At 71.3% G+C, this 93,516-nt stretch carries 80 protein-coding genes, 1 tRNA gene and 4 pseudogenes (1 of these 85 running past the window's edge); 59 read left to right on the plus strand and 26 right to left on the minus strand.

What is annotated here, in order from left to right:
- A protein-coding gene (locus ACFY3N_RS08305) for a hypothetical protein (RefSeq protein ID WP_390815817.1) crosses the window boundary here: on the minus strand, positions 1-684 show its 5' portion. The gene continues 129 nt to the left of window position 1, outside the view; the window shows 684 of its 813 coding nt (coding positions 1-684); the start codon lies at positions 682-684; the stop codon falls past the left edge of the window.
- Between the two features lie 296 nt (positions 685-980).
- Between ACFY3N_RS08305 and thrS the strand changes: the two are divergent.
- The 3 genes and pseudogenes from thrS to ACFY3N_RS08320 all read left to right on the plus strand — a co-directional run.
- Positions 981-2,204: pseudogene (gene thrS, locus ACFY3N_RS08310) on the plus strand (threonine--tRNA ligase); the annotation flags it as partial.
- A 527-nt stretch (positions 2,205-2,731) separates the two neighbouring features.
- On the plus strand, positions 2,732-4,435 hold the full coding sequence (locus ACFY3N_RS08315; RefSeq protein ID WP_390815818.1) for a glycoside hydrolase family 13 protein: 1,704 nt from the start codon (positions 2,732-2,734) through the stop codon (positions 4,433-4,435).
- 164 nt (positions 4,436-4,599) lie between these two features.
- Positions 4,600-5,361: a carboxypeptidase regulatory-like domain-containing protein gene (locus ACFY3N_RS08320; RefSeq protein WP_390815819.1), complete on the plus strand. Its 762-nt coding sequence runs from the start codon at positions 4,600-4,602 to the stop codon at positions 5,359-5,361.
- A gap of 2 nt (positions 5,362-5,363) precedes the next feature.
- Here the strand turns inward: ACFY3N_RS08320 and ACFY3N_RS08325 are convergent, their stop codons facing one another.
- Entirely contained in the window at positions 5,364-5,735 is a 372-nt protein-coding gene (locus tag ACFY3N_RS08325) for a DUF6479 family protein (RefSeq protein WP_390815820.1), read from the minus strand.
- A gap of 642 nt (positions 5,736-6,377) precedes the next feature.
- Between ACFY3N_RS08325 and ACFY3N_RS08330 the strand changes: the two genes are divergently transcribed.
- Positions 6,378-6,758 (plus strand): MerR family transcriptional regulator, encoded by a 381-nt coding sequence (locus ACFY3N_RS08330; RefSeq protein ID WP_390815821.1) that lies wholly within the window; start codon positions 6,378-6,380, stop codon positions 6,756-6,758.
- Positions 6,759-6,999: 241 nt separating this feature from the next.
- Positions 7,000-7,203 (plus strand): cold-shock protein, encoded by a 204-nt coding sequence (locus tag ACFY3N_RS08335; protein ID WP_003969786.1) that lies wholly within the window; start codon positions 7,000-7,002, stop codon positions 7,201-7,203.
- Positions 7,204-7,572: 369 nt separating this feature from the next.
- On the opposite strand, the gene ACFY3N_RS08340 is transcribed toward ACFY3N_RS08335, so the two are convergent.
- Complete coding sequence (locus ACFY3N_RS08340) at positions 7,573-7,896, minus strand: antibiotic biosynthesis monooxygenase family protein (RefSeq protein WP_390815822.1); 324 nt, start codon at positions 7,894-7,896, stop codon at positions 7,573-7,575.
- 435 nt (positions 7,897-8,331) lie between these two features.
- Between ACFY3N_RS08340 and ACFY3N_RS08345 the strand changes: the two genes are divergently transcribed.
- Positions 8,332-9,477, plus strand: coding sequence for a sugar ABC transporter substrate-binding protein (locus ACFY3N_RS08345; RefSeq protein WP_390815823.1), 1,146 nt, complete (start codon positions 8,332-8,334; stop codon positions 9,475-9,477).
- A 70-nt stretch (positions 9,478-9,547) separates the two neighbouring features.
- Here the strand turns inward: ACFY3N_RS08345 and ACFY3N_RS08350 are convergent, their stop codons facing one another.
- Together ACFY3N_RS08350 and ACFY3N_RS08355 are read right to left on the minus strand one after the other, a co-directional pair.
- Positions 9,548-11,125: a carbohydrate-binding protein gene (locus tag ACFY3N_RS08350; RefSeq protein ID WP_390815824.1), complete on the minus strand. Its 1,578-nt coding sequence runs from the start codon at positions 11,123-11,125 to the stop codon at positions 9,548-9,550.
- A gap of 217 nt (positions 11,126-11,342) precedes the next feature.
- A complete protein-coding gene (locus ACFY3N_RS08355; RefSeq protein ID WP_390815825.1) occupies positions 11,343-12,548 on the minus strand; it encodes an acyltransferase family protein in 1,206 nt (401 codons plus the stop codon).
- Between the two features lie 130 nt (positions 12,549-12,678).
- On the opposite strand from ACFY3N_RS08355, the gene sigJ reads away from it, so the two are divergent.
- Together sigJ and ACFY3N_RS08365 are read left to right on the plus strand one after the other, a co-directional pair.
- Entirely contained in the window at positions 12,679-13,623 is a 945-nt protein-coding gene (gene sigJ, locus ACFY3N_RS08360; protein WP_390815826.1) for an RNA polymerase sigma factor SigJ, read from the plus strand.
- 99 nt (positions 13,624-13,722) lie between these two features.
- Complete coding sequence (locus ACFY3N_RS08365; RefSeq protein ID WP_390815827.1) at positions 13,723-14,922, plus strand: NAD(P)/FAD-dependent oxidoreductase; 1,200 nt, start codon at positions 13,723-13,725, stop codon at positions 14,920-14,922.
- Positions 14,923-14,958: 36 nt separating this feature from the next.
- Here the strand turns inward: ACFY3N_RS08365 and ACFY3N_RS08370 are convergent, their stop codons facing one another.
- The 3 genes from ACFY3N_RS08370 to ACFY3N_RS08380 all read right to left on the minus strand — a co-directional run bounded on the left by ACFY3N_RS08370 (position 14,959) and on the right by ACFY3N_RS08380 (position 18,096).
- On the minus strand, positions 14,959-15,309 hold the full coding sequence (locus tag ACFY3N_RS08370; RefSeq protein ID WP_390815828.1) for a MerR family transcriptional regulator: 351 nt from the start codon (positions 15,307-15,309) through the stop codon (positions 14,959-14,961).
- Positions 15,310-16,099: 790 nt separating this feature from the next.
- Positions 16,100-17,668: a DEAD/DEAH box helicase gene (locus ACFY3N_RS08375; protein WP_390815829.1), complete on the minus strand. Its 1,569-nt coding sequence runs from the start codon at positions 17,666-17,668 to the stop codon at positions 16,100-16,102.
- Between the two features lie 224 nt (positions 17,669-17,892).
- Positions 17,893-18,096, minus strand: coding sequence for a cold-shock protein (locus tag ACFY3N_RS08380; protein ID WP_020113641.1), 204 nt, complete (start codon positions 18,094-18,096; stop codon positions 17,893-17,895).
- A 1,008-nt stretch (positions 18,097-19,104) separates the two neighbouring features.
- Here ACFY3N_RS08380 and ACFY3N_RS08385 point away from each other — a divergent pair.
- Complete coding sequence (locus ACFY3N_RS08385) at positions 19,105-19,614, plus strand: inclusion body family protein (protein WP_390815830.1); 510 nt, start codon at positions 19,105-19,107, stop codon at positions 19,612-19,614.
- Positions 19,615-19,699: 85 nt separating this feature from the next.
- Here ACFY3N_RS08385 and ACFY3N_RS08390 read toward each other — a convergent pair whose 3' ends face one another.
- On the minus strand, positions 19,700-20,473 hold the full coding sequence (locus ACFY3N_RS08390; protein WP_390815831.1) for a polysaccharide deacetylase family protein: 774 nt from the start codon (positions 20,471-20,473) through the stop codon (positions 19,700-19,702).
- 196 nt (positions 20,474-20,669) lie between these two features.
- Between ACFY3N_RS08390 and ACFY3N_RS08395 the strand changes: the two genes are divergently transcribed.
- The 5 genes from ACFY3N_RS08395 (at position 20,670) to ACFY3N_RS08415 (ending at position 25,280) form a co-directional block, all read left to right on the plus strand.
- Positions 20,670-21,104, plus strand: coding sequence for a VOC family protein (locus ACFY3N_RS08395; protein ID WP_390815832.1), 435 nt, complete (start codon positions 20,670-20,672; stop codon positions 21,102-21,104).
- Positions 21,105-21,277: 173 nt separating this feature from the next.
- Entirely contained in the window at positions 21,278-22,597 is a 1,320-nt protein-coding gene (locus ACFY3N_RS08400; protein WP_390816062.1) for a phosphatase PAP2 family protein, read from the plus strand.
- A 143-nt stretch (positions 22,598-22,740) separates the two neighbouring features.
- The gene (locus ACFY3N_RS08405) at positions 22,741-23,493 is read left to right on the plus strand and encodes a response regulator transcription factor (RefSeq protein WP_390815833.1); all 753 of its coding nucleotides are present in this window, start codon (positions 22,741-22,743) and stop codon (positions 23,491-23,493) included.
- Positions 23,486-24,598, plus strand: coding sequence for a sensor histidine kinase (locus ACFY3N_RS08410; RefSeq protein ID WP_390815834.1), 1,113 nt, complete (start codon positions 23,486-23,488; stop codon positions 24,596-24,598). The genes ACFY3N_RS08405 and ACFY3N_RS08410 overlap by 8 nt, the downstream gene beginning before the upstream one ends.
- 112 nt (positions 24,599-24,710) lie before the next feature.
- Positions 24,711-25,280, plus strand: a complete 570-nt coding sequence (locus ACFY3N_RS08415; protein WP_390816063.1) for a DM13 domain-containing protein — start codon at positions 24,711-24,713, stop codon at positions 25,278-25,280.
- Positions 25,281-25,362: 82 nt separating this feature from the next.
- On the opposite strand, the gene ACFY3N_RS08420 is transcribed toward ACFY3N_RS08415, so the two are convergent.
- Positions 25,363-25,533: a hydrophobic protein gene (locus ACFY3N_RS08420; protein ID WP_390815835.1), complete on the minus strand. Its 171-nt coding sequence runs from the start codon at positions 25,531-25,533 to the stop codon at positions 25,363-25,365.
- Between the two features lie 138 nt (positions 25,534-25,671).
- On the opposite strand from ACFY3N_RS08420, the gene ACFY3N_RS08425 reads away from it, so the two are divergent.
- Positions 25,672-25,845 (plus strand): CsbD family protein, encoded by a 174-nt coding sequence (locus ACFY3N_RS08425; protein ID WP_351997160.1) that lies wholly within the window; start codon positions 25,672-25,674, stop codon positions 25,843-25,845.
- Positions 25,846-26,166: 321 nt separating this feature from the next.
- Here the strand turns inward: ACFY3N_RS08425 and ACFY3N_RS08430 are convergent, their stop codons facing one another.
- Positions 26,167-29,451: an FG-GAP-like repeat-containing protein gene (locus tag ACFY3N_RS08430; protein WP_390815836.1), complete on the minus strand. Its 3,285-nt coding sequence runs from the start codon at positions 29,449-29,451 to the stop codon at positions 26,167-26,169.
- 363 nt (positions 29,452-29,814) lie between these two features.
- Here ACFY3N_RS08430 and ACFY3N_RS08435 point away from each other — a divergent pair, with 363 nt between their 5' ends.
- The 4 genes from ACFY3N_RS08435 to ACFY3N_RS08450 all read left to right on the plus strand — a co-directional run bounded on the left by ACFY3N_RS08435 (position 29,815) and on the right by ACFY3N_RS08450 (position 36,657).
- Entirely contained in the window at positions 29,815-31,785 is a 1,971-nt protein-coding gene (locus ACFY3N_RS08435; protein WP_390815837.1) for a YncE family protein, read from the plus strand.
- A 565-nt stretch (positions 31,786-32,350) separates the two neighbouring features.
- A complete protein-coding gene (locus ACFY3N_RS08440; RefSeq protein WP_390815838.1) occupies positions 32,351-35,440 on the plus strand; it encodes an FG-GAP-like repeat-containing protein in 3,090 nt (1,029 codons plus the stop codon).
- A gap of 540 nt (positions 35,441-35,980) precedes the next feature.
- Positions 35,981-36,262, plus strand: coding sequence for a hypothetical protein (locus tag ACFY3N_RS08445; protein WP_390815839.1), 282 nt, complete (start codon positions 35,981-35,983; stop codon positions 36,260-36,262).
- Positions 36,259-36,657, plus strand: coding sequence for a PIN domain-containing protein (locus ACFY3N_RS08450; RefSeq protein ID WP_390815840.1), 399 nt, complete (start codon positions 36,259-36,261; stop codon positions 36,655-36,657). The genes ACFY3N_RS08445 and ACFY3N_RS08450 overlap by 4 nt, the downstream gene beginning before the upstream one ends.
- 544 nt (positions 36,658-37,201) lie before the next feature.
- Here the strand turns inward: ACFY3N_RS08450 and ACFY3N_RS08455 are convergent.
- Positions 37,202-37,303: pseudogene (locus ACFY3N_RS08455) on the minus strand (VapC toxin family PIN domain ribonuclease); the annotation flags it as partial.
- 144 nt (positions 37,304-37,447) lie between these two features.
- Here ACFY3N_RS08455 and ACFY3N_RS08460 point away from each other — a divergent pair.
- The gene (locus ACFY3N_RS08460) at positions 37,448-38,275 is read left to right on the plus strand and encodes a DUF2182 domain-containing protein (protein ID WP_390815841.1); all 828 of its coding nucleotides are present in this window, start codon (positions 37,448-37,450) and stop codon (positions 38,273-38,275) included.
- Between the two features lie 153 nt (positions 38,276-38,428).
- Here the strand turns inward: ACFY3N_RS08460 and ACFY3N_RS08465 are convergent, their stop codons facing one another.
- On the minus strand, positions 38,429-39,085 hold the full coding sequence (locus ACFY3N_RS08465; protein ID WP_390815842.1) for a DUF1326 domain-containing protein: 657 nt from the start codon (positions 39,083-39,085) through the stop codon (positions 38,429-38,431).
- A gap of 1,594 nt (positions 39,086-40,679) precedes the next feature.
- Between ACFY3N_RS08465 and ACFY3N_RS08470 the strand changes: the two genes are divergently transcribed.
- From ACFY3N_RS08470 to ACFY3N_RS08505, 8 genes and pseudogenes are all read left to right on the plus strand, one after another.
- The gene (locus tag ACFY3N_RS08470; protein ID WP_390815843.1) at positions 40,680-40,835 is read left to right on the plus strand and encodes a hypothetical protein; all 156 of its coding nucleotides are present in this window, start codon (positions 40,680-40,682) and stop codon (positions 40,833-40,835) included.
- 96 nt (positions 40,836-40,931) lie between these two features.
- On the plus strand, positions 40,932-41,588 hold the full coding sequence (locus tag ACFY3N_RS08475) for a PadR family transcriptional regulator (protein WP_386018997.1): 657 nt from the start codon (positions 40,932-40,934) through the stop codon (positions 41,586-41,588).
- 208 nt (positions 41,589-41,796) lie between these two features.
- Positions 41,797-42,537, plus strand: coding sequence for an ABC transporter ATP-binding protein (locus ACFY3N_RS08480; protein WP_030856708.1), 741 nt, complete (start codon positions 41,797-41,799; stop codon positions 42,535-42,537).
- A complete protein-coding gene (locus ACFY3N_RS08485; protein ID WP_390815844.1) occupies positions 42,534-45,395 on the plus strand; it encodes an ABC transporter permease in 2,862 nt (953 codons plus the stop codon). Before ACFY3N_RS08480 ends, ACFY3N_RS08485 begins: the two co-directional genes overlap by 4 nt.
- Positions 45,396-45,490: 95 nt before the next feature.
- A pseudogene (locus ACFY3N_RS08490) lies at positions 45,491-45,571 on the plus strand (DUF2587 domain-containing protein); the annotation flags it as partial.
- Positions 45,572-45,674: 103 nt separating this feature from the next.
- A pseudogene (locus ACFY3N_RS08495) lies at positions 45,675-45,956 on the plus strand (VapC toxin family PIN domain ribonuclease); the annotation flags it as partial.
- Between the two features lie 505 nt (positions 45,957-46,461).
- Positions 46,462-46,938 carry a hypothetical protein gene (locus tag ACFY3N_RS08500; protein WP_390815845.1) on the plus strand — a complete coding sequence of 159 codons (477 nt, stop codon included), beginning with the start codon at positions 46,462-46,464 and terminating at the stop codon, positions 46,936-46,938.
- 285 nt (positions 46,939-47,223) lie between these two features.
- On the plus strand, positions 47,224-47,634 hold the full coding sequence (locus ACFY3N_RS08505; RefSeq protein WP_390815846.1) for a hypothetical protein: 411 nt from the start codon (positions 47,224-47,226) through the stop codon (positions 47,632-47,634).
- Between the two features lie 1,243 nt (positions 47,635-48,877).
- Here ACFY3N_RS08505 and ACFY3N_RS08510 read toward each other — a convergent pair.
- The 5 genes from ACFY3N_RS08510 to ACFY3N_RS08530 all read right to left on the minus strand — a co-directional run bounded on the left by ACFY3N_RS08510 (position 48,878) and on the right by ACFY3N_RS08530 (position 55,953).
- Positions 48,878-49,540, minus strand: coding sequence for a hypothetical protein (locus ACFY3N_RS08510; RefSeq protein ID WP_390815847.1), 663 nt, complete (start codon positions 49,538-49,540; stop codon positions 48,878-48,880).
- Positions 49,541-50,030: 490 nt separating this feature from the next.
- On the minus strand, positions 50,031-50,489 hold the full coding sequence (locus ACFY3N_RS08515; RefSeq protein WP_143652383.1) for a hypothetical protein: 459 nt from the start codon (positions 50,487-50,489) through the stop codon (positions 50,031-50,033).
- Positions 50,490-50,554: 65 nt separating this feature from the next.
- Positions 50,555-50,956, minus strand: a complete 402-nt coding sequence (locus tag ACFY3N_RS08520; RefSeq protein WP_085572263.1) for a hypothetical protein — start codon at positions 50,954-50,956, stop codon at positions 50,555-50,557.
- 1,433 nt (positions 50,957-52,389) lie between these two features.
- Positions 52,390-52,935 (minus strand): hypothetical protein, encoded by a 546-nt coding sequence (locus ACFY3N_RS08525; RefSeq protein WP_390815848.1) that lies wholly within the window; start codon positions 52,933-52,935, stop codon positions 52,390-52,392.
- 1,977 nt (positions 52,936-54,912) lie between these two features.
- Entirely contained in the window at positions 54,913-55,953 is a 1,041-nt protein-coding gene (locus ACFY3N_RS08530; protein WP_390816064.1) for a DUF1152 domain-containing protein, read from the minus strand.
- Positions 55,954-56,088: 135 nt separating this feature from the next.
- On the opposite strand from ACFY3N_RS08530, the gene ACFY3N_RS08535 reads away from it, so the two are divergent.
- The 14 genes from ACFY3N_RS08535 (at position 56,089) to ACFY3N_RS08600 (ending at position 64,802) form a co-directional block, all read left to right on the plus strand.
- Positions 56,089-56,829, plus strand: coding sequence for a GntR family transcriptional regulator (locus tag ACFY3N_RS08535; protein ID WP_142194141.1), 741 nt, complete (start codon positions 56,089-56,091; stop codon positions 56,827-56,829).
- A 280-nt stretch (positions 56,830-57,109) separates the two neighbouring features.
- Positions 57,110-57,547 carry an ATP-binding protein gene (locus ACFY3N_RS08540; protein WP_142194140.1) on the plus strand — a complete coding sequence of 146 codons (438 nt, stop codon included), beginning with the start codon at positions 57,110-57,112 and terminating at the stop codon, positions 57,545-57,547.
- Positions 57,548-57,634: 87 nt separating this feature from the next.
- Positions 57,635-58,363: a GntR family transcriptional regulator gene (locus ACFY3N_RS08545; protein WP_390815849.1), complete on the plus strand. Its 729-nt coding sequence runs from the start codon at positions 57,635-57,637 to the stop codon at positions 58,361-58,363.
- 128 nt (positions 58,364-58,491) lie between these two features.
- A complete protein-coding gene (locus ACFY3N_RS08550; RefSeq protein WP_390815850.1) occupies positions 58,492-58,842 on the plus strand; it encodes a hypothetical protein in 351 nt (116 codons plus the stop codon).
- Between the two features lie 5 nt (positions 58,843-58,847).
- Positions 58,848-60,218, plus strand: a complete 1,371-nt coding sequence (locus tag ACFY3N_RS08555; RefSeq protein ID WP_390815851.1) for an FtsK/SpoIIIE domain-containing protein — start codon at positions 58,848-58,850, stop codon at positions 60,216-60,218.
- An 82-nt stretch (positions 60,219-60,300) separates the two neighbouring features.
- Entirely contained in the window at positions 60,301-60,471 is a 171-nt protein-coding gene (locus ACFY3N_RS08560; RefSeq protein WP_390815852.1) for a hypothetical protein, read from the plus strand.
- Positions 60,471-61,103: a DUF2637 domain-containing protein gene (locus ACFY3N_RS08565; RefSeq protein ID WP_390815853.1), complete on the plus strand. Its 633-nt coding sequence runs from the start codon at positions 60,471-60,473 to the stop codon at positions 61,101-61,103. The genes ACFY3N_RS08560 and ACFY3N_RS08565 overlap by 1 nt, the downstream gene beginning before the upstream one ends.
- Positions 61,104-61,123: 20 nt before the next feature.
- Positions 61,124-61,324 (plus strand): hypothetical protein, encoded by a 201-nt coding sequence (locus ACFY3N_RS08570; protein ID WP_390815854.1) that lies wholly within the window; start codon positions 61,124-61,126, stop codon positions 61,322-61,324.
- The gene (locus ACFY3N_RS08575) at positions 61,324-61,515 is read left to right on the plus strand and encodes a mobile element transfer protein (RefSeq protein ID WP_053216614.1); all 192 of its coding nucleotides are present in this window, start codon (positions 61,324-61,326) and stop codon (positions 61,513-61,515) included. The genes ACFY3N_RS08570 and ACFY3N_RS08575 overlap by 1 nt, the downstream gene beginning before the upstream one ends.
- Positions 61,516-61,525: 10 nt before the next feature.
- A complete protein-coding gene (locus ACFY3N_RS08580) occupies positions 61,526-61,720 on the plus strand; it encodes a hypothetical protein (RefSeq protein WP_390815855.1) in 195 nt (64 codons plus the stop codon).
- A gap of 14 nt (positions 61,721-61,734) precedes the next feature.
- Positions 61,735-61,974 carry a SpdD protein gene (locus tag ACFY3N_RS08585; RefSeq protein ID WP_390815856.1) on the plus strand — a complete coding sequence of 80 codons (240 nt, stop codon included), beginning with the start codon at positions 61,735-61,737 and terminating at the stop codon, positions 61,972-61,974.
- Positions 61,975-62,108: 134 nt separating this feature from the next.
- Complete coding sequence (locus ACFY3N_RS08590) at positions 62,109-63,431, plus strand: replication initiator (protein WP_390816065.1); 1,323 nt, start codon at positions 62,109-62,111, stop codon at positions 63,429-63,431.
- A complete protein-coding gene (locus ACFY3N_RS08595; RefSeq protein WP_142194130.1) occupies positions 63,424-63,636 on the plus strand; it encodes an excisionase family DNA-binding protein in 213 nt (70 codons plus the stop codon). The genes ACFY3N_RS08590 and ACFY3N_RS08595 overlap by 8 nt, the downstream gene beginning before the upstream one ends.
- Positions 63,636-64,802, plus strand: a complete 1,167-nt coding sequence (locus ACFY3N_RS08600) for a tyrosine-type recombinase/integrase (protein WP_390815857.1) — start codon at positions 63,636-63,638, stop codon at positions 64,800-64,802. Before ACFY3N_RS08595 ends, ACFY3N_RS08600 begins: the two co-directional genes overlap by 1 nt.
- An 89-nt stretch (positions 64,803-64,891) precedes the next feature.
- Here the strand turns inward: ACFY3N_RS08600 and ACFY3N_RS08605 are convergent.
- Positions 64,892-64,965, minus strand: a tRNA-Gly gene (locus ACFY3N_RS08605).
- 485 nt (positions 64,966-65,450) lie between these two features.
- On the opposite strand from ACFY3N_RS08605, the gene dcd reads away from it, so the two are divergent.
- The 3 genes from dcd to ACFY3N_RS08620 all read left to right on the plus strand — a co-directional run bounded on the left by dcd (position 65,451) and on the right by ACFY3N_RS08620 (position 67,681).
- The gene (gene dcd, locus ACFY3N_RS08610; protein WP_030827650.1) at positions 65,451-66,026 is read left to right on the plus strand and encodes a dCTP deaminase; all 576 of its coding nucleotides are present in this window, start codon (positions 65,451-65,453) and stop codon (positions 66,024-66,026) included.
- Positions 66,023-66,532: a phosphoribosyltransferase gene (locus ACFY3N_RS08615; RefSeq protein ID WP_390815858.1), complete on the plus strand. Its 510-nt coding sequence runs from the start codon at positions 66,023-66,025 to the stop codon at positions 66,530-66,532. Before dcd ends, ACFY3N_RS08615 begins: the two co-directional genes overlap by 4 nt.
- A gap of 279 nt (positions 66,533-66,811) precedes the next feature.
- Positions 66,812-67,681 carry a GNAT family N-acetyltransferase gene (locus tag ACFY3N_RS08620; RefSeq protein ID WP_390815859.1) on the plus strand — a complete coding sequence of 290 codons (870 nt, stop codon included), beginning with the start codon at positions 66,812-66,814 and terminating at the stop codon, positions 67,679-67,681.
- Between the two features lie 121 nt (positions 67,682-67,802).
- Here ACFY3N_RS08620 and ACFY3N_RS08625 read toward each other — a convergent pair whose 3' ends face one another.
- The 4 genes from ACFY3N_RS08625 to ACFY3N_RS08640 form a co-directional block, all read right to left on the minus strand.
- The gene (locus tag ACFY3N_RS08625; protein ID WP_390815860.1) at positions 67,803-68,813 is read right to left on the minus strand and encodes a Yip1 family protein; all 1,011 of its coding nucleotides are present in this window, start codon (positions 68,811-68,813) and stop codon (positions 67,803-67,805) included.
- 87 nt (positions 68,814-68,900) lie between these two features.
- The gene (locus ACFY3N_RS08630; protein ID WP_390815861.1) at positions 68,901-70,376 is read right to left on the minus strand and encodes a VCBS repeat-containing protein; all 1,476 of its coding nucleotides are present in this window, start codon (positions 70,374-70,376) and stop codon (positions 68,901-68,903) included.
- A 201-nt stretch (positions 70,377-70,577) separates the two neighbouring features.
- The gene (locus tag ACFY3N_RS08635; RefSeq protein ID WP_390815862.1) at positions 70,578-71,984 is read right to left on the minus strand and encodes an FG-GAP and VCBS repeat-containing protein; all 1,407 of its coding nucleotides are present in this window, start codon (positions 71,982-71,984) and stop codon (positions 70,578-70,580) included.
- A 133-nt stretch (positions 71,985-72,117) separates the two neighbouring features.
- On the minus strand, positions 72,118-74,400 hold the full coding sequence (locus ACFY3N_RS08640; RefSeq protein WP_390815863.1) for a heterodisulfide reductase-related iron-sulfur binding cluster: 2,283 nt from the start codon (positions 74,398-74,400) through the stop codon (positions 72,118-72,120).
- A 270-nt stretch (positions 74,401-74,670) separates the two neighbouring features.
- Here ACFY3N_RS08640 and ACFY3N_RS08645 point away from each other — a divergent pair, with 270 nt between their 5' ends.
- The 7 genes from ACFY3N_RS08645 (at position 74,671) to ACFY3N_RS08675 (ending at position 82,521) form a co-directional block, all read left to right on the plus strand.
- On the plus strand, positions 74,671-75,708 hold the full coding sequence (locus ACFY3N_RS08645) for an MraY family glycosyltransferase (RefSeq protein WP_390815864.1): 1,038 nt from the start codon (positions 74,671-74,673) through the stop codon (positions 75,706-75,708).
- A 93-nt stretch (positions 75,709-75,801) separates the two neighbouring features.
- Positions 75,802-77,640 carry a molecular chaperone DnaK gene (dnaK, locus tag ACFY3N_RS08650; RefSeq protein ID WP_390815865.1) on the plus strand — a complete coding sequence of 613 codons (1,839 nt, stop codon included), beginning with the start codon at positions 75,802-75,804 and terminating at the stop codon, positions 77,638-77,640.
- Complete coding sequence (grpE, locus tag ACFY3N_RS08655; RefSeq protein WP_390815866.1) at positions 77,637-78,305, plus strand: nucleotide exchange factor GrpE; 669 nt, start codon at positions 77,637-77,639, stop codon at positions 78,303-78,305. Before dnaK ends, grpE begins: the two co-directional genes overlap by 4 nt.
- Before the next feature lie 36 nt (positions 78,306-78,341).
- Positions 78,342-79,517 (plus strand): molecular chaperone DnaJ, encoded by a 1,176-nt coding sequence (gene dnaJ / locus ACFY3N_RS08660; protein WP_390815867.1) that lies wholly within the window; start codon positions 78,342-78,344, stop codon positions 79,515-79,517.
- 6 nt (positions 79,518-79,523) lie between these two features.
- A complete protein-coding gene (locus ACFY3N_RS08665; protein WP_390815868.1) occupies positions 79,524-79,973 on the plus strand; it encodes a heat shock protein transcriptional repressor HspR in 450 nt (149 codons plus the stop codon).
- A gap of 280 nt (positions 79,974-80,253) precedes the next feature.
- Positions 80,254-81,360, plus strand: coding sequence for a sugar ABC transporter substrate-binding protein (locus tag ACFY3N_RS08670; protein ID WP_390815869.1), 1,107 nt, complete (start codon positions 80,254-80,256; stop codon positions 81,358-81,360).
- Between the two features lie 129 nt (positions 81,361-81,489).
- Positions 81,490-82,521, plus strand: a complete 1,032-nt coding sequence (locus ACFY3N_RS08675; RefSeq protein WP_390816066.1) for a LuxR C-terminal-related transcriptional regulator — start codon at positions 81,490-81,492, stop codon at positions 82,519-82,521.
- A 24-nt stretch (positions 82,522-82,545) separates the two neighbouring features.
- Here ACFY3N_RS08675 and ACFY3N_RS08680 read toward each other — a convergent pair whose 3' ends face one another.
- Positions 82,546-83,565 carry a helix-turn-helix transcriptional regulator gene (locus ACFY3N_RS08680; protein WP_390815870.1) on the minus strand — a complete coding sequence of 340 codons (1,020 nt, stop codon included), beginning with the start codon at positions 83,563-83,565 and terminating at the stop codon, positions 82,546-82,548.
- 129 nt (positions 83,566-83,694) lie between these two features.
- Between ACFY3N_RS08680 and ACFY3N_RS08685 the strand changes: the two genes are divergently transcribed.
- Together ACFY3N_RS08685 and ACFY3N_RS08690 are read left to right on the plus strand one after the other, a co-directional pair.
- Positions 83,695-83,874: a hypothetical protein gene (locus ACFY3N_RS08685; RefSeq protein WP_390815871.1), complete on the plus strand. Its 180-nt coding sequence runs from the start codon at positions 83,695-83,697 to the stop codon at positions 83,872-83,874.
- Between the two features lies 1 nt (position 83,875).
- Positions 83,876-84,211 carry a hypothetical protein gene (locus ACFY3N_RS08690; protein ID WP_190096337.1) on the plus strand — a complete coding sequence of 112 codons (336 nt, stop codon included), beginning with the start codon at positions 83,876-83,878 and terminating at the stop codon, positions 84,209-84,211.
- Between the two features lie 168 nt (positions 84,212-84,379).
- Here ACFY3N_RS08690 and ACFY3N_RS08695 read toward each other — a convergent pair whose 3' ends face one another.
- Complete coding sequence (locus ACFY3N_RS08695; RefSeq protein WP_390815872.1) at positions 84,380-84,796, minus strand: pyridoxamine 5'-phosphate oxidase family protein; 417 nt, start codon at positions 84,794-84,796, stop codon at positions 84,380-84,382.
- A gap of 128 nt (positions 84,797-84,924) precedes the next feature.
- Between ACFY3N_RS08695 and clpB the strand changes: the two genes are divergently transcribed.
- Both clpB and ACFY3N_RS08705 read left to right on the plus strand, forming a co-directional pair.
- A complete protein-coding gene (gene clpB / locus ACFY3N_RS08700; protein WP_390815873.1) occupies positions 84,925-87,522 on the plus strand; it encodes an ATP-dependent chaperone ClpB in 2,598 nt (865 codons plus the stop codon).
- Between the two features lie 180 nt (positions 87,523-87,702).
- The gene (locus ACFY3N_RS08705; protein WP_030827697.1) at positions 87,703-88,230 is read left to right on the plus strand and encodes a YbjN domain-containing protein; all 528 of its coding nucleotides are present in this window, start codon (positions 87,703-87,705) and stop codon (positions 88,228-88,230) included.
- A gap of 106 nt (positions 88,231-88,336) precedes the next feature.
- On the opposite strand, the gene ACFY3N_RS08710 is transcribed toward ACFY3N_RS08705, so the two are convergent.
- Positions 88,337-89,530 carry a pyridoxal phosphate-dependent aminotransferase gene (locus ACFY3N_RS08710; protein WP_390815874.1) on the minus strand — a complete coding sequence of 398 codons (1,194 nt, stop codon included), beginning with the start codon at positions 89,528-89,530 and terminating at the stop codon, positions 88,337-88,339.
- Positions 89,531-90,336: 806 nt separating this feature from the next.
- On the opposite strand from ACFY3N_RS08710, the gene ACFY3N_RS08715 reads away from it, so the two are divergent.
- The 3 genes from ACFY3N_RS08715 to ACFY3N_RS08725 all read left to right on the plus strand — a co-directional run.
- Positions 90,337-90,855, plus strand: coding sequence for a DUF2617 family protein (locus ACFY3N_RS08715; RefSeq protein ID WP_390815875.1), 519 nt, complete (start codon positions 90,337-90,339; stop codon positions 90,853-90,855).
- A gap of 134 nt (positions 90,856-90,989) precedes the next feature.
- Positions 90,990-92,663: a polyamine aminopropyltransferase gene (locus tag ACFY3N_RS08720; protein WP_390815876.1), complete on the plus strand. Its 1,674-nt coding sequence runs from the start codon at positions 90,990-90,992 to the stop codon at positions 92,661-92,663.
- Between the two features lie 86 nt (positions 92,664-92,749).
- On the plus strand, positions 92,750-93,516 hold a 767-nt coding region (locus ACFY3N_RS08725), incomplete at its 3' end, for an SRPBCC domain-containing protein (RefSeq protein WP_390816067.1).

Below are 93,516 nucleotides of genomic sequence, written 5' to 3' on the forward strand. Positions count from 1 at the left end.
GACGCGGACCGCCGCGAGGTTCACGGTGAGACGCGTCGGGACCCCGTCGGACGTCTCCCCGGTCATCGTCAGCCGCAGTCCCGCCCGCGCGTCGCCGGCCTCCGGGAGCGGGAGTTCCGCCACCTCGACGAGCTGGTCGCCGGCCCGGGTGGTGGTCGCCCCGAACCGCTCGCAGGTCTTCGGCAGCGTCCTCATCCAGGCCAGCACGCGGTCCACGTCGGCGGGCGGGTGCGCGGCGACCCGGTAGCGCAGCTGGGACTCGTCGGAGACGTCGTCGAGTGCGGCGGTGGCGCTCGGTCCGGCCGGCGGACCGAACAGCTCCTCCGTGTAGAGGGCGTCGAGCAGCCGGCGGCAGTCGGCGTTCCCCGTCTCCGCCTTCAACATTCCGTCCCGCCAGGTCGCCGCGCCCCGGCTCGCCGTCCACGGCTCCCCCAGATCCGTCTCCGTGATCAGCGCCGCCCGCAGCTGCTCCTCGTTCAGCCCGGGCGGGCCGGGCGAGGGCTGCTCGGCGGCGGGCGAGGCGGCGGGCGCGGGGGTGGAGGCGGCCGGGGGCTCGGACACGCCCGCGGGCAGCGCGCGCGGCACCTCCCGGTCGCCGGCCACGCACGCCGCCGCGGTCAGCAGGGCCGGCACCGACAGCGCGGCGGCGAGGAGGGCACGGGCGGTGGCCGGGGCATGGGTCATCGGGGTGCCTCCTGGGGGAGCGGGCCGTCCACGGGCGGACGTGTTCCCACGGCACCACCCCGCCGGTCGCCCCACCAGCGCGGCGATCCGTCCGGGTGAGCCGCCCGGAGGGAAAACGGCTCGCACGCCGCCTCCCCCCTTGCTACCGTCGCCGGCATGCAGCGCGCCCACCCGTCCCGTACGACGACGCCGGACCAGGTCCCGGCGCGCTGACAGCTGACCACTGACGAAGCCCCGGGGCGAGTGCCCCGGGGCTTCGTCGCGCGTGGTGCCCGCCTCACGACCACGAGGAGCCCACCGTGCACGACCACCGACGCCTCGGCCGCGAGCTCGGCCTGTTCGACACCGACCCGCTGATGGGCGCGGGCCTGCCGTACTGGCTGCCCGACGGCGCCGTCGTGCGGCACACCCTGGAGGAGTACGTCCGGGAGGTGGAACGCGCGGCCGGCTACCGCCACGTGTACTCACCGGTGCTCGGCAAACGCGAGCTGTACGAGATCTCCGGCCACTGGGACCACTACAGCGAGGACATGTTCCCGCCCATGGCGCTGGGCGCGGAGCAGGTGCTGCTGCGGCCCAGCCTCTGTCCGCACCACGCCCTCGTCTACCGCTCCCGGTCCCGCAGCCACCGGGAGCTGCCGCTGCGGATGGCCGAGCTGGGCGGCATGTACCGCTCCGAGCCGTCCGGGGTGCTGGGCGGACTCACCCGCGTACGGGCCATCCAGCTCAACGACGCGCACATCTTCTGCACCCCGGAGCAGGTCGTCGAGGAGGCCCGCGCCGCCCTCGCGCTCATCTCCCGCGCCCACGCCGACCTCGGCATCCGCGCCGCCCGCCACCGCCTCTCCCTGCCGGGCGACGGCGGCAAGTACGTCGCCGATCCCGCCCTGTGGGAACGGGCCACCGCGCTCCTGCGCGAGGTCCTGGACTCCTCCGGGCTGGAGTACGAGGAGGCCGGGGGCGAGGCCGCCTTCTACGGCCCGAAGATCGACGTGCAGATCGCCGACCCGGCGGGCCGCGAGACCACCCTGTCCACCGTGCAGATCGACTTCCACCAGCCGGAACGCTTCGGCCTGCGCTACACCGGCCCCGACGGCGCCCGGCACCGCCCGGTCATGGTGCACCGCAGCGTCATCGGCAGCGTGGAACGGGTGGTCGCCCACCTCATCGAGGAACACGGCGGCGCCTTCCCGGTGTGGCTGGCCCCGGTCCAGCTGGCGGTGCTGCCGGTGGGCGAGGCGCAGGAGGAGCGGGCGCACGACGTCGCGCGGCGGGCCGGGGAGCTGGGTCTGCGGGCCGAGGTGACCGGGGCGGGCGAGGGCAGCCTCGGTGCCCGGATCCGCCGGGCCCGGCTGGTGCCGTACCAGGCGGTGCTCGGGGCCCGGGAGGCCGCGGACGGGCTGCTCGCCGTACGGCTCAGGGACGGGCGGCGGCCCGGCGTCCTGCCCGCGGAGGAGCTGCTGCGACGGATCGCGGACCGGTCGGCACGACGCGGCACCGCGCTCTGGGTCCCCGCGTAGGGCCACGCCCCGCACCCGGGCGGAAGAAGCCCCCGCCCGACTCCCGCCGAGGCCTCCCCGACCCTGGGTCCGGACCCAGGCCCGGTCCTCGTCCGGCCCGCAGCCCGGTCCCCGGGCTGGATCTCGGCCTGGTCCCCGGCCTGGTCCCCGGCCTGGGCCTCGGGCTGGTCCTCGTCCGGCCCGCAGCCTGGTCCCCGGGCTGGATCTCGGCCCGGTCTCCCGTCCGGCCCCCGGCCGGACCGGGCCCGGCCGTCGTGTCCGCGGCGGTGTGGCCGGGCCGCGCGAGGGCACCCGCGAGCGGGCCCCGGCGGGGGCGGTCCGGTCTGGACGTGGTCCGCTCCGTGACGTCCGGCCGGGGGCGGTCGCGCACGCCGAGGGTGGCCGGTCGCCGGTCCGGTTCCGGCGAACAGGGTGAAAGTGCCGTGCGCCACACCGCCGGGAAGGGCTCCGTGCTTCCGGTGTGTTCGCTTTTACGGTGAAGTGGACAGGTTCTCTGCCGGTACCCGCACGCACCCAGAGGAGACCGCGTGACCGACCGCACCAGCACGCCCGACCCCCGGCCGCCGCACCCCGCCCCCGGCGCCACGCCCGACCTCTCCTCCAGGAATCCCGACTGGTGGCGCCAGGCCGTCGTCTACCAGGTCTACCCCCGCAGCTTCGCCGACGCCGACGGCGACGGACTCGGTGACCTGCGCGGCATCACCCGTCGCCTCACCCACCTCGCCGCACTGGGCGTCGACGCCCTGTGGATGAGCCCCTTCTACCCCTCCGAGCTCGCCGACGGCGGCTACGACGTCACCGATCCGCGCGACGTCGACCCCCGCCTCGGCACCCTCGACGACTTCGACGAGCTCGTCGCCGAGGCCCACCGGCTCGGCCTGAAGGTGATCGTCGACATCGTCCCCAACCACAGCTCCGACCAGCACGTCTGGTTCCAGGAGGCGCTGCGCGCCGGGCCCGGCTCCCCGGCCCGCGACCGCTACGTCTTCCGCGACGGCAAGGGGGAGCGGGGCGAGCTGCCGCCCACCGACTGGCAGTCCGTGTTCGGCGGCAGCGCCTGGCAGCGGGTGCCGGACGGACAGTGGTACCTGCACCTGTTCGCCGCCGAGCAGCCCGACCTCAACTGGGGCCACCCGGACGTCCGCGCCGACGTCCGCACCACCCTGCGGTTCTGGGCCGACCGGGGCGTGGACGGCTTCCGCGTGGACGTCGCGCACGCCCTCGCCAAGGACCTCGACGAGCCGCTGCGCGACCTCGGCGCCCCCGAGCTGAGCCGCGAGGGCGCCCTCGCCGACTTCCCGCCCGGCACCCACCCCTTCTACGACCGGGACGAGGTGCACGAGATCTACCGCGACTGGCGCAAGATCCTCGACGCCTACTCCCCGCCCCGCATGGCCGTCGCCGAGGCCTGGGTCCCGGGCGAGCGGCGCGCCCTGTACGCCCGTCCGGACGAACTGGGCCAGGCCTTCAACTTCGAGTATCTGCAGGCCAAGTGGGACGCGGAGGAGCTGCGCCGGGTCATCACCGACTCGCTTGCGACCGCGCACGCCGCCGGTGCCTCGGCGACCTGGGTGCTCTCCAACCACGACGTCGTCCGGCACGCCTCCCGCCTGATGCTGCCGCCGGGCACGGACGAGAACGCCTGGCTGCTGTCCGGCGGCCACGCCCCCGCCGTCGACCCGGACGCCGGTCTGCGCCGGGCCCGCGCCGCCACCCTGCTGATGCTGGCGCTCCCCGGCTCGGCGTACGTCTACCAGGGCGAGGAGCTCGGCCTGCCCGAGGTCGCCGACCTGCCCACCGAGGTCCTCCAGGACCCGATCTGGGAACAGACGGGGCACGTCCGCAAGGGCCGCGACGGGTGCCGGGTGCCGCTGCCGTGGACGACGACCGGTCCGTCGTACGGCTTCGGGGCGGCCGGTGCCTGGCTGCCGCAGCCGCCGTCCTTCGCCGCGTACGCCGTCGAGGCACAGGACGGGGCCGAGGGCTCGACCCTGGAGCTGTACCGCGCGGCCCTGCGGACGCGCCGCAAGCTGATCGACGGCGAGACGCTGACCTGGGCGGAGGAGACCCCGGCGGGGGTCCTGCAGTTCGACCGCGGCGACGGCTGGCGCTGTGTGGCCAACCTGTCCCCCGACCCGGTCTCCCTCCCGGCGGGCGAGGTCCTGCTGACCAGCGCACCACTGGAGGACGGCCGGCTCGGCCCGGACACCACGGTCTGGCTCGGCCGCTGACCCGCCCACCGCCCCGGCCTCCCGGGGCCGGGGCCGGGCCGCCGCCGCGCCCTCCGGCCATCCGGTCACCCGTACGGCCGGTCAGCGCGGGCGACCTGCGGGAACGCACCGGCAGAATCGGCCCCGGGGGTGTCCGTGACGGCCGTACAGGGAGCCCGCCGACGATGAACAGGTCCAGCAGGACAGCGGCCGCCGTACTGACGGCGGCCGGGATTCTCGCGGGCGCGTGGCCGGCGGGCGGGGCGTCCGCCGCCGCCCGCGCCCCGGGAGAGAACGACCGGGTGCTCTGGGGCGCCGTGACGATCCCGCCCGGCCGGGACGGCGTCGTCGAGGCCGCCGGACCCACGGGCCCCGCCCTCGGCGCCGGTTCCACGCTGACCCTGACCGCCCCGGCCGGGAGCCGGGTGACGGGCACCCCCCTCGGCGCCCCCGGCTACCGGGGCGCCGTGGCCGCCGACGGCCGCAGCGCCCGCTACACCGCGGTCCCGGCGGAGCGGCCCCGGCGGGCGGGCGCCTTCCCCTTCGTGCTGGCGGTGCCCGCGGACGCGGTGCCCGGGAGCCGGCTGCGCGGATGCGTCCTGCGGCTCGTGGACGCGGACGGCGCGGTCCGGGCGGCCGGCGGCTGTCAGGTGACCGTCGGCCTGGCCGAACCGGCCCTGAACCGACCGGAGTCCGGTGTGCCGCTGGGCGCGCGGCCGGTGATCGCCGGCACCGCCCACCCGGGCGCGCAGCTCACCGTCTCCGACCAGGACGGCCACGAGGTGTGCACCGACACCGCGGGGGCCGACGGCCGCTGGAGCTGCGCTCCCGGGCCCGCCCTCCCGGACGGTCCCAACCGGCTCCAGGCCACCGCCGCCCTGAACGGCGTGAGCGCGTCCAGCGAGCAGATCCAGATCACCGTGGGGGACGCCGCCCCGGCCCGCTGACGTCACACGTGCCCGGGGCCCCCGCTGCCGAAGGCGCCGCTGGAGCCGGGCATCCAGCGCTTGCGCTTCTGGTCCGGGCACGTCCTGGTCGCGGAGTGGTGGAGCTCGTAGGGCATGAGCCGTGAGCCGGTCCTCGACATGTCCGGCATCTCGTCCGGCTCCCGTATCTCCCGCATCTCGCGGACCGCGCCGCCGTCCGGCAGTCTCGGCTGCTCCTCCGCGGCGGGGCGGTGCTCCTCGTGGTCCATGTACCGCATTCCGACACGGACGGCCCAGACCAGCGCACCGGCCACGACCAGCCCGCCGACGAAGGCCACGAAGACGGCCCACCGGTGCGTGGTGGAGGCCAGAACCACATACGTTGCCGTGTTCATGGTTCCGAGTATGGACGAAGAAATGCGATAAAGCGCCTGGAATGTCCGTTCCTGTCACGCCCGTGGCCCGTCCCGGCGGGCGGCCGCCCCCGCGGCGTGACAGATTGCGGCCGGAGGGAGGCCGGGGCGGGCCGTCGCGTCCCCACGTGTGCAGCTCGGGGCCCGGGCCCGGCCTCCCCGCCTCCGCGGGCCCGTTCCGCCGGCGACGGCATCCCCTCGGGGGAGTGCTCCCCGCTCCGTGCGCAGGACGGCGATACCCGCCGGTGGACGGGCCCCACCGTCCCGGCCGCTCCGCCGGGACCGCGGTGCGGACGGCGCTGCGGCCGCCGGCCGGCCACGGAGCCCCGGCGGCCACGGAGCCCCGGCGGCCACGGAGCCGAGGGAGGTGCCCGTCACCCGGCTCCCGGCCGGGGCGGTCGAGGCCGGCGGGGGGCCCGCGCCGGGGGCGGGGCCCGTGAGTCCGGTGCGGCCGGCGATCGCCGGCACCGCGTTCACCCGGACGGGGCGTAGCCGCCGTACGCATTCCGGCGCAGGACATCTGTCGTCGCCACGGCAGTTTTTCCGCCGGGCCGACTAGAGTTCCCCGTGGGGAACCCGTCCCCGTGGCGGACCGTGTCCACCGTGGTCCGCGGAAAGGTGCGTATGCCCTCGGAGAGTCAGCCGTACGCCGGCGGCCGGCAGCCGGACCAGGACCGGCCCCCCGTCGCCGACCGGCTCGACGACGACCACTTCCCGGCCTACACCATGGGCAGGGCCGCCGAACTGGTCGGAGCCACACCCGCTTTCCTCCGCGCCCTGGGCGAGGCGCGGCTGATCACCCCGACCCGCTCGGAGGGCGGCCACCGCCGCTACTCGCGCCACCAGCTGAGACTGGCCGCCCGGGCCCGTGAGCTGGTCGACCAGGGCACACCGGTCGACGCCGCGTGCCGCATCGTGAGCCTCGAGGACCAGCTGGAACGGGCCGAACACGCCAACGAGGAGCTGCGCCGGCGAGGTGCGGGGGCGGTCCACGGAGGCCGGTGAAAATCTGTCCCGGCCGAAACAGGATTTCCGCTCCCGTCGAGCAAAATCTCTTTCCCTAAACACCTCAACGGTGTTTTATTCCAGTGATTTTCCTCGCTTGCCGTTGACATCCTCCGTGCTAGGCTGACGCCAGTTGCAGTTGTGGTTGCCAGTTTGCTACCGGGTCTCCGGGCAGGTGATCATCGCGACGATGAAGGGATTCGTAAAGTGCGAGTCCCCGCACTGTCTCAGGAGAATTGACATGGCCACCGGTACGGTGAAGTGGTTCAACTCGGAAAAGGGCTTCGGCTTCATCGAGCAGGACGGCGGCGGCGCCGACGTCTTCGCCCACTACTCGAACATCGCCACCTCGGGCTTCCGTGAGCTCCAGGAAGGCCAGAAGGTGAGCTTCGACGTCACCCAGGGCCAGAAGGGCCCGCAGGCGGAGAACATCGTCCCCGCCTGACCTGTACGCAGGTATTGAAGAGCAGGGGTCCGCGCTTCGGTGCGGGCCCCTGCTCTTCGTTTTCCCACCCTTTCCCGCCTTCTCCCGTTCTCTTTCCGACCCCTCCGCCCGCATTCCGCGCGGGACCGGTGTGACCGCGGCCCTTTCGCCGCGGCCCGTCCACCGCGATCCGCGCGGCCGCGCCGGTCACCGCGCCGGCCGCCGGAAGGGTGACCGCGGTGTGCGCGGTCCGGGTGAACACGGCGCGACGGAGCGGCGGCCCCGTCCGGACACCCGACCGCGCCGGCCCCGTCGCGCGGGGCCGGATCCCCGGGACCGGCGCGTCACCCGCACCCGGGTCGTCGCCCCCGAACGGGGGGCTTTTCGGCGTCAGTCCTGCCGGGGCGCGGCCTGCTGGACCACCTCGAAGGACCACAGCGTGGCGTCCGTGGCCGCCGGCCGGGGCTTCTCCTCGCCCGGGGCCCCGCCGTGGGCGGCCTGGGCGCGGCCGGCCATCCAGCGCTGGAAGTCCTCCTCGCTCCGCCAGCGGGTGTAGACGAGGTAGGTGTCGGTGCCTTCCACCGGACGGAGCAACTCGAACCACTCGAACCCGTCCGAACCCTCCACCGCTCCCGCCCGCGCGGCGAACCGCCGCTCCAGCGTCTCGCGCTGCTCCTCGGGGACCGTGAGTACGTTGATCTTGACGATGCTCATGTCCCGATTGTTCCGCAGGACCGGCCCGGGGCACGCGGCGGGGCGGGGGGAGTGACGACGGCACCGGGCGCGGTGGCCGTCGCCGGCCCGGGCACGGTGCGGCCGCCGACGACGGCGGGCGCGATGCCGGGGCGCAGGCACCGGGGCCCGGGCGGACCGGGGCGCCGTCGAGAGGCCGGCGGCACGTGGGGCAGGAGTCCATCCGCTGTCTTCCCGGGTGGGCGTACCGACTCCGGCGCCCGCCGGGGCGACCGGTCCGGAGCAGGGCACAGCCACGCCGACGACGCCCCGGCCCGCCGTGTGCAGCCCGTGTGCCGCTCCTGCGCACATTTCCCGCACGGCTCGCGAGAGTGCCGTGAGCACGCACGGCGCACCACCCCGCACCGGACACAGTCGCATGGTCGCCCTGCTGCACTCGCCCGGAAGGCACCCCACGTGAACCCCCGTACCACCCCCCGCGCCCGCTCCGCCTCCGTCCGCCGCCCCGCCCTGCTCCTGACCGCCGGTCTGTCGGCCCTGTCGCTCACCGCGTGCGGTGTCGTCGGCGCGGTGGGCGAGGGCGACTCCGCGTCGCCCCGCAGGAGCTACGACATCACCGTGGGCCTGCTGCTGCCCGACCGGGACACGGCGCGCTTCGAGAAGTTCGACCGCCCCCTCATCGAGGACCGCGTCTCGTCCCTGACCGACAAGCAGGGCAGGGTCGCCTACGCCAACGCCGAGGGCAGCAAGGAGAAGCAGAGCGAGCAGTTCCGGAAGCTGATCGCCGACGGGGTCGACGTGATCGTGGTGGACGCGGTGGACTCCAAGGCCGTCGCGCCGGACGTGGAGAAGGCGAAGGAGGCGGACATACCCGTCATCGCCTACGACCGTCTCGCCGAGGGCCCGATCGACGCGTACGTCTCCCACGACAACGAGCTCGTCGGCCAGGTGCAGGGCCGCGCCCTCGTGAACGTGCTCGGCGAGAACGCCGAGAACAGCAAGGTCGTCATGATGCACGGCGCGCCCACCGACCCGAACACGGCGCTGTTCCGCAAGGGCGCGCTCGGCGAACTGGACGGCAAGGTGGACATCGCCAAGTCCTACGACACCAGGAAGTGGCTGCCCGAGGTCGCCGCGGAGAACATGCGCGAGGCGCTGGAGGAGGTCGGCGCCGGGGACATCGCCGCCGTCTACTCGGCGAACGACGGCATGGCCGGCGCCGTCATCGAGGTGCTGGAGGACGCGGGTGTCACCGACCTCCCGCCGGTGACCGGGCAGGACGCCGAGCTGGCGGCGGTGCGGCGGATCGTGGCGGGCACGCAGTACATGACGGTGTACAAGTCGTTCCTGCTGGAGGCGACGGGGGCCGCGGACATGGCGGTGGCCAAGGTGCAGGAGCGGTCGATCCAGTTCGACGCCCTGGCGCGCGACGTGGTCGACAGTCCGACGCACCGGGACATCCCGGCGATGCTGGTCCCGGTGGTCGCCCTCACGAGGGAGAACATCGAGGCCACGGTGGTCCAGGACGGCGTCTACACCGTCAAGGACATCTGTGCCGGGGCGTACGCGGCGGACTGCGCGAGGATCGGCCTGACGTCGTAGGAGGGCCGGGGAGGCAGGGTGCGGGCGGCCCCCCGGGAACACCCGGGGGGCCGCCCGCCGGCCACGCGGCCTACGGCGTCACGGTGGTGCCGCCGAAGCCGACGACCAGGCGGCCGTCCGCGGCGAACGACCAGTCCAGCGCGCCGGAGTAGCCGGCGCACCGGGAGCCGTTGGAGCCGGACCAGAACTGGTTCGAGCCGTCGGCGTCGCCGATGGTCCTGTCGTTGGACCCGCTTCCGCTGCGGCACGAGGTGTTGTCGCGGAACACCGAACTGCCGCCGTCGAAGTTGAAGTTGCGCTCGGCGTTGTCGATGCTGACGTTGTCGGAGACGGTCATCGAGCCCGGGTTGCTGTTGTACGTGAACCCGTGCTTGCCGTTGTCGTAGGCGATGCTGCGCCGGATGACGTGGTCGACCCCGATGTCCTCGCCGCCGAGCTTGTAGCCGTTGCGGTCGCCGTTGCCGGCCTGGCCGCCGTTGCTGAGGGTGCCGTTCCCGTAGGCGAGGGAGTCCTCGATGGTGACCGCGCCGATCGCGCCCGTGTCGTCCTTGGTGTAGAGGTCCCAGCCGTCGTCGATGTTGTTGTGGGCGACGGCGTAACGGAAGACGTTGCCGGGGCCGGAGGTGAGCTTGGCGGCGAAGCCGTCGGCGTCCTCGCCGTCGGAGTCGGCGTTGTCGTGCGACTCCGCGCTCAGGACGAGGTTGTTCGAGGGCCACTGGTCGCGGGGCGTGTCGGAGGCCGTCCGCGAGAGCTGGAGCCCGGTGTCGCGGTTGTAGCGGGTCACCGTGCGCTCGAGGACGTTGTTGCTGCCGCCGACGAAGATGCCGTTGTCCCCGGCGCGTTCGACGACGATCCCCTTGACGTGCCAGTACGACCCGTTCACGGCGAGCCCGCGGTTCGACGAACTCTCGGTCTGCGCGGAGAAGTCCAGCACGGGCGTCTCGCCCGGGTAGGCGGCGAGCTCCGTGCGGTCGCCCGGGGTGCCGTTGTTGCCCGCGGGGATGGTGACCGTCTGGGAGTGCTGGTACGTGCCGCCGCGCAGGTAGATCGTGCCGCCGGGGGTGACGCGGTCGATCGCGGAGGCGAGCGTCGTCGGGTCGGACCGGGTGCCGGACGCGCCGGCGCTCCCGCCCGGCGCCACGTAGAGCGCGGAGGCGGGCGGCGGGGTGGTCGTGCCGCCGCCCGTCTCCACCTCGATGTAGTCGACGTTGGGCAGTCCGGCGGACGACGTGGGGCTGAGCCGCACGGTGTTGCCGCCCGACCGCACCGGCACGGTGAGCGTCTTCGTCGTCCAGCCCGTCCAGCCGCCGGTGGCCTCGAAGGAGACGGACGCGACCGTGCTGCCGTTCACCACGATGTCCGCGGCCCGTGCGCCGCCGCTGCCGTTGGCGAAGCGCACCCGGAGCGTCGCCGTCTCGGCGGCGGGGGCGCTCACGGCGAACTGGACGTAGCCGCCGGTGCCGTTGGTCCCGTTGCAGAAGCCGCTGCCGGAGTATCCGGACCACTCGGTCTCGACGGCGCCGGTGCAGACCGCCGAGGACCCCTCGGCCTCGTAGCGGACGGACGCGGCCTGCGCGGGATTGCCGGACAGCGTGACGAGCGCGCCGGCCAGCAGGCCGGCACAGGCGAGGGCGGGTCTCAAGTGCATCGTTCGTCTCCAGGTTCGGTCGGCCGGTGGGAGGAACTCGTCGGTGAGTTCGAGTCCGTGAACGGAGAAAGCGCTTTCCGGGACGGTAGGGGCCTGCTGTGAGCACGTCAATAGCCTTGACGATGAATCAGATTCACATTCATGAACGACCGGGTGGTGGCGTCACGCCCCGCACGGACCGGTGCCGACGGACGCCCCGGCGGACGGCGGCAGGTGATCAGACCCGGGCCGGCGCGGGCCCGCGGGCCCGGCGCAGGAACGGCGCCTCGACGGCGTGGTACGACAGCAGGGCCATCAGGAGGGTCAGCAGGGCCGTGGCCGGCAGGAGTCCGTCCTTCATGCCGAGGGAGGCCAGCAGCCGTACCACGGGGTAGTGCCACAGGTAGACGCCGTAGCTCAGATTGCGGCCCACCCAGGCCAGCGGCGTGAGCGAGAGGATCCGGGAGAGGCCGCCGCCGGGGCGCAGTTCGAGCGCCGCGACCAGGACGGCGGAGAGCACCGCCACGAACAAGAACCCGACGGTGTACCAGACGGCCGTCCACGGGCCGGCGTCGGCGGTCACCGGCATCCGCCAGGCCACCAGCGCCAGCAGGCCCAGCGCCGGCCAGGCCAGCCGGCCCGCCCAGGCCCGCAGCACGGCCAGCCGGGGATCGTCGGCGCGCAGCCGCGCCAGGACCACGGCGACGAGGGCGCCGGCCAGCAGCTGGTCGGCGCGGGTGTCGGTGCCGTTGTAGATGCGGTGGGCCGCGTCCGGCTGCCACAGCGCGCAGCGCCACAGCACGGGCAGCGCGCACAGGGCCGCCGTGCAGAGCAGCACCGTGCGCGCCCGGGCGTACCGCAGCAGCCCCAGCAGCACGAGCGGCCAGAGCAGGTAGAACTGCTCCTCCACCCCCAGCGACCAGGTGTGGGCGAGCGGCCCCATCAGGTCGCCGTACGGCCCGGATTCCGCGGCCCGTACGACGTTGACCAGGAACAGCGCCGACAGGCCCGCCGCCGGCAGGGAGTCGTCGAAACCCCACAGCGGGGTGGTCACCGACAAGGCCGCGCAGACCGCGCACAGGGCCAGCAGCGCGGGGACGAGCCGCAGCCAGCGCCGCCGGTAGAAGGGGAGCAGGGCGATGCCGCCGGTGCGGGCGTGCTCGGCGAGCAGCAGCCGGGTGATGACGAAGCCGCTGAGGGTGAAGAAGACGTCCACGGCGACCGAGCCGCCCGGCAGCACGTCCGGCGTCACGTGGTAGGCGAGCACCAGGGCGACCGCCACCGTCCGCAGCCCGTCCAGGCCGCCCACCCGGCCGCTGCGCGCCACCGCCGACGGGAAGCCCCGCCCCGTCGGCGGGGCCGGTCTGCCGGAGCCGCGGGACTCCGCCCTTCCCGTGCCGCGTCCCGGATCCTCCGCTGTCGCCGAGCCCGCTTCCTGAGCCATGAACGAGATCGCTTCCCGTCTGCCGACCACCTGGGGTAACCCGGTGCGCCTGTCCGGAAACCGCGGGCGCATGCCTGCGCGCACCCGTCCGGACTCCCCGATCCCCCCGGCGGGGGCTACGATCCGGGGCATGGCGCTGAGCGTTCGGGACGTGGATCGGTTCGAGGCCTTCCGGCCGCGGCTGGAGGCCATCGGCTACCGCCTCCTCGGCTCCGCGAGCGAGGCCGAGGACGCCGTGCAGGAGACGTTCCTGCGCTGGCAGGCCGCCGACACCGCCCGCATCGAGGTCCCCGAGGCCTGGCTGACGAAGGTGCTCACCCACCTGTGCCTCAACCAGCTCACCTCGGCCCGCGCCCGGCGCGAGACCTACGTGGGGGAATGGCTCCCCGAGCCGCTGCTGGCCGGCGACCGGATGCTCGGCCCCGCCGACACCGCCGAACAGCGCGAGTCGGTCTCGTACGCCGTCCTCACCCTGCTGGAACGCCTCACCCCCAATGAGCGGGCCGTCTACGTGCTGCGGGAGGCCTTCGACTACCCGCACCGGGAGATCGCCGCGATCCTCGACCTCACCGAGGCCGCCAGCCAGCAGATCTTCCACCGGGCCAAGAAGCACGTCGCCCAGGGCAAGGCGCGCACCGAGATCGACGAGGCCGCCGCCCGGCGGGTCGTCGACGAGTTCCTCGCGGCCGCCACCAGCGGCCGGACCGAGCCGCTCGTACGGCTGCTCACCCAGGACGCCGTCGCGGTCGGCGACGGCGGCGGAAAGGTCCCGGCCCGCGCCAAGGCGCTCGAGGGCGCGCTCGCGGTCGCGACGTTCATGCGGGGCCTGTTCAAGCCGGGCAAGGCCAAGCGCGCCCTCGTGGGCGGCTCGCCCGGCATCTACGCCACGACCGCCAACGGCGACCCCGCCCTCGTGGCGGTCCTCGACGGCCGGGTCGTCGGCGTCATGTGCTTCGCGGTCACCCCGGAGGGCATCACCGCGATCCGCAACCAGGCCAACCCCGACAAGCTGGAACGCGCGACCCGGCTCTGGGCGGCCGAGGACCACGGCGGCCCCCTGCTCGTCGCCTTCTGACCCTCATATGACGCACGCCACATCCGTTTCTGTCAGGAATCGGCGGGCCGCCCGGTTCAAGGGGTGACCCACCGAAGGGCCGACGACAGGAGCAGGGAAATGCAGCACCGCATCATCGTCCTCGGAGCCGGATACGCCGGAGCCGTCGCCGCCGGCCGCCTGGCCAGGCGGCTGCGCCGCGAGGACGTCGCCATCACCCTCGTCAACGCTGAGCCCGACTTCGTCGAGCGCGTCCGGATGCACCAGCTCGCGGTGGGCCAGCACCTCAGGCCCCGCCCCTTCCGCGAGATGTTCGCGGGCACCGGCGTGGAAACGGTGCGGGCGACGGTGACGGGCGTGGACGCCGACCGCAGGAAGGTCACCGTCACCGATGCCGCCGGGGGAACCGGACAACTGACCTACGACACCCTCGTGTACGCCCTCGGCAGCGGCTGGGACCCCCAGGGCGTCCCCGGCGCCGCCGAACACGCCCACGAGATCGCAAGCCGCCCCGGAGCCCTCCGCCTGCGCGAGCGCCTGGCCGGTCTGGACGCGGGGCGGTCCGTGGTCGTGGTCGGCGGCGGACTCACCGGTCTGGAGGCCGCGGCCGAGATCGCCGAGTCCCGCCCGGACCTCGATGTCTCCCTCGCCGCCCGCGGCGCCCTCGGCGACCGGCTCTCCCCCAGGGGCCGCCGGCACCTGCGCAAGGTCCTCGACGGGCTCGGTGTCACGGTGCACGAGCGGACGTCCGTCACCGCCGTCGGGGCCGACCGCGTCACCACCGCCGACGGCCGCTGCCTCCCGGCCGCGGTCACCCTGTGGACCACCGGATTCGCCGTCCACCCGATCGCCGGCGCCACCACCCTGAAGACCGACGGCACCGGCCGGATCGTGGTCGACGGCACCATGCGCTCCCTCTCGCACCCGGACGTGTACGCCATCGGCGACGCGGCCCTGGTGCAGGGGCCCGGCGACAAGCCGCTGCGGATGTCGTGCGCCTCGGGCGTCCCCACCGCCTGGCAGGCCGCCGACGCCATCGCGGCCCGGCTGACCGGCGGCAAGCTCCCCGGCGTGACGCCGCGCTACTTCAACCAGTGCATCTCGCTGGGCCGCAAGGAGGGCCTGATCCAGTACGTCACCGCCGACGACCGCGCCGTGGACGTGGCCCTGACCGGACGCCTCGCCGCCCTCTACAAGGAGCTGGTCTGCAAGGGCGCGGCCTGGGGCGTGGCCAACCCGACCCTCGGCATCCCGACCCGCGCCCGCGGCGTGCTCCGCGAGCCGGCCGCCCCGGACCCGGCGGTCGGGGCGGCGGCCTGACGCGCATCCGGACGCCGGCCGCCCGCGCCCACGGGGTCAGCTCGGACCGGCGTCGGCGCCCCGGGACGCCTCGCCCGCGGCGCGGCGGTACTCGGCGTTGATGCGCTGGGCCTCCTCGAGCTGGTCCTCGAGGATGACGATGCGGCAGGCCGCCTCGATCGGGGTCCCCCGGTCGACGAGCTCGCGGGCGCGGGCGGCGATCCGGAGCTGGTAGCGGGAGTACCGGCGGTGTCCGCCCTCCGAACGCAGCGGAGTGATCAGACGGGCCTCACCGATGGCCCGGAGGAACCCCGGGGTGGTGCCGAGCATCTCGGCGGCCCGGCCCATGGTGTACGCGGGGTAGTCGTCGTCGTCCAGACGATCGCTGAGTGGAGTCTCTGCTGGCATGTCACCTCGTTGTACAACGCGTCGAGGGGCCCTGATGCCGTACGGCACCAGGGCCCCGAAGGAAATTCAACACCATCGGTCGGCCCTCATGCTGTGCCGACCTTCTCTTTCCGCTACCCGGCCCGAGAGGGGCGGGGGTGCGGGGATCGCGGTTGCGTGACCAAAGACCACCATCCGTTCCGGGGTCCTGCGGTACCCGGACCGGAAGTCTCCCGGTGCCGGGCGATCCTGATGGCGTCTGCTCCTCCGTCCTTTTCTCCGAACCACACACTTGACGAACGGGTGCTGCGGTACTGCTACCCGCCAGTTCGTGTCTGCCGGGTCTCGTTCGACCGTCTCAACAAGAAGAAGGCTAACCGTGCTGCACGCCAATGTCTACTCTGGCAAAAGTAGAATTTGGCGTACGGGTGACGAAGGAATCCTGTGGTCCGCGACGGCGGGGGAGCACTCGCCGGGGGCGGCCGGGCGGTGACACGACGACGAGGGCCCTGCCGACGCGCGTCGGCAGGGCCCTCGTGTCTCCGGGCGGCGGTCCTCCGTCCGTCCTCACCGCTCCCGGAAGGCGGCGCCCCTGGTGGTGCGGAGGCGTCCGGAGCGGAGTGCGGACGAGGTGAACGGTCCGTCGAGGATGCTCCCCCAGCCGGATCCGGTCCGGGGGCGGGGCTCCCGCGGAGAACGGCGAGCCGGGCGGGGCCGTCAGGCCCGTGCTCCGGTCGCCCCGTCGCCGGAGACGGCCCCGGGGGAGGGGCCGCCTCCGGGTGTCGTGTCCGAGCGGGTGTCCTGGTGTCTCCTACTGGCGGGGGCCGGGCGTGCGGCCGGAGCGGCCGCGGGCGGCCGGGTCGGCGTCGGGCCGCCGCTGTGTCCTGCGGCGCCCCTCTTCACCGGCGGGCCGGCCCTGGCCGGCGCGGCCCCGGCGGCCCCGGCGGCTGCGGGAGGAGGAGGGGGAGGACGCGGCGCGGGGGCGTTCCGCCGCCGCCGGCGCGGGGATGACGACCGGGACGCCGGAGGGGGCCTGGGCCCCCGTGATGCGGCTCAGCTCCGCCTCGCCCGACCGCACCTGGGTGACCCGGGGGCTGATGCCCGCCGACACCATCAGCCGGTCCATGTCGCGGCGCTGGCCGGGGGTCACCAGGGTGACCACGCTGCCGGACTCCCCGGCGCGGGCCGTACGGCCGCCGCGGTGCAGGTAGTCCTTGTGGTCGGTGGGCGGGTCCACGTTGACGACCAGGTCGAGGTTGTCGACGTGGATCCCGCGCGCCGCGACGTTGGTCGCCACCAGCACCGTCACCTCCCCGTCCTTGAACTGGGCCAGGGTCCGCGTGCGCTGCGGCTGGGACTTGCCGCCGTGCAGGGCGGCGGCGCGGACACCGCTGTTCAGGAGGTGCTTGGTCAGCCGGTTCACCGCGTGCTTGGTGTCGAGGAACATGATCACTCGGCCGTCCCGCGCCGCGATCTCGGTGGTCGTCCGGTGCTTGTCCGCGTCGTGCACATGGAGTATGTGGTGCTCCATCGTGGTGACGGCGCCCGCCGACGGGTCGACGGAGTGGACCACCGGGTCCGTCAGATAGCGGCGGACCAGGAGGTCCACGTTGCGGTCCAGGGTGGCCGAGAAGAGCATCCGCTGCCCGTCGGGGCGCACCTGGTCGAGCAGGGCGGTGACCTGGGGCATGAAGCCCATGTCGGCCATCTGGTCGGCCTCGTCGAGGACCGTGATGCCGACGTCGTCCAGCAGGCAGTCGCCCCGCTCGATCAGGTCCTTGAGCCGTCCGGGCGTCGCGACGACCACCTCGGCCCCGGTGCGCAGCGCACCGGCCTGTCTGCCGATGGACATCCCGCCGACGACGGTGGTCGGCCGCAGGCCCACGGAGCGGGCGTACGGGGTGAGCGCGTCGGTGACCTGCTGGGCGAGCTCGCGGGTGGGGACGAGGACGAGGGCCAGCGGCCGCCGCGGCTCGGCCCGCCGCCCCGCGGTGCGGGCCAGCAGGGCGAGGCCGAAGGCGAGGGTCTTGCCCGAGCCCGTGCGGCCGCGGCCGAGCACGTCACGGCCGGCCAGGGAGTTCGGCAACGTCGCCGCCTGGATCGGGAACGGCACGGTCACGCCTTCGCGGCCGAGTGTGGCCAGCAGGGGTGCGGGCATGCCGAGATCGGCGAACGACTCGACGGCGGGCAGCGCGGGCGTGATCGTCTTCGGCGGTGCGAACTCGCCCTGGACGGCCTGTCCGGCCTGGCGGTTTCCCTGGCCCTTGGAACGGCGCGGACCACCGGAGCGGGGGGCGCCGGAGCGGGGGGCGCCGGAGCGAGGCGTGCCGGAGCCTCCTCCGGAACGGTCGTGGGTGCGGGACGTGCGGGCACGCTTCATGCGGGACCTTCCTTGACAGGGCGCGTACCAAGGAATTCCCGCAGCACATGAGCGGCGCAGAGAATCTCGAGACGAGCCGGATTCGGTGGGGGCGGCGTCGGACCGGCGGGGAGGGCGTCACCGGTCGGTGAAGCCTTCCCGTCGCGCGCCCCGGAACGCAGCGAGCCGGGGCCCGCACCCCAGAGGTGCGGGCCCCAGCTGCGAAGTATGCGTCCTCGCCGGTGTCAGGCGGTGACGATGTTCTCGGCCGTCGGGCCCTTCTGGCCCTGCGCGATGTCGAACGACACCTTCTGGCCTTCCTGCAGCTCGCGGAAGCCCTGGGCGGCGATGTTCGAGTAGTGGGCGAAGACGTCGGGGCCGCCGCCGTCCTGCTCGATGAAGCCGAAGCCCTTTTCCGCGTTGAACCACTTCACGGTGCCGGTAGCCATGTCATTTCTCCTTCGGAGGCGGTATCGGGAATTCACCTTGTGTGAATTCCGTGTCGCCGTGATGATTAACCCGTCGGAAATGAACCTTCTGGCAACCACACCTGCAACTGGTGACGACAGTAGCACGGTGTGATTGGCCCCGCACGGTCGATAATTCCGTTCGGGCCGACGGCCGGGGAATACGTACGGTGCCCCGCACCTCTTTCTCATGCGGCGGACACAGATATCGCTCTCCGTGGGGCGCGGGCCGCCTGCCGCGCGCTTCCCTCCGCGCCCCCGGTGAGCTCTGCCGACGGCGGTGGTGCCGACGTCACCGCCGCCGGCGGACCTCCCGACGGCGAACGCGCCGATCCCCCGCTGCCGCGACGAAGGTCACATCCGCCGGGCCGGCGCGGTCCCGGCCGCCGTCGTGCCCGGCCGCCGCGTCGGCGGCCGGGGCGGAAAACCGCCGTTCCGGTGCCCTTTCCGCCCCGCTCCAGCCGGCCGGAGCGCCGTCATCGAGACACCGGGACGTCCGTGCTCCCTCGGTGAATTATCGATTCGGCTTCGCTTCCCCCGCCCCATCCGCCCCCGGTGGATCCACCGTCCGACGGGAATGGCCCGGGCAAGTCGAATTCACGTCGGACAGGGCGGTCGGCGCTTTTTGGACTTTGTCTCCCGGGGAAATCGATAAACCGTTTCTCCATCTCTACGATCGCAAGCTGTGACCGACTTTCCACGGGAGGGGTCCGCCCCCCGTGCGCGCCGGCGGACCGGTCTCCGGCCCGCCCGCGGACGCCTTCTCCTCGGCCCGGACGGCGAGGACCTCGAACCCGGCCGGCCCGGGGGCGCCCAGGAGAGCGCCGTCCGCGCCGCGTCCGTCCGCACGGGCGCGACCACCCGCGGGCGACGGCGCACCGGGCGCCGGAGCCCGCCGTGAACGCCCGCCGGGCCGCCCGGGCCGGCGGGAGCGAAGAGGCACGCCGGGACGGCGTGCCGGGAGAGAACCGGATCCGAAGGGGGCAGCACATGGCCGAACTCAACGTGATGATCGCGTTCGACGCGGCGACGATCGTCGAGCGGTACCCCGGTGCGTCGAGGAACCCCGACGCGCCGACCTACGTCGACGAGAGCCTGATCTACATGACGACACGTCAGGACCACATCATCGGCACGTCGGGCGCCGAGCTGAACCTCCGGGCCGAGCCCGGGGACAGCGTCAAGTGGCGGGAGACGACGCTCTCGCTCGGCAGCGACTACAAGGCGCTCCTGTACCGGTACGTGAGCAGCGACAACGAGCACGTGCTCATCAGGACGCCGGAGATCGAGGTGGTCCAGTGCGTCTACCCGATGCCGCAGGAGGGCACCGAGGGCAGCCCGGCGTTCACGACCCAGGAGTACGAGGACCACTACTGGCGGACGACGGTCAAGAGGACCGGCAAGGTCGTGTACCACTTCTTCTTCCAGATCCTGGACCACCACCGCAACCTGCGGGGGTACTTCCAGTGGGACCCCTTCATCACCATCGAGCGGCCCTGACGGCCCCCGGGTGAACACCGGTCCCTCCGCGGCGTGGTGGCCGCGGAGGGACCGGCGGGGGTCAGCGCACAGGGACCGGCGGGGGTCAGCGCACCGGGAAGCCGAAGGAGTAGCCCTGCTCCTGGAGCGAGGGCAGGACGCGGCGCAGGGCCTCGACGGTCTGGGAGCGGTCGCCTCCCGCGTCGTGGAAGAGGAGCGTCGGCCCGTTGGGCAGCTCCCGCTCCACGGTGGCGACGATGGCGTCGGTGCCGGGCCGCTCGAAGTCCTTGGTGTCCACGTTCCAGCCCAGCGGGCGCATGCCGTGGGAGGCGGCCAGCTTGCGGCTGTAGGGGGTGAAGGCGCCGCCGGGCGCCCGGTAGTACATCGGCCGGACGCCCCCGGACGCCTCGATGATCATGCGTTCGGCGTCGAGGATCTCCTTCGCCTGGTAGGCCTCGGACTTCTTGTCCATGGCGGTGTCGTGCGACACGGAGTGGTCGCACAGCCGGTGCCCGGCGGCGACCACCTCCTTCACGAGGTCCGGGTGGGCCTGCGCCTGCGTCCCCGTGATGCAGAAGGTGGCCTTCACCCCGTACTCGCCGAGCACGTCCAGCACTTGAGGGGTCCAGGCGGGGTCGGGACCGTCGTCGATGGTGACGTTGACGCCGCGCGGCCCCTGGTCCGAGGCGTGCACGATGGACTCCGCGACCGGCGCGGCGTCACCGCCCGGCGTGGCGGACGCGGTCGTCTTCGGCGACGCGCCGTCCACGGGGCCGGCCTGCGCGGTCCACACCGAGGCGCCGACGGCGAGCACCGTCACCCCGAGCGCCGCCCCGACCACCTTGCCGTACCAGCCGCGCCCGCCACCGTGCCGTGCCATGTCCGCCCCGCCCTCGCGTAGTTCCCCACCGGTCCCCGGCCGCCTCGCGACCACATGACAGGACGGGGGACGACGCCCGCCGGATGCGTCCGTTACCGATCACGGACAATCCCGGGGGAGTTCGCGGACAACCCGACGGGTACCGGCGGTGAAAACAGGGGTGCCGTTGAACTGCACACGCCACTATGGTGGGCCGATGCCGTCGATCAGACAGTTCCAGGTCACCTTCGACTGCGCGGAGCCCGAGCGCGTCGCCCGTTTCTGGTGCGAGGTGCTGGGGTACGCCGTACCGCCGCCACCGGAGGGTTTCGCCACATGGGACGACTTCGACCGCTCGCTGCCGCCCGAGCGTCGGAACACGGCGTTCGCCTGCGTCGACCCCTCGGGCGCGGGCCCGCGCCTGTTCTTCCAGCGTGTCCCCGAGGGCAAGACCGTCAAGAACCGGGTGCACCTCGACGTACGGGTCGGCACCGGGCTCGTGGGGGAGGAACGCCTCGCCGCGCTCGAGGCCGAGTGCGCCCGGCTGGTCGCGCTCGGCGCGGTGCACGTGCGCACCCTGCGCGCCGACGGCTTCAACGAGTCGTGCATCACGATGCAGGACGTCGAGGGCAACGAGTTCTGTCTCGACTGAGGGCCGCTCCCCGGACGGGAACCCGGACTGCTCTCCTTCCGTCTTGCCTCCGACCCGCTGTTCCTTGTGAAGGCTGACAGAAGTTGAGACACATACGATCGCGGGACTTTCCGCGTATACGCGAAAGAACCGCGCCCTCGACCCGGCACCGGCCCCGGGCGGTCCTCTGGGCCCTGGCCGCCGTGGTGACCCTCGGATTTCTCGTCGCACTGGAGTTCGCCGCGCGTCGCCACGGCACGCCGGGGCCGATCACCCTCCAGACGCGGGAGGTGCTGTACGCCCCCAAGTCGGGCGGCCTGCTGTACGCCGCCCTGGCGTTGACGACGGTGGTGCTCACCTGGCGGGAACGATGCGTCGCGGTGGGCGCGGCGATCGGCATCGACCTCGCTTTCCTGGTGGTCCGGTGGGCGGTCGACGCCGACACGGCCGGCGGCCACCCCTTCGGCAACGGCGCCCTGTGGGTGATCCTCGGCAGCGCGGTCGTCGCCGTCACCCGCCGCACCGGCCGGGAACGCGTCCTGCTGCTGAAGGGCGCCGGCCTGGCCCTGCTCCTGATGGCCGGCCGCAAGACCGGCGACACCTGGCTGCTCATCACCTCGAAGACCCGCCCGACGGTGCTCGACCAGTACGTGGCCACCGCCGACCACGCGCTGGGCGATCCGTCGTGGCTGGCGGGCCGGATCGTGACGGCCACCGGCCCCGTCGGCTTCAACTTCCTCGACTTCGTCTACGGCAACCTCGCGGTGGCCGCGGTCGTCGCCGCGCTGTACCAGCTGCGCCACGTGGCGGTCGAGCGCCGCTTCCCGCGCCACCACCTGGTGCGCACGTTCCTGGTCATCGGCCTCGTCGGACCGGCCTTCTACATGATCTTCCCGGTGGTCGGCCCGGTCTTCGCCTACGGCACGGGCGCCGAGCACTGGTCGGCGGTCAGCCTGTGGGCGCCGGACATGCCGCCCAGCGCGCCCTGGGCCGTGGCCGACCTGTGGCCCGGGACGCCGCCCCCGGTCGGCACCCCGCACCCCATGCCGTTCGACGGGATCACCCCGCGCAACTGCATGCCCAGCCTGCACACGGCGTGGGCGACCGCGATCTTCATCCACTCCCGCAAGGGCCCGCGGACGCTGCGGTTCGCAGGAACGTTCTGGCTGATCGCCACGCTCTGCGCGACGCTGGGATTCGGCTACCACTACGGCGCGGACCTCATCGCCGGCGTGGTCTTCACGCTCACGATCGAGGCGGCCCTGCGCGCGTACGACCGCGGCTGGGACCGTTCGGGCGTCCTGCTGGTCGCCCACGGCACCGCGGTCTTCGCCGCGTTCCTGCTGTCCTACCGCTGGCTGCCCCTGGAGATGGCCCAACACCCGTGGGTGGCCGGCCCCCTGCTCCTGCTGGCGACGGCCTCGGTGGTGTACGGCTACGTGCGGACCACCGCGCTGTGGGAGCCGAGGACCGCACCGGCACGGCACCCCGCACCACAGCCCGAACCGATCTGAGCCGTCCCGCGTCCGGTCGCCGGGGCGGGGCCGGGAGACCGCCCCGCCGGCGGCCGCCCGCCACTCCTTACGGAACGCGGACGTCGGGGCCGGGACGGTGCTCGGGCGGGGCCCGGGCGGCGGTCCGGTGCGAGGCTTGGGGCATGCAGCAGCCGCACGAATCCCCGGGGGCGCAAGCCGCCGAGAGGTCCTCCCGGGTCCTGGTCGTCGACGACGACCCGACCGTCGCCGAGGTCGTCGCCGGATACCTGGAGCGCGCCGGTCACCTCGTCGACCGCGCCGACGACGGCCCGACGGCCCTCGCCCGCGCCGCCGCGCACCCGCCGGACCTGGTCGTGCTCGACCTGATGCTGCCCGGTATGGACGGTCTGGAGGTGTGCCGGAGGATCCGCGGTCACGGCCCGGTGCCGGTCATCATGCTCACCGCGCGCGGTGACGAGGACGACCGCATCCTTGGCCTGGAGGTCGGCGCCGACGACTATGTCACCAAACCCTTCAGCCCCCGTGAACTGGTGCTGCGCGTGGAGTCGGTGCTGCGCCGCAGCAGGCCCGTCGTCCACGGGAACCGGCTGGAGGCGGCCGGTCTGACCGTCGACCCGGTGGCCCGCCGGGCCACCAAGAACGGTGCCGAACTCTCGCTCACCCTGCGGGAGTTCGACCTGCTCTCCTTCTTCCTGCGCCACCCGGGGCGGGCCTGCGGCCGTGAGGACCTGATGCGCGAGGTGTGGGGGTGGGACTTCGGCGACCTGTCGACCGTCACGGTCCACGTCCGCCGCCTGCGCGGCAAGGTCGAGGACGACCCGGCCCGGCCACGTCTGATCCGGACCGTGTGGGGCGTGGGCTACCGCTTCGACCCCGCCGGACAGGCCGCGGGGGGAGGGGCCGACCGTGGGTGAGGCGCTTCTCATCGCCCTGTACGCCTTCGCCGGGGCCGTCGCCACCGGCCTGATCGGGGCGGGCGTCCTGCGTCTGATCCGGCGCCGCTCGCTCACCGCCTCGCTCACCGTGGTCGCGGCGGTCGGGATCGTCGCGATGCTCGCGGGCACGCTCGCCGTCGCCCGGGCGATGTTCCTCTCGCCGCACGACCTGACCGTCGTCACGACCGTCGTCGCCATGGCGGCCGTCGTCTCCCTGGCCACCGCGCTGCTGCTGGGCCGCTGGGTCGTGGCCCGCAGCCGCGAACTCGCCCTGGCCGCACGCTCCTTCGGCGACGGCGGCGACTTCACCGTCCCCCACGGCCCGACCACCGCCGAACTGGGCGAACTGAGCAGGGAGTTGGCCGCCACAAGCGCCAGGCTCTCCGAGTCCCGCGAGCGGGAGCGCGCCCTGGAGACCTCCCGGCGCGAACTCGTCGCCTGGATCTCGCACGACCTGCGCACCCCACTGGCCGGCCTGCGCGCCATGGCGGAGGCCCTGGAGGACGGTGTCGCCGCCGACCCCGACCGCTACCTCAAGCAGATCCGCACCGAGGTCGAACGCCTCAACGGCATGGTCGGCGACCTCTTCGAGCTCTCCCGCATCCACGCCGGCACCCTGCCCCTCGCCCCCGCCCGGATCTCCCTCTACGACCTGGTCGACGAAGCGCTGACGGGCGCCGACCCGCTCGCCCGGGAACACGGGGTGCGGCTGGTGGGGAACCGGATCGAGCCGGTGCCGGTGGAGGTGGACGGCAAGGAGATGAGCCGGGTTCTGGGCAACCTGCTGGTCAACGCCATCCGCCGGACACCGGCCGACGGTACGGTCGCGGTCGCGGTGGAGCGTTTCCCCGAGGGCGTGCTGCTGTCGGTGACGGACGGCTGTGGTGGCATCCCCGAGGAGGACCTGTCGCGGGTCTTCGACACCGGCTGGCGCGGCACGCACGCCCGGACGCCCCCGGCGGGCGCGGGCCTGGGCCTCGCCATCGTCCGGGGCATCGTCGAGGCGCACCGGGGGCGGGCCACCGTACGCAACATCCCCGGCGGCTGCCGCTTCGAGGTGCTGCTGCCCGCCGCCGCTCCCTGACCGGGGCGGCGCCGGCGGACGTAAGGGTTTCGTCATGCGCCGAGCGGCCCCGGACGGCCGGCTCACCCGTTGAATGGAGGGGAGACGAGTGACTCCCGGGAGGGTGAGCGAGATGGGGCGGGTGCGGAGCGCGCTGTTCAGGCCGTGGGCGGCCGGAGCGCTGGTGGTGGTGGTCGCCGGGGCCGGCTTCGGGCTGTACTGGTTCCAGCCGTGGAAGCTGTGGCAGGACGAGACGGTGCGGGAGGCGCTGCCCGGGGCCACGGCAGCCGTCCCGGCGCCGCCCGCCGGGGCGCCGTCCGGGTCGGCCTCCGCCCCGCCCCCGGCCGGGCCGACGACGCTGGCGAGCGGCGAACTGATCAGCCACGAGCACCCGACGTCCGGCACGGTGAAGTTCGTGCGGCTGGCCGACGGCAGTCATGTGGTGCGCCTGGAGGGGCTCGACACCAGCAACGGCCCCGACCTGCGGGTGTGGCTGACCGACGCGCCGGTGAAGGAGGGACGCGCCGGCTGGCACGTCTTCGACGACGGCCGGTACGTCAGCCTCGGCAGGCTCAAGGGCAACAAGGGCAGCCAGAACTACGTCGTGCCCGAGGACGTCGACCCGTCCCGCTACACCAGCGTCAGCATCTGGTGCGACCGCTTCGACGTCTCCTTCGGCGCGGCGGAACTCGCCCCCGCCTGACCGGCCCGGCCGGCGGTCGCGCGCCGGGCCCGGCCACCGAGGTGGCCGGGCCCCAGAAGGCGTGACGCGACGTCGGGACGCGTCACCATCGGTACCAGCGACTACGGTTGCCGCCGGCCGGGGTGGAGCGCATGACGAAGCCGAGCAGCCAGAGCACCAGGACGGCGATGGCGACCCACCAGAGGATCTTCACGGCGAATCCCGCGCCGAAGAGGATCAGCGCGAGGAGCAGAACCAGCAACAGGGGAACCATAGTTATCGACCTCCTGCGCCACCGTCTGCCCTGCGTCGACGCCGTCATTCACCGAAGGCGCCTTGTTTGTGAAGGAAGGGTGGGGGCACGCGGACTTCACCGAGACAGTGGCGAGGACGCTACGAGGAGGCGTGTTCCATGAGTGCCGGTGAGAAGGCCAAGGCGAAGACCGAGCAGGCCCGGGGCAAGGCCGAGGAGGCTCTGGGAAGCGCCGTCGGGAACGACCGCATGGCCGCCGAGGGGCAGGCCAGGAAGAGCACGGGCGACGCCCGCGAGGCCAAGGAGAAGGCCAAGGACGCCTTCAAGCACTGAGGCCGCCGTGGCCCAGAGGAGGGGCTGTTCCCGGGACGACCCGGGAACAGCCCCTCCCCCTGTGCCCGGAACGGCCTCGGACGGGGCCCGTGGCCCCTTCGGCCACCTGTTCCCGCGACAGCCCCGGACCACCGGCCCAGGGCTGCGGAAGGCCGGGGGACGGGAGCCGACCTCGCGCTCCCCGGCCGGGGAACCGCACCACCGGGGGCCGTGACCGTCCGCTCCGAAGGGCCCGGCGAGGCCCGGGCGCCGGGGCGTCCGTCCGCGGCCGGGCCCGGGCCGGAAGACCGGAGCCCGGCCGCGGACGCCCCGGGCCGGTGCTCACACGACGGCCCGGTACCCCTTCCAGCCCGTCGCGATCTTCGTGCGGCCGCCGAACGACCCCTTGCCGTCACCGCTGTTGCGGTACAGGTTGCCGCTGGTGTCGCGCGAGACGAGGTCCGTCCTGCCGTCACCGGTGATGTCACCGGCCGCGACGACGGCGTTGTAGGAAGCACCCCAGTTCGAGAAGACCTTCACGCGGGCCTTGAACGTGCCCTTGCCGGTGCCGGCGTACCGGTACAGGTTGTTCGACCTGTCCTGGGCGAGCAGGTCGCCGATGCCGTCGCCGTCGAGGTCACCGGCCCCGACGACCTTCTTGTACGTCTTCCAGTCGTCGTAGAGCTTCACGCGGGCCGACAGCCTGCCCGTGGCGGTGCCCTTGTACAGGTAGACCGTGCCGGTGGAGGTGTTCCGGGCGATCAGGTCCGGGCGGCCGTCACCGCTCACGTCACCCGGCGCGGTCAGCACGTCGTACTGGTTCCAGCCGGAGGTGCCGAGCGAGGTGTACGGCGTGGTGGGCGTCACCGCCTTGCCGCAGGCCGGGCGGTGCGCGCGCAGGGCGCCGCTGCTCAGCCGGACCAGCACGTCGTTGCAGCGGTCGCCGTCGAGGTCGCCGAACGGCACGAACGTCGCGGTGGTGGGCCAGCCGGCGCCGGAGACCTTGGCGCCCAGCGTGCCCGTACCGGTGCCGCGCTGGACGGTGAGGGTGCCGGAGGAGTCGAGGGTCAGGACGTCACCGATCCCGTCCTTGCCCGCGTGGTCGCGCGGTGTCGCCGCCCCGGCCGTCACCGCGGTGCTGCCGGAGAGACCGAGGGGGGCGCCCCGGCCGTCGGCGGGCTGGGCGGTGAGCGTCCAGGTGTAGGTGCCGTTGGTGACCGGGCGGCCCGCGGCGTCCTTGCCGTCCCAGGCGGCCGTGAGCAGACCGCGGGCCTCGGCACCGGACACGGTGCGCACGGTGGCGCCGGACGCCTTGTGGCGGACGGTCACCTTCCAGGAGGCGGCGGGCTTCGACAGCCACCAGGTGCCGGACCAGCTCGCGGCCCCGGACGTGACCGTGGAGTCGACGGCCGACAGCGCGGACGCCGGAACGCCGGTCGGCACGAGGTGGACGCGCTGCTCGCGGTCGGCGTAGGCGACGCCGCCGCCGAAGCGGTCCACCGTCCAGTTCAGTCCGACCCTGAGGCTGTCCCGGCCGAGGTCGGTCCAGTCGGCCAGCTTGCGGCTCGGCAGTTCCGTGTGATCACCGCTGGCCGGCAGCCCGTCGTGCAGGTCGACGAGTCTCAGCCCGCTGCCCGAGTGGGTGCCGCCGACGCGCTCGACGAGATAACCGCCCCCGAGGAGGACCCTGCTCGCCGGGGCGGTGGCGGTGCGCCTGGCCGTACGGTCGTAGACGCCCGAACCCTGCACGGTGCCCCCGGCGTCCACGCAGGCCCAGTACACCCAGCGGCCCACGGCCTGGAGGTCGGACGGGGTGCAGCCGTTGCGGGTGGTGAAGGACTCCACGGGGGTGCCGGACGGGAGCCGGGTGGCCGTGACCTTCCCTCCCGTGGCCGCGCCGCTCCACAGCGTGTTGCCCCAGACGGCCGCGGCGACCCGGTCCCGCCGCTGCAGGACCTTGCCCGCCGAGCCGCCGGCGAACGCGCCGACGTACTGCCGGCCGGAGGAGGCGCCGTCGACGACCGCGTACCGTCCGGAGAGGTCCTTGAGCTGCGGGGCGGAGTCGCCCGTGTCGAGGGCCGGGCCCCAGTTCTCGGCGCCGTTGGCGCGCAGCATGGTCAGGCCCGACTCGGTGGGGTCGCGGCGGCCGTGGTGGCCGGTTCCGTCGGCGAACATCCGGATGCAGTGGCCGGTGCCGCCGGTGCAGTCGCCGTCCCGCCCGCTGACCAGCCCGTCCACCGTGGTCCTGGTCACGGCCGGGGTGCCGCCCGTGGTGAACCAGGTGCTGCGGTAGGCGCCGATGACGGTGTTCGGCTCGTAGAGCGTGCTGTCGTCGGCCGTGGTGAGGATGCCGCTGCCGAGCGAGAGCCCGTTGATCCGCGCGGGCATCGGCTGCACGGCGGTCACCCGGTCACGGGTGAGGGAACCGTCGGCGCCCCGGGCCACGCGGTACACGCCCCAGTCGAGGTCGCCCCGCCCGACGTACCGTTGCGCCCCGGCCACGAGGACGGAGCCGTCCGGTGCCTGGACGATCTCCTGGGCGGCCGGGTCCATGACCTTGGTCAGGCCGGTGTCCGTGCCGTCGGTCGTGAGCGCCCACAGCGGCCGGCCCCGGTACGCGTTGTCGCCGGGCGACACCGGCTCGACGCCGAGCAGCGCGTCGCCGACGACCGCGTACGTGGCCTGGTGGCTCAGGGAGCCGGTGTCGAAGGTGCGGGGCGCCGCGGTCAGGTCGTCGCGGTCGTACAGGTCGGCCTCGGCGCGCCCGCCGCGCAGCCGCAGCACCGAGTCGGCGCCCAGCCGGAAGCCGGTCACCTCCCAGCCGTCCTCGGGGGAGACCCGGTCGGGCAGCGGGCTGAACACGCCGGTGGCGAGGTCGACGATGCCCCAGTGACCCCAGCCTTCCCCGCCGGCCCCGTAGCGCAGGACGACGGAGCGGGCGTCGCCGTCCTCGACGACGATGTCGCCCGCACCGTCCGGCAGCCCGGTCACGGGCGTCCGCCCGACCCCGCCCCCGTCCCGGACCCGCCACAGCTGGTAGGCGTCCGGGTTTCCGCTGACACCGCTGGTGCTGGTGAGCACGGTGGAGCCGAAGGTGCCCCGGTAGGTGTGGTACTCGGGCACCGGCACCACGGCGGTGCCGCCGGAGACGCCCGCGCCTTGGAGGAGGGTGACCCGGGAGTCCTCCTCCGAGTAGAGGGCGACGGTGTCGGAGCCGCCCCCGTAGTGGCCGGGCCGGGAGGAGGCGGACTCCTGGAAGTAGCCGCTGTCGATGTCGTACTGGACCGGGACGTCCAGCCGCTGCTCCAGCGCGGTCGTGGTCCCGGTGGCGTAATCGGTCCACAGGAGCCGGTCGTCGCCCTCCTGGGCCCAGAGGAAGCCGCTGGTCCCCGCGTTGAGGATCTGTGTGGCCCGGGGGACGGCACGCGGGGCGGCGGGCAGCACGTACCCGGCCTCGGCGGCCGGCTGCGACGCGGCTGCCGCCGGGTGCGGCACGGCGGCGAGCGGGAGACCGAGGGCCAGCGCCGTCGCCAGGACGGCCGCGGCGCGTGCCGCCGGCGGACCGGGGCGTGCCGGACGGGGATCGAGAACGGGTCTGCGACCGTGTCGGCCGAGTCGGACCACCATTCCTCCTGGAAGGCAAGAAGAAGGCATGGCGGGACGTAGGGCGACGCCCTGGTACTCCCCGGCCCCCCGACCGCTCCCCCCACGCGAGTGAGGGGGAGCCTAACAGCATGCTCATGACCGGCCGCGCGATTTTCCGCCCGGGGACGTGCCGCACCCCTACCGGGCGGGCGCGGCATCCACGGCACGGCATCTCCATCGCCCCGCTCGTCGATGGGCGGTAATACGGTCCTCACATGTCACTCGTATGCCCTACGCTGCGTCTCCGGCAGCGTCCGACACCCGTCGTCCGGGTGAGGGGGAACGCGCGGCCTGTTCCTTTCCGCCCGGCGACCACCGGGCTTCTTCCCTGGGGGGCTCATCACTGTGCGCAGGCGCAGCATCGCGACCGCGACGGCACTCGCGGTCGTCCTCGGTTCCGTGGCTCTGGTGGGGGGCGCGGCGGGTCCGGCCTCGGCCGACTCCGCGAAGGACCTGCCGGTGACGTCGTTCGGCGACATCGTCGTCGACGGCGACCACCGGCGGGTCTACGTCTCCGACCCGACCGGCGGCAAGATCGTCGTCACCGACTACAGCGGCACCGTGAAGGCGACGCTGACCGGCCTCACCGGCGTGACCGGCCTGGCGCTGTCCGCCGACTCCGGGCAGGTGTACGCGGCCGTGAAGAACGGCAACCGGATCGTCTCGGTGGAGACGAACACATACACCCAGAGCGCGAGTTACCCGGTGGGCGTCGCTCCCGGCGACCTGGAGGTGGTGGACGGCCGGATCTGGTTCGCCCACGGCACGGACTTCGGCTCGCTGGACACCTCCGGCCCCGAACCCGTCGTCCGCCTCGCCCAGCGCGGCGACGCCGGCTTCTCCGGCGCCTTCGGGATGTTCCTGGCGTCCGACCCGGCCGTCCCGGGCGTCCTGGTGGCCGGCAACGGCGGCGACCTCGCCGTCTACGACGTCTCGGCCGACGGGGCCGCGCTGCGGGTCAAGGGCGACATGGACACCGCCGTGAAGCAGCTGGACCTGACGCCCGACGGCAAGCAGGTCCTCACCTCGTGGGGCGACCCGGAGTACGGCTACGGCCTCGGCGCCTACTCGGCCACCGACCTCACCGAGCAGTCGGGCTACCCCATCGAGGCCTACCCGAACGCCGTGCGGGTCGCGCCCGACGGCAGCGTCGCGGGCGGCAGCTTCTCCTGGTACGACCCCGACGTCCACATCCACCGGCCCGGTGACCCGGTGCCGGTGCGGGAGTACGACTTCCCCAACACCGGCAACAGCAGCGGCGCCGACACCCTCGTGGACGGAGCGCTCGCCTGGGCGCCGGACTCCAGCCGGGTCTTCGCCGTCTCCGTGAACAGCTACGGCACCTACACCCTGCGCGCCCTGACCGACCCCACCAAGGAACTGCCCACCCTCAAGGTGTCGGCCCCCGCCACGTCGGAACGGGCCAAGAAGCTCACCGTCACCGGCAAGCTGACCTCCAGGACACCCCTCGCCGCCGGGACCACCCTGAAGGTGACCCGTACGGACGTCGAGTCGCCGAAGGGCAAGGCGCTGCCCGCCGTCACGACGAAGGCGGACGGCGGCTTCTCCTTCACGGACACACCCCCCGCCGGCGGCAAGGTCACCTACAGGGTCTCCTCCGCGGGCGACGCCACGCACGCCCCGGCCTCCGGCTCGGACGCGGTGGACGTCTCGCGCAAGAAGACCGCGCTGAGCCTGAGCAACGACGGCAAGGTGTACTCGTACGGCAAGAAGGTCACCTTCACCGCGCACCTCGGCACGACGTACAAGAACCGCACCGTCTCGATCTACGCGGACCCCTTCGGCTCCGACAAGCCGAAGAAGCTGCTGAAGACGGCCGAGGTCAACTCCAAGGGCAACCTGTCGGCGACCGTCGCCATGACCCGCGACACCACCGTCAGCGCGGTCTTCGCCGGCGACGCCCGCTACGCCCCGAAGACCGTGAAGTCCACGGGGTACGCCCGGGTGAAGGTCTCCACCACCGTCTCCAGGCACTACAAGACGGGAAAGATCGGCTCCACGACGTACTACTTCTTCCACAAGAAGACGGATCCGGTGTTCACCACCACCATGAGCCACCACAAGGGCCGCAAGCAGCGTTTCCAGCTCCAGGTCCATTACCAGGGGGCCTGGCACGACTCCACCCCCGAGTACTTCGCCCTGGGCGCCGACGGCACGTCGGCCGTGCGCCTGGAGGCACCGGGCGAGTCCGGCATCCGCGCCCGCATGCGCTCGTCGTACATCAACGGCTCCTCCGGCGACAGCGTCAACTCCACGACGCACGGAGCCTGGAAGCACTTCACCTTCACCAAGTAGCCGGCTCCCGGCCGCCGGTACCGCCCCGGACCCCACCGGGCCGTACCGGCGGACGGCGGACCGCCGCCCGAACGGTGCCCGGCCGGCGGTCACCCGTGGAACGCGCGGCCTCCCGGACCGTCGCCCGTGAGGTGCCGGCCCGGCGCACCACTGGACGAGTCCGCCGCGGGTGAGGCCGAAACGGTGGTCACGGCCGCCCTGCCGGCCCTCGGTGACGACCTGTCCGGCCCGCTCACCGGCCGGCCTCCTCGCGGAGGGCACGACGGCCGACCGCGCCGCAGCACGTGCCGCGGGGACACCGGACGCCGCTCCCGAGCCGTGCGGTCCCGCCTCCGGCCGGAGACCGGCCGACCGGCCGACCGGCCGACCGACCCGGGGTCCGCCCCGGCACCGGGCCGGTGTCCGCACGGACCGACGGCCACCGGCCGGCCCTCGGCGTGCCGGAGTCCGGGACGACGGGGAACCGGCGTCCGCCCGGCTTTCCCCCCGGGCCACAACCTTGTCGCCGGTTGCCGAGTCTTGATCCCGCAAGTGTCGTCGCTTTTCGCTCCCGTGGAGGAACCAAGTGGGCAGAAGTGCCCTCGTACGCGGTGGTATCGCCACCACCACCTCGCTCGCCCTGACCGTCGGTCTCGGACCGCTCGTCCTCGACGCGCACGCGGACGCGGACGCGGCCACCGAGGTGGTCATCCCGGCGTCGACGTCCCTGAAGCCCGAGACCCATCTGTTCAGCGCGGGCCCGTCGGGGTTCCTGCGCCACGAACCCGGGCGCGGCCATGTGTGGAGCACCTACACCGGTGCGGACACGGTGGTGGACGCCTCGGCCACCGACATCTGGGGCATGCCCGAGTTCGGCGCGGGCTCGGACGTCGTCGCCCGCCATGACGACGGCACGCGGACCGTGACGCTGCGGGACATGGCGGCCGGGGGGACCGCGGCGACGGTCCCGCTCCCGGACGGCGACGTCTACCAGGGGACGCTCGGGCGGACCGTCGTGACGACCGGAACGAGGTCGGGCCGGCTGACGTGGCACCTGCTCGACCTCCAGGGCGACGGCACGGTGGGCGACCGCGCGGTGACGGGTGCCCCGGACGGCCTCTCCCAGGCCTCCCTCAGCACCGGTGACTCGCCCGTGGCCGACGCCCACGGCATGGTGGTCCAGTACCGGATCGACGGGAGGACCCGCAGCGGCTGGATCGACGCCGACGACGGCACGCTGACCGAACTGCCGTACAACCCGACCGTCACCACCAGCGGGCGGGTGGTCCTCACCGCCACCCACCTGGTGTCCTGGGACGGGAACGACACCGTCTCCGTCTACTCCCGCGACGACCTGACCCGGGCCGTCCGCACCGTGCCACTGGAGAACGACTACGCGACCCACCTGCTGGGCATGGTCGGAGACCGGATCCTGGTCTCCCGCTACGACCCCGCCCTCGGCGCCAAGGACGGCACCCTGCCCGTCTGGCGGGTCGACGCGCTCGCCCCCGACGGCTCGACGGCCCAGACCGTGCTGGCCCGCTCGCAGAGCCTGTCCTACGCCGTCCCCACCCCCGACGGCGGTCTCCTGGTGCCCGGCAGCGGCGCCGGCACCGCCGACTGGGGAGTGAACCTGGTCAGCGCGGGCGCCGACGGCGACCTCGTGGTCCGGAAGGTCGCCGCCTCCGTGCTGGACCCGGTGGCCGACCCCGTGCAGGCGCTCACCCTGGACAACGGCCGGCTCACCGTGACGGAGCACGACCGCGACCTGGGCCGTACGTACGCGTACAGCCGGACGCTCGGCACGGGCGGCGACACCCCCACCGTCGGCGCCCGCACCAACCGGGGCGTCAGCACCGACCCCTGGCCCCACCTCGTGGGCACCGGTGACGGCCGTACGGTGATCTGGAACGAGTGGTCCACGGAGGGCGACCGCGTCCCCCGGGTCCTCCAGCCGACGGGCACGCTGCCCGGCACGGCGATCGACTCCCGGCGCTCCTACGTCCGTGTGTGGGACGCCAGGGGCCGGCACGCCGCGATGGCCACCGAGTACACGGAGGAGACCGGTTCCGAGACGCGGGTGGTCGACCTCGACACCGGCGGCACCGTGCTCACCTCGGCGCAGCACGGCCGGGCGATGTGGGGCACCACCCTGTGGGTGGAGGACGGCGCGGACGCCGTCATCCCGGTCGACGTCCGCACCGGCACCAGGGGCGAGTCGGTGTCCTTCGGCCCGAAGTGCGACCTGGAAGCCCTGGAGGCGGTGGGACGCCGGCTGCTGTGGACGTGCTCGGGCCTGGGCCTGAACGAGAGCCAGGGCGTCTACGACACCGTCACCAAGACCAACCTGACGCTCACGCAGGGCACCTGGCAGACCATGAAGCTCGGTGACGGCTTCGTCGCCGCGGTCGTGGACGGCGAGCTGAGGGTGACCGACGTCCGTGGCAGCACCCCCGTGACGCGCACCGTGGGCACCGCATCGGCCGGGCAGCCCTGGGACGTGGACCCGTACACCGGCCTGATCGCGTACGTCGACGCCCGGGAGAACACCCACCTGGTGTCCGGCGGCGTCCCCGTCCCGGCACTGTCCCAGCTCGACTCCTCCGTCGCGGGCTCGGCCGACGTCAAGGGCGGTGCCACACCCTGGAACCCCAGGTGGTGGCCGTCGAAGCCGGTCTCCTCCTGGACGCTCGCGCTCAGGAACAAGGCCACGGGCACGACGGTGCGCACGCTGTCCGGCGGCACGGCACAGGGCCTGCTCTCCGCGTCGTGGAACGGCAAGGACAAGGCCGGCAGGCTCGTCGCCAACGGCGCCTACACCTGGACGCTCACCGCCGCCCCCGCCGACGGCCTGGGCGCGGCCCTCACCAGGACCGGCACGCTCAAGGTCACCGGCGCGGCCCCGGTCCGACGGGACCACGCCACCGCGGACGGCTTCGGCGAGGTCCTCACCCTCAACGGCTCGGGCGGACTGACGTACCAGTACGGCACCGGCACCGGCACCCTGACCAGCAAGAAAACGGGCTCCGGCTGGCCGACGAGCGCGGTGTTCGTGCCGTACGGCGACCTGAGCGGCGACCGGTGCAACGACGTTCTCGTGCGGTACGGCAGCGGCGCGCTGCGCGCCTACCGGCCCGCCTGCGGAGCGGCGGTGACCCCGTCGACGGCGTACACCTCGCTGGGCACCAGCGGCTGGACGCAGTACGACGTGCTGACCTCGCCCGGGGACGTCAGCGGCGACGGCCGGCCGGACCTGATCGCACGCCAGGCCTCCACCAAGGACGTCTACCTCTACAAGGCGACGAGCACGGGCAAGCTGTCGGCACGGACGAAGATCGCGTCCAAGTGGACGGGCTACAAGAAGGTCGTGGGCGCCGGCGACCTCAACGGCGACGGCCACGGCGACCTGCTGGCCCAGGACAAGTCGAACGAGCTGTGGCGCTACGACGGCACCGGGACGGGCACGTTCAAGAGCCGGGTGAAGGTCTTCAACGACTGGGGAGCCTCGTACAACGTCGTCGTCGGCGTGGGCGACATCACCGGCGACGGGAAGGCCGACATCGTCGCCCGCGACACCTCCGGTGCCCTCTACCGCAACAACGGCAACGGCAAGGGCTCCTTCGGCGGCCGCACCAAACTCGCCACCGGCTGGCAGGGCTACAAGGGCGTGTTCTGAGCCGTACGCCCCGGGAGCACCACAAGGCGTCCCGGCCACTCCCTGACGGCCTCCCGCTCCCACACGGGACCTCCCGCGTCCACCTGCCTCGTCCTGTGGCGCGGGAGTGCCCGTGAGACGCGGAAACACCCCACCCGCTCTTTTTGCGGCCCCGGGTCACCGACCCGGGGCCGCAAAAAGAGCGGGTGACGGGAACCGAACTCGCGCGCTCGGCTGGGGAGGCGACGGCGCTCGCGCCGGCTTCATTGCTTTGACCGGCACGGATGCCCCGACCTCGGGGTGATCGTGCGCGTCGGACCGCACCGCCGTCGACCGCGGTTTTCCGCTCTTGCGGGCACCCGGAGGCACGAAACCCCGGGAGGCCGGCGCCACTGGGAGGACGACCGTGACGGCCCGCCCGGTGCGGAGAGCAGCTGTTGAAGGGGCTTCGCGGCTGCACGGTCCCGTGAGTCTCCGGCGCCGGGCTCCTCCGTCATGCGAGCGGAGCCCCTCGGCACACTCGCCGCCCTCTATGCCATTCCTCATGGCATACTCGGGGTTGTGGCTGATGACGACGTTGACTTCCTGCCCGGCGACGGTCCCACCAGCGGTATCTCCGTCACCTTGACCGCCGGAACCCTGCATGCGATCCGTGAGCGGGTCGGCAAGCGGGGCGTCTCGGCCTACCTGGAGAAGGCGGCCCAGCGGCAGATCGAGCGGGACAACCTGGACGAGCTGATCGCGGACTTCGACAAGGTGCACGGCCCGGCCGACCCCGAGGCCGTGGCGGCCAAGCGCGCCCGGCTGACCGGCGGCGCCCCGAACGCCGGGGCGGCCACGTGACCGGTGCCCTGGTCCTGGACAGCGAGGGCCTGGCGAAGGCCGTACAGCGTGATCGCGAGATCCACGAGTGGCTGACGGCGGCTCGCGACGCGGATCTGCCCGTGATCACCTCGGCTGCCGTGCTGGTCGAGGTGATCCACCCGAGGATCAACGACGCCGCGCTGAAGTGGACCCTGTCCCGTTTGAGTGTCGAGCCGGTGACCCAGACCGTCGCGCAGTCCGCTGCCGCTCTGCTGCGTGCGGCGGGGCTGCACGGACACAAGTACGCCATCGACGCCATGCTGTGCGCGACCGCCCTGCAGCATCCCGGTCGGGTGACGATCCTGACCTCCGATGTGGAAGACATCGGGCTGCTCACCGCCGGGCATCCACGCCTGAGTGCGGAGAAGGTCTGAGCCGCAGCGCCTTGGGGAAGCGACGCCCACCGCGGGCGGCCGCCGCCGGCCTCGACACCACCGCCCGGAAGACCGGAGCCGCGACGACCGACGAGCCGCCCGACAAGCCTTCTGGCGCGAACCCGGCACGCGACGACCGACAACCGAGGACGGCAAAAGGCCCAGGTCGATGACCTGGGCCTTCTTCATGGAGCGGGTGACGAGGATCGAACTCGCGCCCTCAGCTCGGGAAGCGATGGAGCCTGTCAGGCCGTCTACTCTCTGACCTGGACATACGCGGCTGGTGCGGGGTCGTCCGCGTGCCGGATCACACCGCTGCCGACCGTGACTGTCCGCTCCTACGGGCACGCTGTGGGCACGGACGCGATCGCCGGGAGCGGAGCACGCGTGCGGGCGGACACCGCGTCCGTCCGGAGCCGGTCGTGGATCCAGCCGGGGAACACCTTCGCGCATGCACCGGTTCCCGGCCGGAACCCGTTGGCCACCTCAGGCCGGCGGCCGCTGTTCCCACGGAACGGCCGGCGCCCGGCCGCTTGGTTCGGGGGCCGGGTCCTTGTCCGCGCCGGAGGAGCGCCTGGCCCGTGACGGCGGCGGTGCATTCGAAGTCCCGGTCGCGGTGGAGGAGGGTCGGTCCCTGCGCCTCGGCTGCGGGCGGCAGGGACCGCGGGGAGTCCGTCATGGCGCTACGCGTCGTGCTCTTCCGTCGGCGTACCCGGCCGGGGCCACCGTACGCGGTCGCGCCGCAGCGGGATGAGTGCTCTCATGGAACCAGCCGCAGGAGTGCATGCCGATGCGTCACAGCCGGAGCTCCGCTCTCGCATCCGCCCGATCGCCCGCGCCGACCGGAGCGGGCGGAGGATTGCGGCCGGCCCGGGATCTCGCCGCCGCCTGGTTCCTGATCGTCCTGGTCGCCACGCCCGCCTGGGCGTTGACGATCGGGCAGGCCCGGGGCACGGGGGTCGGGCCCGGCACGATGGGAATGGCGTTGCCGCTGTTCCTGCTGCTGTGGCTGACGATGACGGCGGCCATGATGCTGCCGTCCATGGCGCCGGTGGCCATCACGTGGGTGCGCGGGATCGGCCGGCAGTCCTCCGGCTGGACGCGGACCGTGCGCACCGTCGAGTTCGTGGGCGGCTATCTGCTGGTGTGGACCGCCTTCGGCCTGTTCGCCTACGCGGCCCTGGCCTTCACCGGAGGTCTGGTGGACGGCCACCCGACCGCCGGACGCTGGATCGGCGCCACGGCCTTCCTGCTCGCGGGCCTGTACCAGCTCGGCCCGCTCAAGAACGTCTGTCTGCGGCACTGCCGCGACCCCATGAGCCACCTGGTGCGCTACGCCGGGTTCCGGTCGCCGGCCCGCGACCTTCGGGTGGGCGTCCACCACGGCACCTACTGCGTCGGCTGCTGCGTGGGACTGATGATCGTCCTGCTCCCGCTCGGAGTGATGAACGTGGCGGCCATGGCCGGGCTGGCCGTGGTGATCTTCGTGGAGAAGCTGTGGTCCCGTGGTCCGCTGCTCGCCCGGGGCGTTGGCATCGCGTTTCTCGTACTCGCCGTGCTCGCGCCGTTCCAGGACTGGCTGCTGCCCGGACTGCGGGCGACGATGGACGGTATGTGACTCGGGCCTCTCGAAGAGGACGCGTTCGCCGGGCGGTCGTCGGTGACCGAAGAAGTCCACGCCGTGGGGGCTCACCTTGACGTCGGCCCACGGGGCCCACGGGCTCGCCCCTGCGGCAACCGGGCTCGCCCCCCTGCGACAACGCGTCCCGTCTCAGTCAGGACCGCTCCAGTCGAACGGGAAGTGTTTGCTCGACTTCCCCGAGCGTTCCCAGGAGAAGCCGAACGCGTCGGCACGGTCGGCGGTGGCCCGTCCCCAGGTGGCGACCTGGCCCGGTCCGACCTCGGCGCCCGGGGCGTTGTGCACCTGGACGCGTGCGCCGTCCGGCGTCGTCGGGCCGGTGAGCGCCTCGGCGGTGGCCGTGACCCGGCCTGGAACCTCGGCCCGCCAGGCGGCGAGGTCCTCGTCGATCTCGACGTGGACGGGGGCGAATTCCATGCCGCGCATCTCGGGGTGGAACATCTCCCCGAACCGCGCGGGCCACCCGCCCGCCTCACCGCCGAAGACGGCCCCGAGCGCGGCGCGCTGCCGATCGTCGGCCCGCTCGTCGAGGAAGAGCGCCGCGTACGGGTCGGAGTGCGTGCCGGTCCAGGGGTTGCCGACGAAGGAGCCGAGCATCAGGACGTTGAGGTCGTCGAGCCGCACATCGCCGAAGCCGCCTTCCCGGATGTGCCAGACCAGCACGCCCTCGCAGTCGCCGTAGGTCGGCGGCTGGGCGAACGTGCAGGGGCACGGTATGGCGCACTTGCACACATCGAACCAATCACCGGCCAGGTGCCAGCGTGTGCCGGTGGTGACGTGATCCGTCATCTCGCTTCCCTCCCGCCGAGCTCGAGGAGGAGCTCACTCGGAGTGGCGAGACCGCGTGTCCCGAGCCCGCGCCCGGACGACGGGGCGGCCTCCCTTCCAGCTTGCACCCCGCGTCCCGGTACGGGAACCAGGGAGGCCCGACAAACCGGACCGAGTCCGTGAGGAGGCGCTCACGCGCGGTCGCCCGCCTCCGAACCGGCGCGACATCCGATCCGACGGACCGGACACCCGCCTCGGGACACTCGGCCACTGCGTACCGGCCGTTCCCGGCGACGGCCACGGTGATCCGGGACGGGGTCCGCGTCCCGCGGTGGATACCGGCCCCCAGCGTGCCGGCGTCGTCGTCGAAGGCGGTGGCGGACAGGGGCGCGGCGGAGGTCACGCGCAGCCGGGCGGCGGGGGAGGTGTCCGCGCGCAGCGAATCCGGCAGGCCGTCACGGCCGTACGCCGGGCGCAGCTGCCGCGTCGTCGACGAGGATGTCGAGCGGCCGCCGAGCCGACGGGCGATCCAGGTGGCCGAGGTGGGCGGCCCGGAGGCCGCCCGAGGCCGAATCCGGTGTGGCCCCGGAACGAAAGGCCGTTGTCCCGCCGGGTACGTGATCACCGAGTCTCCGCTGGACAACAAAGGAACCCCAGGTCATTGACCCGGGGTTTCGCGTGGAACGGGTGACGAGAACCGAACTCGCGCTCTCAGCTCGGGAAGCGACGGCGCTTGCGCGGCCATAGAGCAGCTGACCTGGGGAAATTCGTTGTCAGGCGGCAGGTGTGAGGGACTGGCTGCACCGCTGTTGACCGTGGTTGTCCGCTCTGAGGGGCACGCCATGGGCACGACGCAGGGATGGGGGAGATCAGGGCCTCCGGTTGGCTGCCAGAGACCGGGAGTGGCTCCGACTCGAACGGCAGCCGAGTGAGGCCGTCGCGACTGCACACATGGCGTCATTCGGATGCAGTGGCGCGCATCAAGCATCCTGCTGCGAGTCGAGGACTCCTTGGGTCTCGATGCGCACGAGACCGATGCGCCCGAGGCCGATGCGCACGAGGGCGATGCGCACGAGGGCGAGGGCGCGCCCCGCGCCGTGCGGAGCGCCGGCGCCTTCGGGCCGGAGGCCGCCGCCGTGAGGCACCCCTCCGGGCCGCCCACCACCCCGTCCGTCCCGCGCCCACCGGCCCCCTCGCGCCAGGCCACGGCGACGGTCTCCCCCGCACCGCCCGCTCACGCCCCCGCTCCGAACGGTTCCGTCCCCGCTCCGAACGGTTCCGCGGTCACGAACGCCGCGCCCACCCCGCCCGATCGCCCGTCCGCCCCGTCGGCGTCGCCTTCCTCCGGACCCGCCGGACCCGCCCGTCCGGCGGTCCCCGAGCCGTCGGGGCCGCCCGACGCGCCCGCGCCCAGCGACTCCGCCGCCCTCGGGGGCGCCGGCGGGGGAGGGCCGGGAGCGGCCCGGCCGACCGGCCGACCCCTCCGGCTCGCCGTCCTCCACGAGCCCGGTGAAGCCCGCTCGTACCTACAACGGCAACAGAGGAGGAGCCCGCCGAGGAGTCGGACGAGGGGGTCGATGCGGTACCCAAGACGGACGCCCCGGCCGCCGAGAGCTTGCCCGCGGAGCAGTCGGCGGCCGCTCACGGGACCGGCACCGAGGCCCCCCTCGGCCTCTCCGACCGGCGGATTCCCGTGTTCGCACTGGGCGTGGGGCCGGCTCTGGTGGGCCTCGGCATCGGCTTCCTCGGGGTGCGGATGCGCCGCCGCTGAGCGGCTCGCGACGGCCCGGGTCCCCCTTGAGTCGGACCTCCGGCGTCCGCCTCAGGACGCTTGTCCACGCGGACTTACTCGGTATACATACTCGGTATGTCCATCCGCCACGGGCTTCTCGCCCTCCTCGAACGCGGCCCGCGCTACGGCTCACAGCTCCGTACGGAGTTCGAGTTCCGCACCGGCTCCACCTGGCCGCTCAACGTGGGTCAGGTCTACACGACGCTCAGCCGGCTCGAACGCGACGGCATGGTCGTGCAGGACGGTGAGGACGAGGCCGGCCACCCGCTCTACGCGATCACCGACAGCGGTCGCGTCGAACTTCGCAGCTGGTTCGAGCACCCCGTCGACCGCACCAGCCCGGCCCGCGACGAGCTGGCCATCAAGCTGGCCATGGCCGTCGGGGCGCCCGGGGTCGACATCCGTGACGTCATCCAGTCCCAGCGCCGGCACACCGTGAAGGCCATGCAGGACTACACCCGGCTGAAGGCGCAGGCCCTCACCGCCGTGGAGAAGAACGGGGACCGGGAGCGGGACGACATCGCCTGGCTCCTCGTCCTGGAGCAGCTGATCTTCCAGACCGAGGCCGAGGCGCGCTGGCTCGACCACTGCGAGTCCCGGCTGATCCGTCTCTCGTCGACCGCCCAGGCGGCGGGGCCGGAGCCGGCCTCGCCGGGGGCGGTAGCGGGAGCGGCGGGGACGGGGGCGCGGGCGGCGGCCGGGGCAGAGGAGGCCGCACGCCACCGCCCGTGACGTCCGACCTTCACGACCGGCCCTGAGCGCCCGAACGACCGGACCCACAGGGCCGACCGAGTCCACCGGCTCCACCCGACCCACTCGTAGCACCTGAAGACTCCGAACCACCCGACCAGACCCATACCGTACGCACGGCGCTGCCAACGACCGTCCGTCTGTCGCACCGACGTCCGGCCGCTCGCCGGCGTACGCCCGAGGGGAAACCATGTCCACACAACAGCAGCAGCCCGTGCTGAGTCTGCGGAACCTGACCCGCGTCCACGGCTCCGGCGCCACCGAGGTGCACGCCCTGCGCGGCATCGACCTCGACGTCCACCCCGGTGAACTCGTCGCCGTCATGGGCCCCTCGGGCTCCGGCAAGTCCACCCTGCTCACCATCGCCGGCGGCCTCGACAACCCCACTTCCGGGCAGGTCTTCGTCGAGGGCACCGACATCACCGCCCTCGGCATCAAGGGGCTCGCCGCCCTGCGCCGCCGCAGCATCGGCTACGTCTTTCAGGACTACAACCTCATCCCGGCCCTCACCGCCGCCGAGAATGTGGCCCTGCCCCGCGAACTGGACGGCATATCGGCCCGCAAGGCCCGCACCGAGGCCCTCGCCGCCCTCGCCGAGATGGACCTGGGCCAACTCGCCGACCGGTTCCCCGACGAGATGTCCGGCGGCCAGCAGCAGCGCGTGGCCATCGCCCGCGCCCTCGTCGGCGACCGCCGGCTCGTCCTCGCCGACGAGCCCACCGGCGCCCTCGACTCCGAGACCGGCGAGTCCGTGCTGGCCTTGCTGCGCTCCCGCTGCGACGCCGGAGCCGCCGGCATCATGGTCACCCACGAGCCGCGGTTCGCCGCCTGGGCCGACCGGGTCGTCTTCCTGCGGGACGGCGCCGTCGTCGACCAGACCCTACGCAGCGACGCCGACTCGCTCCTGACCGGCCGGGCGGCCCAGCGGTGACGACCTGGTTCCACTCCTGGCGGGCCGCGGTCCGCATCGCCCGCCGTGACGCCTGGCGCTCCAAGGGCCGCAGCTTCCTCGTCCTCGCCATGATCGCGCTGCCGATCCTGGGCGTGAGCGCCCTGGACCTGACCCTGCGCAGCGCCGAACTCACCCCCGCGCAGCGGGTGGAGCGCACCCTGGGTGCCGCCGACGCTCGCTTCTCCGACGCCCGGACGGGCGGCGTGGCCATCCTGCAGGACCCCGAGGGCGAGCAGAACACCCCGGCCGGGGACTACTACTCGCCGGGCACGTCCTGGCCCGACGGCCCGACCGATGTCACCAAGACCATCCCGGCCGGTTCGACGGTGCTGACCGACAGCAGCGGCACCGCCAAGCTGACCACCACTCACGGTCTGCTCCAGACCGAGGTCCGTGAGCTGGCCGCCGCCGATCCCGTCGCCCGGGGCATCATGCGGCTGCAGGAGGGCCGCTTCCCCGAGAAGAACGACGAGATCGCCGCGACCACCCGGTTCCTGGAGAGCAGCGGGCTGTCCGTCGGCTCCACCCTCACCGCCCGCGGCTTCGACCGCACCTATGTGATCAGCGGCTCGTACGAGTTGCCCAGCGACCTCACGGCACAGCAGGTCAACGCCCTGCCGGGGGCCTTCCTAGCGCCGTACGCCAAGGCGGTCGAGAAGGCCGGACTGCCGAAGCCCGACGTCTCCACCACCTACCTGGTGAAGAAGGCCGGCGGTTTCACGTGGAACATGGTCCAGGCGATCAACGTCAAGGGTGTCCTGGTCACCTCGCGCGTCGTGGTCCTCGACCCGCCCGCCGACTCCGAGGTGCCGCTCTACCAGAGAAAAGACTGGGCCAAGAACAGCGGGGGTGCCGACGCCGCCGCGCTCGCCGCCGTGGGCACGGTCGTCGGCTTGGCGATGCTGGAGATCTGCCTGCTCGCCGGTCCCGCCTTCGCCGTCGGCGCCCGTCGTTCCCGCCGCCAGCTCGGCCTGGTCGGCGCCAACGGCGGTGCCCGCAGCCATATCCGGGCCATCGTGTTGAGCGGCGGCCTGGTCATCGGCGTCGCGGCGGCCCTGGTCGGCATTGTCCTCGCCCTGGCCCTGACCTTCGCCCTCCGGCCGCTCCTCGAGGACTACATGGGGCAGCGGTTCGGCGGCTTCACCGTCAGGCCGCTGGAACTGCTCGCCATCGCCGCGCTCGCCGTCCTCACCGGCCTGCTCTCCGCGGTCATCCCGGCCGTCACCGCCTCCCGGCAGACCATCCTGGCCTCCCTCACCGGCCGTCGCGGCGTGCGCCGCAGCAACCGCGTGCTGCCGCTGATCGGCTTCGGCGCTGTCCTGCTCGGCGCGGCCATCGCCCTGTACGGCTCGGTCGTCTCCGACCAGTTCGTCCTGGTCGCGGGTGGCTCGGCCATCGCCGAGCTGGGTGTGGTCGCCATGACGCCTGCCCTGGTCGGCCTGTTCGGCCGGGCCAGCCGCTGGCTGCCGCTCTCGCCGCGCCTCGCCCTGCGGGACGCCGTCCGCAACCGGGGCCGTACGGCACCCGCTGTCGCCGCCGTCCTGGCCGCCGTCGCGGGCACCGTCGCCGTCTCGACGTACGCCGCGAGCCGCGACGCCCAGAGTCTGGCCGAGTACCGGGCCAGCCTGCCGTACGGGGCCGGCGCCGCGCTCGTCACCGAGGAGGGAGGCCGGGACGTCCCCGCGGTCCGCGACGCCGTGCAGCGGACGCTGCCCGTCGACGTCCGCGCCGACGTGTTCCGGATCGTCGTCGGCAAGCCCGGCTGCGCCCCGTACGGCGAGGGCGAGGGCTGTGGCCGCTTCGACGTCGTCATCCCGCCGGCCAACGAGTGCCCGCTGTGGGCCATCGCCCCCGACGGCTCCGACCTGGCGGAGAAGTACACCAAGGAGCAGCGGCGCGCCCTCGCCAAGGACTGGCGCTGCCTCTCGCGCGACGGCAACGGCATCTACGTCGAGGAGGGTCTCCTCGTCGCCGACGCCCCGCTCCTGAAGGTCCTCGGCATCGACGACCCGGGTGCGGCCAAGGCCCTCGCCGACGGAAAGCTCCTCAGCTTCCACAGGCCCCAGGTCGACAGGAACGGCACCGTCGGCATCAAGCTGATCACCGACCCGGAGGCCGCCGACCGCGCCGTCGAGCAGAACAAGCCGGTCCCGGGCGAGCTGAAGTCCTTCCCCGCCTACCAGGTGCCCGGCTCGCCCGACTCCTACGGAGTGGAGAGCGTGCTCAGCCCCGCCGCCGCCAAGGCCGCCGGACTGACCACCGTCCCCCTCGGCGCCGTCTTCAGCACCGACCGGATGCCCAGCTCCGAGCAGCGGCAGAGGCTCGACGCCGAGATCGCCAAGCTCGGCAGCAACGTCGAGCTGACCGTGGAGCAGGGCTGGGTCGACGAGAACGGGATCGTCCTGCTCGCGCTGACCGTCTTCGCCGGCCTGGTCACCATCGGTGCGGCCGGCATAGCCACCGGTCTCGCCCAGGCCGACGCGGAGGCCGATCTCAAGACGCTCGCCGCGGTCGGCGCCCCGCCCCGGGTGCGCCGCATGCTCAGCGGCTTCCAGTGCGGTGTGGTCGCCGCGATGGGTGTGGTCCTCGGCTCGGCGGCCGGTGTCCTGCCCGCGGTCGGGCTGCGGCTCACCGAGGAGCGCGAGCAGATGCGCTCCTACCAGGAGGCTCTCGACCAGGGGTGGGTCGGCGTCGGTGACGCCCCGCCGTACGTGCCGATCGTCGTCCCCTGGGAGACACTCGCCGCCCTCCTGGTCGCCGTGCCCCTCGGCGCCGCCCTGCTGGCCGCGCTGGTGACCCGCTCGCGCGGGGCGCTGGCCCGCCGCGCCGCGCATTGAGCCTCCGCTGCCGGACCGTGCCCCTGGACGAGGGTGGATCACCCTCGTCCAGGGGCACACCGTGTGGGAAAGCACGCGTGCGCGAGAATGGCGGCATGGAGATGCCGAGGAATGACAGGTCGCAGGAGAGCCCCCAGGTCCTCATCCTGGGCCAGGACGGGATGGCGCTCGGCGGCACTGACTAGGGATCACCTTCCATCCCGGCCGTACTCCTTGGTCGGTCTGCACGCTGTCGCGAACCAGGTAGGCCGACAGGGCACGCCACGTGGTGGTGACGAGAGGGAGGCTGCCCTCAGCGCGGTCGACGACCTGCGGCGCTGGATGAGCCGGGGAGCGTGTCGTTATGCCGGAGATCACGGAGGACCACCTGGGCGCCGCCCAGTCCGTCCGTGTCCGCTACCGCGCGCTGGACCTCGACCTCGCCGACGCGGTGAACGTGGCCCTTGCCGCCGACTACGACACGGACGCGATCCTGACCCTCGAACGACGAGACTTCTGGCCGTACACCCGTTGGGCCGCTATAAGGCATTCTGGGTGCTCCCCGACGACCTTCCCCTCTGACGCAGGACCCTCGGCGGTCAAGTACCCGTTCCCGCAAGGGCCTTGTGTGCCGCCCACGACGAAGCAGGTGCAGGACGGGCGTCCGCCATCGCCCGGGAACAGCGGGCTGAGGGCTCGCCTCCGGCTCATCTGTGTGAAAGTAAAGGTCAGCGCCATGCTGCGACGTGATGGGGGCGCCCTCGCAAGGCGTGCGTGCCCTCTGCGTGCCCAATCTCGGAGTGCGGGAGCACTCGCAAACCGCAGCAACGAGACCCCTATGAGACAAGCCCCGGGTCGCTGACCTGGGGCTTGAAGAAGAGCGGGTGACGAGAATCGAACTCGCGCTCTCAGCTTGGGAAGCTGCGATCATTCGCGGGCGGTTCGGGCGCTGACCTGCGCTGATGGTTGACCTGCGCCCTCGCCGGTGCCGCTGGCTTTCACCGTGACTCCCCGCTGTTCCCCGCTCGATCTGGTGCGCTTGTGGTGCGGGGCCGACGGACACCGTGGCAGTGGCTACAGTCGGTCTATGCAGTGGATCACCTTGATCAGCACCATAGTTGGCGCGGTGATCGCCACAGGATCCGCCATGCTTCTGGACCGTCAACGGTGGAAGCGGGAGCGCTTGGATCGCGAGACGCAAACGCGTCGCACTCTTTATGGGGACTACCTGGCCGGCCTGTCTGAAGCCCGTCACGTCTGCGGCAACGTGGCTCGGGACTCGGACATGGAACCCTCGACGCGCCGCACGATGGCCCGCGAAGCGTTCGGGCCGTGCATCGGCTTGAGGTACCAGATGACCATCAGCGCGCCCAGTCGCGTCGTAGAGGCTTCAGAGGATGCCTTCCGCCGTCTGCGTGACCTTCGGGATCGGGTGATGGAGGGAGTTCTGGTCACCGATCCCGTGTATCTGGAGGGGCGCCGAACTTACGACGATGCCCTTGCTGTGCTCCGGGCACGCATGAGAGAGGACCTGGATGTCATTGAAGACGGCACTGCGCCCTGAGCTTGGGAAGCTAAGGTGATCTACGCCCGGTTGCTTGGCTGATCTGCGGTGACGCGGCCTCGGCGCCTGCTTGGCCACTGGGCTGGTCCCCGGTGTTCCCCGTGGTTCCCCGCACGATCTGGCACGCATATGGCACGCTCCTCCGCCCTAACCCGGGGTTGTCGTCCGAGTCGCCCAGGGTGTGCGGTTGTCAGTTACGACCAGCGACACACGTGAAGTGCCGTGCAGCATGCCGGAGTTGCTCGCTAGGATCGGTTCACTGGGCCCAAACGGGGAGGAAAGATCGTGGAGCCGACGCTTATCGCCTTGGCCAGCGCAGGCGGTACGGCCGTCGTATCGGCCATGGCGACAGACGGCTGGCAGACACTTCGATCAGGCGTCGTTGATCTGTGGCGCCGATTCCGCCCAGACTCCGCTGCCGAGCTGGAACGAGACCTTGAGACGTCGCGTTCTGCACTGCTCGCCGCTCCTGACACGGAGATCCAACCCATACGTCAGGCTCTTCAGTCAGCCTGGCAGGGGCGCATGCTGACACTCTTCCTGGAGGACCGGGCCGCTGCGGCAGAGTTCGAAAGCTTGCTGTCCAGACTCACGGAAGCCGGCTCACACAGGACGAACATCACCTTCAACGCCGAGGCCCGTGATCACGGCCGGGTGTACCAAGCAGGCGGGAACCAGTTCATCAGCGAGCGATGAGCGCCAGGTGGGACGATGATGATGGCCCCGGGCCAGCGTGACGAGGAAGGCTCTCGGCGGCAGATGTATGGCCATGCCGAGGGCGACGGGCGTGTGTACCAGGCTGGACGTGATCAGCATCTGACAGTGCACGTGCATGGGGAGCACCCACAGCCTCAGTCGTATGGGAGTGTCCGCAACGCGCTTGCATCGCTCTACGTTCTGCTTCAACTCGTGGGCACACTCGCGTTTGTAGTGGGCTGCCTCATAGTTGCTATGACCCTCCGGGAGGCACTATTCAGCACCCTGTTCTTTCAGGGCTGCGGCATCGTGGGCGCGAGCTTGGTACTGATGATGATCGTTGAGCGGCTCTTCACAGGCCGCTGGCACAGGTGGTCACGCCCACGCAAGCGAGCATCACGAACATAGGGAACCGGCACGCATCAGGTCCCTCATCTGTAGGGATGCCGGTAGACAGCGGAGTCTGATCCACTCGGGCCACTTCTTCTTGCCCTGGGTCTTGCCGGGGATCTTGGTGAGCTGGGTTTTCCCTGCTCAGGGGTAGTGGGCTCGTGCGCCTGGTGGTCGTCGTTGGTCGTCATTGGCCACTGTCGAGCGACCTCGGACGGCCCAGAGACGGCCCAGCCAGCACCGTCATGAGCGTCGGCTTACCGCGTTACGCAGGGCCTCGAACCAACCCATGAAGAGCCACCTCAGCCACCAAAACCAACCTCTGCGCCTGCGTTGCGGCTGTGGTTCCGGACGCGCAGGCATGCGCGGAAGTCGGGGAGGAGTAGAGACACGTGGGCTTCGGCTTCGTCGGCCTCCACCACCGTGCAGATGGCAGTAGCCGTTCCATCCGGCAGGGTTTCCGCACGCTCGTCCCTGCCGTGTCACCCCAGCACAACGCCCCATAAAGCGAGTCTGGCAGAGCCTGCGCGGGCAAGGGGCGACTGCTTGTGGAAGCTACGGAGTCTCACACTCGGAGCCAGCTTGGGAAGCTGCGGCGCTCTGCGCTCCCTAGGGCGCTGACCTGCGCATACAGTTGGCGCGTCCTTCGTCGGGTTTGATCGTTCTCACCGCCACTCCCCGCTGCTCCCTGCTCGATCTGATGCGCTTGTGGTGCGGTGCTCACACGAATGAGTGCGCAGGAGGCCACCTAATCGACGCGTACTCCACGCTCGCCTCGCCTGTACTGGCAGGTACTGACAGCACGACGGGCCCCCGACTCCTGGTTGAGGGGTGGAGGGCCGATGGTGGCTGGTCAGGTCAGATTGACGAGGGTGGGGGTCACTTCGTTCTCAAGGTCGTACTCGGAGAACTCCCATGTTGTGACCACCGCGTCCTTTGGGACGCGATAGACGAACTGCATCTCGTCGTCGAAGCCGGGTTGCAACTGCGCGTTGCATTCTGGGTTGTCGGCGACGTCGTAAAGATCTTCGATCGTGTCGAAGCGTCGGCCCTGGTCGTCGATGAGCGCATTGACGATGGGCAGCGAGCACGTCAGGTCCATGCTGGCCTTTCCCTCGTTGCTGACAACGGTCTTGAGGACGACGTATTTGGCGTCGGCGCCTGCGGATTTGCGGGCTCCGGCGAGCACGATGGTGTCGGCCTCTGCCACCTTGGTGACCTTGACGACGGCTCCGCCGTTCCGGGCCTGCTCGCCGACCTTGGCGTCTGCGTTCTGGTCGGTTACTGCTGCGGTGTCCTCTTCGACTGTGGCCTCGGGCTCGACGGTTTCTGTCACGGTGACGGTGGGCTGTGGCTTTGCTGTGTCGTCGATGCGGCCAGAGATGGCGATCCCTGTGGCGACGACGGCGGCGGCAATGATGGCCGCGCCGCCGATAATGTAGGCGTTGGTGTGGCTCTTCTTGCCGGGTTGCGGCGGCTGAGCTGGCATCGGCGGCGGCGTGATGTTGGTACTCATGATCCCCCCTGGGGCGGTGCTGTTGTGAGACGCATCATCCTCTGTGAACGGCTGCACTGACAGCAGTTGGGGCCACAGGGGCGGCAAGCGGATGGCGACCACTTCGGGATGCAGCCGCTTTGGTGCTGTTGTAGTCGCGCGGCTGGTGGGTGCGTGGAACTGGCTGACTTCGATGGCTCGTCGGCGGATCTCTCGGCGCCGGTTCCGATGATCGTGACGACGTCGGCCTTGCCAAAGCGCGACACCCGCTTTAGGAGAGAGGCTGGGTGATCTCGGGCCTGAGCTGCGACTTCGTCGGCCGAGGAAGCGGGCGACTACTCGACCGCAGGGCACCGGTGTTGACCGTGGCTGACCCCTGCATCTGGCACGGTTGTGGCACGAACCTCAGCCGACGACAGTCAGCCACGATGGCGGGTACGCCGACCGATCAGGCGCGCGTGTGCCTCGCTGCACCCCCACCGGCCTCCGCCACGCCTCCGTTGGCGATTGGTCAACCACCGTAGCGGCTGCGCAAATCTTCGGTGGTTCTTGACATCAGCCCTATGGCACCTTGCGGTTGGACCTCTGCCAGCGGACGTTCCGTCTGGGGGTCGTAGGCAGTCAGCCCCGTTTCCTTCTCGACGATGGCCGCCAGGGCAAAGACCTTGCCGAGCACGACCGCGGCATCTTCCCCTGCATGCCAGTAGGGCACTGTGATGCTCACCTCGTCACCGAAGACGGACAGGTCGATGCCGGTGCCCGAGTGGCTGAGGTCTCGGGACTCCTGTTCGTACTCAGTGATGTCCACTTCGCCCAGCAGAAACCGGGCCTGCGGGACTATGCGTTCCCAAGCTTCAAGGAGACGAGCAGGGATCGGCTCGCTGTGCTCGGCCGCGTCTTCCATCGCCTCCAGGACCTCATCCCAGGATTGCCCGTCGCGTCGGCTCAAGAAGTAGATGTCGTAGCTCATCGCGCGATCGTAGACACTCCACTTGCTGGCCACAGTTGACCTGATCTCTCACGACGAGGGGTTGCTCACCAGTCCCGCCACCGGTCCGTGAGCTCGTGCCGGCCGAGCCCGTGCCTGGCGGTCAGGGCCGCGACGTCGACTCCCTGCTCGCTGAGCGCCTCATCGATGTAGGCGCACAACTGCTCGCGCTCATCGGTTTCGAAGGCGCACTCGTCGTGAGCCTCGTTCACGGCGTTCAGGGCCAGAATGACGCGCTCCACTACGGCGAAGATTCGTGTGTCGTCGCCCTCTGCGAGCGTGGGCACCTCGGCATCGAACACGTCGAGGACAGCATCAGTCTCCACCAGGAGCTCTTCGGGAAACAGCTCGACCATGCACGCGCAGTTGGGATCCAGGGTGCCAGCGGAAAGCTCCGCGGCCTCCTTGGCTATGCCCCTGCGCCAGTTCGTCGTCGGTCTCTCAGCCATGGAGCGAACCGTACAGCGCAGGTCTGACAGCAAGACCCATCTTCACGAGGGAACCTCAGCTTGGGAAGCTCAGATTATTCAGAGCTCGTTGTCAGGGCTGACCTGCGGCGGAGCGTCATAGGCGCCTGATGGGCCGTCGACTGTCTCCCCGGTGTTCCCCGTGGATTCCCGCAGCATCTGGCACGCAACTGGCACGGGCTGATGCTTGTGTAGCCATCGGGAACAGTCCCTGGGACGGGGTGTCCCGGGGCGCCGAACTCGCCTACAGATACGCAGAGTTGCAGGTCATGGGCTGTGATACAGTTCTGTTGCTCGATCTCCTCGTACCTTGAGCTGTGGCATCAAGGGGGTGGTCCTATGCCGCCAGAGGATGAATCAGAGCTCGAAGATTTATAAATCCATATCATGAAATCGCAAGCCTGATTTCTTTTCGCGACGATGGCGTATTAGTGCCGGAGTGATTAGAAGTCGGGCTTTTCTTGTTTCGCTGCAGAGAAGGTTAGAAGCTCCACCCGGGAGTTAAACAATCAATGGAGGTGCTGGTGCGCGAATTGTTCACGCAGGTTGGGCAGACGGTCCGGTTCGCAATTGCCGACGAGTCCCGGACCGCCCGCCTGAAGTCCCTGATTACGACGACTGCCATCGTCGTAACCGTGGGCTACTACGTCCTGTTCGTTAGGTAGACGCCTTCTTCGCCAGGACAACTTAAGAGTACGGCGGGCTGCATCCTCGTGGCTACGGCCCGCCGTACTCGGCCCAGGTCCGCTCACGTACTGAGGCACATACTGAAACGGCAGCGGAGCGTGATCGGTAACCCGCCTCACCTGCCCATGACGGACAAAGGTCCCTCTGCTGAGTCCGCTCGTCCTGGGCATGGCTCCTGCCGAGACGTTGAGGTGGGCGACATCCGCTTTAGGAGTTCGATCTACGCCCGCCCCTGATGCCATCGTTGGCTGGTCCGGCGGCCTTCCAGGATCGCAGCTGTGTGCCGCCGTCCGGGCTCGTTGATGTCAGCGTTGGATGTCAACGGAACAGCTCCGGAACCGGGCAGACCTCCAGCGGTTCGGCCGGCCGGTCCGCCCACTGCCACCAGGTGTGCCGGCCAGCACACCGCCACAGAGAGCGGCAGGTCCTCCGGCCGTCTTCGTCTCGTTTAGTCAGCACGAGACCGCCGGACTTCAAGGGCTGGCTGCACTCAGGACAGGCCGGGGTATCGTCGGTCATGCGGCGCACCCTAACGGAGCGACCTCTTCGTCCCGAACTTTCGGCCGGAGGCATTGCGGACTGGAGGGCTGGTCAGTCGGTCATTGACGGCCTTGGTGGTCGCCTGCGGTTGCGGTGGTTGCTGCACTTCGCTGTTGTACTACTGCGCTCACTACAGCCCTCCCGTCTGGTCGTACTCGACTGCCTCAAAGGTGTCGATCAGCATTGCACTAATCGGCGGATTCGATTCCCAAGTCGGCTCGCATGGCAACTTTCTGCTCCCCCACGTATGGCCAGACCTCTTGATGCAGTTCGTCTTCCAGAGCATGCAGCTCGGCCGCACATCCGGACAGAGATGGGCCGAGCTGCTTGATTTTTCCGTATGCGGTGTTCAACCGGGTCTTGGCAACGCTGGATGCTCGTAGCACCGGGCGCGGGGCAATCATCTGGGCTTCCGAATAACTGTCCCGATAGGTCGATCGGCTGGTCTCCAGTTGTGCCAGCGATGCGTCAACGTCAACGTTTTGCCGCAGCGCATGCAGGTAGTTGGTCATCGCCGTCAGAAATTGACGGGAAGCAGTGTTCAGGTCGATGTAACACCTGCGCCTCAGCTCAAGGCTCTCGCGCTGGCGTGCTTGCGCCTGCTCCGCCTGTAGCAGGGCTTCGGCGTGCTGGCGTTCTTCTCGTCGCTGCTCCGCAGCAGCCTGCAATTCCAGACGTTTTGTACGGTCCGCGCGGTTCTGCGTCAGCAGCGCCGCTCCTAGCGTGCCCACCACGCCCACGACGGCAACCGCCAACCCCGCCCAACCACCGCCCACAATCCCTGCCTTCTACAGATGAAGGGTTTCAACCAAACGCACGTCCTAACCTGGGCTCGGGCCTCCCGCATCGCGTCGGCTGCTGCTGTCGGTTAGCACGGGCCAACCTCGGTCCACGGATGGCTAGATCGCGATGCTAGGCAGTGGTCAGGCGTGCCCAAGCTAGCTCAGCGTAGCGGGCGTTTAGAAGATGCGGGCAAGCCTTGGTGGGGCGGTCCAATCGTCTTCCGTTGGCCTCGCGACGGTTCGCTGAGTGCCGCTGCCGTCCGGCGTCGTTGCCGTCAGCGCTGCCGTCACTGCCGTCGGCGGTGCTGCCGTGTGACCACCGCATTAGGAGTTTGATCCGTGCTTACCCGGTGGTGCCAGTACCCAGTCGTGCCGGACCGTTTGGCCGGCCGTGCGCCGGGATCGTGGCCGTCTTTCCGCCAGCAAGCAAGGCGAGTGCTGGACGCGCCTGAGCGCACGCTGAGCTCTTCAGCGTGAACCTCGATAGGCTCGATGGTCGTCAACGCTGTTTTGCTTGGGCGGGGTTGGAGAGCGATGCCTCGATACTTACCAGTCAGGATCGTTACGCCAGAGGAGGAGGAAGCCGATCGGAGAGCTGGCATCGTCCTCGCATCTGTAGCGCTTGCAACTGTTTGTCAGATGGCGGGCATCTTCTACCTCTCCAGGGCGCTGCAAGGCGGGCATCTTGGGCACGCCGTACTAGGGTCGCTCGGTGTACTCCTGGCGGCTTGGGTCGCTCAGCTCGTGGATGCCAAAGGCCGCCGACGTCCGTTCAGAACGCGGAGGTTCATTCTCAGCGTCTGTCTCTCGTTTGCGCTCGTACTTGCCCTGCCCAACCTCTTCTAGGCGGGTGGCGTGTTACTCGCCGAGTCATACATGGCGGGGCCGCTGCAGAGCACCAACTTGGAAGATCGCGTATGCGGACCCGCCCCGACCTGGGTGAACGCTGACCTGCGCGTTCGCAGAGCAGTAACCGGTGTTCCCCGTGGCTGCCCCTGGCGTGCCTCTCGATCTGGCACGCCAGGGGCACGCTCAAGGGATCAGCGCAGGAACAAGACTGCGACGCCGGTTAGCGCTGTGATCAAGCTGGCGAGAGCCGAGATCAGCAACGCTGCCTGGTGCACCTTAGTTGCGTCCTGCAGTCGCGTCGCTGTACTGTCCGGGGTAACCCGTGAACCATTGCATAGCAATGGTGGATCGGTGAGGTTGGGCTTCTCCAAGGGGTTCCTCCTCATAAGGCCATGAGGCGTCGGCGCGCGGTCAGAGGTGTCGCAGACGTCCTTTTGGCATGCCTACAGTGCGTGCGTGGGTACTTTAGCAGGCTCGCGGTCACAACTGGCCAGCGTCGGCTAGCGCTTGGAGTTGCTGGGGCTTGACCTGCTGCGAGGACCGTAGCAGCGCATCCGATCTGCCTGCTTCCGGCTAACTCCACATCTACCTAGTTCCGGCTACCGCAGTCTTTGGATGCCGAAGCTCGTTGGGTCTCGTTGGGTGCGCTATGGCTACACGTTGGGTACTCGTTGGGTACGCACTCGCTACGTCCCCTGGTCAGGGCGCTTGATCCGGAAGTTGGCCGGAAACGCTAGGTCGGTGGAGCGGCTTTGGGCGGGAGCTGCCATGGGGCGAGTGATCATGGCCCCGTAAGCTTCCGGCGCGTCGGGCAGTCTGTGGACCTGCCCGTTAAAGCACGACGTTGGGGCCATGATCTTCGAGGCTCGCCCCATGGTGGCTGCCTAAAGCCGTGGAGCCGACCGCCCCAGCCACGACGTGTTCTGACCTCATGCCCGTGTGCCTATCTCTTGGGCGGGAGCGGGCGGCCGGCGGTGCCGAGCGGGGCGGAGACATGAGCGCGGGCGCCGCCGGCCGCCCGCGCCCGCCCGGAGGAGCGAAGCGACGACGGGTGCTTGAACCAGTAAAGAAGGTTGTAACTCAGGTGGCGTCTGGGATGCGCCAGAGTGGAGCTGTGTACTGCTCCGGACGCCTAGTGAGCAGGAGTTGGCGTAGGTCGCTGCGCTGGGAGCCGTTGAGGTTCAGGACCTCGGTGAGGTGGCGGAACGTCGTGTGTGTGACTCCACGGGCGCGGGCATCCGACTCGAACTCGTCAATCTGGCGGAGCACCGTATCGGCGTCGAGTGGCGCCGGCGCCTGGTCCTTCAGCCACAGGGCCTTGTTGCGCTCGTAGTCGATCTCAGAGAAGCCGCACACCTCGCGACTGTGGGCCTCGACCTCGTCCAGGGTCGTCGTCGCCATGATGGCTCGGGCAAGGGTGTTGTGGCTCAGCGCCTCGTCCAGGTCGACTTCGTGGACACGCGGGCTTTCGTCCGTGAGCGGCACCGGTAGACCGGCGTCGCGTACCTCGCAGATGCCGCGCGTCCCCCGGGCCGTCGCCGCGAGCATCCCCGTGGCCTCGGACGGGTGCCACTCCAGGACGTTGCCGATCGGGGCTACGTCCTCCGCCGTGAGGGTGTGGACGACAGGGCCCAGTGATGGACGGAGATCGTCAGCCGACAGCTCGCCGTCGAGACCGGGGCCGGCGATCAGGAGTCGAACCGGCGCGTTCACTCGGCAGCACGCTGCAAGCGTCACCGCGTCGGCAAGAGGACTCTTCAGGGTCGGTTCGTCGCCGCGGGCGAGGATGTCTCCGCCGACGTCCAGGAGGTCGATCGACTCCGGCGCCAAGTGGGCCAGCAGCTCTTCCAGCTGGCGCGTTACCCCCTCGACTCCATGGGAGGGGTCCAGCAGGGCGAGTGTCTGTGGAAGTTCGGAGGCGAGGCGAGGGAGGGTCGACCCTGCCGGAGCGACTGGGCGGGCGGTCGCCGGCACTGACCACACGGACGGGGTGACGGCCTCCAGGCCGGTGAAGTCGTGCGCGCCGCGCGGACCCGGTACCGGGTCGATCAACAGGCGGTCCCACGCGTACGTGAGGATCACCGCCTGGTCCTCGTCGCCGTACAGGGCGGCGTGAAGCATTGCGGCGGCGACTGCGTCGCCCCCTCCTCCTGCTGCGACGATCAACCGCGTCATGTGGTCAACATTACGGGCTCTGGTATTTACCACTCACCCTATAGTGGCTAGAGGCCATAGCCACTTGGACGAGGAGGGAACGTGCCGCAGATCGAGGAGGCGCAGCCGAAGTATCTTCAGATCGCTCACCACATCCGCGATCAGATCCTTCGGGGCGACCTGCGAGCGGGTGACGAGGTGCCGTCTGAGCGGCAGTTGGCGGCGGACTGGAAGGTGTCCCGTCCGACTGCGGCTCGCGCTCTTGAGGCGCTGAGTCATCAGGGGCTCGTCGAGAAGCGGCAGGGCTCGGGGACCTATGTGCGCAGCCTGGAAGTCAACCGGCGGGCGCGGGAGTTGTACGGCCGGGCCCGTCAGACCGGGAAGATCTACACGCCCGGTGAGTACGCGGTGATTACGTCGGCCGGGTGGATGGACGCACCGGACCACGTCGCTGAGGCCCTCGGGCTGGTGAAGGACCGCAGGGCCGTGCACCGCCGGCGGGTGACCAACAACCAGGACGGTCCGATCACCTTGTCGACCTCGTGGTTCGCCCCGGATGTCGGGCAGCGGGCGCCCAAGCTCACGGACCCCGGGCGGATCCAGGAGGGGACCCTGATGTACGTCGAGAACATGACCGGCCGGCAGGGGAGTTACGCCGAGGACCGGATGTGTGCTCGGAGCGCCACCGAGGAAGAGGCCGCTGACCTGGAGCTGCAACCGGGCTCGGCCGTACTGATCGTTCACCACGTCGTCTACGACATGCAGGACCGGCCGTTGGAGTTCGCCGAGGCGACCTATCCGCCGCACCGCTGGGCGTTCGAACAGGGCTATCCGCTGGTGTGACATGACGGTGCGTCAGTTAGGTGAACTGCTTGCGCGGCGCGAGTGGCTAATGCCACTATCCAGTAAGTGGCTAAGGCCACTTACTGGAAGGGGGCACGGAGTGGCAGGTCGGCGGCCGGATCAGGGCACGCGCGCAGCATGCCGGGGATGCCGGGGGCGCGGTTGGAAGCGCGTCGCTTCGCGTACGTCGGTGGTCCTCGCCACCGCCAACGACCACATCCGTGCCACATCGAAGCGGCGCTGCCTCGACTGCGACGGCAGCGGCAAGGAGTGAGCGCGGATGACCTACCGGTTCAACCGCTTCCCCAGCGAGGAATCACCGTGGCTCGGGGCAATGACCCTGCATCCGGTTCCGGAGTCCGTCCCTCGGGCTCGACGCTGGTTCCGGAAGTTCATCGCCCCGTACAACCCGGCCTGCTCGGTCGACGACTGTGCGCTGATGATTTCCGAGCTGGTCACCAACGCCATCCTGTACGGACGGGCGGACGAGGAGTGGCGTGTGCGCGTGGAGTGGTTCCGGGAGGAAACCTCGCTTCGCGTAGAGGTGCACAACCCCGGCTTCCCGGCGAACGTGCGTATGCGCCGGCCGGGCGCGAATGACGCGCATGGGCGCGGGCTGCTGCTGGTCGACGCCATGGCCGAGTCGTGGCACTCCGGACCCAGTCGCTTCGGTGGGACGGTGGTCTCCTTCGTGATGGCTGATGCCTGGCCCGAATGAGCGGCAACCCCACCCTGGTGCATCTGTGGATGCGTAACGCTAGTCTGGTTGACCAGTTGACTTGGCCAATCGCGACGGGCGGCGTTCATGGGATATGAGGTGGAGGCCCCCAAGTACGTGCGCCTCGCGCAGACCCTGCAAGGTCGCATCGAGGACGGAACGTACCCGCCCGGTACCCGCGTTCCCAGTGAGAACCAACTTGTCCAGGCGTTCGGGATGTCCCGGCCCACGGTCGTGCGGGCCCTGGAGCTCCTGAAGCGTGACGGCTGGCTGGAGTCCCGGCAGGGGTACGGCACCATCGTGCGCGGTCGCCCTGCGGGTGCCGAGGAGAGAGAACGGCGCGGCCGTGACGTGCTCACGCGTGATGAGTCGCAGACGGCCGGGCGGCTCGTACAGGTCGCCGAAGTGGCGATACCGGCCCGGGTGGCCTCGGCCCTCGGGCTGCCGAAGCGTGCCAAGGCTCTCGTGCGTCGCCTCCTGGTCGAGGAGGACGGGGAGGCCGTCGAACTGGTCTCCTCCTACTTCCCCGCCGGCCTGGTCGACGGCACCGATCTGGCGAGTCCCGAGGTGCTGGAGTCCGGTACGCGCACGCACCTGGAGACGCGCAAGAAGGTCCGCTTCGACCACGTGACGGAGCGCGTCTCCGCTCGCCTGCCTGACGCGACCGAACGTGAGCTGCTGGACCTGCCGGACGGCGTACCGGTCCTGAGTGTCCTCGTCATCGCCTGTGACGCCTCCGGGCAGGCACTGCAAGTCTCTGACGTGCTCCTGCCTGCCGACCGGCAGGAACTGGAAGACACCTACCGTCTGAACTGACCTCGGAAGCGGGCCCGTTCACCTCGAATGCCACTTGACAAGTCAACCTGGCATCCCTAGCTTCGAGTTTGCTAAGTCAACTTGTCAGGTGACAGGTTGCGACTCTCAAGAAGCTCAAGGAGACATCTGTGCGTGTGATCCGTATCGACGCCTCGTCCGCCACCGTCCTCCTCACCGAAGCGCCGGCGCCGAAGGTGCGCGACCGGAAGACCGGGGAGATCGCCAAGGACGCCATGAGCGGTGAGGCCCTAATGACGGTCGGCGTCGTCTACATCGACGAGGGCGAGTCGTCGCTGATCCAGGTCACCATCCCGGAGAGCGGAGTCACGGACGGTCTGACCGTCGGTGCGCCCGTCTCCCTGCCCGGCCTGGTGGCTCGTCCGTGGGAAAGCGTCTTCAACGGCCAGCAGCGGCACGGCATCGCCTACCGTGCCACCGCCGTCACCCCCGGCGCCTTCCCGATGGCTCAGGCGGGCTGACCGGCATGACCGACTGGATGACGGTGGCGGAGGTGGGCGGGTCGCTCGCTGCGATAGGCGGCGCGGCCTACGCCCGGCACGCCCACCCTGCCGCGTACTGGTCCGCGGTCGGGCTCCCGGCCTCGGTGGTCCGGTTGCTGGCCTCGTACTCCTCGACCATGGACGCCTGCGGCCTGACCGTCGAACCGCCTCGCTGGCGGGCCGTGGCGGTCAAGGCCACCACCCGCCGGGAGATCCGGCCGGTCCCGCCCCGCCGTGGTCTCATACGGCCCACCGCAACCGGCTTGCGGATGCGGCTTCGGCTGGCGGCCGGGCAGGAACCTGCCGACATTGCCGCCTCGGCGGAGCGGCTGCGGCACGCCTGGGGCGTCCACGCCGTGTACGTACGTGACGTGAAGCCCGGGGTCGTCGAACTGCGGCTCGTCGGTTTCGACGTGCTGCGCGACGTACGGATGCCCCGGCGTGCTCGGGGCGGGCTGCTGCGGGTGCCGGTGGCGCTGCGGGAGGACGCCACCGCGTTCGTCCGGGACTACCGCGCCGTACCGCATGAACTCGTCCTCGGCGCCACGCTGTCCGGCAAGTCCATGTACCTGCGCAACCTCATCGCCGGACTGGCGACTCAGCCCGTGGTCCTGGTGGGCATCGACTGCAAGCGCGGTGTCGAACTGTCGCCCTTCGCCGACCGGTTCTCCGCTCTCGCCGTCGACCAGCAGCAGGCCGCTGACCTACTGCCCGTCCTCGTGGCCGAGATGGAGGACCGCTACGACCTGATCAAGGCCCGGCAGGGCATCGCCCCCGGCACCCCCGACGAACTGATCACCTCGGACATCTGGGGACTGCCCGACGAGGACCGGCCACCGCCCATCGTGCTGTTCATCGACGAGGTGGCGGAACTCTTCCTCGTCGCGAGCAGGAAGGACGAGGACCGGCGCGACGAGATGGTCACCCAGCTCATCCGCCTCGCCCAGCTCGGCCGCGCCGCCGGCATCTACCTGGAGGTCTGTGGCCAGCGCTTCGGCGCCGAACTCGGCAAGGGCGCCACCATGCTCCGCGCCCAGCTCACCGGCCGCGTCTGCCACCGCGTCAACGACGAGGCATCCGCCAAGATGGCCCTCGGCGACATCGCCCCGGAAGCGGTCTACGCGGCCTGCTCCATCCCCGCCGAACGGCCCGGCCTCGCCGCCGTCGGCGACACCTCCGGCGGCTGGTCCCGCATCCGCACGCCGCACCTGACCCTCGCCGAAGCCGCGGCCACCTGCCGCGCCGCATCCCTCCTCGCCCCCGACGTACCGGCCCTCGCCCCCTTCCGGCCGACGATCCCGGCCGTCCCCGTGCAGTCGTCCTGGCCCGTGCCCGCGCCGCACCCGGCCTCGTAGCCCGCACCACTCCCACGGCTGGCGCGGCCGTCCCGCGCCAAGTCCTTACCCCCGCCATGCCTCAAGAAAGGAGACACCCACCGTGTGCCCCGACTGCGAGGACTTCGCCCGTACCGTGCTCCTGCTGGGCCACTTCGCCACGTACGCCGAGACGCCCGGCGCTGACGCGACCTTCGTGGAGGTCGTGGGCCCGGCGCTGGCCGTGTCCCTGTCCGAGCCTCCGCCGGGCCTCTTCCCCGACGAGTCGGCCTGATGGCCCCCCTCACCGCCGTGCGCGCGGACGCGGTCCTCGTCCAAGCCGCCATCGCCGGAGCCCTGTCCTTCGCCCACCTCCACGACCTCGCCGCCGCTGCCGGACAGGACGGATGGAAGGCGTGGGCCTACCCGGTCTCCGTCGACCTGCTCCTCGTCGCCGCCTGGCACCGGCTCCGTACCGGCGGCGCGAAGGCGTCGGCCTGGTGCTGGTTCCTCGTCGCCCTGGTCGCCTCCCTCGGCGCCAACGTCGCGACCGCCGGCCTCCTCGACCTGAACGACGTACCGGCCTGGCTGCGCATCCTCGTCGCCGGATGGCCCGCGGTCGCCTTCCTCGGCGGAACGCTGCTCGCCCACGGAACACGGGCGCTCCCCGAAGCACCGAAGGCACCGGAAGCGGAGACGACCGGGCGCCCGGAGACCGAAGATCCAGCCGCGCCGACAGCCCCTGAGCTGCCTACCGCCCCCGCCCCCGCCCCCGCTTCCGTCCCACCGGCACTCGTCGCCCTGGCCCGCAAGGTCGCCGACGAACACCGGACACGGACCGGAACCGCCATCGACACCTCGACCCTTCGCGCCCGGCTCGGCGTCCCGATGCCGCTCGCCGAAGCCATCGCCGCACACCTCACCTGATCTACGGAGGACCTCCGACCGTGCGCCCGTCCACGCTCCGCGCGCTCAACCGAGCCGCCGAGCTGACCCGTCAGAACCGCCTCACCGAAGCGATGCTCATCGCCGAACCCGTGATCCTCACCGCCGACGCGTACGAGGGCAAAGAGATCCGGCGCTGGCTCCTCGACCACGTCACCGACTTCACCGGCGAGCACCACGAGGACCCGAAGGAGCTGCCCTGATGCCCCGCACCCCGCGCTTCCGCCGCGTTGTCCGCGTCGGCCCCGTCCAGGTCGCCACCTACTACGACGACCGGGGCCGCGAGAAGCACACCGCCGCCTGCACGGCCCCGCGCTGCGGCTTCGCCGCCGACTACGACAGCCGCGCCGCCGCCGAACTCGCCGCCCGTACCCACCGCTGCCGCGTCCGCTGAGGGAGCCCCCGTGACCGTCTCACTGCCGCTCGTCCTGGTCCTGGGCCTCATTGCCTGGGGCGCGGTCCGCTTCTTCGGCGTCCGCGTCTGGATCGTCGTCGTGATCGCGCTCTTCGGCTTCCTGCTCTCCCGGACCGTCCTCGCCCCGCTCATCGACTCCGGCACCCGCTCCGGGGTCGACGTCATCAACGGCACCCACGACTGACAAGGAGATCCGCCGTGTTCCGTCCCAAGCTGCCCGACGTCCCGACCCTGACCGCCCTCGACGGTCACCACGCCCACAACCCGGTGCCCTCCGCTGGCCGCGCCCTCGCCCCCTACGTGGGACCGGTCGCCGCTGTGGTCGTCGTCGGCGTCGTCCTCACCGCGCTCCTGGCGGCGGTCGCCGTCACGGCCGTCTCGGTGGCCGTCGCCGCCGTCGTCCTGCGCTCCCTCGTCACCAGCGCGACCAAGCGCTGACCGGCCACCGGGGCGGCAACAAGCCGCCAAGCATCCCGCCGCCCCGGGGCCGTCCCTCCCAACCGCCGTAACAGCCGAAAGGAACCCCCATCATCACCCGGCAGACTCCGCCCCCGCTGGCGGAACTCTCCAAGCTGGCCTCACTCGGCAACCTCCCCCAGCTCGCCCACCAGCTCTCTGGACTGGGCGGCTGCACCCACCCGATCCGCCTCGACGGCCACCGCACCGAGTACGCCGTCGACACCCGCACCGGCGAGGTCGGCAACCGACTCCACCACCTCGACTCCCGCACCCTCCCCGCCGGTCACCTCCTGGTGCGCTGCAACAACCGCCGTACCACCCGCTGCGCGGCCTGCGCAGAGGTCTACCGCCGTGACACCTTCCACCTGATCACCTCGGGCCTACGCGGCGGCAAGGGCGTCCCCGAACGTGTCGCCGCCCATCCGCGCGTCTTCGCCACCTTCACGGCCCCCGGCTTCGGCCCGGTCCACAACCGCCCCACCGGCCCGGCACGGACCGTTCGCCGCTGCCGCTGCGGCACCCTTCACGACCAGGACGACCCCGTCCTCGGCACCGCGCTCGACCCGGACACCTACGACTACGAAGCGGCCGTCCTGTGGAACGCGCACGCCGGCCTCCTCTGGCGGCGCTTCTCGATCTACCTCCGCCGGGAGGTCGCCAAGCGCGCCGGCCTGACACAGCGGGACTTCCGCGAGTACGCGCGTGTGTCCTTCGCGAAGGTCGCCGAGTACCAGAAGCGCGGTGTGGTCCACTTCCATGCGGTGATTCGCATCGACGGCCCGGAAGGCGGTGACACCCCGCCCCCGGTCTGGGCCACCGCCGAGCTGCTCACTGATGCCATCCGCGCCGCCGCCACCTCGGCCCGGGTCGACGGCCCCGTGATCGACGGCCGGGCGCACACCTTCGCCTTCGGCCGTCAGCTCGACGTCCGCACCATCCGCTCCGCCGACTTCAGCGGCGGCCAGGAGCTGACCGAGCGCGCCGTGGCCGCGTACATCGCCAAGTACGCCACCAAGGGCGCCGAAACCGCGACCGGCGCCCTCGACCGCCCGCTGAAGTTCCTCGCCGAACTCGCCCAGCTCGACATCACCGACCACGCCCGACGCCTCATCCGCGCAGCCTGGACCCTCGGCGCCCGCAAAGACCTCGAACACCTCCGCCTGCGCGCCTGGGCACACATGCTCGGCTTCCGCGGCCACTTCTCCACCAAATCCCGCCGCTACTCCACCACCCTCGGCGCCCTCCGCACCGCCCGCGCCGAATACCGCCGCGCCCAAGCCACAGCAGCAGCCGCACACGAGGACGGTTCGGACACGACCACGCTCGTCCTCGCCCACTGGGTCTACGCCGGTACCGGCCTCACCGACGCCGAAGCCTGGCTCGCCGAAACCCTCGAACCCGCCCCCGGAACCGAAGGGGAGCCCACCCATGGCTGAGCGCCATCTCTCCGTCGATCAGGTCGCCGAACTGCTCGGCACCACAACCCGCTTCCCCCGGCGCCTCATCGAGGAGCGGCGCATCCGGTACGTGAAGGTGGGCAGGCACGTCCGCATCCCGGAGAGCGCGGTCGACGAGTTCCTCCGGGCCCGCACGGTCGAGCCGATCAGGCGATCCCGCTCTCGCTACGGAAGGGCTGCCTGATGGCCAACAAGAAGGGAAGGCGTCGCCGCTTCGGCGCGGTGCGTCAGTACCGCTCCGGTCGCTGGACTGCCTCCTACCTCGGTCCCGATGGCGAGCGCATTCGTGCGGAAGAGACCTTCGAGACGAAGAAGGACGCAGAGGTCTGGCTGTCCCAGGTCGAAGCCGACCTCAGCCGCGGGGACTGGCGCGCACCCGACGCCGGCGCGGTCAACTTCGGCACGTACGCGGAGAAGTGGGTCGAAGAACGAGAGCTGGCGGTCCGTACAGAGGACTTGTACCGCCACCTCCTGCGCCTGCACATCCTCCCGGCCTTCGGCGCCCTCGACCTGGACGAGATCACCGCTCCGCGTGTGCGCGAGTGGCGTGCCGAGCGTCTGCGCACCACCAAGGCCAAGACGACCGTCGCCAAGGCGTACCGTCTCCTCAAGGGCATCCTCGAGACGGCCGTAGACGACGACCTGATCACGCGCAACCCGTGCCGGATCAAAGGAGCGGGCAAGGAATCGGCCGCTGAACGGCGTATCGCCACCGTCGCCCAGGTCGACGCCCTCGCCGACGCGATCGGCATCCGCTGGCGCCTCATGGTCTACCTCGGCGCCTACGGCCCGATGCGCCCCGAGGAGCTGGCCGGCCTCCGCCGCCGGGACGTCGACCTCGACCGCATGGTGATTCGCGTCCGCGTCGCAGAGCCGGAACGGACCAACGGCAAGCGTGCTCCCGGCGAGACCAAGTCGGGTGCGGGTGTGCGGGCCGTCGTCCTCCCGGCCTTCCTGCACAAGGAGGTGCGGCAACATCTCGCCTGGTTCGCCGAGAAGGGGCCGGACGGGTTGGTCTTCGTCGGCGAGAAGGGAGCGCCCTTCCGGCGCACCTCGTTCGGGCGGAAGTGGCGGCGGGCGCGTACGGTCGCCGGTCTCCCCGACGGCTTCCGCTTCTACGATCTCCGGCACACCGGGCACACGCTCTCGACACGCTCCGGGGCCACCCTCAAGGACACGATGGTCCGCGCCGGCCAGTCGTCCGAGAAGGCCGCGCTGATCTATCAGCACTCCGACGAGGATCGGCAGCGCGACGTGGCGGCCGGGCTCGACGACATGGTCCGTGCCGAGCGTGCGAAGAGCCACATCGGCGACCACCCGCACCACAGCGAGATGACCGCCGACGGGTAGCGCGTCCCTATGGTGGGGTTGTGGTGCGCAGCCCGCCCACTGGTCCAGACAACAAACAACCCCCGGGTCGATGACCTGGGGGTTTCACATGGAGCGGGTGACGAGAATCGAACTCGCGCTCTCAGCTTGGGAAGCTGATGTTCTACCATTAAACTACACCCGCGTAATCCGGAGGTCCCGCCCGAGCGGTGTCCGGATGCTCGATCACTCTACCCCATGTCGGGCCCCCGATGTTCAGGCCCGGGGGCCTGATCGTGTTTCAGGGGATGGATGCGGCTGCGCGGGGCAGAAGTTGGGGCGTACGGTGAAGGGGCGGGGTGCCGCCTGGAGGGTCGTTCCTTTGATCCCGTAATGTGGCTTTTGTCGTCAGGGCAGTTCGCCAGACGCGGCCTCTTGGGGAAGGGACTCTTGGACTTGATGGAGCGCACCGTCGTCCGCTGTGCCGATGGGCACGTGTTCACCGCCGCCTCGTTTCCGATGCAGCAGGCCGAGCGACTCGGCCCCGGCCGGCTCCTGCGGTGTCCGCGCTGCGCGCGGCTTCGCAGTGTCGTGCCGGTGAGTCTTCAGAAGCAGTAGCACCGGGCACAGCGACAGCGCGCGGGGCGGCCGATTGTGGCCGTTCCGCGCGCCTTGCGTATCCTCGGGCCCGTGCTTCTCTCTGACAAGGACATCCGGGCCGAGATCGACGCCGGACGGGTGCGTATCGATCCCTACGACGACGCCATGGTGCAGCCGTCCAGCATCGATGTACGCCTCGACCGCTACTTCCGGGTGTTCGAGAATCACCGGTACCCCCACATCGACCCCTCCGTCGAGCAGGCGGATCTGACCCGGCTCGTGGAGCCGGAGGGGGACGAACCGTTCATCCTCCACCCCGGCGAGTTCGTGCTGGCCAGTACGTACGAGGTCATCACGTTGCCCGACGACCTCGCCTCGCGGCTGGAGGGGAAGAGCTCGCTCGGGCGGCTCGGGCTGGTCACCCACTCCACCGCCGGGTTCATCGACCCCGGGTTCTCCGGGCACGTGACCCTCGAGCTCAGCAACCTCGCGACGCTCCCGATCAAGCTGTGGCCCGGTATGAAGATCGGGCAGCTGTGCATGTTCCGGCTCAGCTCGCCGGCCGAGCACCCGTACGGGAGCGAGCGGTACGGGTCGCGGTACCAGGGACAGCGGGGGCCGACGGCCTCGCGGTCCTACCTCAACTTCCACCGGACGCAGGTGTGAGCGGCGTGCGCGAGAACCTCAGCTACGAGCAGTTCGGCGTCGCCGTCCGCGAGCTCGCCCAGACGATCGCCGACGACGGGTACGAGCCCGACGTCGTGCTGAGCATCGCCCGCGGCGGTGTCTTCGTCGCCGGCGGGCTCGCCTACGCCCTCGACTGCAAGAACATCCACCTGGTGAACGTCGAGTTCTACACCGGGGTCGGGACCACCCTCGAGATGCCGGTCATGCTCGCGCCCGTGCCCAACGCCATCGACTTCACCGACAAGAAGGTGCTGATCGCGGACGACGTCGCCGACACCGGCAAGACGCTCAAGCTGGTGCGCGACTTCTGCCTCGACGCCGTCGCCGAGGTGCGCAGCGCCGTGGTCTACGAGAAGACGCAGTCGCTGGTGAAGTGCGAGTACGTCTGGAAGCGCACCGACGAGTGGATCAACTTCCCGTGGTCCGTTTTGCCTCCGGTGAGCAAGTCGGGCGAGTCGCCCAAGCCGAACCTCGAAGCACTGTAGTCCTGGAGCGGCGGTAGAACCCTCGGTCAGGAGGTCGAGGACCCCGGGTTTCCTGGGGCAGCGCAACCGGATCGGCGCGTCGCGCGGCGTCGCCCGTCGCCGCTTCGGCGGTCACCGCCGTCCTGGACCTGGACGTGGTCGTGAAGAGCGCGGAGTGCTCCTGCGATGCCGGTGACGACAACCCCCGCTGACCGACAGAATCCAGTCGGTTCCGTTCAGGCCCCGGCGTCTTCGCGTCGGGGCCTGGGCCCTGACCGGCCGGCCATTAAGGTGCCGCACATGTTCTTCCGCTGGGACTGGCTCCGGCCCGTACTGACTGCGCCGATCGTGCCGACTCTCGGCCCCGTCCACCCCCACGTCCTCACCGTGGATCTCTTCGAGGACACGCTGCGAGCAGCCGTCACTGACCGTTCCTTCCTTCACTACGACAAGGACCGGCGCTGGAGCAGTGAGAAGGACGAGACGGTTCTTCGTGGCGACGTGGTCCACCGATCCGATCACGCCCTCATCCCCACCCTGACCCGGCGTGGACGCGGCACCGTCAAGGTCTTCGCCTATGGGCACCGTGACAGCGTCGTGGACGAAGCGGCCGAACTGTCCGCGAAGCCCGCCACCGTGCATGACGTGGTCAACGCGAGGGTCGTGCGCCCGCTCGGTACCGAAACCGGCTTCCCGCGTGGCACCCGCATCCAGCTCCAGGACTTCACCGCCAGACCCTGCCCCGACCCCGGCGGCCCGGTCCGCCCCGTCACCGACTGGCCGGCCGCTGTGCAAGAGACCTTCGCCCCGTTCGCCACGGCCATGGCCGCCGACGGCCTGTCCTTCCTGCACGGGCAGATGCAGGTCGGCCGGTGCGGACCGGTCCTCGCTGCCGCCGTGGACGGTCGCGTCGTGGGCGCGATCGGCCCGATGGAAGTACGCCCCGATGCGATCGGCCGCCCCCAGCTCATGCCCCAGTACTTCGCCGTCCTGCCCGAGGCCCGAGGGCAGGGCCTCGGGCGTGTTCTGTGGCGGGCCGCGATGCACTGGGGTCAGTCGCACGGCGCCGCTTACCAACTCCTGCAGACCGAGATCGGCGGCCCCTCGGACAGGCTCTGTCAGTCCGAAGGACTGACCTCCCTCGGCTTCAGCCACACCACGCGGGCGTAGGGGGATCACGGTCCGACCTGCGACGGTCCTTGGCCTCGAATTCCTGGACGCCTGAGAGTGGCACAGGAGAAAGAAGGGGGGCTCCCGGCGCCGGGAGCCTCCCTTCTTCTTGCGGCAGGTGTCAGAACGTGCCCAGCTTCACGATCGACAGCAGGGCGGCCAGCTGGATCGCCGAGGCGCCCAGGGCCTTCGGCCAGGGGAGGTCGTGGGAGCGGCTGACCATGAGGGTGAGCAGGGCGCCGGCCGCCACCCAGGTGGCCCAGCCGAGGATCTGGACGAAGGCGGCGTCGCCTCCGGCGAACATGGCGAAGACCAGGCGGGGCGCGTCCGTGAGGGACATGATCAGCATGGAGAGGCCGACCGTGGGCTGCCAGGCGCCGTCGCCGCCGAGCTGGCGGGCCAGGGTGTGGGTGACCACGCCGAGGACGAAGGCGCTGAGCACCATCGCGACGGCCGTCGTCAGGACGATCGGGACCGCGTTCGACAGCGTGGCGCTGATCGCGTCCTCGCGCGCGGTGTCGAAGCCGAAGACGGCGAGCAGGCCGTAGAGGAAGGTGACGATGAGGGCGGGGCCCCACATCGTGTAGTCGCGCATCCGCAGGAACGTCGGGGCGGGGGACAGGACGATGCCCTTGAGCAGGTCCTTCCAGTGCAGGCGGGGGCCGACCGGGCCGGCGGGCGGGGCCGCGTCGGCGCGGTAGGTGTCGCCCTGCTGGTAGGGGTCCTCGTTGATCGAGAAGGCCTGGGTGTGGCCCGGGTTGTTGGCCGCGTACGGGTCGTGCGGGGCGCCCTGGGCGCCGTGTGGGTACGCGCCGTCGCCGAAGTACTCGGGCTCGCCGTGACCGCCGGGTCCGCCCGGGCCGCGGTTCGCGTGCGGCCAGGGGCCGGTGCCGCCACCGCCGTACGACGGCTGCGGCGGGTACGGCTGCGGCGCCTGCGGGTAGCCGTACGACGGCCCCTGCGGCGTCTGCTGCCCGTGCGGGGGGTGTTGCGGTCGCGCGTGAGGAGCGCCGTTGTTGTTCCGGCCGCGTCCGATCCTGAATCCAGCCACGTCATCGAACGTACCTGGTCCCGGGCGCTCGTGTGCCGGGCCCCGGCGTTCGGGCCCGGCTTTGCGGCCGAGCTGTGACATCCCCTAAGGGGTCGTCAGCCCCGTGCTCCGTCCTCCGTAGGGGCCCGGGGGTGCCGGGTCCTCCGGAGGACGGACGACGCGCGTCGTTCAGTCGGCGAAGTTGGAGCCGAAGTACGGCCTGCCCGTCGTGGAGACGCCCGAGGTGCCCGGGGAGACGGAGCGGGCGCCGCTCGCGGTGATCTTCGAGCCGTTGGACGGCAGGTAGGTGATCGCGCCGTCGCCGTCGTTCTCGGCGGAGCCGACGATCAGGTCGGCCTTGCCGTCGCCGGTGACGTCGTCGAGCTTGACGTCCAGGCCGAAGCCGTCGTTGTCCTCGTTGGAGCCCGGGACGCCCGCGGTGTCCTGGGAGAAGGACTGGGCGCCGGAGGCGGTGTTCAGGCCGTCCGCGGTGCCGTAGAGGAGGGTGACCGTGCCGGTGTCGGTCGCGGAGTCGATGTTCTCGCCGGCGACACCGATGGCGAGGTCGAGGAAGCCGTCGGCGTTGATGTCGCCGAGGTCGAGCTCGTAGCCGAAGTAGTCGTTGCCCTCGGACGTGCCGGGCACGTTGCCGGTGTTCTGGGTGATGCCGACGGCGGAGCCGGTGAGCGGGCCGGTGCCCGAGCCGTAGGTGACCCAGACCTTGCCGCCCTTGGCGGAGTCGGGGATCGGCGTGCCGTCCTCGATGGTGGAGTTCCAGTAGGCGCCGCTGACGATGTCGCCGTAGCCGTCCTTGTCGATGTCGCCGACCGCGGTGATCACACCGGGCTTCAGGGACTTGGCCGCGGACGTCTTCAGACCGCTCGCGGAGCCGGGGATGTAGTAGTTCCGGTTCCAGCCGTACTCGGAGGAGGTCTCGTAGCCGTCGACGATCAGGTCGGTCGCGCCGCCGTTGACGTCGCTGGCGGTCAGGTTCACCGGGCCGTCCGCCTCGCCGCCCATGATCGGGGGCGTGATGGTGTAGCGGCCGCCGGACTTGCCCGCGGTGGTGAAGCCGCCCTTGTAGACGTGGATGGTGGCGTTGTCGCTGCCGACGGCCAGGTCGGCCCTGCCGTCGCCGTCGAAGTCGCCGGCGGCGAGGTTCTTGCCCCACGTGTCGTGGGAGGAACGGGCCGGGTCGGTGACGGTGATGCCCTTGCCGGTGATGCCGGAGGCCGAGCCCCACAGGATGGCCAGGGTGCCGCCGTCCTTGTCGCCCTCGACGTCCTCGTACGGGGAGGAGACGGCGACGTCGTCGTAGCCGTCGCCGTTGAAGTCGGCGTACGCGTGGTCGTAGCCGAAGTTGTCCCCGGCCTCGGCGGTGCCGGGGACGCCGCTGCTGTTCTGGCTCAGGGTGTGGCGCTTGGCGGAGGACACGCCGGTGGACGTGCCGTAGAGGACGGTGAACTGGCCGGCCTGGGCCTTGCCGGAGACGTAGGCGCCCGTGACCGAGGTGGCCAGGTCGCCCCGGCCGTCGCCGTTGAAGTCGGCCAGGGGGACGTGCGTGGAGTCGGCGGCCGTGGCGGGCGTGGCGACGAGGGTGAGCAGACCGCCCGTCAGCGCGGCGGCGGTGGCCGTGGCGAGGGCGAGTCGGGGGTGTCGGTGCATGCGGGTTCTCCTGCGGCATGCGGGGGATGCCTGGCGGGCATCCGGAGTCGATGAGGTGCCGGGACCGTCCTGGTTCGCCGGGGGTTGCTCCGCGGTTCACCGGACGGTCGGCGATCAGAAGACCGGCGTCGGCACACGAGGGTTGTACGTGAGTCCGGGGTTTTTCGTGCCGGGTGTGACGGACGGGACCGGCCGCTGTGCTCAGTCGGCCAGCGTCCCCCCGAAGAACGGGCGTGCGCCCAGGCCGAGTTCGCCGGGGGTGAGCAGGTCCGAGCCCGTGCCGGTCGGGCCGGAGGCGGTGCCGGGCAGCAGGTGGAGACGTCCGGCCTCGTTGGCGGTCGCGACCAGTTCGGCGCGGCCGTCGTGGTCGAAGTCGTTCAGCAGGACGGAGGTGCCGAGCCAGGCGTCGTTCTCCTCGGCGGGGTCGCCCTCGACGCCGGTGGTGCCGTAGTCGTACTGCCGGGCGCCCTTCCCGGTGATCCCGCCGGAACCGCCGCGCAGCACGGTGAGCGCGCCGGTGCGGAACAGGTTCGACCCGATCACCTCGCAGGGGACGCCCACCGCCAGGTCGGGGTAGCCGTCGCCGTTGGTGTCGGCGGCCGACACGTCGTAGCCGAAGAAGTCGCCGGACTCGCGCACGCCGGGCACCCCGGAGGTGTCCTGGGTGTACGACTTCGCCGTGCCGAAGCCGGTGGAGCCGCCCTTGAGGACGTGGACCGCGCCGCCCTTGCCGGAGCGGGAGACGCCGACCGCCAGGTCCCCGTGGCCGTTCTTGTCGAAGTCGGCGATCACGGCGCCGGAGCCGACGAGTTCGGAGGAGGCCGGCAGACCGGTCTTCTTCGACGGCTTCCCGGGGCCGGTGGAGCCGCCCCGGTAGAACCAGACGCGGTTGCTCCGGGTGTCCGTGTCATATCCGATCACCGCGAAGTCGGCGGTGCCGTCCTTGGGGACCTTGCCGGACACGACCAGACGCGGGTTGATGTCCTCGCCGTCGACGGGGTCCAGGTTGGTGGCCTTGCCGCGGGAGCCGGACTTGGTGAAGGGGCCGCGCAGGAACCAGACGTACTCGTCGTCGACCGCGGTCACGTCCGGGCGGCCGTCGGCGTTGAAGTCGCCGACCGCGACGTCCAGGGCGAAAGTGACCTCCTTGCCCGCGGGCGCCGCGTACGAGCTTCCGCCGGAGATGCCCGACCCGGAACCCCAGAGGATGGTGAACATGCCCCGGTTGGTGCCCGTCTCCTCGCCCGAGGAGGTGGCGACGATGTCGGCGTATCCGTCCTTGTTCATGTCCGCGGTGGTGATCTTCGCGCCGAAGTGGTCCCGGGTCTCCGCCGTGCCCTCGACGCCCGCGCTGTTCTGCGTGATCACGGTTCTCCTCGCGGGGTCCAGCCCTTTGGCGGTGCCCCAGACGACGACGACCGCGCCCGCCTCCTTCTTGCCGCCCGCGGTGGCGAGCCGGTCGCCCAGGGCGAGGTCGCGGTGCCCGTCGCCGTTGAAGTCCTCCTTGTACGTGGCGGTCGCGGCGTCGGCCGGGGCGGCCAGGGCGAGGGGGGTCAGGCCCGAGGCGAGGAGGGTGGCGGCGACGAGGAGGGAGGTGCGGGTGCGCAAGGGAGGGCTCCGTGGGTCCGCGGGGTCGGGTGTGGATGACGCGACTGTCGGACAGCGGATGCGGGCGGAAGGTTGTACGTGGGCATGACGAAGGGGCCGTCCTGCCGGACGGCCCCTTCGGTGGTGTGTCGCGTTACTTCACCGGCTCCGGCTCCGGAGCGCTCTCGCTCTCCTCGTCGTCCGCCGGGCCGGCCGGGGTCTTGACGGACTCCAGCAGCAGCTGGGCGACGTCGACGACCTGGATGGACTCCTTGGCCCTGCCCTCGTTCTTCTTGCCGTTCACGGAGTCCGTGAGCATGACGAGGCAGAACGGGCAGGCGGTGGAGACGATGTCCGGGTTCAGGGAGAGGGCCTCGTCGACGCGCTCGTTGTTGATGCGCTTGCCGATCCGCTCCTCCATCCACATCCGGGCGCCGCCCGCGCCGCAGCAGAAGCCGCGTTCCTTGTGGCGGTGCATCTCCTCGTTGCGCAGGCCCGGGACCTTGCCGATGATCTCGCGCGGGGGCGTGTAGATCTTGTTGTGGCGGCCCAGGTAGCACGGGTCGTGGTAGGTGATGAGGCCCTCGACCGGGGTGACCGGGATCAGCCTGCCCTCGTCGACCAGGTGCTGGAGCAGCTGGGTGTGGTGGATGACCTCGTAGTCGCCGCCGAGCTGCGGGTACTCGTTGCCGAGGGTGTTGAGGCAGTGCGGGCAGGTGGCGACGATCTTCTTCGCCGACTTGGGCTTCGCCGACTCGGGCACGACCTTGCCGTCGTCGTCCGTCTCCTCGCCGAACGCCGCGTTCAGCGACATGACGTTCTCCATGCCGAGCTCCTGGAACAGGGGCTCGTTGCCGAGGCGCCGCGCCGAGTCACCGGTGCACTTCTCGTCGCCGCCCATGATCGCGAACTTGACGCCCGCGATGTGCAGCAGCTCGGCGAAGGCCTTGGTGGTCTTCTTGGCGCGGTCCTCCAGGGCGCCGGCGCAGCCGACCCAGTACAGGTACTCGACCTCGGAGAGGTCCTCGATGTCCTTGCCGACGACCGGGACCTCGAAGTCGACCTCCTTGGTCCACTCCAGGCGCTGCTTCTTCGCCAGGCCCCAGGGGTTGCCCTTCTTCTCCAGGTTCTTGAGCATCGTGCCCGCCTCGGACGGGAACGCGGACTCGATCATCACCTGGTAGCGGCGCATGTCGACGATGTGGTCGACGTGCTCGATGTCGACGGGGCACTGCTCGACGCAGGCGCCGCAGGTGGTGCAGGACCACAGGACGTCCGGGTCGATGACGCCGTTCTCCTCGGCGGTGCCGATCAGCGGGCGCTCGGCCTCCGCGAGGGCCGCGGCGGGCACGCCGGCCAGCTGCTCCTCGGACGCCTTCTCCTCGCCCTCCATGGTCTTGCCGCCGCCGGCCAGCAGGTAGGGGGCCTTGGCGTGCGCGTGGTCGCGCAGGGACATGATCAGGAGCTTGGGGGAGAGGGGCTTGCCGGTGTTCCAGGCGGGGCACTGCGACTGGCAGCGGCCGCACTCGGTGCAGGTGGAGAAGTCCAGCAGGCCCTTCCAGGAGAACTGCTCGACCTGGGAGACGCCGAAGACGTCGTCGTCACCGGGGTCGGTGAAGTCGATCGGCCTGCCGCCCGACGTCATCGGCTGGAGCGCGCCCAGGGCGGTCCCGCCGTCGGCCTCGCGCTTGAACCAGATGTTCGGGAAGGCGAGGAAGCGGTGCCAGGCCACGCCCATGTTGGTGTTGAGCGAGACCACGATCATCCAGATGAACGAGGTCCCGATCTTGATCATGGCGACCAGGTAGACCAGGTTCTGCAGCGTGGCGACCGACAGGCCCTTGAAGGCGAGGACCAGCGGGTACGAGGCGAAGTACGCCGCCTCGTAGTGGTCCACGTGGTGCAGTGCGCCCTCCAGGCCGCGCAGCACGTAGATCGCCAGGCCGATGGTGAGGATGACGTACTCGACGAAGTACGCCTGGCCCGCCTTGGAGCCCGCGAAGCGGGACTTGCGGCCCGGCCGCGACGGCAGGCTGAGCAGCCGGATGACGATGAGCACGGCGATGCCGAGCACGGTCATCACGCCGATGAACTCGATGTAGAGCTCGAACGGCAGGAAGCCGCCGATGACCGGGAGCACCCAGTCGGCCTGGAAGAGCTGGCCGAACGCCTGGGCGAGGGTCGGCGGCAGCGTCAGGAAGCCGACGGCGACGAACCAGTGGGCGATGCCGACGACGCCCCACCGGTTCATGCGGGTGTGGCCGAGGAACTCCCGCACCAGGGTCACACTGCGCTGATAGGGGTTGTCGGTCCGGGCACCGGCCGGGACCGGCTGGCCCAGCCTGAAGTACCGGACGAACTGGCCGATCGCGCGTGCGAGCAGCGCAACGCCGACCACGGTCAGGACCAGCGACACGATGATCGCGGCGAGTTGCATGGGGGCTCCTCGGGCCTGCGAGGGGTTTGGAGAGGGACTTTCGGGACGTCGACGGGGGCTCCACTGCGGCTTCCCCGAAATTACTAAGCGGTAACTTATGCAGTCCGTTCGAGACTACCCCCATCTCCGGTCGCACTGTAGCCGGGCGCGGGGTGATCTGAATCGCTGAGGGTCGCCTATGGCGGCGCCCCCGGGGGCGTCTCGAATGGCGTCCGGGATCTGATCGTGTTATTCGCGCTAAATCGGTCCATACGCCCCTAACTTATATCCGTGCTCTACGGGATCGCCGCCGCCGCCACCGCGCTGCTGCTCTCCGCCCTCCTCGCGGAACTGCTGCGCTCCCCCGCCCTGCGCCTGGGCGTCCTGGACCGCAGGCGCCGCCTGGCCGTGCCGCTGTCCGGGGGAACGGCCGTCGTACTCGCGACCGGGCTGGTGGCGGGGCTCGGCGACCGGGCGGGACTCGCCCCGCTCGGCACCGGGATCGGGCGGCTGCTGGCCGCCGGGGCCTGGGTCGGCCTCCTCGGGCTGGCCGCCGACGCGTGGCGGCTGCGGTGGTGGGTCCCGCTCGCCGGTACGGCCGTGGCGGCGGCGCTCGTCGTGCCGTACGCGGAGACCGGGACGCCGCAGGGGGTGCTCGCCGTGGGGTGGATCGTGGCGGTCACCGCCGCCTTCCGGGGGCTCGACCACACGGACGGGCTGGCCGGCACCGTGGGGGCGGTGACCGCGTTCGGGGTGGCGGCCTGCGCGGCGGCCGAGCTGATGGACGGGCTCGCGGTGCTGCTGAGCGTGCTGGCCGCCGCGCTCGCCGGGTTCCTGCTGCACAACTGGCATCCCGCGCGGGCCGGCCTCGGGGCGGGCGGCTCGCTGTTCGCGGGGTTCGTGGTGGCCTCGGCGGCGGTGTTCGTGCGGGCCGGGCAGGGAATCGGGACCGGCGCCGGGGTGTTGTCCGCCCTGACGGCCGTGGCGTGCGCCGACGCCGTGCTGGTGGTCCTCGGGCGGCGGCTGTCCCGGTGGCCGCTGACCCGCGGCCGGCCGGATCACCTCGGCCACCGGCTGCGGCGGCTCGGACTCGCCCCCCGCGCGGTGACCGTACTGCTCGGCGTGGCGGCGCTGGGCGGGGTACTCGTGGGGGTGGCCGCGCACACCGGGCGGGTGTCCGGGGGCGCGGCGGTGTGGGTGGCGGCGGTGGCCGCGGTGGTCGTCCTCGCGCTCGTACGGCTTCCCGTCACCCCTGTTTTTCGGCCCCGTCAGCGGTCTTCCGAGGCATCGTCGCAGGTCACAGGGCGGTTGCGCGTAAGGAACGGATAAGAGTTGAGTCTGCTCGACTCAGCTCTGTTGACCCCGCGCCGGGTGTCGTGCATGCTTGAGTCCGTTCCACTCAAGTCAGCTGGAGGAATCGAAATGGCACGTGCGGTCGGCATCGACCTGGGCACGACTAACTCCGTCGTCAGCGTTCTGGAGGGCGGCGAGCCCACCGTCATCACCAACGCCGAGGGCGCCAGGACCACGCCGTCCGTCGTCGCCTTCGCCAAGAACGGTGAGGTGCTGGTCGGCGAGGTGGCCAAGCGTCAGGCGGTCACGAACGTCGACAGGACCATCCGGTCGGTCAAGCGCCACATGGGCACCGACTGGAAGATCGAGCTCGACGGGAAGCCCTTCAACCCGCAGCAGATCAGCGCCTTCGTGCTGCAGAAGCTGAAGCGCGACGCCGAGGCGTACCTGGGCGAGAAGGTCACGGACGCGGTCATCACCGTCCCGGCGTACTTCAACGACGCCGAGCGCCAGGCGACCAAGGAGGCCGGCGAGATCGCCGGTCTGAACGTGCTGCGCATCGTCAACGAGCCGACGGCCGCCGCCCTGGCGTACGGCCTCGACAAGGACGACCAGACCATCCTCGTCTTCGACCTCGGTGGCGGTACCTTCGACGTCTCGCTGCTGGAGATCGGCGACGGCGTCGTCGAGGTGAAGGCCACCAACGGTGACAACAACCTCGGTGGTGACGACTGGGACCAGCGCGTCGTCGACTACCTGGTCAAGCAGTTCCAGTCCGGCCACGGCGTGGACCTCGGCAAGGACAAGATGGCCCTCCAGCGCCTGCGCGAGGCCGCCGAGAAGGCCAAGATCGAGCTCTCCTCGTCCACCGAGACCTCGATCAACCTCCCCTACATCACCGCCTCCGCCGAGGGCCCCCTGCACCTCGACGAGAAGCTGACCCGCGCCCAGTTCCAGCAGCTGACCGCGGACCTGCTCGAGCGCTGCAAGACGCCGTTCCACAACGTCATCAAGGACGCCGGCATCCAGCTCTCCGAGATCGACCACGTCGTTCTCGTCGGTGGCTCCACCCGCATGCCCGCCGTCGCCGAGCTCGTCAAGGAGATGACCGGCGGCAAGGAGGCCAACAAGGGCGTCAACCCGGACGAGGTCGTCTCGATCGGTGCCGCTCTCCAGGCCGGTGTCCTCAAGGGCGAGGTCAAGGACGTCCTGCTGCTCGACGTCACCCCGCTGTCCCTCGGCATCGAGACCAAGGGCGGCATCATGACCAAGCTGATCGAGCGCAACACCACGATCCCGACGAAGCGCTCCGAGATCTTCACCACGGCCGAGGACAACCAGCCGTCGGTGCAGATCCAGGTCTACCAGGGCGAGCGCGAGATCGCCGCGTACAACAAGAAGCTCGGCATGTTCGAGCTGACCGGTCTGCCGCCGGCGCCGCGCGGCGTCCCGCAGATCGAGGTCTCCTTCGACATCGACGCCAACGGCATCATGCACGTGACCGCGAAGGACCTGGGCACGGGCAAGGAGCAGAAGATGACCGTCACCGGCGGCTCCTCGCTGCCGAAGGACGAGGTCGACCGGATGCGCCAGGAGGCCGAGAAGTACGCGGAGGAGGACCACGCCCGCCGCGAGGCCGCCGAGACCCGCAACCAGGGCGAGCAGCTCGTCTACCAGACCGAGAAGTTCCTCAGCGACAACGCGGACAAGGTCCCCGGTGACGTCAAGACCGAGGTCGAGACCGCCGTCGCCGAGCTGAAGGAGAAGCTCAAGGGCGAGGACTCCGCCGAGATCCGCACCGCCACGGAGAAGGTCGCGGCCGTCTCCCAGAAGCTGGGCCAGGCCATGTACGCCGACGCCCAGGCCGCCCAGGCGGCCGGTGGCGCGTCCGCCGGCGAGGCCAGGGCCGACGACGACGTCGTCGACGCCGAGATCGTCGACGAGGACCGCAAGGACGGTGCGGCGTGACCGAGGAGACCCCGGGCTTCGACGAGCAGTCGCAGCAGCCCGACGTCCCCTCCGACGAAGCCGAGCCGAAGGCCGCCGCCCAGCCCTCCGCGGAGGAGGCGGCGGCCCCGGCCGGGGACACGGGCCAGGAAGCGGCCCTGGTGGCCCAGCTGGACCAGGCGCGCACGGCGCTCAACGAGCGCACGGCGGACCTCCAGCGCCTCCAGGCCGAGTTCCAGAACTACCGGCGCCGGGTCGAGCGCGACCGGATCGCGGTGAAGGAGATCGCCGTGGCGAACCTCCTGAGCGAGCTGCTCCCCGTGCTCGACGACGTCGGCCGCGCGCGGGAACACGGCGAACTGGTCGGCGGCTTCAAGTCCGTCGCGGAGTCGCTGGAGACGGTCATCGCCAAGATGGGCCTCCAGCAGTTCGGCAAGGAGGGCGAGCCCTTCGACCCGACGATCCACGAGGCGCTGATGCACAGTTACGCGCCGGACGTCACCGAGACGACGTGCGTGGCGATCCTGCAGCCGGGGTACCGCATCGGCGAGCGCACCATCCGCCCCGCGCGGGTGGCCGTCGCCGAGCCGCAGCCCGGCGCGCAGACGGTCAAGCCGGCCGAGGAGAGCACCGAGGCGCAGGACGGCTCGGAGAACAAGGAGAGCGGTGGCCCGGACGAGGGCTGACGCAGGAGTTGACGCAGGAAAGGAGGGACGTCGGGGATGAGCACCAAGGACTTCATCGAGAAGGACTTCTACAAGGTCCTCGGCGTCCCCAAGGACGCCACCGAGGCCGAGATCAAGAAGGCGTACCGGAAGCTCGCCCGCGAGTTCCACCCGGACGCCAACAAGGGCAACACCAAGGCGGAGGAGCGGTTCAAGGAGATCTCCGAGGCGAACGACGTCCTCGGCGACCCCAAGAAGCGCAAGGAGTACGACGAGGCGCGCGCGCTCTTCGGCAACGGAGGCTTCCGGCCGGGGCCGGGCGCGGGCGGCGGCACCTTCAACTTCGACCTGGGTGACCTCTTCGGCGGTCAGGCCGGCGGCCAGCAGGCGGGCGGCTTCGGCGGCGGCCTCGGTGACGTCTTCGGGGGCCTGTTCAACCGCGGCGGCGCGGGGACCACGCGTACCCAGCCGCGGCGCGGTCAGGACATCGAGTCCGAGGTGACGCTCAGCTTCACCGAGGCGATCGAGGGCGCGACCGTCCCGCTGCGGATGTCGTCGCAGGCGCCCTGCAAGGCCTGTTCGGGCACCGGCGACAAGAACGGCACGCCGCGCGTGTGCCCGACCTGCGTCGGCACCGGCCAGGTGGCGCGGGGCTCGGGCGGCGGCTTCTCGCTCACCGACCCCTGCCCCGACTGCAAGGGCCGCGGTCTGATCGCGGAGGAGCCCTGCGAGATCTGCAAGGGCAGCGGCCGGGCCAAGTCCTCGCGGACCATGCAGGTGCGCATCCCCGCCGGTGTCAGCGACGGCCAGCGGATCCGGCTGCGCGGCAAGGGCGCGCCGGGCGAGCGCGGCGGCCCCGCCGGTGACCTGTACGTCGTCGTGCACGTCGGCGCCCACCCGGTGTTCGGCCGCAAGGACGACAACCTCACCGTCACGGTCCCCGTGACGTTCGCCGAGGCCGCCCTCGGCGGCGAGGTCCGGGTCCCGACGCTGGGCGGTCCGCCGGTCACGCTGAAGCTGCCGCCGGGCACGCCCAACGGGCGCACCATGCGGGCCCGGGGCAAGGGCGCGGTCCGCAAGGACGGCACCCGCGGCGATCTGCTGGTCACCGTGGAGGTGAGTGTTCCCAAGGACGTGTCGGGGAAGGCTCGTGACGCGCTCGAGGCGTATCGCGAGGCGACCGCGGACGACGATCCGCGGGCGGAGCTGTTCCAGGCCGCGAAGGGAGCTTGATTGCAGATGGACGGCCGTCGACGCAATCCGTACGAACTGACCCACGACACACCGGTCTACGTCATCTCGGTGGCGGCCCAGCTCTCCGGTCTGCACCCGCAGACGCTGCGCCAGTACGACCGGCTGGGTCTCGTGTCGCCGGACCGCACGGCCGGCCGGGGCCGCCGTTACTCGGCCCGTGACATCGAACTGCTCCGTCAGGTGCAGCAGCTGTCGCAGGACGAGGGCATCAACCTGGCCGGAATCAAGCGCATCATCGAACTGGAGAACCAGGTCGACGCGCTCCAGGCCCGCGTGGCCGAACTGGAGGGCGCCCTCGACGGGGCGGCGGCGGCGATGCGCCAGCGCGAGGCCGCGGTGCACGCCTCGTACCGCCGTGACCTGGTGCCGTACCAGGAGGTGCAGCAGACCAGCGCGCTGGTGGTGTGGCGGCCCAAGCGGCAGCAGCAGGACTGAGGGCGCGGGTGTGAGGCGCCGCGGGAGGCCCGGAGGCCGAGTGGACCTCCGGGCCTCCCGGCTTATCCGCACAGGCGCGTGTGTGACTATCGTATGGCTGCGTGTCCAGATGATCCTCGCCTGACGTCCGCGGGTCTCTCACGAGTTCGGCACATCATGCCGTGTCCATCTCGTTAAGCGGCCGCCCTTGACGCCGGTGGGGGCTGAAGCGTTGGCTTTTCAGTCACATGGGCCGCAAAGCTGTGCCCACGTCCGAAACGCACCTGAAGTGAGCCTCCGCATGCGTCGTATCGCCATATCCGTGGCCGCCACCTCCATGTCCGTCATGCTCGCCGGATGCGGCGTGCTCAACGCGACAGGGAGCAGCGACGACGCGAGCCCGGGCAAGGGCGACGACGTCACCGTCGGGCTGCTGCTCCCGGAGAAGGCCAACACCCGGTACGAGCAGTTCGACTACCCCATCTTCAAGACGAAGGTGGAGTCGCTCACCGACAAGAAGGGCACCGTCGAGTACGCCAACGCCGAGGCGGACGCCGACAAGCAGGCGAGCCAGATGCAGCAGATGATCGACGACAAGGTCGACGTCATCGTGCTGGACGCGGTCGACGCGCACGGCATCGCGGACAGCGTGCAGAAGGCCAAGGACGCGGGCATCCCCGTCATCGCCTACGACCGTCTCGCCGAGGGCCCGATCGACGCGTACATCTCCTTCGACAACGGGCTGGTCGGCGAGGTGCAGGGTCGTTCCCTGCTGGAGTCCCTCGGGGACGACCTCAGCATCACCGACAAGGTCGTGATGATGAACGGCTCGCCGACCGACCCCAACGCCAAGCAGTTCAAGGCGGGCGCGCTCTCCGAGCTCAAGGGCAAGGTGACGATCGCCAAGTCCTACGACACCAAGGACTGGAAGCCGGAGAACGCCCAGGCCAACATGACCGAGGCGATCAACGCGATCGGCGCGGGCGAGATCGAGGCGGTCTACTCCGCCAACGACGGCATGGCGGGCGGCATCGTCAAGGCGCTGAAGGCCGCCGGCGTGACCGAGCTGCCCCCGATCACCGGCCAGGACGCCGAACTCGCGGCGGTGCAGCGGATCCTCGCCGGCGAGCAGTACATGAGCGTGTACAAGTCCTACCCGGACGAGGCCGAGAGCGCCGCGGAGATGGCCGTGGCGAAGGTGCAGGGCAAGGACATCCAGTTCGACGCGCTGACCCGCGAGCGGGTGGACAGCCCCACCGACAAGGACATCCCGGCGCAGCTCGTGCCCGTGGTCGCGCTGACCAAGGACAACATCGAGGACACCGTGGTCGCCGACAAGATCTACGAGGTCTCGGACATCTGCACCGCGGAGTTCGCGGCGGCCTGCGAGGCGGTCAAGCTGAAGTAGCCGCCCCGTCGATATTCGGCCACCCGCCGGTCTCCCGACCGGCGCCGGGCCCTGCCCATGTTGCACAGCCGGTTCCGGCCGCGCATAGTTGCGCTGCGGAAAGTGGCTGAACCGGGGGTGGGACGGGCGATGGCCGGGCACGGGACGGACGGGCATCCACACGGTGCTGACCGACTGTGCGACGCCGGGGATCGTGTGTACTCCCGGGCCGTGCGGCGCGGACGGCTGCCGCGCCGGGACGCGGAGCCGGTGCCCTGCCTGCTGGAGCTGGCCCTGCTGCACCCCGATCCCGACGACATGGACTGGCTCGTCCCCACCTCCCCGCAGGAGGTCATGACCCGGCTGCTGCGCGGGATGTACGACGAGGTGAGCGCCAGTCAGCGCCGGGTCGGCTCGGCCGTCGAGGCCTTCGAGTGGTACGCCGGGCTGGGCCGCCAGGTGCCCGCCTCGCGGTCGGCGGCGGAGGGCCCGGCGATCCGGGTGCTGGACGGGCTCGCCCGCATCCAGGCCGCGATGGACGAGGCGACCCAGGCGTGCACCACCGAGGTGCTCACCGTCCAGCCGGGCGGCATCCGGCGCGAGGCGGAGCTGTCGGAGGGCCTGCACCGGGCGATGGCGCTGCGCGGCCGGGGCGTGCGCATGCGGGACCTGTACACGCACGTCGCCCGGCACGGGCACGGCCTGCTCAGCTATCTGGAGCTGATGGGCGACGCGGTGGAGGCGCGCACGCTGGACGAGGTGATCGAGCGGCTGATCCTCTTCGACCGCACGGTCGCCTTCATTCCCGCCAACCCCGAGCGCACCATGGCGCTGGAGCTGCGCCACCCGGCGCTGGTGGAGTACCTGGGCACGGTCTTCGACCGGCTGTGGCGGCTCGCCATCCCGCTGACCGCCCCGCTGCCCGAGACCGGCATCGAGGGCATCTCGCACCGGGAGCAGTCCATCGCGTCCCTGCTCGCGGAGGGCCACCAGGACGCGGTGATCGCGGAGCGCCTGGGCATCAGCGTGCGGACCTGCCGGGCCCACATCGCCCGCCTGTCGGAGACGCTGGGCGCGGCCAGCCGCACGCAGCTGGGCGTCCGCATCGCCCAGGCCGGTCTGGACGGCTTCCGGCGCCCCGCCGGCACCCTGCCCGGCCGGGGACCCCGGACCGCCCGGTGAGACGGCCCTGCCGCCCCCGCGCGGTCACTGAGGTGCTCCCTCCTGGTTGAGGATCCCGGACTCCGCGATGAGGTAGCCGAGCTGGGCCCGGCTGCCGCTGCCGAGGGTGGCGGCGAGCTTGGCGATGTGGGCGCGGCAGGTCCGTACGTTCATGCCGAGGCGGCGGGCGATGGCCTCGTCCACGTGGCCCTCCACCAGGAGCTTGGCGATGGAGTGCTGGATTTCCGATATGCCGTCGGGCGCGGTCTCGTAGGGGGTGCCGGCGGCCAGCGGGACCGCGCGGCTCCACATGAACTCGAAGACCTTGATCAGGTAGCGGACGAGGCCGGTGTGCCGCAGCTCCAGGGCGACCTGGCGGTCGTCGCGCACGGGGATGAAGGCGACCGTCTCGTCGCAGATGATGAGGCGTTCCACCAGCTCGTCGATGGTGCGGTACTCCGCCCTGCCGTTGGCGAACTGCTCGACGTAGGAGAGGCGTTCGGGGTTGAACCGGGCGGTGTGCTGGTAGAGGGTGCGTATGCGCACGCCGCGTTCGATGAGCAGCCGGTCGCGCTCGAAGCCCTGGAGCAGGCTGCGTTCGGGCCGGTGCCCGCTCGGCTGGATGGTGAGCATCTCCGTCCGGCACTGCGCGGTGGCCAGGTCCAGCGCGCTGTTGATGCGGTCGTTGCCCTCGAGCACCGTGATCGAGTGGGTGGGGGCGATCTCCTGGGCACTGAGGGACATGAACGGCTCGAAAGCGTCGGCGAGTTCTATCGAGAGCCGCCTGCGTTCGGTGATCTCCCGTTCTATGGGGCTCAGCCGCTGGGCCAGCGCGATCGAGGGGAGCACCGGGCGCAGCCACTGCGCGTCGTCGGGATCCGGGTGAAGGAGGGCGAAGTCCATCAAGCAGGGCGCGGGCTCCACGTCGGCGCGGGCGATACGTCCCGCGCGCAGAGCATTCGCGTACAGTCGCACCCCCTCCTCGCACAGCTCAGTCACCGCATGAGGATGTCCCGTTCTAGACCGGTTCGTTTCCAAATCTCCACCCCCCAGGGTCCTGAACATGCAGGAACATGATGCACCGATCGTGTGGCCATGACGTGCCCGAATGAGCCATCGTCGTACTCGACGGGGGACAGAGGGGACCTTCAAGTGAGGACGAAGCCGACTATGGGTAAGAAAATGCTTCGCTCGGTGCTTGTCGCCGCCTTCTCCGTCGGTGTGGCCTTCGGGGTAGCGGGCGGCCTCTCCGAGGCGGGGGGAGACGTCCGGGCGGACAGCGTGTGGCCGCCGATCGTCGCGCAGGACGCGCCTCCGGGTGACAGCGTCTGGGCGGCCGGCCCGGTGCGCACGGATGACAGCGTGTGGGCGTGACATGACTACTCCACCCGACGACCGCTCCTTCCGCCGGGAGATGGCGACCGCCTACCGGTCCGGATGGCACTTCATCGACCTGGTCACCGCCATCCCCCACAGTGGTGACTCGTTGATGGTGACCGTCTTCGGTGAGCCGGTCGTCGTCACCCGTGACGAGGACGGTGACGTACGGGCGTACCGGTGCCTGCGGCGGCCCAGGGGGGCGCCGAAGCCCGTACGGTGTGCCATCCGGTACGGAATGATCTTTGTGAACCTGGACCAGCGGGACCATCGGCAGGTGGAGTCCGACTCCCCCGCCGCCCGGACCATCTCGGCCACCCCCCGCAGTGCCTGACGCGATTCCCCCGTCGTAAAAGATCGCGCAGGTGCTTCCCCCCGCAGCGGCGTCACCGTGACCTGAACACGGTGACGCCGCTGCATTTTTCCCGGACATGTCCCGGTATCGTCCCGGCCGGGTGATGGCCGGAAGCCGCCGCTCGCCTCACGGAACGTGAGGACGTCCTCACCCGCGGCCCATCGCGCGCGTGAGCGTGATCTCGATGACCACCCGTGACGGGTTCGGCCGCGGGGTCCGCCCGTAGCGCTCCGTGTACCGCCGCTCCGCCTCCGCGACCCGCTCGGGCTCCGTGCGGACCACCGCCCGCCCCTCCAGCGTCGCCCACCGCCGGCCGTCCACCTGGCAGACCGCGACGGCCGCGCCCTCGGCCCCCGCCGCCCGCACGTGGCGCGCCTTCGCGCTCGTCCCGCTGGTGATCACCCGGGCGAGCCGCGCCCCGGGGTCGTACGTCACCCCGACGGGTACCAGGTGCGGGGTGCCGTCCGGGCGGAGGGTGGTCAGCGTGCACAGGTGCTTCTCGCGCCAGAAGCCGAGGTACGACGCGTCCGGATCGCCCGGATCTACCGAGTACGTGGTGGTCATGGACCGGAACTTAGCCGCCGTGGCCCTCCCGTGGCACACCTTGAGTGGAATAGACTCAAGTTTGTGTACGTTGACCGAGTCAGCCGCGAAGGCCGCTGAAGGGTCACCGCAAAGAGGAGAACGGATACGTGGACGCCGAGCTGACCAACCGGAGCCGGGACGCGATCAACGCCGCCGGAAACCGGGCCGTGACCGAGGGACACCCCGACCTCACCCCCGCCCACCTGCTGCTCTCCCTGCTCGCCGGGCAGGAGAACGAGAACATCACGGACCTGCTCGCCGCGGTCGACGCCGACCAGGCCGCCGTACGCTCCGGGGCCGAGCGCATCCTCGCCGGCCTGCCGAGCGTCACCGGGTCCACCGTCGCACCGCCGCAGCCCAACCGTGAACTGCTCGCCGTCATCGCGGACGCCCAGGCCCGCGCCCGCGACCTCGGCGACGAGTACCTCTCCACCGAACACCTCCTCATCGGCATCGCCGCCAAGGGCGGCGCCACCGGCGAGGTGCTGTCCCGGCAGGGCGCCACCGCGAAGAAGCTGCAGGACGCCTTCCAGAAGACGCGAGGAGCACGCCGGGTGACCACCGCCGACCCCGAGGGCCAGTACAAGGCACTGGAGAAGTTCGGCACCGACCTCACCGCCTCCGCCCGCGAGGGCAGGCTCGACCCCGTCATCGGACGCGACCAGGAGATCCGGCGCGTCGTCCAGGTGCTCTCCCGCCGCACCAAGAACAACCCCGTCCTGATCGGCGAGCCCGGCGTCGGCAAGACCGCCGTCGTCGAGGGCCTCGCCCAGCGCATCGTCAAGGGCGACGTCCCCGAGTCGCTGAAGAACAAGCGGCTCGTCGCCCTCGACCTCGGCGCCATGGTCGCGGGCGCCAAGTACCGGGGCGAGTTCGAGGAGCGGCTGAAGACCGTCCTCGCCGAGATCAAGGACTCGGACGGCCAGATCATCACCTTCATCGACGAGCTGCACACCGTCGTCGGCGCGGGCGCCGGCGGCGACTCCGCGATGGACGCCGGCAACATGCTCAAGCCCATGCTCGCCCGCGGCGAACTCCGCATGGTCGGCGCCACCACCCTCGACGAGTACCGCGAGCGGATCGAGAAGGACCCGGCGCTGGAGCGCCGCTTCCAGCAGGTCCTCGTCGCCGAGCCGTCCGTCGAGGACTCCATCGCGATCCTGCGCGGGCTCAAGGGCCGCTACGAGGCCCACCACAAGGTCCAGATCGCCGACAGCGCCCTCGTCGCCGCCGCCACCCTCTCCGACCGCTACATCACCTCCCGCTTCCTCCCCGACAAGGCCATCGACCTCGTCGACGAGGCCGCCAGCCGCCTCCGCATGGAGATCGACTCCTCGCCCCTGGAGATCGACGAACTCCAGCGCGCCGTCGACCGGCTGAAGATGGAGGAACTCGCCCTCGGCAAGGAGACCGACGCCGCCTCGCTCGAACGCCTGGAGCGCCTGCGCCGCGACCTCGCCGACAAGGAGGAGGAACTGCGCGGCCTCAACGCCCGCTGGGAGAAGGAGAAGCAGTCCCTCAACCGGGTCGGCGAACTCAAGGAGAAGCTCGACGAACTGCGCGGGCAGGCCGAACGCGCCCAGCGCGACGGCGACTTCGACACCGCCTCCAAGCTGCTCTACGGCGAGATCCCGGGCCTGGAGCGCGACCTGGCGGCCGCCTCCGAGGCCGAGGAAGAGGTCGCCAGGGACACCATGGTCAAGGAGGAGGTCGGCGCCGACGACATCGCCGACGTCGTCGCCTCCTGGACCGGCATCCCGGCCGGCCGCCTCATGGAGGGCGAGACCCAGAAGCTGCTCCGCATGGAGGACGAACTCGGCAAGCGGCTCATCGGCCAGATCGAGGCCGTGCGCGCCGTCTCCGACGCCGTACGGCGCTCCCGGGCCGGCATCGCCGACCCCGACCGCCCCACCGGCTCCTTCCTCTTCCTCGGCCCGACGGGTGTCGGCAAGACCGAGCTGGCGAAGGCCCTCGCCGACTTCCTCTTCGACGACGAGCGGGCGATGGTCCGCATCGACATGTCCGAGTACGGCGAGAAGCACAGCGTGGCCCGGCTGGTCGGCGCCCCGCCCGGCTACGTCGGCTACGAGGAGGGCGGCCAGCTCACCGAGGCGGTCCGCCGCCGCCCCTACAGCGTCGTCCTCCTCGACGAGGTCGAGAAGGCGCACCCCGAGGTCTTCGACATCCTGCTCCAGGTGCTCGACGACGGCCGCCTCACCGACGGCCAGGGCCGCACCGTCGACTTCCGCAACACCATCCTGGTGCTGACGTCCAACCTGGGCAGCCAGTACCTGGTCGACCCGCTCACCACCGAGACGGAGAAGAAGGAGCAGGTCCTGGAGGTGGTCCGGGCCTCCTTCAAGCCGGAGTTCCTCAACCGCCTCGACGACCTGGTCGTCTTCTCGGCGCTGACCAAGCCCGAACTGGAACGCATCGCGCGCCTCCAGCTCGACGGCCTGGCCCGCCGCCTCGCCGAACGCCGCCTCACCCTGGACGTCACCCCCGAGGCGCTGGCCTGGCTCGCCGAGGAGGGCCTGGACCCCGCCTACGGCGCCCGCCCGCTGCGCCGCCTCGTCCAGACCGCCATCGGCGACCGCCTCGCCAGGGAGATCCTGGCCGGCGAGATCAAGGACGGCGACACGGTCCGCGTGGACCGCTTCGAGGACGGCCTCCTGGTGGGCCCGGCCACCGGCAAGACCCTGTAGCCCCCCGGGTCCCGCCCCGGCCGGGAGGCCGGGGCGGGACCCGGCAGTCACACCGGCGGCCGATTCGACGGCGGCCGTCGGCCGGGGCAGGTTGCCCGGCACGGGGCAAGAGAGAGAGGGTGGGATGTACGTCTGGTCTCAGCGACGGCCGGACGCCAGACGACGTAGGAGTGTCCCAGTATGACCATCGACCCGTCCTCGATTCCGAATTTCGGGGGCCAGCCCGAGCCGCAGCCGCAAGGACCGGCGGGCCCCGTCGTCCCGGATCAGGACCTCGTGAAGCAGCTCCTCGACCAGATGGAGCTCAAGTACGTCGTGGACGACGAGGGCGACCTCGCGGCGCCGTGGGAGCAGTTCCGCACCTACTTCATGTTCCGTGGGGAGGGGGACCAGCAGATCTTCTCCGTCCGGACGTTCTACGACCGGCCGCACCAGATCGACGAGAAGCCGCAGCTGCTCGAGTCCGTCGACGACTGGAACCGGCGCACCCTGTGGCCCAAGGTCTACACCCACACCCACGACGACGGCACGGTCCGCCTCATCGGCGAGGCCCAGATGCTGATCGGCATGGGCGTCAGCCTGGAGCACTTCGTCTCGTCCACGGTCAGCTGGGTGCGGGCCGCGATCGAGTTCGACAAGTGGCTCGTCGAGCAGCTCGGCCTCGAGCAGGAGATCAACGAGGCGGACAAGCCCGAGGACGACGAGTAGCCCGTCCCCGGGTACGCCGTTTCGGCGAGTACGGCGACGACGTACCCGCCGTGCGTGAGGAGAGCCCGGCCCGGACAGCCACTGTCCGGGCCGGGCTCTCGCGCGCTCAGCGGGTTCCGGCGGCCTTCAGGCGGCGGGCGGCCTCCTCCAGTACGGACCGCTGCTTGCAGAAGGCGAACCGGACGAAGGGGGCGCCCATGTCGCGGTGGTCGTAGAAGACGGCCGTGGGGATGGCGACGACGCCCGCGCGTTCCGGCAGGGCGCGGCAGAAGGCGATGCCGTCGCTCTCGCCCAGGGGGCGGATGTCGGCGGTGATGAAGTAGGTGCCGGACGGGCGGTGGACCGTCAGGCCCGCCTCCTCCAGCCCGGCCGCCAGGACGTCCCGCTTGGCCCGCAGGTCGTCCCGGAACCCGGTGAAGTACGTCTCGGGCAGGGCGAGGGCCTCCGCGACCGCGTACTGGAAGGGGCCGGCGGAGACGTAGGTGAGGAACTGCTTGGCCGAGCGGACCGCCGTCACCAGCTCCGGGGACGCCGTGATCCAGCCGACCTTCCAGCCGGTGAAGGAGAAGGTCTTGCCCGCGCTGGAGATGGTCACCGTGCGGTCCCGCATGCCCGGGAAGGTGGCCAGGGGGAGGTGCTCGGCGTCGTCGAAGACCAGGTGCTCGTAGACCTCGTCGGTCACGACGAGCAGGTCGCGTTCGACGGCCAGCCCGGCGATCACCGCCAGTTCCTCGCGGGTGAGGACGGTGCCGGTCGGGTTGTGCGGGGTGTTGATCAGCAGCAGGCGGGTGCGGTCGGTGACGGCGTCGCGCAGTTCGTCGAGGTCGAGGCGGAAGCGTCCGTCGCGCGGGCGGAGCGTGACGGGGACGCGGGTGCCGCCGGCCATGGCGATGCAGGCCGCGTAGGAGTCGTAGTACGGCTCGAGGGCGATCACCTCGTCGCCGGGCTCCACCAGGGCGAGCAGCGCGGCGGCGATCGCCTCGGTGGCGCCCGCGGTGACCAGGACCTCGGTGTCGGGGTCGTACGAGAGGCCGTAGCGGCGCAGCTGGTGCGCGGCGACGGCGGTGCGCAGTTCGGGGACGCCGGGGCCCGGCGGGTACTGGTTGCCGCGGCCGTCGCGCAGGGCCCGCACGGCGGCCTCCCTGACCTCCTCGGGGCCGTCGGTGTCGGGGAAGCCCTGGCCCAGGTTGATGGATCCGGTCCGCAGGGCCAGGGCGGACATCTCGGCGAAGATCGTCGTCCCGAACTCGGCGAGCCGGCGGTTCAGGAGGGGGCGCGCGCTGGAGGTCATGGCGGTCATCCTGCGCCGAAGCTCTGGAGTTCCTCAACTCTGCTTTGGCCCGCGCGGGCGGAGGGCATCTCCCGGTCACACACGTGAGCGAGGCGCCCACGGGGGGCCGCTTCGGGGGATCACGGGGGAACGAAAGGAGGGTGGCGCCATGGTCTTCGGCATCATCCTGGCCGGTTTCATCCTGATGTTCGTGGTGTCCGGCGTGGTCGGGAGGCGCAGGGCGGCCCGCAGGGCGGCGTTCCGTCCGGTGCGCCGTCCCGCCGCTTCGTCCGGCGGCCGTAGCGGCCGGAGCCGTGACAGCTGGTGGGCGGGGGACGGGGGCAGCGGCGGGTCCTGCGGCTCGTCGTCGGACTCCGGCGGGGGATCGTCCTGCGGTGGTGGCTCGTCCTGCGGAGGCGGGTCGTCCTGCGGGGGCGGCGGCGGGTGCGGCGGAGGAGGCGGCTGACACGGGGCAGCCCGCCTCCCCCGCGGGGGACGACGCATCCGCGACAGCGGGGTCCGCACCTGGGCGGGCCCCGCTGTGCCGTGCCGGGGGGGACGGCGCACCGGCGTGTGCCGTCACCTCGGGGCGCGCGCGGCGGTTGAACAGTTGAGCTGGGGAGCCCTCCAGGGGATGGAAAGCCCACGAAGTTGGGTAAAAACCCTGTGGCGGCACCACAGTTCATGATTGCCTGTAAAACACCGATGCAGCCCTCGGGCTCCCCGCGGACCCTTCCTCCGGCCGGGTGACCGGGCTGACGGGCCGAGTCCCCCGGAGCGACCGGGGTGCGCGGACCCTTCATCTCCCTCTCCTTGTGTGCTTGCGGAGCCGATCCATGCTCACGACCCTGAACACCGCCTACTCCGACACGCGCGCGGCCGATCTCGCCTGGGCGCTGGGACGCGAGCCGCTTCCCGCGCTGGCCGCACTCGATCTCGAACTGGCGGGGATAAGGGTTCAGTTGAGGCTGCTCGGCGCGTCCCACCAGGTGCTCCTCGAGGAGGAGCGGGGCCTCTGCTCGGAGACGGTGGCGTGCATTCCGGGCAGCAGCACGCCGCTTCCGCTGGGCGTGGCCAAGCGGGTGGACGACTGGGAGTACGAGTTCGCCGCCCGGGTGGAGGTGCTCTCCCCGGGGTCCTTCGCGGGTCGCGCCCAGGAGTTGCTGGCCCTGGTCTCCGACCATCCGCAGGGTCTCGCCGGGGTCTTCCCCGGCAGTCCGCACGCGTTCACGGCGATGCTCGCCCAGCGCCACGAGGGCCAGGTGCACTGGCGGACCTGGCACGCCTACCCGCAGGAGGGGCAGCTGGTGGCGACGCGGACGAGGGTGGGGGTGCGGGTGAGGTCGGCGGCGTGAGGCCGGTGGAGTGAGGGCGGCGGCGTGAGACCGACCGAGGGGGCCATCGCTCCTACCGATATCGGGCAGACGTAAACAAAGAACACACGTGTGGGTGACGTACTGCGGTGGAGGCGTAACGTAACGTCGCTGGGGTGATCGAATCGCAGGCCCCCGCACCGCCCGGCTCCGCGCAGTCCTGGGACGGTCCGGGCGGCCCCGGCGGCGACGCGGGAAGCACGCTGCGGCTGCCGGTGCGGCAGGGCACGGGGCGGTTCCTGGTCCTCGCGGGGGTGTTCGTCTGTGCGGCCTGCGGACTCGTGTACGAGCTGGAACTGGTCGCGCTCGCCGCGTACTTGATGGGCGACTCGGTCACCCAGGCGTCGGTCGTGCTGTCCGTGATGGTCTTCGCGATGGGCATCGGGTCGCTGGCCGCGAAACGGCTGCGGCGGCACGCGGCGGCCGGGTTCGGCGCCGTCGAGGCGGCCCTCGCCCTCGTCGGCGGGTGCAGTGCGATGGCGCTGTACGCCGTCTTCGCCTGGACGGGTGACTGGGGCGGTGTGTGGGCGAGCGGCCCGCGCTCCCTGCTGGTCGTCTTCTCCTTCGCCACCGGGCTGCTGATCGGGGCCGAGGTTCCGCTGCTGATGGAGCTGATCCAGCGGATCCGCCGGCAGGACGCGGGGGGCGCGGTGGCCGACCTGTCCGCCGCGGACTACGTCGGCGCGCTCGTCGGCGGGCTCGCCTTTCCCTTCCTCCTCCTGCCGCTGCTGGGCCAGTTGACCGGCGCGCTGATCACGGGGACCGTCAACGCGGTCGTGGGCGGGGCGCTGGTGCTCGGGCTGTTCCGGCGGGACCTCACGCGCCGCGCCCGCCGGCTGCTGATGGCCGCCAACGCGTGCGTGCTCGTCGTCCTCGCCTCGGCCGCCGTCCTCGTCGACGACTTCGAGCGGGCCGCCCGGCACGCCATGTACGGCTCCGACGTACGCGTGGCCCTGCGGACCGATGTCCAGGAGGTGCTGCTCACCGGCGGGCGGGACGGGCGGCCCCTGAACCTGTTCCTCGACGGACGGCTGCGGGTCGGCGGCCGGGACGAACTCCGCTACCACGAGGCGCTGGTGCACCCCGCGATGACCGGGCCGCACACCCGCGTGCTGGTCCTCGGCGGAGGTGACGGGCTGGCCGTCCGCGAGGTGTTGCGCCACCCCGGCGTGCACCGGGTCGACGTCGTCGAGATCGACCCGGGCGTGGTGCGGCTGGCGCGCCGCGATCCGGCGCTGTCCGCGCTGAACGCGCACTCCCTCGACGACCCGCGCGTGCGGGTGACCGCCGCGGACGCCTTCGACTGGCTGCGCGGGGCGCCCCCGGCGGCGTACGACGTCGTCGTCTCGGACCTGCCGCACCCCGGGATCACCGCGAGCACCAAGCTGTACGCGCGGGAGTTCTACGGACTGGCCCGGCGGGTGCTGGCGCCCGGCGGGCGGCTCGTGGTGCACGGGGGCGCGGTGGCGTCCCGCCCCCGCGACTTCTGGACGGTGGACTCGACGCTCCGCGCGGCGGGGCTGCGCACCGCCGCGTACCGGGTGAGCGGCCGGCGGGCCGGTTTCGCCGCCGGACCCGACCGGGGGGCCACGGCCACCGCCCACGCCCCCCGCGACTGGGGGTTCGTCCTGGCCGCCCGCGCCCGGCCCGAGCCGCGCCTCGATCCCGCCGGACCGCGTCCGCGCACGCTCACCGACGCCTCCCTCGCGGCGGACGTCCGGGCGGCGGAGCGCACCCGGGTCACCGGTCTGCCGCCGTCCACGCTGGTGCACCCCCGGTACACCGGTTGAGCCCCCTACTACGTTCCGCGCCGACGCGCCGTGACTTCCCGCCGACGGAGGTGCAGCCCGGCGCCGCGTGGGTAGGCTCCGCACTCATGGAGCACGAGGTGTTCGTTCCGGTCGAGGCGGAGCGGCTCAGGGAGGTGCTGGACGACCCCGCGCGGGTCGCCCGGGCGGTGCCCGGGCTCCAGCACGACGCCGGTGCGGATCCCGTCGCCGGGCGGCTGAAGGTCCGGGTGGGCAGCCACTCCGTCACCTATCGGGGTGCCGTACGGGTGTCCGCGCGGGACGACGGTTCCTACGCCGTCGAGGGCGACGCGGCGGAGACCCGCGGCAGCGGCTCGGTGGAGTTCGCGCTGCGGCTGCGCCTGCGGGACGCGGAGGGCGGCACCGCCCTCATGGCCGAGGGCACGGCGACGGCCGACGGCCGGATCACCGAGCTCCCGCCGGAGGCGGTGGCCTCGGCGGTCTCCCGCCTGCTGGACCGCTTCGCGGAGAACCTGGGCGCCGACGCGGCGGAGCGGACCTCCGGCCCGGAGTCGCCCGAGCTCCTGTCGGCGGGCGACTTCGAACCCCGGGCCACCACCGACTTCGAGACCACCCCGGACGCGGACGACACCCCACCGCCGGCGCCCACCCCGGACACGGGCGACGTCCCGTCGCCGGCGTCCGCTCCGGACGAGGGCGCGAAAGCCGGGGACGCGGGTGACGCCCCGTCGTCGGCACCCGCTCCGGATGAAGGCGACGCCCGGCCGTCGGCGTCCGCCCCGGACGAGGGCGTGAAAGCCGGGGACGCGGGTGACGCCCCGTCGTCGGCACCCGCTCCGGATGAAGGCGACGCCCGGCCGTCGGCGTCCGCCCC

Origin of the sequence: Streptomyces sp. NPDC000348 (assembly GCF_042898795.1) — a bacterium.
Taxonomy (GTDB): Bacteria; Actinomycetota; Actinomycetes; order Streptomycetales; family Streptomycetaceae; genus Streptomyces.

Excerpts from the sequence above, each read along its gene's own strand:
- ACFY3N_RS08575 (WP_053216614.1), top strand. The coding sequence starts at position 61,324 with ATGCCCCGCACCCCGCGCTTCCGCCGCGTTGTCCGCGTCGGCCCCGTC.
- ACFY3N_RS08500 (WP_390815845.1), top strand. The coding sequence starts at position 46,462 with ATGCAGTGGATCACCTTGATCAGCACCATAGTTGGCGCGGTGATCGCC.
- ACFY3N_RS08625 (WP_390815860.1), bottom strand. The coding sequence starts at position 68,813 with ATGTCACAGCTCGGCCGCAAAGCCGGGCCCGAACGCCGGGGCCCGGCA.
- ACFY3N_RS08420 (WP_390815835.1), bottom strand. The coding sequence starts at position 25,533 with ATGGTTCCCCTGTTGCTGGTTCTGCTCCTCGCGCTGATCCTCTTCGGC.
- ACFY3N_RS08545 (WP_390815849.1), top strand. The coding sequence starts at position 57,635 with ATGGGATATGAGGTGGAGGCCCCCAAGTACGTGCGCCTCGCGCAGACC.
- ACFY3N_RS08510 (WP_390815847.1), bottom strand. The coding sequence starts at position 49,540 with ATGAGTACCAACATCACGCCGCCGCCGATGCCAGCTCAGCCGCCGCAA.
- ACFY3N_RS08530 (WP_390816064.1), bottom strand. The coding sequence starts at position 55,953 with ATGCTTCACGCCGCCCTGTACGGCGACGAGGACCAGGCGGTGATCCTC.
- ACFY3N_RS08335 (WP_003969786.1), top strand. The coding sequence starts at position 7,000 with ATGGCCACCGGTACGGTGAAGTGGTTCAACTCGGAAAAGGGCTTCGGC.
- ACFY3N_RS08705 (WP_030827697.1), top strand. The coding sequence starts at position 87,703 with ATGACCATCGACCCGTCCTCGATTCCGAATTTCGGGGGCCAGCCCGAG.
- ACFY3N_RS08630 (WP_390815861.1), bottom strand. The coding sequence starts at position 70,376 with ATGCACCGACACCCCCGACTCGCCCTCGCCACGGCCACCGCCGCCGCG.
- ACFY3N_RS08405 (WP_390815833.1), top strand. The coding sequence starts at position 22,741 with ATGCAGCAGCCGCACGAATCCCCGGGGGCGCAAGCCGCCGAGAGGTCC.
- ACFY3N_RS08350 (WP_390815824.1), bottom strand. The coding sequence starts at position 11,125 with ATGCACTTGAGACCCGCCCTCGCCTGTGCCGGCCTGCTGGCCGGCGCG.
- ACFY3N_RS08710 (WP_390815874.1), bottom strand. The coding sequence starts at position 89,530 with ATGACCGCCATGACCTCCAGCGCGCGCCCCCTCCTGAACCGCCGGCTC.
- ACFY3N_RS08325 (WP_390815820.1), bottom strand. The coding sequence starts at position 5,735 with ATGAACACGGCAACGTATGTGGTTCTGGCCTCCACCACGCACCGGTGG.
- ACFY3N_RS08475 (WP_386018997.1), top strand. The coding sequence starts at position 40,932 with ATGTCCATCCGCCACGGGCTTCTCGCCCTCCTCGAACGCGGCCCGCGC.
- ACFY3N_RS08515 (WP_143652383.1), bottom strand. The coding sequence starts at position 50,489 with ATGAGCTACGACATCTACTTCTTGAGCCGACGCGACGGGCAATCCTGG.
- ACFY3N_RS08415 (WP_390816063.1), top strand. The coding sequence starts at position 24,711 with ATGGGGCGGGTGCGGAGCGCGCTGTTCAGGCCGTGGGCGGCCGGAGCG.
- ACFY3N_RS08370 (WP_390815828.1), bottom strand. The coding sequence starts at position 15,309 with ATGCCAGCAGAGACTCCACTCAGCGATCGTCTGGACGACGACGACTAC.
- ACFY3N_RS08555 (WP_390815851.1), top strand. The coding sequence starts at position 58,848 with ATGACCGACTGGATGACGGTGGCGGAGGTGGGCGGGTCGCTCGCTGCG.
- ACFY3N_RS08465 (WP_390815842.1), bottom strand. The coding sequence starts at position 39,085 with ATGACGGATCACGTCACCACCGGCACACGCTGGCACCTGGCCGGTGAT.
- ACFY3N_RS08540 (WP_142194140.1), top strand. The coding sequence starts at position 57,110 with ATGACCTACCGGTTCAACCGCTTCCCCAGCGAGGAATCACCGTGGCTC.
- ACFY3N_RS08600 (WP_390815857.1), top strand. The coding sequence starts at position 63,636 with ATGGCCAACAAGAAGGGAAGGCGTCGCCGCTTCGGCGCGGTGCGTCAG.
- ACFY3N_RS08480 (WP_030856708.1), top strand. The coding sequence starts at position 41,797 with ATGTCCACACAACAGCAGCAGCCCGTGCTGAGTCTGCGGAACCTGACC.
- ACFY3N_RS08380 (WP_020113641.1), bottom strand. The coding sequence starts at position 18,096 with ATGGCTACCGGCACCGTGAAGTGGTTCAACGCGGAAAAGGGCTTCGGC.
- ACFY3N_RS08355 (WP_390815825.1), bottom strand. The coding sequence starts at position 12,548 with ATGGCTCAGGAAGCGGGCTCGGCGACAGCGGAGGATCCGGGACGCGGC.
- ACFY3N_RS08620 (WP_390815859.1), top strand. The coding sequence starts at position 66,812 with ATGTTCTTCCGCTGGGACTGGCTCCGGCCCGTACTGACTGCGCCGATC.
- sigJ (WP_390815826.1), top strand. The coding sequence starts at position 12,679 with ATGGCGCTGAGCGTTCGGGACGTGGATCGGTTCGAGGCCTTCCGGCCG.
- ACFY3N_RS08715 (WP_390815875.1), top strand. The coding sequence starts at position 90,337 with ATGCTCACGACCCTGAACACCGCCTACTCCGACACGCGCGCGGCCGAT.
- ACFY3N_RS08340 (WP_390815822.1), bottom strand. The coding sequence starts at position 7,896 with ATGAGCATCGTCAAGATCAACGTACTCACGGTCCCCGAGGAGCAGCGC.
- ACFY3N_RS08665 (WP_390815868.1), top strand. The coding sequence starts at position 79,524 with ATGGACGGCCGTCGACGCAATCCGTACGAACTGACCCACGACACACCG.
- ACFY3N_RS08670 (WP_390815869.1), top strand. The coding sequence starts at position 80,254 with ATGCGTCGTATCGCCATATCCGTGGCCGCCACCTCCATGTCCGTCATG.
- ACFY3N_RS08520 (WP_085572263.1), bottom strand. The coding sequence starts at position 50,956 with ATGGCTGAGAGACCGACGACGAACTGGCGCAGGGGCATAGCCAAGGAG.
- ACFY3N_RS08395 (WP_390815832.1), top strand. The coding sequence starts at position 20,670 with ATGCCGTCGATCAGACAGTTCCAGGTCACCTTCGACTGCGCGGAGCCC.
- ACFY3N_RS08330 (WP_390815821.1), top strand. The coding sequence starts at position 6,378 with ATGCCCTCGGAGAGTCAGCCGTACGCCGGCGGCCGGCAGCCGGACCAG.
- ACFY3N_RS08680 (WP_390815870.1), bottom strand. The coding sequence starts at position 83,565 with ATGTTCAGGACCCTGGGGGGTGGAGATTTGGAAACGAACCGGTCTAGA.
- ACFY3N_RS08385 (WP_390815830.1), top strand. The coding sequence starts at position 19,105 with ATGGCCGAACTCAACGTGATGATCGCGTTCGACGCGGCGACGATCGTC.
- ACFY3N_RS08375 (WP_390815829.1), bottom strand. The coding sequence starts at position 17,668 with ATGAAGCGTGCCCGCACGTCCCGCACCCACGACCGTTCCGGAGGAGGC.
- ACFY3N_RS08390 (WP_390815831.1), bottom strand. The coding sequence starts at position 20,473 with ATGGCACGGCACGGTGGCGGGCGCGGCTGGTACGGCAAGGTGGTCGGG.
- ACFY3N_RS08430 (WP_390815836.1), bottom strand. The coding sequence starts at position 29,451 with ATGGTGGTCCGACTCGGCCGACACGGTCGCAGACCCGTTCTCGATCCC.
- ACFY3N_RS08365 (WP_390815827.1), top strand. The coding sequence starts at position 13,723 with ATGCAGCACCGCATCATCGTCCTCGGAGCCGGATACGCCGGAGCCGTC.
- ACFY3N_RS08675 (WP_390816066.1), top strand. The coding sequence starts at position 81,490 with ATGGCCGGGCACGGGACGGACGGGCATCCACACGGTGCTGACCGACTG.
- dnaJ (WP_390815867.1), top strand. The coding sequence starts at position 78,342 with ATGAGCACCAAGGACTTCATCGAGAAGGACTTCTACAAGGTCCTCGGC.
- ACFY3N_RS08595 (WP_142194130.1), top strand. The coding sequence starts at position 63,424 with ATGGCTGAGCGCCATCTCTCCGTCGATCAGGTCGCCGAACTGCTCGGC.
- ACFY3N_RS08425 (WP_351997160.1), top strand. The coding sequence starts at position 25,672 with ATGAGTGCCGGTGAGAAGGCCAAGGCGAAGACCGAGCAGGCCCGGGGC.
- ACFY3N_RS08695 (WP_390815872.1), bottom strand. The coding sequence starts at position 84,796 with ATGACCACCACGTACTCGGTAGATCCGGGCGATCCGGACGCGTCGTAC.
- ACFY3N_RS08460 (WP_390815841.1), top strand. The coding sequence starts at position 37,448 with ATGCGTCACAGCCGGAGCTCCGCTCTCGCATCCGCCCGATCGCCCGCG.
- ACFY3N_RS08640 (WP_390815863.1), bottom strand. The coding sequence starts at position 74,400 with ATGCAACTCGCCGCGATCATCGTGTCGCTGGTCCTGACCGTGGTCGGC.
- ACFY3N_RS08690 (WP_190096337.1), top strand. The coding sequence starts at position 83,876 with ATGACTACTCCACCCGACGACCGCTCCTTCCGCCGGGAGATGGCGACC.
- ACFY3N_RS08320 (WP_390815819.1), top strand. The coding sequence starts at position 4,600 with ATGAACAGGTCCAGCAGGACAGCGGCCGCCGTACTGACGGCGGCCGGG.
- dnaK (WP_390815865.1), top strand. The coding sequence starts at position 75,802 with ATGGCACGTGCGGTCGGCATCGACCTGGGCACGACTAACTCCGTCGTC.
- ACFY3N_RS08565 (WP_390815853.1), top strand. The coding sequence starts at position 60,471 with ATGGCCCCCCTCACCGCCGTGCGCGCGGACGCGGTCCTCGTCCAAGCC.